The sequence below is a fragment of the Kitasatospora sp. NPDC001547 genome (assembly GCF_042894165.1).
In the GTDB taxonomy this organism is placed as follows: Bacteria; Actinomycetota; Actinomycetes; order Streptomycetales; family Streptomycetaceae; genus Kitasatospora.
The window spans coordinates 26,210-139,457 of record NZ_JBIAVL010000013.1; the positions used below are offsets into that span (position 1 = coordinate 26,210).

At 74.3% G+C, this 113,248-nt stretch carries 97 protein-coding genes; 57 read left to right on the forward strand and 40 right to left on the reverse strand.

The window, feature by feature from the left end:
• On the forward strand, positions 1-560 hold a 560-nt coding region (locus tag ACFY0X_RS23200; RefSeq protein ID WP_387757117.1), incomplete at its 5' end, for a sensor histidine kinase.
• A 113-nt stretch (positions 561-673) separates the two neighbouring features.
• Here ACFY0X_RS23200 and ACFY0X_RS23205 read toward each other — a convergent pair.
• Positions 674-1,342 carry a response regulator gene (locus ACFY0X_RS23205; RefSeq protein ID WP_387757119.1) on the reverse strand — a complete coding sequence of 223 codons (669 nt, stop codon included), beginning with the start codon at positions 1,340-1,342 and terminating at the stop codon, positions 674-676.
• A 153-nt stretch (positions 1,343-1,495) separates the two neighbouring features.
• Between ACFY0X_RS23205 and ACFY0X_RS23210 the strand changes: the two genes are divergently transcribed.
• The 3 genes from ACFY0X_RS23210 (at position 1,496) to ACFY0X_RS23220 (ending at position 3,730) form a co-directional block, all read left to right on the forward strand.
• Positions 1,496-1,942 carry a MarR family winged helix-turn-helix transcriptional regulator gene (locus tag ACFY0X_RS23210; RefSeq protein ID WP_387757450.1) on the forward strand — a complete coding sequence of 149 codons (447 nt, stop codon included), beginning with the start codon at positions 1,496-1,498 and terminating at the stop codon, positions 1,940-1,942.
• Positions 1,942-3,390 (forward strand): MFS transporter, encoded by a 1,449-nt coding sequence (locus ACFY0X_RS23215; RefSeq protein ID WP_387757121.1) that lies wholly within the window; start codon positions 1,942-1,944, stop codon positions 3,388-3,390. Before ACFY0X_RS23210 ends, ACFY0X_RS23215 begins: the two co-directional genes overlap by 1 nt.
• A 91-nt stretch (positions 3,391-3,481) precedes the next feature.
• Positions 3,482-3,730 carry a DUF5959 family protein gene (locus ACFY0X_RS23220; RefSeq protein ID WP_387757123.1) on the forward strand — a complete coding sequence of 83 codons (249 nt, stop codon included), beginning with the start codon at positions 3,482-3,484 and terminating at the stop codon, positions 3,728-3,730.
• A 183-nt stretch (positions 3,731-3,913) separates the two neighbouring features.
• On the opposite strand, the gene ACFY0X_RS23225 is transcribed toward ACFY0X_RS23220, so the two are convergent.
• Positions 3,914-4,912, reverse strand: coding sequence for a ScbA/BarX family gamma-butyrolactone biosynthesis protein (locus ACFY0X_RS23225; protein WP_387757125.1), 999 nt, complete (start codon positions 4,910-4,912; stop codon positions 3,914-3,916).
• A gap of 453 nt (positions 4,913-5,365) precedes the next feature.
• On the opposite strand from ACFY0X_RS23225, the gene ACFY0X_RS23230 reads away from it, so the two are divergent.
• Entirely contained in the window at positions 5,366-6,202 is an 837-nt protein-coding gene (locus tag ACFY0X_RS23230; RefSeq protein WP_387757127.1) for a ScbR family autoregulator-binding transcription factor, read from the forward strand.
• A 65-nt stretch (positions 6,203-6,267) separates the two neighbouring features.
• Here the strand turns inward: ACFY0X_RS23230 and ACFY0X_RS23235 are convergent, their stop codons facing one another.
• The gene (locus ACFY0X_RS23235; RefSeq protein WP_387757129.1) at positions 6,268-6,756 is read right to left on the reverse strand and encodes an SgcJ/EcaC family oxidoreductase; all 489 of its coding nucleotides are present in this window, start codon (positions 6,754-6,756) and stop codon (positions 6,268-6,270) included.
• Positions 6,757-6,781: 25 nt separating this feature from the next.
• Positions 6,782-7,501 carry a TioE family transcriptional regulator gene (locus ACFY0X_RS23240; protein WP_387757131.1) on the reverse strand — a complete coding sequence of 240 codons (720 nt, stop codon included), beginning with the start codon at positions 7,499-7,501 and terminating at the stop codon, positions 6,782-6,784.
• A 136-nt stretch (positions 7,502-7,637) separates the two neighbouring features.
• Between ACFY0X_RS23240 and ACFY0X_RS23245 the strand changes: the two genes are divergently transcribed.
• The 9 genes from ACFY0X_RS23245 to ACFY0X_RS23285 all read left to right on the forward strand — a co-directional run bounded on the left by ACFY0X_RS23245 (position 7,638) and on the right by ACFY0X_RS23285 (position 24,556).
• Complete coding sequence (locus ACFY0X_RS23245) at positions 7,638-8,792, forward strand: erythromycin esterase family protein (RefSeq protein ID WP_387757133.1); 1,155 nt, start codon at positions 7,638-7,640, stop codon at positions 8,790-8,792.
• Positions 8,793-8,972: 180 nt separating this feature from the next.
• A complete protein-coding gene (locus tag ACFY0X_RS23250; protein ID WP_387757135.1) occupies positions 8,973-10,103 on the forward strand; it encodes a PP2C family protein-serine/threonine phosphatase in 1,131 nt (376 codons plus the stop codon).
• 473 nt (positions 10,104-10,576) lie between these two features.
• Positions 10,577-11,908, forward strand: coding sequence for an MFS transporter (locus ACFY0X_RS23255; RefSeq protein ID WP_387757137.1), 1,332 nt, complete (start codon positions 10,577-10,579; stop codon positions 11,906-11,908).
• Between the two features lie 92 nt (positions 11,909-12,000).
• Positions 12,001-13,287: a non-ribosomal peptide synthetase gene (locus ACFY0X_RS23260; RefSeq protein WP_387757139.1), complete on the forward strand. Its 1,287-nt coding sequence runs from the start codon at positions 12,001-12,003 to the stop codon at positions 13,285-13,287.
• Positions 13,288-13,616: 329 nt separating this feature from the next.
• On the forward strand, positions 13,617-16,721 hold the full coding sequence (locus ACFY0X_RS23265) for an amino acid adenylation domain-containing protein (RefSeq protein ID WP_387757141.1): 3,105 nt from the start codon (positions 13,617-13,619) through the stop codon (positions 16,719-16,721).
• The gene (locus ACFY0X_RS23270) at positions 16,718-17,893 is read left to right on the forward strand and encodes an acyl-CoA dehydrogenase family protein (RefSeq protein ID WP_387757142.1); all 1,176 of its coding nucleotides are present in this window, start codon (positions 16,718-16,720) and stop codon (positions 17,891-17,893) included. Before ACFY0X_RS23265 ends, ACFY0X_RS23270 begins: the two co-directional genes overlap by 4 nt.
• A 27-nt stretch (positions 17,894-17,920) precedes the next feature.
• Positions 17,921-19,726, forward strand: a complete 1,806-nt coding sequence (locus ACFY0X_RS23275) for an AMP-binding protein (protein WP_387757144.1) — start codon at positions 17,921-17,923, stop codon at positions 19,724-19,726.
• 67 nt (positions 19,727-19,793) lie between these two features.
• Positions 19,794-21,668 carry a non-ribosomal peptide synthetase gene (locus ACFY0X_RS23280; RefSeq protein WP_387757146.1) on the forward strand — a complete coding sequence of 625 codons (1,875 nt, stop codon included), beginning with the start codon at positions 19,794-19,796 and terminating at the stop codon, positions 21,666-21,668.
• A complete protein-coding gene (locus ACFY0X_RS23285) occupies positions 21,665-24,556 on the forward strand; it encodes a condensation domain-containing protein (RefSeq protein WP_387757148.1) in 2,892 nt (963 codons plus the stop codon). The genes ACFY0X_RS23280 and ACFY0X_RS23285 overlap by 4 nt, the downstream gene beginning before the upstream one ends.
• Positions 24,557-24,604: 48 nt before the next feature.
• Here ACFY0X_RS23285 and ACFY0X_RS23290 read toward each other — a convergent pair whose 3' ends face one another.
• The 4 genes from ACFY0X_RS23290 to ACFY0X_RS23305 form a co-directional block, all read right to left on the reverse strand.
• Entirely contained in the window at positions 24,605-25,081 is a 477-nt protein-coding gene (locus ACFY0X_RS23290) for a hypothetical protein (RefSeq protein ID WP_387757150.1), read from the reverse strand.
• Between the two features lie 123 nt (positions 25,082-25,204).
• Positions 25,205-26,572, reverse strand: a complete 1,368-nt coding sequence (locus ACFY0X_RS23295) for a VWA-like domain-containing protein (RefSeq protein WP_387757151.1) — start codon at positions 26,570-26,572, stop codon at positions 25,205-25,207.
• Positions 26,569-27,852: an AAA family ATPase gene (locus tag ACFY0X_RS23300; protein ID WP_387757153.1), complete on the reverse strand. Its 1,284-nt coding sequence runs from the start codon at positions 27,850-27,852 to the stop codon at positions 26,569-26,571. The genes ACFY0X_RS23295 and ACFY0X_RS23300 overlap by 4 nt, the downstream gene beginning before the upstream one ends.
• A gap of 62 nt (positions 27,853-27,914) precedes the next feature.
• Positions 27,915-29,294, reverse strand: coding sequence for a hypothetical protein (locus ACFY0X_RS23305; RefSeq protein ID WP_387757155.1), 1,380 nt, complete (start codon positions 29,292-29,294; stop codon positions 27,915-27,917).
• A gap of 383 nt (positions 29,295-29,677) precedes the next feature.
• Between ACFY0X_RS23305 and ACFY0X_RS23310 the strand changes: the two genes are divergently transcribed.
• A complete protein-coding gene (locus ACFY0X_RS23310; RefSeq protein ID WP_387757157.1) occupies positions 29,678-30,349 on the forward strand; it encodes a polysaccharide deacetylase family protein in 672 nt (223 codons plus the stop codon).
• A 43-nt stretch (positions 30,350-30,392) separates the two neighbouring features.
• Here the strand turns inward: ACFY0X_RS23310 and ACFY0X_RS23315 are convergent, their stop codons facing one another.
• Positions 30,393-30,860, reverse strand: coding sequence for a DUF1772 domain-containing protein (locus ACFY0X_RS23315; RefSeq protein WP_387757158.1), 468 nt, complete (start codon positions 30,858-30,860; stop codon positions 30,393-30,395).
• Positions 30,861-31,149: 289 nt separating this feature from the next.
• Between ACFY0X_RS23315 and ACFY0X_RS23320 the strand changes: the two genes are divergently transcribed.
• Together ACFY0X_RS23320 and ACFY0X_RS23325 are read left to right on the forward strand one after the other, a co-directional pair.
• Positions 31,150-31,728, forward strand: coding sequence for a TetR/AcrR family transcriptional regulator (locus tag ACFY0X_RS23320; protein ID WP_387757160.1), 579 nt, complete (start codon positions 31,150-31,152; stop codon positions 31,726-31,728).
• 76 nt (positions 31,729-31,804) lie between these two features.
• Positions 31,805-32,962, forward strand: a complete 1,158-nt coding sequence (locus ACFY0X_RS23325; protein WP_387757165.1) for a GDSL-type esterase/lipase family protein — start codon at positions 31,805-31,807, stop codon at positions 32,960-32,962.
• Positions 32,963-33,108: 146 nt separating this feature from the next.
• Here the strand turns inward: ACFY0X_RS23325 and tpx are convergent, their stop codons facing one another.
• The 5 genes from tpx to ACFY0X_RS23350 all read right to left on the reverse strand — a co-directional run bounded on the left by tpx (position 33,109) and on the right by ACFY0X_RS23350 (position 36,998).
• Positions 33,109-33,609, reverse strand: coding sequence for a thiol peroxidase (tpx, locus tag ACFY0X_RS23330; RefSeq protein ID WP_387757167.1), 501 nt, complete (start codon positions 33,607-33,609; stop codon positions 33,109-33,111).
• A 192-nt stretch (positions 33,610-33,801) separates the two neighbouring features.
• Positions 33,802-34,080, reverse strand: coding sequence for an alpha/beta fold hydrolase (locus ACFY0X_RS23335; protein ID WP_387757169.1), 279 nt, complete (start codon positions 34,078-34,080; stop codon positions 33,802-33,804).
• A 200-nt stretch (positions 34,081-34,280) separates the two neighbouring features.
• On the reverse strand, positions 34,281-34,901 hold the full coding sequence (locus ACFY0X_RS23340; protein WP_387757171.1) for a hypothetical protein: 621 nt from the start codon (positions 34,899-34,901) through the stop codon (positions 34,281-34,283).
• Positions 34,902-34,923: 22 nt separating this feature from the next.
• On the reverse strand, positions 34,924-35,541 hold the full coding sequence (locus ACFY0X_RS23345; RefSeq protein WP_387757173.1) for an NPCBM/NEW2 domain-containing protein: 618 nt from the start codon (positions 35,539-35,541) through the stop codon (positions 34,924-34,926).
• Positions 35,542-35,897: 356 nt separating this feature from the next.
• Positions 35,898-36,998, reverse strand: a complete 1,101-nt coding sequence (locus ACFY0X_RS23350) for a S8/S53 family peptidase (RefSeq protein WP_387757175.1) — start codon at positions 36,996-36,998, stop codon at positions 35,898-35,900.
• 121 nt (positions 36,999-37,119) lie between these two features.
• On the opposite strand from ACFY0X_RS23350, the gene ACFY0X_RS23355 reads away from it, so the two are divergent.
• Both ACFY0X_RS23355 and ACFY0X_RS23360 read left to right on the forward strand, forming a co-directional pair.
• Entirely contained in the window at positions 37,120-38,103 is a 984-nt protein-coding gene (locus ACFY0X_RS23355; protein WP_387757177.1) for a hypothetical protein, read from the forward strand.
• 871 nt (positions 38,104-38,974) lie between these two features.
• Positions 38,975-39,190, forward strand: a complete 216-nt coding sequence (locus tag ACFY0X_RS23360) for a hypothetical protein (protein ID WP_387757179.1) — start codon at positions 38,975-38,977, stop codon at positions 39,188-39,190.
• Between the two features lie 14 nt (positions 39,191-39,204).
• On the opposite strand, the gene ACFY0X_RS23365 is transcribed toward ACFY0X_RS23360, so the two are convergent.
• Positions 39,205-39,837 (reverse strand): GNAT family N-acetyltransferase, encoded by a 633-nt coding sequence (locus ACFY0X_RS23365; RefSeq protein ID WP_387757181.1) that lies wholly within the window; start codon positions 39,835-39,837, stop codon positions 39,205-39,207.
• A gap of 94 nt (positions 39,838-39,931) precedes the next feature.
• The gene (locus ACFY0X_RS23370; protein WP_387757183.1) at positions 39,932-40,870 is read right to left on the reverse strand and encodes an oxidoreductase; all 939 of its coding nucleotides are present in this window, start codon (positions 40,868-40,870) and stop codon (positions 39,932-39,934) included.
• Between the two features lie 82 nt (positions 40,871-40,952).
• Here ACFY0X_RS23370 and ACFY0X_RS23375 point away from each other — a divergent pair, with 82 nt between their 5' ends.
• From ACFY0X_RS23375 to ACFY0X_RS23395, 5 genes are all read left to right on the forward strand, one after another.
• Positions 40,953-41,609: a TetR family transcriptional regulator gene (locus ACFY0X_RS23375; protein ID WP_387757185.1), complete on the forward strand. Its 657-nt coding sequence runs from the start codon at positions 40,953-40,955 to the stop codon at positions 41,607-41,609.
• A gap of 118 nt (positions 41,610-41,727) precedes the next feature.
• The gene (locus ACFY0X_RS23380) at positions 41,728-42,330 is read left to right on the forward strand and encodes a hypothetical protein (RefSeq protein WP_387757457.1); all 603 of its coding nucleotides are present in this window, start codon (positions 41,728-41,730) and stop codon (positions 42,328-42,330) included.
• Positions 42,331-42,851: 521 nt separating this feature from the next.
• Complete coding sequence (locus tag ACFY0X_RS23385; RefSeq protein ID WP_387757187.1) at positions 42,852-43,256, forward strand: hypothetical protein; 405 nt, start codon at positions 42,852-42,854, stop codon at positions 43,254-43,256.
• A 372-nt stretch (positions 43,257-43,628) separates the two neighbouring features.
• Positions 43,629-43,925: an ArsR/SmtB family transcription factor gene (locus ACFY0X_RS23390; protein WP_387757188.1), complete on the forward strand. Its 297-nt coding sequence runs from the start codon at positions 43,629-43,631 to the stop codon at positions 43,923-43,925.
• Positions 43,922-44,308 carry a VOC family protein gene (locus ACFY0X_RS23395; RefSeq protein WP_387757189.1) on the forward strand — a complete coding sequence of 129 codons (387 nt, stop codon included), beginning with the start codon at positions 43,922-43,924 and terminating at the stop codon, positions 44,306-44,308. Before ACFY0X_RS23390 ends, ACFY0X_RS23395 begins: the two co-directional genes overlap by 4 nt.
• Positions 44,309-44,397: 89 nt before the next feature.
• Here ACFY0X_RS23395 and ACFY0X_RS23400 read toward each other — a convergent pair whose 3' ends face one another.
• Both ACFY0X_RS23400 and ACFY0X_RS23405 read right to left on the reverse strand, forming a co-directional pair.
• Complete coding sequence (locus ACFY0X_RS23400) at positions 44,398-45,456, reverse strand: HEAT repeat domain-containing protein (RefSeq protein WP_387757191.1); 1,059 nt, start codon at positions 45,454-45,456, stop codon at positions 44,398-44,400.
• A complete protein-coding gene (locus ACFY0X_RS23405; protein WP_387757193.1) occupies positions 45,435-46,211 on the reverse strand; it encodes a phosphotransferase in 777 nt (258 codons plus the stop codon). Before ACFY0X_RS23405 ends, ACFY0X_RS23400 begins: the two co-directional genes overlap by 22 nt.
• Before the next feature lie 160 nt (positions 46,212-46,371).
• Between ACFY0X_RS23405 and ACFY0X_RS23410 the strand changes: the two genes are divergently transcribed.
• Positions 46,372-46,743, forward strand: a complete 372-nt coding sequence (locus ACFY0X_RS23410) for a hypothetical protein (RefSeq protein ID WP_387757195.1) — start codon at positions 46,372-46,374, stop codon at positions 46,741-46,743.
• Positions 46,744-46,952: 209 nt separating this feature from the next.
• On the opposite strand, the gene ACFY0X_RS23415 is transcribed toward ACFY0X_RS23410, so the two are convergent.
• Positions 46,953-47,558, reverse strand: a complete 606-nt coding sequence (locus tag ACFY0X_RS23415) for a TetR/AcrR family transcriptional regulator (protein ID WP_387757196.1) — start codon at positions 47,556-47,558, stop codon at positions 46,953-46,955.
• A 230-nt stretch (positions 47,559-47,788) separates the two neighbouring features.
• Between ACFY0X_RS23415 and ACFY0X_RS23420 the strand changes: the two genes are divergently transcribed.
• Entirely contained in the window at positions 47,789-49,060 is a 1,272-nt protein-coding gene (locus tag ACFY0X_RS23420) for an FAD-dependent oxidoreductase (RefSeq protein WP_387757198.1), read from the forward strand.
• Between the two features lie 57 nt (positions 49,061-49,117).
• Here the strand turns inward: ACFY0X_RS23420 and ACFY0X_RS23425 are convergent, their stop codons facing one another.
• Positions 49,118-49,894 (reverse strand): MerR family transcriptional regulator, encoded by a 777-nt coding sequence (locus ACFY0X_RS23425; protein WP_387757200.1) that lies wholly within the window; start codon positions 49,892-49,894, stop codon positions 49,118-49,120.
• A gap of 96 nt (positions 49,895-49,990) precedes the next feature.
• On the opposite strand from ACFY0X_RS23425, the gene ACFY0X_RS23430 reads away from it, so the two are divergent.
• The 3 genes from ACFY0X_RS23430 to ACFY0X_RS23440 all read left to right on the forward strand — a co-directional run bounded on the left by ACFY0X_RS23430 (position 49,991) and on the right by ACFY0X_RS23440 (position 52,746).
• On the forward strand, positions 49,991-51,082 hold the full coding sequence (locus ACFY0X_RS23430; RefSeq protein ID WP_387757201.1) for a serine hydrolase domain-containing protein: 1,092 nt from the start codon (positions 49,991-49,993) through the stop codon (positions 51,080-51,082).
• A gap of 111 nt (positions 51,083-51,193) precedes the next feature.
• Positions 51,194-52,195: a helix-turn-helix domain-containing protein gene (locus ACFY0X_RS23435; RefSeq protein ID WP_387757202.1), complete on the forward strand. Its 1,002-nt coding sequence runs from the start codon at positions 51,194-51,196 to the stop codon at positions 52,193-52,195.
• 275 nt (positions 52,196-52,470) lie between these two features.
• Positions 52,471-52,746 (forward strand): hypothetical protein, encoded by a 276-nt coding sequence (locus ACFY0X_RS23440; protein ID WP_387757204.1) that lies wholly within the window; start codon positions 52,471-52,473, stop codon positions 52,744-52,746.
• Positions 52,747-53,083: 337 nt separating this feature from the next.
• Here the strand turns inward: ACFY0X_RS23440 and ACFY0X_RS23445 are convergent, their stop codons facing one another.
• The 4 genes from ACFY0X_RS23445 to ACFY0X_RS23460 all read right to left on the reverse strand — a co-directional run bounded on the left by ACFY0X_RS23445 (position 53,084) and on the right by ACFY0X_RS23460 (position 56,447).
• Positions 53,084-54,367 (reverse strand): MFS transporter, encoded by a 1,284-nt coding sequence (locus tag ACFY0X_RS23445; protein WP_387757205.1) that lies wholly within the window; start codon positions 54,365-54,367, stop codon positions 53,084-53,086.
• Positions 54,364-54,879 carry a hypothetical protein gene (locus ACFY0X_RS23450; protein ID WP_387757207.1) on the reverse strand — a complete coding sequence of 172 codons (516 nt, stop codon included), beginning with the start codon at positions 54,877-54,879 and terminating at the stop codon, positions 54,364-54,366. Before ACFY0X_RS23450 ends, ACFY0X_RS23445 begins: the two co-directional genes overlap by 4 nt.
• Entirely contained in the window at positions 54,876-56,171 is a 1,296-nt protein-coding gene (locus ACFY0X_RS23455) for a hypothetical protein (RefSeq protein WP_387757208.1), read from the reverse strand. The genes ACFY0X_RS23450 and ACFY0X_RS23455 overlap by 4 nt, the downstream gene beginning before the upstream one ends.
• Positions 56,172-56,300: 129 nt before the next feature.
• Positions 56,301-56,447 (reverse strand): hypothetical protein, encoded by a 147-nt coding sequence (locus ACFY0X_RS23460; RefSeq protein ID WP_387757210.1) that lies wholly within the window; start codon positions 56,445-56,447, stop codon positions 56,301-56,303.
• A 322-nt stretch (positions 56,448-56,769) separates the two neighbouring features.
• Here ACFY0X_RS23460 and ACFY0X_RS23465 point away from each other — a divergent pair, with 322 nt between their 5' ends.
• Positions 56,770-57,237, forward strand: a complete 468-nt coding sequence (locus tag ACFY0X_RS23465; RefSeq protein WP_387757212.1) for a hypothetical protein — start codon at positions 56,770-56,772, stop codon at positions 57,235-57,237.
• Positions 57,238-57,251: 14 nt separating this feature from the next.
• Here ACFY0X_RS23465 and ACFY0X_RS23470 read toward each other — a convergent pair whose 3' ends face one another.
• A complete protein-coding gene (locus tag ACFY0X_RS23470; protein ID WP_387757213.1) occupies positions 57,252-58,385 on the reverse strand; it encodes an alkene reductase in 1,134 nt (377 codons plus the stop codon).
• 159 nt (positions 58,386-58,544) lie between these two features.
• Here ACFY0X_RS23470 and ACFY0X_RS23475 point away from each other — a divergent pair, with 159 nt between their 5' ends.
• Entirely contained in the window at positions 58,545-61,853 is a 3,309-nt protein-coding gene (locus tag ACFY0X_RS23475) for a BTAD domain-containing putative transcriptional regulator (protein ID WP_387757214.1), read from the forward strand.
• A gap of 274 nt (positions 61,854-62,127) precedes the next feature.
• Entirely contained in the window at positions 62,128-64,188 is a 2,061-nt protein-coding gene (locus ACFY0X_RS23480; protein WP_387757216.1) for a phosphocholine-specific phospholipase C, read from the forward strand.
• A gap of 74 nt (positions 64,189-64,262) precedes the next feature.
• Here ACFY0X_RS23480 and ACFY0X_RS23485 read toward each other — a convergent pair whose 3' ends face one another.
• On the reverse strand, positions 64,263-65,594 hold the full coding sequence (locus ACFY0X_RS23485; protein WP_387757218.1) for a cryptochrome/photolyase family protein: 1,332 nt from the start codon (positions 65,592-65,594) through the stop codon (positions 64,263-64,265).
• Between the two features lie 245 nt (positions 65,595-65,839).
• Here ACFY0X_RS23485 and ACFY0X_RS23490 point away from each other — a divergent pair, with 245 nt between their 5' ends.
• Complete coding sequence (locus ACFY0X_RS23490) at positions 65,840-66,823, forward strand: aldo/keto reductase (RefSeq protein WP_387757219.1); 984 nt, start codon at positions 65,840-65,842, stop codon at positions 66,821-66,823.
• 40 nt (positions 66,824-66,863) lie between these two features.
• On the opposite strand, the gene ACFY0X_RS23495 is transcribed toward ACFY0X_RS23490, so the two are convergent.
• The 3 genes from ACFY0X_RS23495 to ACFY0X_RS23505 all read right to left on the reverse strand — a co-directional run bounded on the left by ACFY0X_RS23495 (position 66,864) and on the right by ACFY0X_RS23505 (position 68,191).
• Positions 66,864-67,160 (reverse strand): hypothetical protein, encoded by a 297-nt coding sequence (locus ACFY0X_RS23495; RefSeq protein WP_387757221.1) that lies wholly within the window; start codon positions 67,158-67,160, stop codon positions 66,864-66,866.
• A 144-nt stretch (positions 67,161-67,304) separates the two neighbouring features.
• A complete protein-coding gene (locus ACFY0X_RS23500; protein ID WP_387757223.1) occupies positions 67,305-67,706 on the reverse strand; it encodes an SsgA family sporulation/cell division regulator in 402 nt (133 codons plus the stop codon).
• 239 nt (positions 67,707-67,945) lie between these two features.
• Positions 67,946-68,191 carry a hypothetical protein gene (locus ACFY0X_RS23505; RefSeq protein ID WP_387757225.1) on the reverse strand — a complete coding sequence of 82 codons (246 nt, stop codon included), beginning with the start codon at positions 68,189-68,191 and terminating at the stop codon, positions 67,946-67,948.
• Between the two features lie 451 nt (positions 68,192-68,642).
• On the opposite strand from ACFY0X_RS23505, the gene ACFY0X_RS23510 reads away from it, so the two are divergent.
• The gene (locus ACFY0X_RS23510; RefSeq protein WP_387757226.1) at positions 68,643-69,116 is read left to right on the forward strand and encodes an NUDIX hydrolase; all 474 of its coding nucleotides are present in this window, start codon (positions 68,643-68,645) and stop codon (positions 69,114-69,116) included.
• A 122-nt stretch (positions 69,117-69,238) separates the two neighbouring features.
• Here ACFY0X_RS23510 and ACFY0X_RS23515 read toward each other — a convergent pair whose 3' ends face one another.
• The gene (locus tag ACFY0X_RS23515) at positions 69,239-70,231 is read right to left on the reverse strand and encodes an Lrp/AsnC family transcriptional regulator (protein ID WP_387757228.1); all 993 of its coding nucleotides are present in this window, start codon (positions 70,229-70,231) and stop codon (positions 69,239-69,241) included.
• 207 nt (positions 70,232-70,438) lie between these two features.
• Between ACFY0X_RS23515 and ACFY0X_RS23520 the strand changes: the two genes are divergently transcribed.
• Positions 70,439-72,076, forward strand: coding sequence for an MFS transporter (locus ACFY0X_RS23520; RefSeq protein ID WP_387757451.1), 1,638 nt, complete (start codon positions 70,439-70,441; stop codon positions 72,074-72,076).
• A gap of 81 nt (positions 72,077-72,157) precedes the next feature.
• On the opposite strand, the gene ACFY0X_RS23525 is transcribed toward ACFY0X_RS23520, so the two are convergent.
• The 5 genes from ACFY0X_RS23525 to ACFY0X_RS23545 all read right to left on the reverse strand — a co-directional run bounded on the left by ACFY0X_RS23525 (position 72,158) and on the right by ACFY0X_RS23545 (position 77,440).
• A complete protein-coding gene (locus tag ACFY0X_RS23525; RefSeq protein WP_387757230.1) occupies positions 72,158-72,661 on the reverse strand; it encodes a GNAT family N-acetyltransferase in 504 nt (167 codons plus the stop codon).
• Positions 72,655-73,140 carry a rhodanese-like domain-containing protein gene (locus ACFY0X_RS23530; protein WP_387757232.1) on the reverse strand — a complete coding sequence of 162 codons (486 nt, stop codon included), beginning with the start codon at positions 73,138-73,140 and terminating at the stop codon, positions 72,655-72,657. Before ACFY0X_RS23530 ends, ACFY0X_RS23525 begins: the two co-directional genes overlap by 7 nt.
• A gap of 158 nt (positions 73,141-73,298) precedes the next feature.
• On the reverse strand, positions 73,299-73,739 hold the full coding sequence (locus tag ACFY0X_RS23535) for a VOC family protein (RefSeq protein ID WP_387757234.1): 441 nt from the start codon (positions 73,737-73,739) through the stop codon (positions 73,299-73,301).
• 521 nt (positions 73,740-74,260) lie between these two features.
• Positions 74,261-75,127, reverse strand: coding sequence for an LURP-one-related/scramblase family protein (locus ACFY0X_RS23540; RefSeq protein ID WP_387757453.1), 867 nt, complete (start codon positions 75,125-75,127; stop codon positions 74,261-74,263).
• A 228-nt stretch (positions 75,128-75,355) separates the two neighbouring features.
• Entirely contained in the window at positions 75,356-77,440 is a 2,085-nt protein-coding gene (locus ACFY0X_RS23545) for a carbohydrate binding domain-containing protein (protein WP_387757236.1), read from the reverse strand.
• A 359-nt stretch (positions 77,441-77,799) separates the two neighbouring features.
• On the opposite strand from ACFY0X_RS23545, the gene ACFY0X_RS23550 reads away from it, so the two are divergent.
• Positions 77,800-78,825 (forward strand): LacI family DNA-binding transcriptional regulator, encoded by a 1,026-nt coding sequence (locus ACFY0X_RS23550; protein WP_387757238.1) that lies wholly within the window; start codon positions 77,800-77,802, stop codon positions 78,823-78,825.
• Positions 78,826-78,863: 38 nt separating this feature from the next.
• Here the strand turns inward: ACFY0X_RS23550 and ACFY0X_RS23555 are convergent, their stop codons facing one another.
• On the reverse strand, positions 78,864-79,493 hold the full coding sequence (locus tag ACFY0X_RS23555) for a DUF3459 domain-containing protein (protein ID WP_387757239.1): 630 nt from the start codon (positions 79,491-79,493) through the stop codon (positions 78,864-78,866).
• Here ACFY0X_RS23555 and ACFY0X_RS23560 point away from each other — a divergent pair.
• The 18 genes from ACFY0X_RS23560 (at position 79,396) to ACFY0X_RS23645 (ending at position 100,886) form a co-directional block, all read left to right on the forward strand.
• Positions 79,396-80,619 carry a sedoheptulose 7-phosphate cyclase gene (locus ACFY0X_RS23560; protein ID WP_387757241.1) on the forward strand — a complete coding sequence of 408 codons (1,224 nt, stop codon included), beginning with the start codon at positions 79,396-79,398 and terminating at the stop codon, positions 80,617-80,619. The two genes, ACFY0X_RS23555 and ACFY0X_RS23560, sit on opposite strands and share 98 nt — an antisense overlap.
• A 49-nt stretch (positions 80,620-80,668) precedes the next feature.
• On the forward strand, positions 80,669-81,076 hold the full coding sequence (locus ACFY0X_RS23565) for a cupin domain-containing protein (protein ID WP_387757243.1): 408 nt from the start codon (positions 80,669-80,671) through the stop codon (positions 81,074-81,076).
• Positions 81,073-82,374, forward strand: a complete 1,302-nt coding sequence (locus ACFY0X_RS23570) for an aspartate aminotransferase family protein (RefSeq protein WP_387757244.1) — start codon at positions 81,073-81,075, stop codon at positions 82,372-82,374. The genes ACFY0X_RS23565 and ACFY0X_RS23570 overlap by 4 nt, the downstream gene beginning before the upstream one ends.
• Entirely contained in the window at positions 82,371-83,387 is a 1,017-nt protein-coding gene (locus ACFY0X_RS23575; RefSeq protein ID WP_387757246.1) for an ATP-binding cassette domain-containing protein, read from the forward strand. The genes ACFY0X_RS23570 and ACFY0X_RS23575 overlap by 4 nt, the downstream gene beginning before the upstream one ends.
• Entirely contained in the window at positions 83,384-84,199 is an 816-nt protein-coding gene (locus ACFY0X_RS23580; protein WP_387757248.1) for an ABC transporter permease, read from the forward strand. Before ACFY0X_RS23575 ends, ACFY0X_RS23580 begins: the two co-directional genes overlap by 4 nt.
• Positions 84,196-85,002, forward strand: a complete 807-nt coding sequence (locus ACFY0X_RS23585; RefSeq protein WP_387757250.1) for an ABC transporter permease — start codon at positions 84,196-84,198, stop codon at positions 85,000-85,002. The genes ACFY0X_RS23580 and ACFY0X_RS23585 overlap by 4 nt, the downstream gene beginning before the upstream one ends.
• Positions 85,003-85,004: 2 nt before the next feature.
• Positions 85,005-86,471, forward strand: a complete 1,467-nt coding sequence (locus ACFY0X_RS23590) for a hypothetical protein (RefSeq protein ID WP_387757251.1) — start codon at positions 85,005-85,007, stop codon at positions 86,469-86,471.
• A gap of 5 nt (positions 86,472-86,476) precedes the next feature.
• Positions 86,477-88,585, forward strand: a complete 2,109-nt coding sequence (locus ACFY0X_RS23595) for a glycosyltransferase (protein WP_387757252.1) — start codon at positions 86,477-86,479, stop codon at positions 88,583-88,585.
• Positions 88,578-89,699 carry a sugar phosphate nucleotidyltransferase gene (locus ACFY0X_RS23600; RefSeq protein WP_387757254.1) on the forward strand — a complete coding sequence of 374 codons (1,122 nt, stop codon included), beginning with the start codon at positions 88,578-88,580 and terminating at the stop codon, positions 89,697-89,699. Before ACFY0X_RS23595 ends, ACFY0X_RS23600 begins: the two co-directional genes overlap by 8 nt.
• Positions 89,692-90,720: an ROK family protein gene (locus tag ACFY0X_RS23605; RefSeq protein ID WP_387757255.1), complete on the forward strand. Its 1,029-nt coding sequence runs from the start codon at positions 89,692-89,694 to the stop codon at positions 90,718-90,720. The genes ACFY0X_RS23600 and ACFY0X_RS23605 overlap by 8 nt, the downstream gene beginning before the upstream one ends.
• The gene (locus tag ACFY0X_RS23610; protein WP_387757257.1) at positions 90,717-91,604 is read left to right on the forward strand and encodes an SDR family oxidoreductase; all 888 of its coding nucleotides are present in this window, start codon (positions 90,717-90,719) and stop codon (positions 91,602-91,604) included. Before ACFY0X_RS23605 ends, ACFY0X_RS23610 begins: the two co-directional genes overlap by 4 nt.
• A complete protein-coding gene (locus tag ACFY0X_RS23615; RefSeq protein ID WP_387757258.1) occupies positions 91,601-92,143 on the forward strand; it encodes an NUDIX domain-containing protein in 543 nt (180 codons plus the stop codon). Before ACFY0X_RS23610 ends, ACFY0X_RS23615 begins: the two co-directional genes overlap by 4 nt.
• 25 nt (positions 92,144-92,168) lie before the next feature.
• On the forward strand, positions 92,169-94,328 hold the full coding sequence (locus tag ACFY0X_RS23620; protein WP_387757259.1) for a glycogen/starch synthase: 2,160 nt from the start codon (positions 92,169-92,171) through the stop codon (positions 94,326-94,328).
• Positions 94,329-94,331: 3 nt separating this feature from the next.
• A complete protein-coding gene (locus ACFY0X_RS23625) occupies positions 94,332-95,189 on the forward strand; it encodes an HAD family hydrolase (RefSeq protein ID WP_387757260.1) in 858 nt (285 codons plus the stop codon).
• Between the two features lie 63 nt (positions 95,190-95,252).
• Entirely contained in the window at positions 95,253-97,385 is a 2,133-nt protein-coding gene (gene malQ / locus ACFY0X_RS23630; RefSeq protein WP_387757261.1) for a 4-alpha-glucanotransferase, read from the forward strand.
• Positions 97,386-97,531: 146 nt separating this feature from the next.
• Entirely contained in the window at positions 97,532-98,458 is a 927-nt protein-coding gene (locus tag ACFY0X_RS23635) for an adenosine kinase (RefSeq protein WP_387757262.1), read from the forward strand.
• Complete coding sequence (locus ACFY0X_RS23640; protein WP_387757264.1) at positions 98,455-99,948, forward strand: GMC family oxidoreductase; 1,494 nt, start codon at positions 98,455-98,457, stop codon at positions 99,946-99,948. Before ACFY0X_RS23635 ends, ACFY0X_RS23640 begins: the two co-directional genes overlap by 4 nt.
• Positions 99,945-100,886 carry an aldo/keto reductase family oxidoreductase gene (locus tag ACFY0X_RS23645; RefSeq protein WP_387757266.1) on the forward strand — a complete coding sequence of 314 codons (942 nt, stop codon included), beginning with the start codon at positions 99,945-99,947 and terminating at the stop codon, positions 100,884-100,886. The genes ACFY0X_RS23640 and ACFY0X_RS23645 overlap by 4 nt, the downstream gene beginning before the upstream one ends.
• 171 nt (positions 100,887-101,057) lie before the next feature.
• Here the strand turns inward: ACFY0X_RS23645 and ACFY0X_RS23650 are convergent, their stop codons facing one another.
• The 3 genes from ACFY0X_RS23650 to ACFY0X_RS23660 all read right to left on the reverse strand — a co-directional run bounded on the left by ACFY0X_RS23650 (position 101,058) and on the right by ACFY0X_RS23660 (position 104,315).
• Positions 101,058-102,473 (reverse strand): MFS transporter, encoded by a 1,416-nt coding sequence (locus tag ACFY0X_RS23650; RefSeq protein ID WP_387757455.1) that lies wholly within the window; start codon positions 102,471-102,473, stop codon positions 101,058-101,060.
• Positions 102,474-102,699: 226 nt separating this feature from the next.
• Entirely contained in the window at positions 102,700-103,548 is an 849-nt protein-coding gene (locus tag ACFY0X_RS23655; protein WP_387757268.1) for a hypothetical protein, read from the reverse strand.
• 134 nt (positions 103,549-103,682) lie between these two features.
• Positions 103,683-104,315, reverse strand: coding sequence for an HAD-IIIA family hydrolase (locus tag ACFY0X_RS23660; RefSeq protein ID WP_387757269.1), 633 nt, complete (start codon positions 104,313-104,315; stop codon positions 103,683-103,685).
• A 311-nt stretch (positions 104,316-104,626) separates the two neighbouring features.
• Here ACFY0X_RS23660 and ACFY0X_RS23665 point away from each other — a divergent pair, with 311 nt between their 5' ends.
• A complete protein-coding gene (locus tag ACFY0X_RS23665) occupies positions 104,627-109,180 on the forward strand; it encodes an HAD-IC family P-type ATPase (protein WP_387757270.1) in 4,554 nt (1,517 codons plus the stop codon).
• Between the two features lie 88 nt (positions 109,181-109,268).
• Positions 109,269-110,480: a GNAT family N-acetyltransferase gene (locus ACFY0X_RS23670; RefSeq protein ID WP_387757272.1), complete on the forward strand. Its 1,212-nt coding sequence runs from the start codon at positions 109,269-109,271 to the stop codon at positions 110,478-110,480.
• A gap of 291 nt (positions 110,481-110,771) precedes the next feature.
• Here the strand turns inward: ACFY0X_RS23670 and ACFY0X_RS23675 are convergent, their stop codons facing one another.
• Positions 110,772-112,148: a hydrolytic protein gene (locus ACFY0X_RS23675; RefSeq protein WP_387757274.1), complete on the reverse strand. Its 1,377-nt coding sequence runs from the start codon at positions 112,146-112,148 to the stop codon at positions 110,772-110,774.
• 217 nt (positions 112,149-112,365) lie between these two features.
• Here ACFY0X_RS23675 and ACFY0X_RS23680 point away from each other — a divergent pair, with 217 nt between their 5' ends.
• Positions 112,366-113,103: a LuxR C-terminal-related transcriptional regulator gene (locus ACFY0X_RS23680; RefSeq protein WP_387757276.1), complete on the forward strand. Its 738-nt coding sequence runs from the start codon at positions 112,366-112,368 to the stop codon at positions 113,101-113,103.
• The last annotated feature ends 145 nt before the right edge of the window (positions 113,104-113,248 follow it).

The window sequence follows — 113,248 nt, forward strand, 5'->3', positions numbered from 1 at the left end:
GGGCGGTCCGCCTCCCCGCGGCGGGGGGCGCGGCCCGCCCGAACCGACCGGCCCGCCCGGGCGGGCCGGTCGGTTCGGGCGGGCCGGACCTCGGGCGGCTGCGCACCCTGGTCGACCGGGCCCGCGGGCAGACCGACGACACCATCACCGGTCTGCGCCGGCTGACCCGGGGCATCCACCCGGTGGCGCTGGACGGCGGGTTGGCCGAGGCGCTGCCGGGGCTGAGCGTCACGTCACCGGTGCCGGTGGACGTCCGGCTGGACCTGCGGGAGCGTCCGGAGGAGGTGATCGAGCGGGCCGTCTACTTCTGTGTGGCCGAGCTGCTGACCAATGTGGCCAAGCACAGCGGCGCGCGGTCGGTGGAGCTGAGCGTGAGCGCGGCCGACGGGAGGGTCCGGCTGACCGTGCGAGACGACGGGCGCGGCGGCGCCGTGATCGGCGCGGGCACCGGGCTGTCCGGCCTCGCCGAGCGGCTCGCGGCGGTGGACGGGACGCTACGGGTGGACAGCCCGCCCGGCGGGCCGACGGTGATCAGTGCCGAGCTGCCCGGGCGGCTCTGACGGGAGGTCACGACCGGGGCGCCACGGGCCGCCCGCCGCAGGATTCGGGCGGCGCAGGAGCTGCGGTCCCACGAGGTGTCGGCTCAGGAGCTGCGGCCCCAGGAGGTGTCGTCTCAGGAGGTGCCGCTCTCCGCGAGGTAGGCGAGCACCGCCTTGACCCGGCGGTTGTCGGCGTCCGTCGCGGGCAGGTCGAACTTGCCGAACACGGCGGCCACGTGCTTCTCCACCGCCCGCTCCGAGACCACCAGCCGGGCGGCGATCGAGCGGTTGGAGTGCCCCTGCGCCATCAGCTCCAGCACCTCCCGCTCGCGCGGGGTGAGTGCGTCCACCCGGCTGCGCCGCCCGCCGTGCATCAGGCCGTTGACGATCTCCGGATCCAGGGCCGTACCGCCCGCGGCGACCCGGTGCAGGGCGTCCACGAACTCGGAGGTACGGGCCACCCGTTCCTTGAGCAGGTAGCCGATGCCGGCGGCGCCGTCGGCCAGCAGCCGGGCCGCCCAGGCCGTCTCGACGTGCTGGGAGAAGACCAGGATGCCGACCTCGGGCCGGGCGGCCCGGATCTCCACCGCCGCCCGGATGCCCTCGTCGGTGTGGGTGGGCGGCATCCGGATGTCCACCACGGCCACGTCGGGCCGGTGTTCGGCGACGGCGGCGATCAGCTCGGGCGCCGTCCCGGCGGTGGCGACCACCGCGCAACCACGGGCGGTGAGGAGCTCGACCATGCCGTCCCGGAGGATCACCGAGTCCTCGGCGAGGACGACGCGAAGCTGCTTGTCGATCATGCCGTCATTATCCGGGCCCGATCCGCCGCCACGGAAAGTCTTCAGTCCAGACTGGACAGTTCAGACTGAAGAAATTACCGTGAGGTCGTGACCGAGAAGCCAACCGCCCGTGCCGCCGCCGCGGCCCGTACAGCCCCGGCCGAGTCCGAAGCCGTGGCGCTCGTAGCGCCCGTGGCGCCCGACACTGCGGCGCCGGCCGCCCGGGAGCTGCGCGCCGTCTTCAGCCGGCTGCGCCGCACCCTTCGGGAGGCGAGCGGCACCAGCGACCTGACCCCGTCCCAGACCGCCGTGCTCAGTCGGCTGATCAGCGACGGCCCGGCGTCCGCCAGCGCGCTGGCCGCCGCCGAACGGGTCCGCCCGCAGTCGATGGCCGCCACCCTCGCCGCGCTGGAACAGCACGGGCTGGTCGGCCGCCGTCCCGACCCCGCGGACGGCCGCCGACAGGTGGTCAGCCTCACCGAGGCCGGCCTGGCCCACGTCGCGGACGACCGCCAGGCCCGCCAGGAGTGGCTCACCCGGGCCATGGCGGAGCACTACACCGAGGCCGAGCGCGCCACCGTGCTGGAGGCGTTGGCCCTGATCGACCGGCTGAACCGGTGATGAGCGGCCCGGTCGGCCGGACGGCCCGCCTCGCGGCGCGCCGTCGGCAGCCCGCTCCGGGCAGCGGGTTCAACCGTCGGCTGATCGCACCGATGGTGCTCGGCTCGGTGCTCAACCCGATCAACTCGTCGATGATCGCGGTGGCCCTGGTGCCGGTGGGCGCCGCCTTCGGCGCGCCGCCCGCCGAGACCGCCTGGCTGGTGACCGCGCTCTACCTGGCCACCGCCGTCGGCCAGCCCGTGATCGGGCGGCTGGTGGACACCCACGGCCCGCGCCGGCTCTACCTCGCCGGGACGGCCCTGGTCGGCCTCGCCGGACTGCTCGGCGCGCTCGCCCCCTCGCTCGGGCTGCTGATCGCCGCCCGGGTACTGCTCGGGCTGGGCACCTCCGCGGCCTACCCGGCCGCGATGCACCTCACCCGCAGCGAGGCGGAGCGGACCGGAGAGTCCAGCCCCACCGGGGTGCTGACGGTGCTGGCGGTCGCCAACCAGACCGTCGCCGTGGTCGGCCCCACCCTCGGCGGTCTGCTGATCGGCGCGGGCGGCTGGCGGACGGTCTTCGCCGTCAACGTCCCGCTGTCACTGGCCTGCCTGGCGCTCGGCGCGGCCCGGCTGCCCGCCGCCGAGCGCCGCCCCGACCGCAGCGACGGCCCTGACCGCCCCGGTCGCACCGAGCGCACCGAGCGTCTCGACCACGCCGGGATCGCGCTGTTCACGGTCCTCCTGCTCGCCCTCATGCTGTTCCTGATGAAGCCGGACCCGGCGCGCTGGTACCTGCCGGTGCTCGCCGTCCTGGCGGCCGTCGGCTTCGCCGTCCGGGAGCGGCGGGCCCGTACCCCCTTCATCGACCTGCGATCGCTCGCCGGCAACCGCCCGCTGATCGCCACCTACCTGCGCCAGGTCCTCGGTTACACCGGCGTCTACGCCTTCCTCTACGGCTACACCCAGTGGCTGGAGGAGGGGCGCGGCCTGTCCGCCGCCACCGCCGGGCTGGTGCTGCTGCCGCTCTCGCTGACCGCGCTCACGGTCGCCGCAACCACCGGCCGCCGCCCGGCCGTGCGCGGCAAGCTGCTGGTCGGCTCCGCCTGCCAGATCGCGGCCTGCGCCGTCCTGCTGCTGGTCCACGCGAGCAGCCCGGGCACCCTGCTGATCGGCGTCGGCGTGCTGGCGGGCATCTCACAGGGGCTGATCGGCCTCGGCACCCAGACCGCCCTCTACCACCAGGCGGACCCGACCACCATCGCCTCGGCAGCCGGGCTGCTACGCACCTTCATGTACCTCGGCGCCATGGCGGCCTCAGCCGCGAACGCCGCCTTCTTCCCGCACGGCGCCACCACCGGCGGCCTGCACCACCTCGCCCTGTTCATGCTCGGCAGCGCGGCCCTGCTCCTCCTCCTCACCCTGCCCGACCGCTCGCTCAGCCGACCGGAAGGGCCTGAGGGAACCTGACAGGGTGACGTCGGGCCACCTGGTCGTGCCTGGAGATCTGGTTCAGCCCCATGAGCCCTGAAGGCGGGGGCGGGCGAGCAAGAGGTGCACGGTGGAACCGATCAGCCTCGTGGACGACGACCACAGCCCCGAGATCAGGATCCAGCCGTACAACGAGGAGCACAGGACGGTCGCTGTCCGCGTGGAGGACCTGGGCGGTTCGTGCGTCTCCGTGTTCATCCCGGTGTGCCTCGAAGAGGGCTGGATCGACGAACAGCGGAGGCTGCCTGGGCAGGTACGGCAGGAGTGGCCGAGCGAGGTCCTCGAATCCTCATGGGACGTCCATGAGTGGCGGCGCTGAGCTTCCGCCGGCCGGCGCCGGCTGCAGGAGCGGCACGAGGAGACGACCTCGCGGGTGGTGCGGGCTCCGGTACAGAGACCTCTTCGCCGAAGGCTCGGTGCCCGCCCGGGACGGGGACGGCCCGCCGGGCCGGGGAGGGCGGGCGGGCCGTTCGGGGTGTGGCGCGGGGCGTCCGGTCAGTGGTCAGTGGTGGTCCGGGTGGCCGGTGAGCACGGTGGTGAAGACCGGTTCGCCGTGCTGGTGGCCGGTCACGGTGGTGGTGAGGGCGTGCGGGTCCTGGCCGGGGGTGTGCCGGGCGGTGATGGTGGTGGGTGTGTCGTGCTCGGCGTACCGGTGGAAGGTGGTGGCCGCGGCGGTCGGGGTGACGGTGACCGGGCTGCTCAGCGCGTTGGCCGCCTGGCGGGCCGCTTCCATCAGCACCATGCCGGGGATGTGGTCGTTGGCGTGGTCGAAGAGGATCGGGTGCCGGAAGTCGGGCGTGAGGTGCCAGCTGCCGGCGGTTCCCGCCGGGGTCAGCACGACGTCGCAAGGGCGGAGCCGGCCGACCCGGGCCGGCGGGAGCGGCTCGGCGGGCACGACCGGCGCCGAGGGGAGTTCGGCGTCGTGGCGTCCCCGGCGCAGCCGCTGGTAGGTGGGGTCCGGGACGGTGGTGAAGCGGGCGTATCCGGTGGCGGCGGGCTGCGAACCCCGTCGGACCACGGTGTCCAGGGTGAAGTCGACGGTGGTGCCGGAGCGGCGGGGCTGGGCGGCTATCCGGACCTCCAGGGTGAGGTCGGTCGGCGCCGCACCGATCACCAGCAAGCCGGGCCGGGTGGTGTAGTCGAGGTTCCACATCATGAACTTGTGGTCGAGCGGTACGCCGAACCGGGTGTGGGCGAGGTAGAGCCCGGCTTGACGGATCGTTTCAGCAGCTTGGAGCGGGTCGTGGTGGGTGCCGTCCGGGGTGCTGAAGAAGGTGTGCGCCCGCGGCCACTGCGCGGTGACGGCGAAGGCGGTGTCGGTCAACCGTTCGCTGCCGGTGAGGAAGACCTCGGCATGGCAGGCCCGGTGGACGTACTCCTTGGCGACGGTGCTGGTCAGACGAGGCGCCGGGACCGCTGCCGCGGCGGGGCCGGGGATCGTCCCGGAGTCCGTGCCGGTGACGAGGGTGGAGGCGGGCGTGCGGGAGGCAAGCAGAGTCATAGGGAGCGCTCCGAAGGGCCGTGACGGGCGGGATGGGCTGCTCAGGGCTCGTAAGATACGTACCTGCCGGTTTGGTTTTCAAGGAGCCAGAGCAAACGTTCGTCGGCGGCCGAGCGTGGTCGGGCGGGCACGGTGGGTGGTTGTTGATCGCTGGTGGAGGTTGACTCCTTCGGGAGGGCCTCGTTGACCTGCGGGAATGTCGACGGCAGTGATTGACAGGTTCATTATCTCCGAATGGCCGTTCGTTGTCCTTCCGGCTGGAAGTGGGAGGCGGTGCTCCGGCTGCGGGGCCCGGCGGTGGAATCTCCGGCGGGCCGGATGCGGTCCGCGCGGTTTCGGCCCGCTCGAGGACGGCCCTATAGGGCCTCGGGCTCGGGGGTCGCTCTGATGACGGCGGGTAAGATACAGGGTGTTTGGTTTTGTTTGCCGAGCGTTTCGGGTGGGGTGGTTGCGGTGGTGCGACAGGAACGGGCGGTCCGGACGCGTCGGCTGATCCTGGAGGCGGCGGCGTCGGTCTTCGACGAGTACGGGTACGTGGGGGCGACGATCGGTGAGGTGGTGGCCCGCGCCGGGGTGACCCGTGGCGCGGTGTACTTCCACTTCGCCTCCAAGCGGGAGCTCGCCCAGGGGGTCGTCGAGGAGCAGTTCGGTCGGGACGAGATCCCCGAACGGCACTGCAAGCTCCAGGAGTTCGTGGACCTCGGGATGGTGGTCGCCCACCTCATGCCGCACGACCGGGTGTTGAGCGCGGGGGCGCGGCTCTCCCTCGGTCAGGACGTGTTCGGCGACTTCAGCGGTGGCGCGGCGCCGGGCTGGATCCAGCGGGCCGAGAGCGTGCTGGAGACGGCCGGCCGGCGCGGCGAACTGCTGCCCCAGGTGGTGCCCGCCGAGACGGCGTGGCTGGTGACCGGGGCGTGGACGGGGGTGCAGATCCAGTCCCAGAAGATGTCCGGCCGGACGGACCTGGAGCGCCGGGTCGCCGCGCTGTACCAGCACGTGATGCCCAGTATCGCGGTGCCCGGGGTGCTGGCCACGCTCGACCTGGCGGTGGACCGGGGCGCCCGGGTGGCCGCGGAGCTGGCGGCGGCCCGGGTCGCCCAAGCGGCGGCGGAGGTGGCGGCGGTGGCGGAGGCCGGCGCGGACGGGGCGGTCGGGGAGGCCCGGGAGTCCGGGGAGGTGAGCGGGCCGGCCCGGCCTGGGCCCGGAGTGGTCCGGGTCGGCCGGGCGCCCCGCTCACCAGGGGGGATCGCTTCCCGAAAGAAGCAAACAGAACGTTCGGTTTTGTACTGACAAACCGCCTGTCCTGTTTCGGGCTCGGCGGCGGCTCAGGGCCGACCAGGTCCGTTGCGGCGAGCCTAGTCGGCGAGCACGCCGGTGTTCTGGCACGCGTGCAGCAGCCACCGTCCGTCGTCCTGCTTGGTCATGACGTACAGCGGGGCACCCTCCGAGCCGCCCTCACCGTCGCTCCCCGCCGAACGGTAGACCTGGCGGACCTTGACGGCGGCCACGTCGGGGCGGAGGAACTGGATGTGCACCGGCTCGTAGGTGACCTCGCCGTCCCAGGTCGCGGCGGGCAGGACGGCGCGGGTGAACTCGGCGATCGCATCCAGGCCGAGGAGGACCTTGCCGTGCGCGGTGGTCCAGATCGCCTCGGGGTGGAAGAGGGCGAGGAACGCGTCCGGATCCTTGGCGCGCTGGGCGCGCTCGACGGCGGCCACCACCCGCTCGATGGCAGAGGTGTCCGAGACGGCCGAGGGGGCCGAGATGACGGAAGTGTCCGAGGTGTCCGTGGGCTCGGTGCGGGCGGAGTGGCTGGTTGCGGCTTCGGTGTTCATGTGGATCATCCTGGAACCTCAAGTGGACATGAGGTCAAGCCCGTCGGGCTGATTCGGGGTGCAGCCTCAGGTAGTCGTCCAGGCGGGCCGAGGCGGTGAGCATCGCCAGGCCCCGGGCGGTGAGGCGCTGCTGCCAGCCGTCCAGGGCGGCGGCCAGCTCGCCGGTGCCGCCCGCCGTGCGGATCTGCCGCAGCACGGTGGCGATGTGCTCCAGCCGGTAGCCGCCCCGGCGGAGCAGGTGGGCGAGTTCGGCGTCGCGGACGTCCGCCGGAAGGTAGCGGCGGTGGCCGGTGGCGCGCTCCCGGCCGGGGACGAGGATGCCGGCGGCCTCCCAGGCCCGCAGGGTCGCGGGGGTGACGCCGAGCCGGTGTGCGACCTCGCCGACGGAGCGGGGGCCGGGCAGTGCGGGGAGGCCGGTGCGGGGCGCGGCGCCGTCGGTCAGGTGGCCGACGGCCGCGCGGACGGCGGTGAGGGTCTCCCGGTCGCGCAGCAACTGGGCGTGGCCCCGGTCGAGTTCGGTGAGGGCGTCGCCGAGCCGGTCGGCGTGCACGGCGGTCATGACCGCGCCGGCGGTGGCGTGCCCGTACGCCGGAACGAGGGCGAGGTGGGCGCGCAGGGCGGCCGCGTGCTGCTCGGTGTAGATCCGGTACCCGGTGGGCGTGCGTTCGGCGGGCGGGAGGAAGCCGTCGCGTTCGTAGTTGCGGATCGCCTGGGTCGAGATGCCGTGCTCGCGCGCGAGGTCGGCGGGGCGCATGGTCGTCTCCCGTTCCGGGCCGGGTGGGCGTTCGGGGCCGGCCGGTCGTTCAGGCCCGTTTGAGGCTTTGAACTGCGGCTGAGCGGTTGTGGAGGAAAAAGTCTCAACCGTCCTTTCAAGGATACGCTTGAGGTTCATGAACCAGGACATGCATGACTTCGTCACCCCGGCGTGCGAGCTGCTGGGCCTCGGCGAGCCGACGCACCAGGAACCGGCGTTCGGGCGGATCCGCAACGAGCTGTTCGCCCGGCTGGCCGACCGGGGCTTCCGGTCGATCGCACTGGAGACCGACCGGGTGGCCGCGTTCGCCGTGGACGCCTACGTCCGGGAGGGTGTCGGCACCCTCGGCTCGGCCATGGGGGAGGGCTTCACCCACGGCTTCGGGGAACTCGAACCCAACCGCCGACTCGTCGCCTGGATGCGGGAGTTCAACGAGGAGCGGCCGCCCGGCGAGCGGCTGGCCTTCCACGGCTTCGACATCCCGACCGAGAACACCAGCACCCCCAGCCCGCGCCGCTACCTGGAACACGCCCGCGACTACCTGGGGCTCGACCTCGACGTCGCCGGTGTGGCGGGCGAGGACGAGCGCTGGAGCCGCACGGAGGCGGTGACGGATCCGGCCGGCTCCCCGGGCGACTCCGCCGACGCGGCGCGCCTGCGCTGCCTCGCCGACGACCTCCTGCTCCAACTCCACATGCGGGCACCGGAACTGATCGCCGCCACCTCGTCCGCCGAGTGGTTCGCGGCCCGTGCCCGGCTGGCCGCCGGGATCGGCCTGCTGCGCTACCACGCGCAGGCGGCGGTCCGGGGCCGAACCCAGAGCGCCCGGCTCAGCGCCCTGCTCGGCGTGCGGGACGCGCTGATGGCGCGGAACCTCCTCGACATCCGCGGGATCGAAGCCCGGCGCGGACCGACCCTGGTCTTCACCCACAACCGGCACCTGCAACGGAACCCCAGCGCCTGGGCGATGGGCGAGCTGGACTGCCGCTGGACGGGCGCGGGCCACATCCTGGGCACGCTGCTGGGCGAGCGGTACGCCTTCGTCGCCGGGAGTCTGGGGCGCAGCGAGGCGCTCGGACTGGCCGAACCGGCGCCCGGGACGTACGAGGCCCACCTGCAGGGAAGCGGCGCGGCCTGGGAGCTGACGGGCTCCGCGCTGCCGGGCGACGCCCGGACCCGGACCGACACCGTCCCTCGGCAGGGCTACTTCCCGCTCGACCGGGAGGTGCTGGACGGCGCGGCCGCGCTGCTGCACATCGCCGACGGCGCGGCGGTGCCGGCCGGGGCCTGAGCGGGCGCCGGCTCCGGGTAGGCCTGCCGCAGGTGGGCCACCAGGGCGGCCGCACGGCAGCTCGCGAGCCGTAGGCCGTGGGCCGTGGCCCGGGCGGCCGTCATGCGGGGGCCGGGAGCCCGTGACTACGATCGGAGGAAGCCCTTCCGGATGGTCGTGAGACGGAAGCCAGGTCGCCGAATGGCCCCGAGGTCCGTGCAGTGGCCGCCGTACGTGCGGGTCGCGCCGTGGTTGCTGACCGTCGGCGGGCTGGTGTGGAACGCGCTGGATCCGACCGACTACTGGGGCGATCCGATGCTGGCGGCCGCCGTCGTGCTGGCGGGGGCGCTGCTGACGCTGCGGGACACCATCGCGGTCGGAGTGGCCAATGTGCTCGGCATCGTGGTGCTGTCCACCCAGGACGCGTCGATCGGGACCGGCGCCGGCTATCTGGAACTGGGCAACACGGTGTTCGCCGCACTGCTCGGGATCGGGGTGAACCGGGTGGTGGCCCGCCACGGGCGGCGGCTGGCGCGGGTGCGGTCGGTGGCCGAGGCGGCGCAGCGGGCGGTGCTCCCGGAGCCGCCCCCACGGGTCGGGCGGCTGTCGGTCGCGGCCTGCTACCGGGCCGCCCAGGACGAGGCGCTGATCGGCGGCGACGCGTACGCGCTGCAGGTCACCCCGTACGGCGTGCGCGGGCTGATCGCCGACGTGCGGGGCAAGGGGCTGCACGCGGTGGGGGCGGTCTCGGTGCTGCTGGGCGCCTTCCGGGAGGACTCCCACCGGCTGCCGGACCTCGCCGCGCTCGCGGACGCGCTGGAGGACTCGCTGCTGCGGGAGAGCGAGCGGATGAGCGAGGAACTGCGGCTGGAGGGGTTCATCACCGCGCTGCTGGTGGAGTTCCCGCCGGGGGAGGAGAGCGTGCGCACGCTCGATTGCGGGCACCCCGGCCCGTACCTGCTGGGTCCGTATCCGGGGGACGGGGCCGCACCCGGGGTGCGCCGGCTGGACGCGGCGGACCCGGGGCTGCCGCTGGGGATGGGCGGACTGGGCGTGGCGCGTCCGGCGCCGGAGTGCCGGCCGTTCCCGGCCGGGTGCACGCTGCTGCTGGTGACGGACGGGGTCACCGAGGCCCGGGACGCGGCGGGGGAGTTCTACGACCCGGTGCTGGGCCTGGCCCCGCTGGGGCCGTTCGCCGGGCCGGGGGAGGTGCTGGACGCGCTGGTGGCGGACGTCGAGCGGTGGACCGGCGGACCCCGGGACGACGACATGGCGGTGCTGGCGATCACCCGCCGGGCGTCGGCGGGGGCGGAGGCGGAGGCGGACGGCTGAACGGTCCCGGTCCCGGTCCACTCCCCACGGCCCCACGGCTCGGCTCACGGTGCACGGGGCGGCGGACCGCGCCGGTCCGTGAGCGGCCGGGTGCGCCCCGGGGCAGCCGGTATCGGCCTGGTGATCCCCTTCTACGGCTCGCTTGGGTCACGCCGATATCACGATGAGGTGACAGCTGCTCTCTACTCCATGGGATCCGGCCAAGTTGAGTCTCTCCGTCCGGTGGCTGGAAAGGCGGTGTCCGGATAGCGGACAGGGAAATGGACCGGCAGGTCCGAAGGTGGCCGGGGCGTCCGTCGGGCCGTGCCGCCTTGGCCGACGGGCGTTGCGGACGGTGCGGTCGCGTCCCGGGTGGTCGTAAGGAGCGTGCAAAGGTCGACGGGGGGAGTGGCGGGATTCGGCCGACCTGCGGTCCGTCCGGAAACGAACCCGGTGCTTGCCCCGTGTCGAATGGGTGACCGAGAGTCGCACCGATGAACGAGAAGCCCAGCTCCCACCAGGCCCGTCTGCTCGGCCACCGCGACTTCCGGCTCCTGCTGACCGGAGCAGCGGCGGCCCAGACGGGCAGTCAGGTCACCCTGGTCGCCCTCCCCCTGGTCGCGGTGATGGTGCTCGACGCCACGCCGTTCGAGGTCGGACTGCTGACCGCCGCCGAGACCGCCGCCTTCCTGCTCGTCGGCCTGCCGGCGGGCGCCTGGCTGGACCGGATGCGCAAGCTGCCGGTGCTGATCCGGGCCGACGTGGTGCGCTGCCTGGCCGTGGGGTCGATCCCGCCGGCCGCGGCCTTCGGGGTGCTGACCATGCCGCAGCTCTACCTGGTGGGGCTGGTCACCGGGGTGGCGACGGTGTTCTTCGACGTCGCCCACCAGTCCTTCCTGCCCGCCGTCCTGCCGCGCGAGCAACTGGTCGGCGGCAACGGGGCACTGGAGACGGTCCGCTCCTCGGCGCAGATCGCCGGGCCGGGCCTCGGCGGCGGGCTGGTCCAGCTGCTCGGGGCGCCGCTCGCCATCGTGGCCGACGCCTGCGGCTACCTCGCCTCCGCGCTGCTGCTCGCCCGGATCAAGGTCGACGAGCCGCGGCCGGAGCCCGAGCCGGGGCGCTCGCTGCGCTCCGAGGTCGGGGAGGGCGTGCGGTTCGTGCTCGGCCACCCGCTGCTGCGGGCGATCGCCACCGCCACCGCCACGTCCAACCTGTTCTCCGCGGTGCTGACCGCCGTCCAGACGGTGTTCTGGGTACGGGTGCTCGACCTGTCGCCGGGCGCCATCGGCGTGCTGCTGTCGGTCTCCGCCATCGGCGGTCTGGCCGGCGCTCTGTGCGCCGGGCAGCTCGCCCGGTGGGTCGGGCAGGCCCGGCTGATCTGGCTGTCCACGCTGGTGACGGCGCCGTTCGCGCTGCTGTGGCCGCTGTCCGGCGGCGGCGCGGGCGTGGTGCTGTTCGGCCTGGCCTCCGGGGTGGTGCTGTTCGGTGCGGTGGCCTACAACGTCGCCCAGGTGAGCTTCCGGCAGAGCGTCTGCCCGCCGGAGCTGCTCGGCCGGATGAACGCCACCATGCGCTTCCTGGTGTGGGGCACCCTGCCGATCGGCGCCCTGATCGGCGGCGTGGTCGCCGACGGGGCCGGGCCGCGCACCGCGCTCTGGCTCTGCGCGGTCGGCTTCCTGCTGGTGCCGTTGCCGCTGCTGCTCTCGCCGCTGCGGCGGATGCGCGAGCTGCCGGGCGCCGACCGTACGGCCGGGCAGGGCGCGGGGCCGGCCACGGACGCGGACGCCGCCGAGGAGGCGGGCGCCGTGAGCCCCAGCACGCCCTGAACCGACCCCTCGACCGACCGTTGAAACCCCCGAACCGATCCTCCCGACCGATCCCCGACCCGAGCCGCGACCGGAAACCGGAGCCCGTTCCCGTGCACGCCAGCATCACCGCCGCCTACCTCGCCCGGTACCGCACCGCCGCCGCCGAATCCCCGGTGGAGCTGCTCCCGCTGACCGGCGCCCAGCGCCGGTTCCTGATCACCCGCCGGATCGCGCCGCAGAGCCGCACCGACGTCGTCCCGCTGTTCTTCGCCTACCCGCGCGGCACCCTCGACCTGGACCGGCTGGCCCGCGCCGCCGCCGCGGTGGCCGCCCACCACCCGGCGCTCTGCGGCGGGTTCGCGACCGTGCGCGGCACACCCGTGCTGCGCACCGGCGGCCCCTCCGCCGAGGCCGCCCGGATCGCCGTCGCCCCCGGCGGCACCGCCCGCGCGGCACTGCGCGCGGCCCTGCTGGACTGGCCCGCCGACGGACCCGCGCTGCGCCTGCTGGTGGCCGCCGACCCGGGCGGGGACGAGGAACTGCTCGCCCTCGCGCTGGACCACGCCGCCTGCGACGAGCAGTCGCTCGGCGTCCTCGCCGCCGAACTCGGCGCGGCGTACGAGCAGGACGAGCCGCCCGCGGACGGGCCCTCGCCCCAGGCGCTGGCCGACTACCGGCAGGCCGTCGAGCTCCAGCTCGCCGCCGAGGACGCCGCCGGCGGCCCCGCCGCCCAGGCCCACTGGGGCCGGCGGCTGGGCGCCCTGACCGGGGCGGGCGGCGGCACGGCCACCTCCACCGGCATGCTCTCCGAGCGGCTGCCCGCCGCCGAGGGCGCCGCCCGCGGCGCCGTCTTCCCGGCGCTGCTGGACGCGGTCGGCTCGGCCCTGCACCGGCTGCACCGGACGGACGACCCGCTCGCGCTCGGCTACCCGTGGGGCGGCCGGCCGGCGGGTGCGCCCGCCGCGCTCGGCTGCTTCCTCAACACCCTGGTGCATCCCACGACTTCGGGTCCGGCCACGGACCTGGACGCCCTCGCGGACGCCTGGTGGGACGACCTGGACCAGGCCGGCACCCCCTTCGACGAGGTGGTCCGCGCCGCCCGCACCGCCGGGGCCCCGTGGTCGGGCGCCCTGGACGCCCTGCTCACCCTGGAGGACCTGCACCGCCGTCCACCGCTGGTGCTCGGCGGCACCCCCGGCCGGGAGACCCACCTGGAGGGACGCCCGCTCGCCGCGCCGCTGGCCGTCTCCGCCTCGCACGGCGACGACCTGCTGGTCCGGCTGGCCTGGGACCGCGACCGCTTCCCGGAGGCCGACGCCCACGCGGCCTTCGAGGAACTGCTCGCCGGGCTGCGGCACCACCTGCACACCCGGCCGGTCCCGGCGCCGGGGGCCTGAGCGCGCCCGCCCGGACGCACCCCGCCACCCGGCCGCGCCCGCCCGGACGCACCCCGCCACCAGGGCCCCGTCCACCCCGTACGCCCGCGCCCGCACGTCCGCGTCCGACCCCGCGGGCCCCGAACTCCCCTGCCCAACCGCGGATCCAGCACGACGGATCCGCCCGCCCGTCCGCGTGCGTCCGACACGCCCCGGACGGGACCGCCGGGCCTCCGGCCGCTCCTCACCCCGGCGCGGCCCGGCCCGGTCCACCGGTCGGTGCGGAAAGACCCCACGCCCGCATCCGGCCACCGCAGTGCCGACAAGCCCACCACACAAGGGAATCGACGATGTTCGCACTCTCTCCCTCGCAGGAGATCGTCTGGCTGCACGAGCAGATGCTGCCGGGTAGCCGCGCCTACAACTTCACCGCAGTCCTCGACCTGTGGGGCACCCTCGACCGGGACGCGCTGCACGCCGGCCTGGCCGCCGTGCTGGCCCACCACCCCGGCCTGCGGCTGGAGTTGGTACCCAGCGCGGAGGGACTGCCCGGCCAGCGGGTCGCCGAGGGCTGCGAACCGGAGCTGCGCCACAGCGACTTCACCGCCGAGCAGGACCCGGAGGCCACCTTCCGCCGGCTGCTCGCCGCCGAGGCCGAGGAACCGCTGGACACCGGCCGGGCGCCGGTGCTGCGCTGGCACCTGGTCCGGCTCGGCGAGGACCACCACCGGCTGATCCACGTCGAGCACCACCTCGTCCACGACGGCCACTCCTTCGCGATCCTGCTGCGCGACCTGTTCACCGTCTACCGCGCCACCGTCCTCGGCGAGCCGTACCAGCTGCCCGCCGCGCCCTCGTACGAGGAGCACGCCCGCACCGCCGCCGGCCTCCCGCGGGACCGCGCACTCGACTTCTGGACCAGGGAACTGGCCGACGCGCCGCGCGAGGTCACCCTGCCCGGGCTGGCCCGGCCGGGCGTCGAACGGCGCCACCGCGGCGGCCAGCTGCGCCAGTCGATCGGCGCCGACCTGGCCGAGCGGCTGCGCGAGCGCAGCAAGGCCGACGGCCACACCCCGTTCAGCACCCTGCTCGCCCTGCTCGCCGAACTGCTGCGCCGGCACAGCGGCCACCGCGAGATGGTGATCGGCACCGCCGTCGGCAACCGCCCGGAGGGCTTCGAGGGCACCGTCGGCATGTTCGTCAACACCGTCCCGCTGCGCCTGCGGCTCGACCCGGCGGCGTCCGGCACCGAGGCCGTGGACGAGGTCACCGACGTCCTGCTGCGCGCGCTGCCGCACCAGGACCTGCCGGTCCAGGAACTGACCCGCCGGCTCGGACTGCACACCTCCGGCGCCGACAACCCGCTGTTCAACGTGATGTTCAGCGCGCACGACGCGGCGCTGCCCGACGTCCAGGCGCCCGGGCTGGAGGTCTCGCTGTACGAGGGCTTCAACACCGGCACCACCCGCTTCGACCTCGACCTGGTGCTGCTGCCCGACGACCGCCGGGTGGTCGGCGAGAAGCACGGCGCCGCCGGGATGACCCTGGTCTGGGACTACGACGCCGACCTGTTCCGCGAGTCCGAGGCGGTGCTGCTGTCCGAGCGGCTGCTGGAGCTGCTGCGCTGCTACCTGGACCGCCCGCAGGCGGGGATCGCCGAGCTGGCCCCCGTGCCCGAGGCCGCCCCGGCCACCCCGGTGACCCCGGCCGCCCCGGCCGCGCTCGACCCGGCCGCCGCCCACGACCCGACCTCGATGGCCCTGCTGGCCGGCACCGAGCGGATCAGCTACGGCGAACTCGACCGCCGGGTCACCGAGCTGGTCGAGCGGCTGCGCGCCGCCGGGGTCGCCCCCGGCCAGCCGGTGGCCACCGTGCTGCCGCGCGGCGCGGACAGCGTGGTCGCCCTGCTCGCCTGCCTGCGGTACGGCGCCGTGTACGCGCCGCTGTCCACCGAGGACCCGGCCGCCCGGCTCGGGCTGCTGCTGGAGCGGCTGAGCCCGGCGCTCGTGCTGGCCACCCGGCAGAGCGCGCTGGCGCTGCCCGCCGAGGGCGTCACCCCGGCGCTGCTGGACGGCCCCGCCTTCCCGAAGGCCGAGCCCGCCGCCGTGCTGGACGGCGCCGCCTACGTGATCCACACCTCCGGCTCCACCGGCGTGCCCAAGCCCGTCCTGGTCGGCCGCGAGGCCCTCGCCGGGTACGTCGCCGCGATCGTCGACCGCTACCGGCTCACCTCCGCCGACCGGGTGCTGCTGTTCGCCCGACCGTCCTTCGACGTGGCCCTGGAGGAGGTGCTGCCCGCCCTCGCGGCCGGCGCGGCCCTCGTCGTGCCGCAGCGCGAGGTGCCCACCGGGCCCGAGCTGGTGGCCGTGCTCGCCGCCCGCGGCGTCACCGTCGCCAACCTGCCGACCAGCTACCTGCTCGCCGTCCGCGAGGACCTGCGCGAGGCGCTGGGCGACGGCCGCTGGGCGCCCCGGCTGCTGGTGCTCGGCGGCGAGCGGCTGCCCGCCCGGGCCCTGGCCGGCCTGACCGAGGCCACCACCGTGCTGAACGCCTACGGCGTCACCGAGGCCACCGTCACGTCCACCGTGTACGAGGTCACCGCCGCCGACGTCGCCGAGGACGGCGAGATCCCGCTCGGCGCCGAACTCGACGGCGTGCGGATCCACGTCCTGGACGACACCCTGCGCCCGCTCGCCCCCGGCTGCGTCGGCGAGCTCGCCGTCGGCGGCGAGCTGTTGGCCGAGGGCTACCTGGGGCTGCCGGAGCCGACCGCGGCCCGCTTCACGACCGTCCCCGCACTCGGCGGCGCCCGCGTCTACCGCACCGGCGACCGCGGCTACCGGGACCTGGACGGGCGGCTGCGCTTCCTCGGCCGCGCCGACAACCAGGTCAAGCTGCGCGGCCACCGGATCGAGCTGGAGGAGATCGAGGCCGCCGCCTCCGCCGAACTCGGCGGCCGTTCCTGCGCGGTGCTGCTGCACACCGACCCGCAGTCCGGCCCCCGGCTGATCGGCTTCCTGGAGGGCACCGAACGCCCCGACCAGCCAGCCCTGCACGAGGCGCTCGGCCGCCGGCTGCCCGGCGGACTCGTCCCGGCGAGCTGGACGGCCGTCGCCGCGATGCCGACCCTGCCCGGCGGCAAGCCCGACCGCGCCGCCCTCGCCCGACTGGCCGCCGAGGCCGCGGACGCCCCCGAGGCCGAGGAGAGCGCGCCGAGCGAGTTCACCGACCCCGGCCAGCGGCTGATCGCCGCCGCCTGGCGCGAGGTGCTCGGCCACGACCGCTTCTCCGCGGACTCGCACTTCTTCGAGGTCGGCGGCCACTCCCTGCTCGCCGCGCAGCTCGCCGCCTACCTGGAGCCCCACCTCGGCAGCCGCCCGCCGCTGCGCACCCTGTTCCGCCACGCCGTACTGGCCGACCAGGCCAAGGCCCTCACCGCCGGAGCCTCCAAGTGACCGCCCCCTCCGCCGTCCTGGAGGACGGCCACCGCGAACTCGTCGAGGCCTTCGAGTCCTTCGTGCGCCGCGAACTCGTCCCGCTGGCAGCCGAGTTGCCCGAGACCGCCGACCAGGTCCCGACCGACCTGCGGGCCTACGTCCGCAAGCGCTCGGCCGCCCTCGGCTTCTACGCGGGCGACTACCCCGAGGAACTCGGCGGCGCCGACATGCCGTTCACCGCCGTCGTCCTGCTGCACCACGCCGCCGGGCGCAGCGGCTGCGTGCTCGCCCCGTACGCGCTGGCCGGCTCCGACGGGCCGAGCCCGCTGCTGCGGCACGGCACCCCCGAGCAGGTCGAACGCCACCTCGTCCCGCTGGTGCGCGGCGAGCAGACCCGCTGCCTCGCCCTCACCGAGCCGCACGCCGGCTCCGACGCGTTCCGCCTCACCACCACCGCCGTGCGCAGCGGCGACGGCTGGGTGCTGAACGGCCGCAAGACCTTCGTCAGCAACGCCGAGCACGCCGGGATCGCCCTGGTCGTCACCGCGACCGACCTCGGCGACGGGGCCGGCCCCACGGCCGGTGCCACCGCCTTCGTACTGCCGATGGACCAGCCCGGCCTGCGGATCGGCCAGCGCTACGAGGGCATGTCCGGCGAGCCGCTGTTCGAACTGCTGCTGGACGGGGTCACCGTCGGCCCGGAGGCCGTGATCGGCGGCGAGGAGGGCGTCGGCGCGGCCACCGCCCTCGCCATCGACAGCCTCTCGCGCGGCCGCCTGGTGGTCGCCGCGATGTGCAACGGCATCGCCGAGCACGCGCTGCGGATCGGCGTCGAGTACGCCAAGGACCGGCGCGCCTTCGGCCGGGTGATCGGCGACTACCAGCACGTCCAGGAGCACCTGGTCGCCACCCGGGCCGAGGTCGAGGCCTCCAAGCTGCTCACCCTCGCCTGCGCCCGGCTGGTCGACGAGGGCACCGAGTCGCCCGAGAACGCGGCGCTCGCCAAGCTCACCGCCTCCGAGACCGCCGTGCGCGCGGTGGACCGCTCGCTCCAGGTGCACGGGGCCACCGGCTGGGTGCGCGGGCACCCGCTGGAGTTCCTGTACCGCTACGTCCGGATGACCACGATCATCGAGGGGACCTCCGAGGTCCAGAAGGTGATCATCGCCCGTTCCATGGGCCTGAACTGACGGTACGTCACCTTCCTGGAGATGATGATGGAACACCTTGACACGAAGTCCCCGAGCATCGGCTACGGCCGTCCGCACCAGGACGGCGCGGTGCTCGACCTGTTCACCGGCTGGGTGCACCGCACCCCCGACGCGCCCGCCCTGATCGACGGCGAGCACGTCTACAGCTACGCCGAACTCGACCGCCTCGCCGACACCGTGGCCGAATCCCTGCGCGGCAGGGTCGGCCCGGGCGACCTGCTCGGCGTCTGCCTCGACCACTCGGTCTCGCTGGTCGCCGTCACCCTGGCCGCCGCCAAGCTCGGCGCCGTCCACCTGCCGCTCGGCCCGCGCCCCGGCGAGCACCGGCTGCGCGCCGTCGCCGAGCAGCTGCGCCCGGTCTGCCTGGTCGGCGAGCCGGCCCTGCTGCCGCCCGGCGGCGAGCGGCTGGCGCTGGACCTGCCCGCCGCCGGCGTGGTCGCCGCCCTGACCCCCGGCGAGCAGGTGAGCGTCCCGGCCGGCACCCACTACGCGGTGCTCACCTCCGGCTCCACCGGAACCCCGAAGGCCGTCGCCGTCACCGAGCCCGCACTCGGCGCGCTGCTGCAGTGGTACCGCGGGCTGACCGGCCTCGGGCCCGGCGAGCGGCACAGCCTGCTGATCGGCGTCTCCTTCGACCCGCACCTGCAGGAGCTGTGGGCAGGCCTCACCTCCGGCGCGGCCCTGGTCGTGGCCCCCGAGGCGGTCCGCTGGGACACCGGCGCGCTCACCGACTGGTGGCGCGAGGCCGGCATCACCGTGTCCATCCTGCCCACCCCGCTGGCCGAGCCCGTCCTCGGCCGGCCCTGGCCCGGCGGACTGCCGCTGCGCCACCTGGTGGTCGGCGGCGACCGGCTGCGCCGCGCCCCCGGGCCCGACGTCACCGCGACCGTCCACAACGCCTACGGCCCCGCCGAGGCCACCGTCACCACCACCACGCACGCCATGGCCCCCGGCGCCGACCACGGCACCGGCGCCCCACCGATCGGCCTGCCGATCGACGGCGCGGTCGTCCTGGTCACCGACGAGGACGGCCGCCCGGTGCCGCGCGGCACGGCCGGCGAGCTGCGGATCGGCGGCCGCGGCCTGGCCGCCGGGTACCTCGACGCCGAGCTGACCGCCCGCCGCTTCGTCGACGCGCCCGCCGGCGTGGTCGGCACCGACCGGGTCTACCGCACCGGCGACCGGGTGGTCATGCGGCCCGACGGCGTGCTGGAGTTCCACGGCCGCCTGGACGACCAGGTCAAGGTCAGCGGCGTGCGGATCGAACCCGCCGAGGTCGAGGCCGCCTTCGAACGCGACCCGCGGGTGCACCGGGCGGTGGTCGCCGCCGAGCAGGCGCCGACCGGCGGCGCCCGGCTGCTCGCCTTCGTCCACGCCGAGGACGGCGCCGACCCCGCGGCGCTGCTCGACAGCGTCCGACCCTGGCTGCCCGAGCAGGCCGTGCCCTCCGCCGTCCGGCTGGTGGAGCGCTTCCCGCTGGACGCCAACGGCAAGGTGGACCGCCGTGCCCTGCTGGCCGAGGCGTCGGCGGCGGCGCCGGCCGAGGCGGCCCTCGACGACGAGGGCGCAACCCCGGTCGAGCGCACCGTGCTGAAGCTCTGCCGCGAGCTGATCGGCCGCGCCGACCTCGGGCCGGAGGACAACTTCCTGGCCGCGGGCGGCAACTCGCTCGCCGCGGCAAGACTGCTGGAGGCCCTGGAGAACGAGTACGGCGTACGGCTGCGCGCCCCCCTGGTGCTGCGCCAGCCCGACCTGCGGGCCGTCGCCCGGCTGGTCGAGGAGCGGGCGGCGGCGCCGGCCGCGACCGCCTGACCCCGCCCGAACCTCCTCAGCAGGGGCGCCCCGGCCCATCGGGCCGGGGCGCCCGGAAGGGAACCACATGACCGCCACCGCGACCCCGCCCACCGGGCAGACGCCTCCCGCGCCGCCCGCCGACGACCGGACCGCCGAAGCCCTGCCCGCCGAAGCCCTGCCCGTCGAGGCCGTGCCCGGCGAGGCGCTGCCGGCCCTGATCGCCCGGCAGGCCGAGCGCCGGCCCGACGCGCTCGCCGTGACCGACGGCTCCACCGTCCTGACCTACCGCGAACTCGTCGACGCCGCAGGCCGGTTGGCCGCGGTTCTGGCCGCCCGGGGGATCGGCCCCGGCAGTGCCGTCGCCCTGCTGTGCGCCCGCTCCACCCGGCTCGTCGTCGCCCAGCTCGCCGCCTGGCGGGCCGGCGCCCTGGTCGTCCCCATCGACCCGGCCTACCCGCGCCCGCGGATCGCCGAGATGACCGCCGACGCGGACGTCCGGCTCGTCCTCGGCGACAAGGGACTGCTCGCCGAGGCGGGGCTCCCCGAGGAGCGCACCCTCGTGCTGACCGAGCGCGGCACCGAGGCCGCCGACGGCACGGTGCCCGACGCCGCCGAGCCGGCCGCGCCCGCCCTGCTCTACTACACCTCCGGCTCGACCGGCCGCCCCAAGGGCGTCCTCGTCCCGCACGCCGCCGTCACCGACCTGGTCACCACCGAGGGGGCGTTCGTCCTCGGCCCGCGCGACCGGGTGCTCTTCCACTCCACCGTCTCCTTCGACGCCGCCACCTTCGAGCTGTGGGCCCCGCTCGCCCGCGGCGCCGCCGTGGCCGTCTCCCCGAGCGAACGGCCCACCGCCGAGGACCTGGTCCGCGACGTCGAGCGCTTCGGCGTCACCACCCTCTTCCTCACCACCGCGCTCTTCCACCACCTGGCCGCCCGCCGCTCCCGGGTCTTCGGCGTGCTGCGCACCCTGGCCGTCGGCGGCGAGGCGATCTCCGCCGAACACGCGGGCGCCGTGCTGCGGGCCTTCCCCTGGCTCGAACTGTTCAACGTGTACGGGCCGACCGAGGCCACCACCTTCACCACCCTGCACCGGGTCACCCCGGCCGACTGCGCGGGCTCCGTCCCGATCGGCCGGGCCTTCGGCGGTGCCCGCGCGTACGTCCTGGACGAGCGGCTCGCGCCGGTGGCGCCCGGCGCCGTCGGCGAACTGTGGATCGCCGGCGACCGGTTGGCCCTCGGCTACCTCGACCGGCCGGAGCTGACCGCCGAGCGCTTCCGCGAACTGCCGGGCATCGGCCGCGCCTACCGCAGCGGCGACCGGGTCCGCCAACGGCCGGACGGCGCCCTGGAGTACCACGGGCGCACCGACGACCAGGTCAAGGTCCGCGGCTTCCGGATCGAACCCGGCGAGGTCGAGCACGCGCTGCTCCAGCTGCCCGAGGTCGCCGAGGCGGCGGTCGTGGTCCGCCGGGCCGGGCAGGACGACGCCGCGCTCACCGCCTGCGTGGTGCTCGCCGAGGGCTGCCGCCCGACCGTCGAGACGCTGCGCGCCCGGCTGGCCGAGCAACTGCCCGCCCACCTGGTGCCCACCGCCTGGACCGTCCTCGCCGCGCTGCCGCTGACCGGCAGCGGAAAGGTGGACCGGCGGGCCCTGGCCGCCGACGAGCCGGCCGGGGCGCAGACGTCCGCCGGCGCCGAGCTCGGCCCGATCCAGCAGGTCGTCGCCGAGGCGTGGAGCCGGGCACTGGAACGCCCGATCACCGACCCGGCCGCCGACTTCCTCGCCGAGGGCGGGCACTCGCTGCTCGCCATGTGGGTGGTGGACGACCTGCGCGAGGACCTCGGGGTCGAGCTGTCGCTCGCCGACTTCCTCGACCACCCGACCGTCGCCGCCCAGGCCGAGCTGCTGGAACGCGCCCTACTGGCCGCCGACGACACCCCCGGAGCCGACCGATGAGCACCGTCGACCAGAGCGACCTGCTGCGGCGCGCCCGCAGCCGCCGCGCCGCCGCCCCGCCCGCCCGGTCCGTCGCGCCGGCCCAGTCCGCCCAGTCCGTCGCGGACGGTGGCCAGGACCCGCTGTCGCACGGTGACCAGGCGCCGCTGTCGCACGCCCAGCAGCGGATGTGGCTGATGGACCACCTCGGCCAGGGCGGCGCCCTCTACAACGTGCCGGTCGCCACCCGGCTGCGCGGCCCGCTCGACCGCGCCGCCCTCGCCACCGCGATCACCGGCCTGACCGAGCGGCACGCCGTCCTGCGCACCCGCTACCCGCGCCGCGGCGACCAGCCGTACCAGCAGATCGACCCGGTCACCCCGGTGCCGCTGCCGGTACTGGACGCCACCGGCCCGGAGCAGCTCGCCGCCGAGGCCGCCCGCCCGTTCGAGCTCGCCACCGGCCCGGTGCTGCGCTCCGTGCTGCTGCGGCACGGGCCCGAGGACCACACGCTTCTGCTGACGATCCATCACATCGCTGTGGACGGCGGCGCGTTGCGGTTCCTCGCGTCCGACCTCGCCGAGCTGTACCGCGCCGCGCGCGACGGCGTGCCGGACCGGCTGCCGTCGCCGGCCCCCTCGTACGCCGACTACGCCCGCCAGGAGCGCGCCCGGGACGCCGAACTGACGGCCGCCGCCGACACCCTGGCGGCCCGGCTGTCCGGAGCCCGACCGCTGCCGCTGCTGCGGCCCGTCCCGCCCGGCGCCCGTGAGCGCCGCGCCGCGCTGCACACCGCCCCGCTGGAGCCGGCGGTCGTGGAAGGGCTGCGCGGCCTCGGCGCGCGGCACGGCGCCACGCTGTTCACCGTCGTGCTGGCCGCCGCGTTCGCCGCGCTGCACCTCGCCTCCGGGCAGGACGACGTCGTCCTCGGCTGCGCCAGCGGCCACCGGGGGCGGCCCGAGTTCCGCCGGACCGTCGGCCTCGCGGTCAACACCCTTGCCGTACGGGCGAATCCGTCCGGTGACGTGACGTTCGTGGAACTGCTCGGTCTGGTCCGGACCGCCCTGCTCGACGCGCAGCAGCACCACGAGGTGCCGTTCGACCTGGTGGTCGAGCGGCTCGGCACGGCCGCACGCGGCGCCGACGGCACTCCGCTGCTCTCGGTCAGCTGCGACCTGCTCCAGGTCGTCGACCCGCTGGTACTGCCGGGCCTCGACACCGAGAACGTGGACATCGACCTGGGGCTCGCCAAGTTCGGCCTCACCCTGCTGCTGGAGGACGGCCCGCGGCCGCGCTGCCTGCTGCAGCACGACCGGGACGTGCTGGACCAGGGCACCGCCGCCCGGCTGCTGGACGCCTTCGCCGCGCTGCTCATCGCCGTGGCCGCGGACCCGGAACAGCGGCTGTCCGAACTGCCCGGCGAGCGGCTGGCGCCCGCCGAACACCCGGTGGTGGCGGCCCTGTCGGCGCACCCGTCGGTGGTCGAGGCGGCCGTGGTCGAGAACCCCGACGGCCCGCCGCTCGCCTACGCGGTGGTGCGCGGGCCGGTCGCCCCGAGCGGCACCGACCTGCGGGCCGCCCTGCGCGGGCGCCTCCCGGCCGCCGAACTGCCGCTCGCGGTCACCCTGGTGGACCGGCTGCCGCGCCACCCCGACGGCACCCCCGACCGCAACCGGCTGCCCGGGGCGGAGCGGCTGCCCGGCACGGGCCCGCTTCCCGGCACGGGCCCGCTGTCCGGCGGCGCCCCGGCGACGGAGGGCCCGCTGGCCGTCGTGCGGCAGGCGTTCGGCGAACTGCTCGGCGCGACCCCGCCCGCGGACGGCGACTTCTTCGCCCTCGGCGGCCACTCGCTGGTCGCCGTCCAGCTCGCCGAACGCCTGCGCACCAGCACCGGGTTGCCGCTCACCGGCCTCGACATCCTGGAGCAGCGCACCCCGCGCGCCCTCGCCGCCCTGCTCGCCACCCGCGGGGACGAGCGCCGCGCCGCCCTCGCCCAGGCCGGCGCCCGCCCGCGGCCCGCCGGCGCCCGCGTGGGAACCGTGCTGCTCACCGGCGCCACCGGCGGCGTCGGCGCGGCGGTGCTCCAGGAGCTGATGGCCCAGGGCCGGCCGGTCCGGGTGCTGGTGCGGCCTGAGTCCGCGCACCTGCCCGCGCTGAACGGCGCCGAGGTGGCGGCGGGCGACCTCGGCGACCTCGACAGCCTGCGCCGGGCCGTCGAGGGCGTCGACGCGGTGATCCACTCCGCCTGCACCTTCACCGACCACGCCACCGACCTCGCCGCGATGCGCGCGCTGGTCGACGGCTGGCGGGGCGGCCCGTTCGTCTTCGTCAGCAGCATCGACGCGTACGGCCGCCCGGCGGGCACCGAGGTCCCCGAGGGCGGCCCCGGCGGCGGGTCCGTCACCCCGTACGGGCAGGCCAAGCTGGACTGCGAGCGGATCCTCTTCGAGGCCGCCGCCACCGGTCGCGGCCCGGCCACCGCCGTACGCGCCCCGATCGTCTGGGGCCCGCACCACCGCCTGCGCGACCAGCTCCGCTGGGGTTCCACCAGCGCCCTGTACCAGGCCGCCCTGGCCGGTCGGCCGATCGGCCTGCCGGAGCCGGAGCAGTGGTACGGCGCCTCCTGGGTGCACGCCGCCGCGCTGGCCCGCGCCCTCACCGCCTGCCTCACCCCCGACCACCCCGCCGCCGGCCGGGTCGTCAACGCGGTGAGCGGACACGTCTCCTGGGCCGACTTCACCGCGGAACTGGTCCGCCTGCTCGGCTCCGAGAGCCCGGTCGGACCTGCCGCCGACGCCGACGAGGAGCTCCGCCGCCCCTGGCACTACCGGGCGGACACCCTGGCCGGCCCGCTCACCCCGGAACCGGGGGAGGACTGGCGCAGCGTCCTGGCGGCCATGGTCCGCTGACCCGGGCCGCGGGCGGAGGAGTCCGGCAGCCGGACTCCTCCGCCCGCGCTACCGGAACCGCCGCAGCCGCGAGGCCGCGATGTTGCGGACGCGCCGGGTGCGGCCGCTCGCGGCGAGGAGGCTCAGGACCTGCCGGGCCGCCGACTCCTCGGCGAGGCGGGCCTGGAGCCGGTTGCCCGCCGTGAGCAACCGCTCCTCCGCCCACGGTTCGTCCAGCACGATCGCCCGCAGGAGAGCCCAGTCGCGCAGGCAGCGGACGGCGAAGGGGTCGCTCGCCGTGGCACCCGCCATCTCCCGGTGCCAGGCCGGGAAGCCCGGCCCGGTCAGCAGCTCCGCCGCCCGCCGGTCCAGGTACTCGCAGACCGCGCAGCTCGCCATCGAGGTCTCGGGGTCGGTCAGCACCCGGGCCGCGAGGCCCGCCGCGTCCTCGGGCGCGACCTCCGCGAAGGCCCGCCGGTACCGCGCGAACCGCACGTGCTCGTCCGGCTCGAAGCCTTCCGCGCCGACCGCTCCCGTCCTGATCACCGCGGTCTCCCCTTCCGTCCTGCCCTGGCCCGGCGATCCGTGGCCGCCGGGTGCCCGATCCTCGCACGCCCGCCGCCGGGAGCCGCTCCTCCCGCGGAGGCGCCTGCCCCTCGAGCCGGGTGCTCAGCCGATGGTCACCACCCGGGCCCACTGCGGTGGGGCGTCCGGCTCGTACCCCTCCTCGTCCTCCCCCTCCTCCCGGGCCTGCGCGTCCTCGCGGTACCGGCTCGGCCTCGGGAAGAGGCCGACCACCGTGCGGCAGGGCGGGGCGGCGGCGGGCCACGGGGTCTGGCCGTCGGTCAGGACCACCACCACATCCGGGCTGGGGTGCCCGCGCAGCGCGGTGCGGAAGCCGGTGCGCAGGTCGGTGCCGCCGCCGCCGATCAGCGGGATGCTCGCGGCCCGGCAGAGCCGGTGGACGGTCTCGGCGGCCGCGTCGCAGGGAACGACGGTGACCTGGTCGCGGCGGCCGCCGACGGCCCGGCCGATCGCCGCGACCTCCAGCAGCGCGCTGCCCAGTTCCTCGTCCGAGACCGAGCCGGAGGTGTCGATGACCACGGAGACCCGCGGCGGGCGGCGCCGCAGGCTCGGCAGCAGCACCCCCGGCACCCCGGCCGAGCGTCGGGCGGGGCGGCCGTAGCTGTAGTCCTCGCCCGCGCCGGGGCCCGAGACCGCCGAGCGCACCGCCGCGCCCAGCAGCTGCCGCCACGGCTGCGGCGGGTGGAACGCCTCCTCGGCCCAGCGCTCCCAGCCCGCCGGTGCGCAGCCCGGGCGGCCCCGGATGCCCTCGGCCACCCGGAACCGGACGGCGTCGCGCTCCTGGTCGTTGAGCCCGTGGGCGCCGTCGGGGCCGAGCTCCCACGGGCGGTCCAGGCCGTCGGCGCCGCTGCCGCACTCCAGCCAGGCCGCCTCCAGGCTGCGCGGGTGGAAGCGGTACCGGCGCAGGTACTCCTCCATGAGCAGCCCGTCCGGCAGCTTCAGCATCCCCGGCCGGACGGCGCCGGGCGGGCGGACCAGCCCGTCCCCGTACACGTCGTCGTTGATCTCGCAGTCGGCGGCGATGTTCATCCGCAGCCGGTCGGCCGAACCCCGCAGGTCGAGCTCCCGGGCGAGCCGGTCGCCGCGGCCGTGGTGGTCGCGCAGCAGGTGCGAGACCTCGTGCACCCAGACGCCGGCCAGCTGGTCCACCGGGGTGCGGGCGACGAAGGCCGGTGAGACGTAGCAGCGCCAGTACCGGTCCACGGCCATGGTCGGCACCTGCCGGGACTCCACCGGGTTCAGCGCGAACAGCGCGGTCGCCAGGTAGGGGCGGACCCGGGCGGCGTGCAGACGGGCGGCGTACAGCTTCTCGACGTCCAGCGGCGCGGGGGCGCCGGCGCGGGGGCGTGCCGTGGTGCCCGCTTTGTCGCGCGCCGTCCTGCTCGTGCCCGTCACGTCGCCCGTCGCGGTGCCCGTCACGTCGCCCGTCGCGTCGCCCGCCGTGCCGCTCATCGCGGCACCGCCCGCGGCTTCGGGGCGCCGACGAGGTCGGCCCGGCGCGAGACGGCCAGCGCCGGGGCGAGCCGTTCGATCGCCGCGGGCACGTCCCAGTCCTCCCGGCGCAGTGAGGCCAGCGTGGTGGCCGGGACGACCAGCAGGTCCGGCGCGCCGGTCTCCAGCGCCCGGGCCAGCAGTGCCCAGGCTGCGTCCCAGCGCGCCCGCTCCGGTCGGTTGCGGACCGCCGCGACCACCCCGTCCAGGACGGCCTGGCGCAGGTCCCCGCGTTCGGGCAGCACCGCGCCGTCCGGGTCGGCGAGCAGGGCCTCCGGGTCCGGCAGGTCCATCCGGTCCGTGTGCGCCATCAGCTCCAGCCCCGGCCCGTCGCCGACGGTGCCGCGCACCAGCAGCGACAGCACCTCCCGGGAGGAGCCGGCCGCGGTCGCGAAGGCGACCAGCCGCAGCGTCATGTCCCAGCTGCGCGGCGACGGCCAGGCGCCGCCGCGCCGGGCGTCGGTGGTGGGCAGCCGGTGCACCAGATCGGGGCGGGCGGCCAGCAGCCCGCACACCGCGCGCCGGGCCAGTGCGACGGCGGCCGGCAGTGCCTGGGGGTCGAGCCTGGGCAGGGTGGCCACCGGCCAGACGCCGCCGAGGCCGCGCACCACCACCTCGTGGTCATGCGTCCACTGGAGGTGGACGAAGCGGTTGGCCAGCGGCGGGCTCAGCTCCCAGCCGTCGGCCGCCGATGAACGCGGGTTCGCGGCGGCCACGATCCGTACGCCGGGCGGCAGTCGGAGCGTTCCGATGCGCCGCTCCAGGACCAGCCGGAGCAGCGCGGCCTGGACGGCGGGCGGCGCGGTGGACAGCTCGTCCAGGAACAGCAGGCCGCGCCCGGCCCGCACCAGGCGCACCGCCCAGTCCGGCGGGGCCATCGGGACGCCCTGCCGCGCCGGATCGTCGCCGACGATGGGCAGACCGGAGAAGTCGGACGGCTCGTGGACGCTGGCGATCACCGTGGTCAGCGGCAGGTCCAGGGCTTCGGCGAGCTGGTTGAGGGCGGCGGTCTTGCCGATGCCGGGCTCGCCCCAGAGCAGGACGGGCAGGTCGGCGGCGACGGCCAGGGTGAGCGCCTCCAGCTGGGTGTCGGCGCGAGGTTCGGTGGTGGTGTCGGCCAGCAGGTCGAGCAGCTGCCGGGCGACGTCCAGGCGGGCTGCGTCGAGGCGGGCTGCGTCGAGGCGGGCGATGCCGTGGTCGGCGATGTCGAGGCGGTCAGTTTCGGGCGTGCGAACGGGCATGGGTGAGCACCTCCTGGTGCGAATGGCTTCAGTGAAGGACGAAGGGGGGCGGAGCGCCGCGGTCAGCCGTGGGAGGCGAGGCGCGGTCGGGCCCGGAACGACGGGTGGCGCGGGCGCGGACGGAAGGCGGCGTCGGCCGGGCGCGAGCTGGAGCGCACGGTCGGCAAGGGGTAGTTGACGAGCTCGGGCCCGGTCAGGCCCGCGCGGTAGAGGCCGTAGGCGATCCGCCGTTCGGCCGCCGCCGCCAGCTCGTCCCGCAGCGGTCCCTCGCGCAGCACCGCCTCCGGGCCGAGCAGGGCCTCGACCACGGCCAGTGCCCCGGCGGTGTCGCCGTGGTCCAACCGCTCGCGCACCCCGGCCAGTTGGTTCGGGCTCCGGTGGGCCCGGTCGATCGCCCGCAGGCAGGGCAGCGGCGTACCGGACAGGGCGGCCAGCAGTTCCTCGCGGCGCAGCTCGGCCGGGTCGTGGTCGAGCGGGGCGAGTACCCCGTCGACCAGCCCGATCCGGTGCCGCGCCCCTCGGCAGTCCACCGTCCGCTCGGCCGGACGCGCGTCACCGGTCCACGCGGACCGGTCGGGGCCGTGGCCGGGCGCCAACGCGGCGGCCACCAGCGGATGCAGCCGGTCGGCCTCGACCGCACCGCCGCGGAGCAGGTCGACGTCGGGTGGCACCCAGGTCGCGGCGTCGGGCAGCAGCGGCAGCCCCGAGGTGCCCCCGGAGGCCTCGGCCGTCGTCCCGTCCGGCCCGAGCAGCAGCCGCCGACGACGCCCGAGCCGCACCACGACGGGCCCGGCGGGTAGCCCGTCGGCGCGCCGCAGCAACTCGGCCTCGGCGGCCCAGCGGTCGACCGCGCAGCGCAGCGTGGGATCGCCAAGCACCGCGCTGGGCGAGCCCGTTGGGGGAGTGCCCGCGCCGGCCCGGACGGCCAGCTCCGTGCTGCGCCCGGCGTCCCAGAGGTGCCGGTGCAGGTCGAAGCGGAACCGCCGGCTGGGGCGCGGATGCGGGTGCGGCGAGCGGCCGTCGCCTTCCGAGCCGTCCCAGAGCGCCAGGCCGACCCGCTGCCCGTACTCCGCCCAGGCGGGCGGGGTGCGGACCACCAGGACGACCGGCGGCGCACCCGGGTAGCGGGCCAGCGGCACGGTGAGGCCGGGCCGCAGCAGTCCGTCGGGGGCGGACCTGGGAAGGTGCCAGCGCAGCAACTCCGGTGCGAGGCAGCGGAGATCGGCCCGGACCAGGTCGGCGAGCTCCCGGCCGTGGACGCGGGCGACGTCCCGCAGGCGGAAGTCGACCTCGACGTTGGCGGCGGCGCAGGCCCCGGCCCAGTCGCCGGTCAGCCGGCGGGCGGTGGCGGTTTCGATCATGGAGGGCGGCACGGCGTACTCGCGTACGCGCCGCCAGAAGGAGAGTCGGGAGTCGTTCCCGTGCGCGGGGTGAGTGGGCATCAGCACTCACTCTTCGCGGACGGGACCCCCATTCTGTGATCAGCGTGAGTGGTCATCGCCGGGAGCATAACGCCCCGCGCCGTCGCCCGCCACACCGTTCCGGCTGCTCGGCCGGGCGCCCAGGGAAATACGGGGAGCGGGGGCGCGGGCCGCGCTTCCGCGCCCGCTCGCCGCCACCGGACTTCGCCGACCACGCCCGCGGCGGGCCGGGTCGAACGATCCTCTCCCGGGCCCCGCCCCCGGCACCCGGTGCCCGACTGGCCGGTTCCGTTCGCTCGCGACCGACGGCGGGTCGCGGTGGACGGGCCGTCGGGAGCAGACTGGCCGGTGCACGGGAGTTCCGACCGCAGGGGGCAGGCATGTCCGTACGACCCGTCAGGCGCATGGCAGTTGGCAGGCTCCGGACCGCGATCGGCGCACTCGTCGTCGCCCTGGCCGCGGGCGCGGCGGTCGCCCTCCCGGCGGCCGAGGCGGAGGCGGCCGGCGCCAGGGGCGGCAACGTGGTCTACCTGACCTTCGACGACGGCCCCAGCCCCGCCCACACGCCCAAGGCCCTGGCGGCGCTCGCCCGGTACGGGGTGCGGGCGACCTTCTTCGAGATCGGGCAGAACGTCGCCGCCCACCCCTGGCTGACCGCGCAGGTCGCCAAGCAGGGCCACAGCGTGCAGAACCACTCCTGGTCCCACCCGGACCTGCGCAAGCTCTCCGCCTCCGCGCTCAACGCGCAGGTGGCCGACACCGACAGGGCCATCCGCGCCCAGACCGGCCGTACCCCGACCTGCCTGCGCCCGCCGTACGGCGCGGTCAACAGCACGGTGCGCTCGAAGGCCGCGGCGCTCGGCAAGCAGGTCGTGCTCTGGTCGGTGGACCCGGCGGACTGGTCCCGACCCGGCACCGCCGCGATCCGGTCTCGGGTGCTCGACAAGGTCCGCCCCGGCTCGGTGATCCTGCTGCACGACGGGGGCGGCGACCGCAGCCAGACGGTGGCGGCCCTGCCGGCGATCATCTCCACGCTCAAGGCGCGCGGGTACGGCTTCGCCACCCTCTGCGGCTGAGCCCGGTCGCCTTCGCTCCGCTGACCGGGCCGAACCGGCCCGGTCAGCTGCGCCCGTTGAGGACGAGCGCCCAGGCGAGGCACGCCAGGGCGCCCGTCGACAGCAGGGCGCGCAGCACGTTGAAGCGCACCCAGCGCGCCTCGAACCGGGCGCGCACCGCGGCCGGGTCGGCGATCCGCCGGGCCTCACCGGCGGCTTCGAGCTCGTCGTTCAGCGGGATGTTGACCGCGCGGGTGACGCCGATCACCGCGACGTACAGCACCAGCGCGGCGATGGTCGCGGGCAGGACGTCATGCCCGTCGGAGGGCAGGTGCAGGGCGACCGCGGCCGCGGTGGCGAGCAGGGCGCCGACGAAACCGAGGGCGAACCAGCCGTTCAGGATCGCCACGTTGACGCGCTGCATGACCTCGACGAAGGTCCGGTCCTCGACCCGCGCGAGCGCCGGCATGACCGAGCACGAGTAGCCGTAGAACAGTCCCGCGGTCAGTCCGCAGGTGACCGTGGCCGCCACCAGGACGAGTGTGCGCGCCGTTTCCATCGTGAGCCCCCCTGGCTTCTCGCTGCCGGTACCCCCGTACGGCGCTGCGCCGCGTCCCGGTCCGTACCCCGTGGGCCGATCATCCGGTATTCGGGGCGCACGAGGCCACCCCGATTCGCTCAGGATGGCCTTGGGTCACGGAACGTGGTCCCTGCGGGAAGCGGCCACCCGGGAGGCGTGGGCTGTTCGCCATTTGCCTAATCCATATAGGAAATCCCATACTGGCCGTAGACAGCCGACGCGACCGTACGGGAGAACGCACATGGCAAGGGCAGGGCTGACCGTCGAACGCCTGGTCGTCGCGGGTGCCGAACTCGCCGACGAGGTCGGCTTCGACCAGGTGACCGTCGCCGCGCTCGCCCGCCGCTTCGGCGTGCAGACGGCGAGCCTCTACTCCCACCTCAAGGGCTCCCAGGACCTCAGGACCCGGATCGCCCTCCACGCCCTGGAAGAACTCGCCGACCTCGTCGCCGACGCCCTCGCCGGCCGGGCGGGCCGCGACGCGCTCGCCGCCTTCGCGGACGCCTACCGCGACTACGCCGCCCGCCACCCCGGCCGCTACGACGCCACCCGCCTGCGCCTGGACGCCGAGACGGCCGCCGCCAGCGCGGGTGTCCGGCACGCCCAAATGACCAGGGCGATCCTGCGCGGCTACGACCTGACCGAACCCGAACAGACCCACGCGGTGCGCCTGCTCGGCAGCGTCTTCCACGGCTACATCAGCCTGGAGGCGGCCGGCGGCTTCAGCCACACCGCCGTGGACCCGCGGCAGTCATGGGACTGGATCATCGACTCCCTCGACGCCCTGCTGCGCGCGGGCGGAGCCCGTACGGCCGGGTGACCGGCCCCCGCGCGCCCTGTATGACTCGACCATTTCGTACGACGACCCATGTCGTACGACGACCCGAAGAAGCATCATGACGACGATCACCACCCCCGTCACCGAGGACCTCCTCCACGGCCACCTCGACGTCGAGCACACCCGCCGCGGCCTGCTGCCGCACCGCCTGCCCGCCGGCGCCCGCCGACGGATCCCGGACGAGCAGCTCGCGATGGCCGAGTCCCAGCCCTCCGGCGTCCGGCTGGCCTTCCGCACCCGCGCCACCACCGTCACGCTGCACGCCGTCCCCACCAAGCGCGCCTACCCGGGCGTCCCGAACGTCCCGGACGGCGTCTACGACCTCCTGGTGGACGGCCGCCTCACCGCGCAGAGCGGCGTTCCCGGCGGCAACCTGCGCACCGTCGACCTCGCCACCGGACGCGTCGAACTGACCGAAGGGCCGCCCGGCAGCGCCCGGTTCACCGGACTGCCGGAGCGGGACAAGACCGTCGAGATCTGGCTCCCGCACACCGAGACCACCGAACTGATCGCCCTCGACACCGACGCCCCGATCGAGCCGCTCCCGGCCGGCACCCGCAAGCGCTGGCTGCACCACGGCAGTTCGATCAGCCACGGCTCCAACGCCGCCCACCCCACCGGCACCTGGCCGGCCCTGGCGGCCAACGCGGCGGGCCTGGACCTCACCAACCTCGGCTTCGGCGGCGGCGCCCTGCTCGACCCCTTCACCGCGCGCACCATCCGCGACACCCCCGCGGACCTGATCAGCCTCAAGCTCGGCATCAACGTGGTGAACAGCGACCTGATGCGGCTGCGCGCCTTCACCCCGGCCGTCCACGGCTTCCTGGACACCGTCCGGGACGGCCACCCGACCACGCCGCTGCTGGTCGTCTCCCCGCTGCTGTGCCCGCTGCACGAAACGGTGCCGGGCCCGCTCGCCCCCGACTTCAGCACCGGCACCCTGCGCTTCCGCGCCACCGGTGACCCGGCCGAGGTCGCCGCCGGACGGCTCACCCTCACCGTCATCCGCGCCGAACTCGCGCGCATCGTCGCCGACCGCCGGGCGGACGGCGACGAGCACCTGCACCACCTGGACGGCCTGGCCCTCTACGGCGAGTCCGACCACGACGCCCACCCGCTCCCCGACGGCCTCCACCCCTCCCCGGAAGCCCACCGGCTCATCGCGGAGCGCTTCACCGGACTCGCCCTCGGCCCCGGTGGCGCGCTGGCCCCGTGAGCCGGGGCGGGAGTGCCGGCACGATGGGGGCGGGTGCCGGTGGGTGGGGTCCCCGGGGGCCGGGATGGGGAACGGCCCGCCCCCTCTTGTCGCCTTGTCGCCTTTTGTCAGGTGGGCGGGGAGTGGGGGCGGGCCGCAGAAGGCGGTCAGTTGAGGACGGCGAGCGCGGCCTCGTAGTCGGGCTCGTCGGCGATCTCCGCGACGAGCTCGGTGTGCAGGACGGTGTCGTTCTCGTCCAGGACGACGACCGCGCGGGCGGTGAGTCCGGCCAGCGGGCCGTCGGCGATCGCCACGCCGTAGACGTCGTGGAAGTCCCGGCCGCGCAGGGTGGAGAGGGTCTTGACGTTCTCCAGGCCCTCGGAGCCGCAGAACCGGGCCTGGGCGAACGGCAGGTCGGCCGACACGCACAGCACGACGGTGTTGTCCAGCGAGCCGGCCTTGGCGTTGAACGTGCGCACCGAGGTCGCGCAGGTCGGGGTGTCGATGCTCGGGAAGATGTTCAGGACCTTGCGTCGGCCCGCGAAGTCGTTCAGCGACACGTCCGCGAGCCCCTCGCCGACGAGCGTGAACGCCGGCGCCTGGGTCCCGGCGGCGGGCAGTGCGCCACCGATCTGAACCGGGTTCCCCTTCAGCGTGACCTGAGCCATGAAAAGCCTCCTACCAGCGGTGTGTACGAGATGCAACGCCGCTGATCCTACTGCCCGCCGCGTCCCCCGCGTGGGGGAACCGGCGACCGGCCCCCGACCAGGGACGGGCGGCCGGCGCTCGCGTTGCCGGGTCCTGGATCCCGGCGGGGCCGGTGGTGCGGTCGCGGTGGTCGTCGGGAACGGCTGCCCGTCTCAGCGGGGGGCCGGTCCGGTGTGTGTCAGGGCTTCCGCGATGATCTCCGCGATGCGCCGTGGTTCCTCGTTGGGGAGGAAGAAGCTGGTGCCGGGGATCGTGACGAGGGTCGCCCGTGGACAGGCGTTCAGGGTGCGCCGCTCGTCGGGGGTGAGGTCTCCGTCGCCCTTCTCGGCGTGCACGATCCAGACCGGCACGCCGGCCGCGCACAGGCGTTCGGCCGGTTGCTCGTGTGTCTCCAGGTGGTCGAGGTAGCCGCGGAGGATCCGGCGCGCCACGCGCGGGTCGTTGTTCCGCAGGTCGGCGAGGATCTCGCCCGGAAGACCGCCGTCTGGCCTGGGTGCTGCAGGCCAAGGGCTCGACGACCGCCCACCGGGAGGACGCCGAACCGCATCAGCCTCCCCATGGGGGCCGGGGCCGGGGCCGGGTCCTTGGCCGGGGCCCGGCCGCCTGCCGAGGGGTACGGCCCTTCGGCCCGTCATCTGCCGCCGTACTGGTTGGGATTTCGCTCCACCGTGCGCGAAGCATCGCCCAACGTGGCTCGTGGATCGTCGCTGCAGTAATTCAGGAGAGTGGGGGTGTGATGGAGAGCGGGATAGCCGTCCTGTGCCTTCGATCCCAGGTACGCGTGAAGCTTTTCATCCAAAGCGGCTTCGACGGTCGCGTTGAGGTCCGAGCACTTGCTCTCGTCCGTGAGTGGCGTGGTGTCCACGGTGCGCGGCGAGGCAGGTGCGGCAGTCCCGCCGGTGTGTCCGAGGACTTCCTCCACCGCCGGTCCGAGCCCGGTCTCCGGATTGCTTCGACAGAAGTCTCCCAAGTGGTATGCGAGAGTGAACGACTCGTCGTCGTACTGCATGACGAATACCTCTTGAGCGATCTGGCTCGTTGTGTTGTACCAAGCACAGGACTCGCTGACTGAGAGCCTTTCGTCCTGAATACTGGTACTGCCGCTCGTCGTCGGCGGACCCGGTGGTGCCGACAGGTCGGCGGAATATGGTTTAGCGGTCGGTCCGCTCCATGCGCCCAGCACGAGGCTGGAGAGAGCCAGCCCTGTTCCGATCATCTTGTTCATGCTTGTCCCGCCCGGGGTGATTTCCATGTGACTGACCAGAGGCTGGAGGTCATGTTTCCAGCCTGGCGTCGCCCCACGCGCCGTAGCAGTAAGTGGGAGTATCCGCCGTCGCGGTGTATGTGACTGCGATCTTCAGGCGCAGGGCGTCACTGACACCGAGATTCAGATCCTGGGACTGCCCGAGACGGAGAACCGCTCGGGCGGCTGACCTGCCGTCGACAAGGACCTCGAACGTCAGGACCGCATCAGTGGGAGAGTCGTCGCGAACGCCGATCGTGGCGTGGAAGGTCTGCCATGAGCGTTCGAGGTTGTACTCGGCCTCGTTGGTCGGAATGGAGCTGCGATCTGTGCGGAGCGAGACGCTGCGTGCATAGTTCCTGCCGTTCACGGCGACCGGACCGGTTTCGACTCCGTAGGAGGTGGACAGCGGCTCGGCCTCGCTCAGGTACTGCGCGCCGGTTGTCGGAGCGGAGGGCGAACCCGACCCTGGACCCGACGCGGTCGAGGTGACGGCTGCACTGGACGGAACCGTCGTCACCGTGGCCGTCTGGGTCGCCGTTGCCGCAGCCGTCGACGTGTGGCCGCCGGACGACGATCCGCCGGCACCACACGCGGTCGTGGCGAGGGCGACCATACCGGCTGTAAGGGCGGCTGCGGCGGTACGCACCGGTGGACTCCACCGTGCCGACGGTCTTCTCGGCCCTCCGGCCAACTGCGTCCGCTTCTGGGAACTCGACAGTTCCGCACCCGCGCCGACTCCCGAAGACCAGTGATGGGAAGCACCCGCCATCAGGCGCTGACCGCTGTGGCGCTCAGAAGAATGGGAATGTGCCAAGGTTCCTCCAGCTGTTAAGGCGTCACGCCTTCGAGGAGGGAAAGCAGCAGAGCCACCCGGCCTCGTGTGCCGCGCCAGCACAGCTTTTTCAGCATCGTGGAGTCACGGTGCCACCGCAACTTCGGCTCGTGTCGGCGACGAGTCACAGCCGCCCTGTCCGCCCTGAACCAGGACCTGCTGCGCTTCACTCATGGGAGATACGCCCCCGAGACGACCGCGGCGGCGAACGAGGTTCCCCAGAGTTGCGCCCCCGCGCCCGTCAGGCCGGTCAAGGAGTTCAGGTCACCGAGACTGTCGGTAGTGCTTCCGCCGTACGCCCATTCAGTGATCGCCTGCTCGGGCGGCGTGGAGTTGTACCTGGCCGGCCGGCCCTGCTCATCCTTTGCGAGAACGACAACGGCCTCACTCACACGCGCCGGATATCCGCTGGCCTTTCCCCTTGTATTGCCTGCGGCGGCGACCAAAACCGGGACCGGGCTGACGCCATTGGCGTGACAGGCGAGCAGGGTGAAGTCGATGGTCCGGCCCAACGCGGTCTCGGAGGAACCGAAGACCGGGGTGGTCAAGCTCGCGTTGACGAGGTCGTACTCGCCGCAGAACAGGGTGTACATCAGGGCGGCCAGTACCTCGTACGACTTGGCTTCGGCCCGATGGTCCAGCACCCGGACGGGGTTGATCACCGCGTTGCCCCGAATGGTCTCGATGATCTTCGCCACGGCGGTTCCGTGTCCATGTGGATCATCTGCTGCCACGAGCTGCGGTCCGTGCACGTCGCAGTCGAGGAAGTCGAGCATCGTTCCGCCCACCCCCCGGATGCCTGTGTCGAGCACTGCGACCGTGCGCCCTGCGGCCTTTCGGTGGTCGGCGATGGTCGGTGCGCTCTCCCTGAGGGCGAGCAGCTTCGCCGGATCGAAGGGGTCCGGGATGCCGCCCCCGCCGTGGGCGGCCCGGAACTGGAAACCGGGTTCCCACAGCAGTGGCAAACCGGTCTCGGCAGGGTACGGGGGCATGGGATAGCGCCACCAAGGCGAGATCATCATTTCGGCCTGCAGTCGAGCGGTGGCCTGGACGCCGACACCGGACCGGTGTCGGGCGACGGCGATCGCGGGACTGTGCGAATCGTTGAAACGTTGGGCGGTCCGCTCGGAGATCCGGCTGAGGTCGACGAGGCGAGGATGACTGACCTCGAATCGCCGCGGCGTCTCCAGTTCGTGCCAGAACTCAAGAAGGGCCTCGACCGCCCAACGCGGGCCGGCGACCGTCGAATAGTCCGCGGTGTCCTCCCACATGTCGCCCGCCCTTCTCCTCGTCCGAATCCTAGATCCGACGGATATGCCGCGCATTCCTGGCAGAGGGGTGGCTTGGGCAGGCCGCCGCGCGTGCCTGTCAGGAGGGCCACACACTTGGACCATGACGCCCATCAGTCCGGCTTACGAACCGGGGCAGTATCCGGTCACTGACACGGAACTGGTCATGTGGACGGTGGTCAGGTCGGATGAAGGAGAGATCCTCCGCATCAAAGGGCCTTGCCCGAGCTGCGGTCATGACACCGCACAGCAGGTCGAGGGTCGTGCACTGGACCGCCTGGCCGTGGCCGCCGGAGGATCGGCACCCCCACCGCCGCCGGCCGCGCGCATGACCAGGATCTGCGAATGCGCCTGCAGCGAGCCGCACCCGGACGGATCGACACCGCCCCAGAACATGCGCACATGCGGTCGCTGGTGGCTCGTCAGCATCATGCTCGACAGGAGTGTTCCCGGGCAGCAGGAAGTGGTCGCCGCCCTCGATGACTCGTTGCTCACGGCAGCCCGCGCGGCAAAGGAGATGGCGGCCACCGAGGAGAAGCGGCTACGCACGTCGGCGGAGAAGTGGATCGCCGGCATCACCGCGCTGATCGGGCTCTTCAGCCTCTCCGGCGTTGTGGTCGGCAAGGACTCCTTCACCGGTCTGCCCGATGAACCCCGCGCTCTGGCCGGCTTTGCCGCGGCCGCCGCCATCGGCTGCGCGGTCGTGGCCGTCATGAAGTCCTATCGGGCCGCCTACGGGTGGCCCATCGATGTCGACATCAGCAATGACGAACTGCTGAAGAAGTGGTTCGACAACCGGCGGGACTACATCTCAACGGCTGTGAACGATCTCAAGACCGGCGTAAGGCTCTCGCTGATCTCCCTCGGTTCCCTGGCCCTGGCTGCCGGATTCATCTGGTTCTGGCCGCGGGACTCTCCGACCGGGCCCCTTGTCCAGGTAGTGCGTACGGACGACGCCCGAATCTGCGGGACGCTCCTGAACACCACGGTCGACGGCGAGTTGCGGATCCGACGGGCGAGCGGAGCGGTCGAGACGGCGCACGCTACCGGCGTCAGATCGATCAAGGTGGTGCCTGCCTGCGCATGATCCCCATGGGAACGCCCGGTATGTCTCGGCGACCTGTGCCCACGGCCGGATCCGGACGGTGGCGGAGATCGCCCGCCACCGTCCGACACGGCTGGATCCGTCCGTTCGCCATGGAATGGTGGAACCCGTCCGCCAATTCCCTGGACGGAACCGAGAGGGCGGCCAGGCCCAGTTCGTGGAGCACCCGGTGGGCAGGGCGCCGTCCGGCGACCCGATCGGGAGCGCCGTGCGGCACGCGCTGGAGAACCTTCACCGGCGGCTCACCGTCGACGAACTGGCCGGCGTCACGCACCTGTCGGTCCGTCAGTTCGAGCGCTCGTTCGCCGACTCGACCGGCCTGCCGCCGGCACGCTGGATCACGATCCAGCGGATCCGGGCCGGCGCCGCTGCTGGAATCCGCGGACCACCCGGTCGAGACGGTGGCCGACCGGGTGGTCCTGACCTTCGCGGCCTTTCGCCACCACTTCCGGAAGGCGATGGGCGTCAGCCCCTTGACCTACCGCCGGCAGTTCCGGCCCTGACCGCCGCCCGGTGCCGGCGACCCCGCGACGTCTGCGATCTCCTCGGCGCCGGGTACGGCGGCTTCGTGAGCAGGTCGGATGAGGCCGTTGTCCCTGGCGTAGAACGCGGCCTGGGTGCGGTCGCGCAGGCCCAGCCTGCTCAGCACGCGGGATATGTGGTCTTGACGGCCCCTCGCCGAGGTAGCGGCGGGAGGCTGTCTCCTTGTTCGTGGCACCCGCCGCGATGACGCGCGGGACGTCCGTCTCGCGGCGGGTGAGGCAGCTCGGGGGCCGGGAGCCCGGCGGCCAGGTTGGCGATCACCGTCTGGTCGAACTGGGCCACTCCCGCGTGGGCGAGTCGTACGGCCCGCGTGCCCCTGCACCGGTACGTCCACGTCCCCGGCGGTACTCACACCGATGGGTCGGCGAGGATCGACAAGGAGGACCAGCCGATGCTGCCGTCGTTCGTCGAGGCGTTCGACGAGCTGGAGGCGTGGGCGCGGCCGACCACCCGCTCACGGCGCCGCCTCGGCAGCCGACGGCCCGGCCCCTTCCGTCCCCGCGGCGGGGACGGGCCGTCACCGTGACCGGAACACGCCGACTATGCCTGGGGGGTGGCCGGGGCGGGGGTGAGGTGCCAGGTGGTCTCGTAGTGGGCCAGGCGTCCGTCGTCGGCGATCTGGCGCATTCCGCAGGCGGTCATGACGCGCCGGGAGGCGGTGTTGTGCAGGTCGGTGTCGCCGCGGACGCGGCGGGCGCCGGTGTTCCGGGCGTGGGTGAGCAGGGCGTGCAGGGTCTCGCGGGCGTAGCCGTGGCCGCGGGCGGCGGGGACGAGGCCGTAGCCGACGGTGACGGTGCCCTCGTCGTCGGCGGGGCCGTGGAAGCCGGCGCCGCCGATGGCGAGTCCGTCGTCGCGGCGGCGGATCTCGTAGGCGCCGTACGGGCCCTGGCCGCCGTCCTGCGCGGACACCTCGAGGAAGCGGCGGGCGCCGGCGATGTCCGCGGGCGTCGGGTAGCCCTGCGCCCACGGCCCGTCCGGGCCCGAACCGTCCGGGACTGAACCGTCCGGGCCCGGGTCGTCCGGGGCGGCGGTCATGATGCGTCGGGCCAGGGCCGTGGTGAGCGGGTGCAGGACCAGCCGTGCCGTCACGATCGTGTCCGGGGCGGTCGGTGCGTGGGTACCGGTGTCGTCGTCCATGCCGGTGTCGTAGCAGAGCGTCCCGTCGCCGCGCACCCGGATTTCCCGCCGGCCCCGGGCCACCCGGCTCCGTCTGCGGGCGGTGGTGCTGATGCCGCCTCACTGCCCCGCGCCGGGGGAGGGGCGGTGGTCAGGTGCGCGTCGCGTCCGGGATGGTGAAGGTCGTTCCGGTCAGTTCCTGGGACACCTCCCACAGCCGCCGTCCGATCTCCTCGTCCTGTGCGTGCCGGGCCGGGGAGGTGCGTGCCGGTGCGCCGCGCAGTTCGCCGGGGCCGCTGGGTCCGTACAGCTCCCCGCCCCGGACCTCGGGTGCGGTCGCCGCGTGCAGTTGTGCCAGCGCTCCGCGTGCGGGTGGCTGGGCGAGAGGGCGCAGCAGGTGTCCGAACAGCAGCCGTACGGGGCCGACGGCGCCGGTGTGCGGCAGCCGGGTGGCGGCGTAGCCGGGGTGGGCGAGCACGCTGCGTACGGGGCTGTGGGCGGCGTGGAGGCGGCGGTGCAGTTCGAGGGCGAAGACGGCGTTGGCCAGTTTGGACTGGTTGTAGTGGCCCATCGGGGAGTAGGCGCGTTCGCCGGTGAGGTCGTCGAAGTCGAGCCGGGCGCGGCGGTGGTTGGCGGAGGTGACGGTGACGACGCGGGGGTCGCGGCCACGGGCGAGGAGGTCGAGGAGGTGGGCGGTGAGGGCGAAGTGGCCGAGGTGGTTGACGGCGAACTGCAGTTCGTGGCCGTGCGGGGTGAGGGTGCGCGGGGGCGCCATGACGCCGGCGTTGTTGATCAGGACGTCGGGGGCGGGGCCGTCCTGGCACAGGCCGGTGGCGAAGGCGTGTACGGAGTCCGGGTCGCCGAGGTCGAGGGGGCGCACGGTCAGCCGGGCAGCGGGGTGGGTGGTGGTCAGGAGGTCCGCGGCTCGGCGGCCCTTGGCCTCGTCGCGTACGGCGAGGACGACGTGGGCGCCACGGCGGGCGAGGGTGTCGGTGGTGGCCAGGCCGAGGCCGCTGCTGGCGCCGGTGACGACGAACGCCCGTCCGCGGAGGTCCGGGGCAGGGTCGGAGGTCCGGTTGCTTGGGGTCATACGGCTCACCGTGCCTTGCATGTCACCAAGTGTCAAGACTGACGTTTGATGTCGTGGATGGCGTGGGGGCTAGGATGGGACGGTGACCTCCCGACCCGCGACCACGCTGGCCCAGCGCAAGCGCCAGCTGGTGGCCGACGAACTGACCCAGGCGGCCCTGGACCTGCTGGCGGACGGCGGGTTCGACGCCGTGACGGTCGACGAGATCGCCACCGCCGCGGGTGTGTCCAAGCGGACGTTCTTCCGCTACTTTGCGTCCAAGGAGGACGTGGTCGTCCAGTTCCTGGCCGCGCTCGGCGCCGCCATGCGCGAGGAACTCGCCCGCCGTCCGGCCGACGAGGCGCCCTCGGTGGCGCTGCGGCACGCGGTGTGGCGCTGCGTGGAGGACTGCGCCGGCCACGAGGAGCGCGCCCGCAAGGTCGTGCGGCTGATCCTCTCCACTCCCGCCCTGCTCGCCCGCTTCCTTGAGCGCCAGGCGCAGTGGCGCGACGAGCTCGCCGCGGAACTCGCCACGCGCCTGGGTCTGGACGCCGGGCGCGAGCTGTACCCGCGCCTGGCCGCGGACATGGCGCTGGCGGCCTTCCACACGGTGCTGCAGCGGTGGAGTGCCGCCGGGGCCGATGGCACGGACGGCGGTGCGGGCGGTGGTGCGGTGGACGTCGCCGTGCTGACCCGGGACTGCTTCGCCGTCATCGCCCCGGCCCTGGACGCCGTCGTGCGCGTCCCCGTCGCGAGCTGACCTGGCCTGGCTTGGGCCGGCCCGCGCACGCGCGTCGGCGAAGGAGGCGGCGGCAGGCCGCGGTAGGCCGCGGTAGGCGCCCGGCCGCGCGCTCCCGTACGGGTCGTACAGTGGCCGCGTGTCGGCGCACCAGTGGTTCGTGAGTGACGATCCGGAGACCGAGTCCGAACTGGACGAGGCCGAACGGGCCTTCGTGACGGTGCTGCGCGGGCGCGCCCGGGGGTGGCGGGTGGCGCCGGCCGTGAGCTGGGTGGGGCGGCCCGAGGACGACTCCTCGCTGGTGGCGTGCGCGGGGGTCGGGGACGGGGAGCTCGGGTGGCCGCTGCGCGTGGGTGTGCACCTGAGCGGCTCCACGGTGCGCGGGGACCGGCTCGCCCACCAGAACTTCTACTGGCCCGTGCAGCCGCCGAGCGCCCTGGCGCTGGACGCCGGCGGCGCCCCCGAGGTGCTGGCGGCGCTGGCGGCCGACTGGTTCGAGCGCGTCCTGCGGATGCCCGTGGTGCGCCACGAGTGGTGGCACGAGGGCCGGTGCTACGCGTACCGGTGCCTGTTCGTCGGTGACGGCGACGGCTGGTGCGACGGGTACCGCGAAGCGCTCGCCCCGCCGGGGTGGCGCCGGCGCCTGCGGGACGCAGGCACGCGGGACGCGGGGCCCGGCATCCGCTCGGCGGCCCTCGGGCGACCCGACCGCGTCGTCACTCTGCGCGCCGCGCCGCACTGACGCCCCGCGCCCAGGGGTCGGCCGTGACCCGGCAGGAGCGGCAGCGGTGCGCGCAGCCGACGACGGTGACGTGATCGTGCCGACCGTTGTCGTGGCAGGCCAGTCACACCCCCACCCCGATCCCGAGTGGGTGCGTGGACAGCTCTCCCCTCCCGTGTGAGCAGGATCCGTGCCTGCCCGGAGAAGCGGGGGTGGAGGCGGGGTCGACGGCGGCGGCCGTGCCTCGAACCAGCCCGCCGTTCGCCAGGAGGAGGAGAACGGCGACGGCAGGACGGACCGGACCGGGGCGGCCTGCCGACTGGTCCGGGTCGCCGGGGAGTTCGCACCGATGCCGGTGCTGCATTGCCGAGGCGCAGCAGGTCGAGGCGACGCAGTCGGCACGTCGCCTACCGCTGCCCACCGCCGCCCACCGCCCCCTCGCTGGTCACCTTCGACCGGAGGAGGGCGGCGCCGGTGCCGGCGGCCCTGGCTGGGGGCAGCCCGCGGCTTCGCCGTCCGACCCCGGCGACTACAGTGCCTTCATGCCTGAGAGACCGACCGACGTCTGGCGTGCGCACGTTGCCGAAGAAGCCGCAGCGGTGGCGGCGGGAACGCTCGACCCGGAGTCCGCGTACAGTGCCGCACTCTTCCCCGCGAGCCTCCTGAGCGTCACCGACGACGCCCTCGCCGCCTTCGAGGCGGACGTGGCCGCGCTGGGCGGCAGCCCGGCCGACGACGACGTCCTCGGCGTCGTCGAGCGCGTCGTGCTGGAGCTCAACCGCGTCCATGAGGCCCACGACGAGGCCGCCTACGAAACCGAAGAGCGGGAACTGCTCTGCGCCTACATCGACGACTCCCTCCTCGCCGCCGGCGTCGACGTCGCGGCGCTCACCGAGCGGCAGGGCCTCGGCCGCCACGAGATCACCGACCGCTGGCGAGAATGGTGATCGGGATGCGGCGGCTTGGGGCGGCCGGCCGATAGCACCTCGAAAGCGGGGCCGATCCGAGGTCAAGAGCGTGCCCCCGCTGCCGGGTGCGGCTGTGCGGAGGCGGAGGCGGGGTCGGACACGGCGTAGGCGGCCGGCGGGAACGCTCGCGTGGACACTGGACCGCGCTCCGGCCGGGGCGGTGGAGGTGCTCGTGCGGCCGGCGGAGGCCAGTGCCCGTAGCGCCGGGCGGGAACATCCGCCGCCGTTGGCTCCGGGCGGCGGATCCGACAGCAGGATGGTCGGCTGATGTGGAGCAGCCCCTCGGGGCGGCGTGCGACCGCCTTCCGCCCCCGTTTGATAGGCAAGTCTCGACTTGCCTATGGTGGAGTGGTGACCGACGATGGAGTCTGGAAGGCGCTGGCGGACCCCACCCGCCGCCTGATCCTCGACGAGCTGGCCCAGCGTGGCGGCCAGTCGCTGTTCGAGATCTGTGTGCGGCTGACCACCCGGCACGCGCTGGGCCTGTCGCGGCAGGCCGTCAGCCAGCACCTGGCGGTGCTGGAGGCGGCCGGCCTGGTACGGGTGCGCCGCGAGGGCCGCTACAAGTTCCACGACCTGAACAACGAACCGCTTGAGCGCATCGCGACCCGCTGGCTCAGGCCCGAACCACCCAAGGACTCCCCGTGAGGATCAACCTGGCCAGTGTCTTCGTCGACGACCAGGACAAGGCCCTGCGCTTCTACACCGACGTGCTGGGATTCGTGAAGAAGACCGAGGTCCCGCTCGGCGGGCACAGCTGGCTCACCGTCGTCTCACCCGAACAGCCCGACGGCACCGAACTGGTCCTGGAGCCCGACCAGCACCCCGCCGCCAAGGCCTATGTCGCCGCCCTCGCCGCCGACGGCATCCCCGCCACCTCCTTCGCCGTGGACGACGTGCACGGCGAGTACGAGCGCCTGCGCGCCCTGGGCGTGCGCTTCACCCAGGAGCCCCTCGCCCTCGGGCCGGTCACCACCGCGGTCCTGGACGACACCTGCGGCAACCTCATCCAGATCGCCCAGTACCACTGACGCCCGTGGCCCTGTGGCCCTGTGGCCCCGTGGTGCCGCGGCCCGCGCCGTGCCGGCCCCGTGTCGTGACGGGCGCCGTGCCGGGGGTGTCAGAGTGCGGCGGCGGGGCGGGCCAGGTCGGCCGCCACGAGGCCGGCCGCCCGTGCGGGGTCGCCATCGGCGCGGGTGAGCAGGGCGGCCGCCTCATAGCGGGCGTCGGGGGCCTGTCGGCTGGTCACCGTCATCTCCAGCTCGTGCACCGATGCGTAGCGCGGTGAGCTGAGCGCCGCGTCGATGTCCGGGTGCAGGCGTTCCAGTTCCAGGACGATCTTCCAGGCGTCGTCCTGGATGCGGGCCCGCCGTGCCGGGTCGCAGGCCGCCAGGGCCCGGTCGGTCTCGGCCGGGTCGAGTTGGCAGGCCGCCAGGGCCGGCAGGAGTTCGGGGACACCCAGGATCGCCGCCGCGTCCAGGGTCAGGTTGTGGGACCAGCTGTCGGTGCCCAGCAGGTGCGCGATCAGCGGCACGGCTCGGGGGTCGTGCCGTCTGGCCAGGCCGCGTGCGCCTTCCTCACGGACCTCGCCGTACTCGTCGGTGGTGCACCTCCACAGCGCGTCCCGGATGGCGGTGGTGTCCTGGTCCAGTTGGGATCCCAGCGTGAAGGCCGCCCAGTTGCGGACGTCGGGGTCCCGGTCGCGGGTGAGGCGGATCAGTGCCCGGACATCGGGCCCGTCGGGCAGTGAGCTGTGGACGGAGGCGAACTGCGAGGCGACGTGGCACCGCAGGTCGGCCTCCTCGTGGCGGGAGAGGTCGACGAGTACGGTGACGGCGCGCGCATCGTGCGTGCGGCCCAGGGCGCAGACCAGGGAAGACAACACGAGGGGCGCCGTCTCGGCTTCGGCGAGTGCCAGCAGGGCGGTCGCCGCCCCGGCGCGCAGGCGCTCGTGCTCGTCGGCCGCGGTTCCCAGCAGGTCGCAGCCCACCATCCGTTCCAGGGCGTCGGGTGATTGCAGCAGCCGCGTCCCGGCCTGCCACGCGACCTGCCCGCCGTCCCCCTCGACCGCCTGCCGGGCCAGCGTCCAGTAGGCGTGCCAGTCGTCGTCGGCCTGCGAGGCCTGCGCCACTCGCGCCGCGGCCGTCACCCGCTCCGTCAGTCCCACCGCGTCGTCCATGGTCGCATCCTGCCCGAACAGCCCGGCGCGGGGCATCCGATTTCCACGCCGGACCCGCACGTAGCCCCGACGCACCCAGGAGGCGGCCCGCAGTCGGACCCGAGGCTCGAACGCTCAGCGTGTAGGCCGGCATGATGCCGCGAGGCGCGCCCGACGGCGACGGGGTGCTGACCCAAGCCCGGGCGGGTCAGGCGTAGCGGTCGAAGAGGGCCTGCAGGCAGTCCTCGAGGCGTTGGGTCAGTACGGGGGGGTGTCAGGTCGGTGCGGCCGAGTTCGCGCCAGGGTGCGGCGACTTTCTCGGCGTCGGGGGCGAAGGCGAGGGTGTCCAGGAGTCGCCAGTACAGGTGGTCGCGGCCCTCGGAGAGGGTGCGGCCGCCGGCGGCGGTGTAGCGGTCGGTGAAAGCGTGGCCGGCCTGGGGGCCGTGGAGTAGGGCGACGGTGGTGGCGTACTGGGCGACGTCGAGGTCGGCCGGGCCCCAGGAGGTTTCCACCCAGTCGACCACGCCGGTGAGGGTGATGCCGGTGCCGGTGAACAGGACGTTGCCGGGGTGGAAGTCCCGGGGTACGGCGACGCGTTCGGGGGCTGTCCACGCCTGCCAGGTGCGCGGCCGGTGGCTGTCGTCGACGTGCAGGGCGTGCACGGCGGGCAGTTGTGCGGCGAGCAGGTCGGCACGGGCGGCGGTGTCGTCGTCCTGGTCCGGGCGCACGCTGCCGGGCAGGTGGTGGGTCATCAGCAGCGACGGGTGCTCGCACACCGACCCTTGGGCATCCACGGCGACGAGTCGGTTGATGAGGCTTTCTGGGTCTGGCCAGTGTTGCTCCGGCTCCTCAGTTCTTCGACCTGTGAACGGTCTGGGGAGTGGGGTGCGCGGGGTGGGCCTTTTCTGCGGATCGCATCGGCGAGACCATGGCTTGATGGAGATGAAAGAGCCGCTGGAGGCTGCTTGGGACTTCGAGCTGGCCTGTTCGACAGGGATCGACAAGGCCTGTGGTCGCGGTGAGCACGTGGGCTTGGTCGCTCTGGTCTCGGCGGCTCGGGGTGGTGGGCTCACGCGCTTCTATCCGTTCACCAGCATGGGCCGACTTTGCTTCAGCACGGGGCCGCGGTGGTGGATGGGGGACGGGGAGCCGGTGCCGGCGTTCGTGACGGTGGACCCGGCGGGCGGCTATGTCGTCTGGCGCGGAAGTCCCTATGTCCATCCGGCCGAGGAGGTGCTGGAGACTCATGCGGCCGTCGAAGCCGTCGCTGAGCTCGAACGCCTGCTGGGACCGCAGGACTTCACCTGACGACGGCTGCAGCGTCGAGAGGGGAGCCCGCGCGCTGCGGGCTCCCCTCTCGAAGGCTGACGGGTCAGACCCGGCGGAGTGGGACGACGTCGCCGGTCGGCTGCGGGATGGTCGGACGGGCCGGCTTCTGGGGTGGCCGGCAGAGCGACGATGGTGAGCAGGCCGTCGAGGAGCAGCCGCTGGCACCGTGATGCGGCATCCGGTCGTGGTCATCCTTCCTGGCCGGGGCGGTCTTCCTGTCGCGCCAGGGGGGTGGTGGCCCAGCCGTGTTCCAGCAGGGCGAACAGGTCGCGCATGGCCTGGGCCGGGTCGTCGCTCGTGCGGGCGATGCCGGGGGCTTCCAGGGTGAAGCGTGCCAGACCGGTGATGGCGGGGGCATCCGGGGCGAGTCCGGTGGCCTCGGCGAGGGCGGCTGCCAGTGTCCTCTCGTGGCGCGACCACATGCGCCGGGCGTAGTCCCGCAGGGCGGGCGTGGATTCGATGAGGACGAAAGTGGGGTCGTCGGTGCGCACCCTGGTGCGGTTGTGCACCATGTGGTCGCGCAGGGCGTGGAGCACGGTCTGTCCGGGGGCCCGGTCGTGAACGGCGGCGACCAGGGCGCTCTCGATGTCCGCGTCCAGATCGAAGACGAGGGCTTCCTTGCTGGGGAAGTGCTTGAAGAGGGTGCTCAGTGAGACGTCGGCCGCCTCCGCCACCTCGCGCACGCCGACGTTGTCGAAACCGCGCTCGGTGAACAACCGCACTGCGGCGTCCGTCAGAGCCTGCCTGGTCTGAGCCTTCTTGCGCTCGCGGCGTCCTGTTGTCGTCCCGGCCATGCCCCCACCCTACCCGCCTGAGCACACCCGATCACAAAGAGGATCGGATAGAAAGTCGGAGCAGTTGTACTTTTGTATCTGCTGTGCTTCTGTGGTCGGGTACGCCTGACCGGCACCACAGCTGCCAGAACCAGTCGGAGTCCGCGCACCGGACCGGTCTGCCGCGTCCGGAAGGGCGTCACCACGAGACGCCGGCCCCCTCCTCAACCATTCGACGGAGCGTGACCCCTATGTCCACGACATCCACCACCTCTCGCATAGCGATCAGCGGCGCCGGCCTGGGCGGCCTCGTCTGCGCGCGCGTGCTGCAGCAGCACGGCGTGCCGGTCACGGTCTTCGAGCGTGAGAGCGACCCCCGCTCCCGCTCGCAGGGTGGCACCCTCGACATCCATGAAGACACCGGCCAGGTCGCCCTACGAGCAGCCGGGCTGTTCGACCGGTTCCTCGCCCTGTCCCGGCCCGAAAGCCAGGAGTGGCGCCTGTACGACCGCCACGCGACCCTGATCCGCCACGACCAGGCCGGCGAGGACGATCTGAGCAGGCCCGAGATCGACCGCGGCCGGCTGCGCTCCCTCCTGCTGGACTCCCTCATCCCCGGCACGGTCCGCTGGGACCATCCCGTAAGGGCCGTCACCCCGCTACCCGACGGCACCGTACGCCTGCACCACCGCAGCCCCACCGCCGAGGGCTTCGACGACTTCGACGACTTCGACCTGGTCATCGGCGCCGACGGTGCCTGGTCCCGGGTACGCCCCGCGCTCTCCGGCGCCCAGCCCTCCTACGCGGGCGTCACGATGGTGGAAACCCACTTCAACGACGTCGACCACCGCCACCCCCGCATCGCCGGCCTGGTCGGCCGCGGCACCATGGCGGCCAAGGCGGGCCGCCGAAGCCTGGTGCTGCAACGCAACAGCGACGGGCACGTCCGCGCCTACATCACCTTCCGCGGCCCCCAGGACTGGCACGCCGGCCTCGACCTCGCCGACACCGAAGCCGTACGCGCCCGACTCCTCGCCCAGTACCAGGGCTGGCACGAGAGCCTGCTGGACATCCTGCGCGACAACGAGGGCGGGTTCACCGACCGCCCCATGTTCGTCCTTCCCGTTCCCCACTCCTGGCAGCGCGTCCCCGGCATCACCCTGCTCGGCGACGCCGCCCATCTGATGCCGCCCGCCGGCGTCGGAGCCAACCTCGCCCTGCTCGACGGCGCCGAACTCGCCCAGGCCGTCATCGGCCACCCCACCATCGACCAGGCCCTCGACGCCTACGAAAGCACCATGCTGCCCCGCGCCATCGACAACGCGAAGACCGCCCAGCAGATGCTCACCACCCTCCTGCCCGACACCGACACCGACGACGCGGCCTTCCCCGACACCCTCTGGCCGGCCGACACCCTCCCCGACCCGCACCCCGCGCACCCGAGCGGCCAGGAGCGGGACGGCACGGGGCGTCAGCCACGAGGCGGCCCCCACGCCGATTCGAGGCGCCGGCACGCTCGTTGAGCAGCTCGTCTCCTACCGCACCTGGTGCGAACCGGCGATCAAGTGCGCAGCAGTCCGTCACTGACGCGGGATATCAATGCCCGCCGCACGCAGGTGGCCCTCGACCAGCCCGTTCAGCCGGGCGATGGACGGTGCCTCGTCCTCCCGGTGGTGGTTGACCACGCCGTACCGGGAGTCCGCGTCGGGCCCGTGCGGTCGCTTGGCCGGCAGCGTCAGCAGCGCGCGGACGCCCAGCAGGTTGGCGGCCACCGCTGAGGCCAGCTCCTCGATCCGCGGGTCGTCGGGATCCCAGGACCTCGCCTCCCAGCCGCGCTTGGTCAACTCGACGAACTCGGGGTCGTCGAGCCGGTGTTCGAGGTTGGCCAGGAAGACCTCGAAGACCTCGGGAGTCAGCGCCCGCGACAGCACCAGGGCCTCCCGCTGGGTGGTGACGTAGTCGGGGCTGAAGTCGAGCTCGGCGAGTCGCTCCAGGACCGCGCAGGCCCGGTCGGGCAGCAGGGCGCGGTCACCGTGGGCGAGCCGGTGCAGGGTGTCGCGGCGGGCGGTCAGCTCCTCGATCTGTTCGGTGAGCCGGCGGCGGACGTCGTCCAGGGCGGTGGCGAACCGCTCGGGCTCGGCGTCGAGCAGCTCGCCGATCTCGGCCAGCGGCACGCCCGCCCCGGCCAGGGCCCGGACCTGGACAAGGCGCAGCAGGTCGGCCGAACCGTAGCGCCGGTAGCCGGAATGGTCCCGTTCCGGTTCGGCGACCAGACCGAGCCGGTGGTAGTGCCGCACCGTCTTGACGGTGATGCCGACGAAAGCCGCCGCCTGACCGATCGTGAGCCCGTCTGCCATGGGGCGAGCCTAGCGCTCATCTGTCGCCTTGACCTTGACCTTGGGTCAGGGTGCACGCTCAACTCACACCCGCCGACGCGAGATGAGGAATCACCCATGAGTGAGCAGAACACCGCCGCGCAGGACCGCCCCGAGCTGCGGAAGGCCATGCAGGAGATCGTCGACGCCGGTTTCTCCGGCGTGCAGCTGCGCGTCAACGACGAACTCGGCGAGTGGGTCGGCAGCGCCGGGGTGAGCGAGCTGGGCCGGACCGCGAAGCCGCCGACCGACGGGCACTTCCGGATCGGCAGCGCCACCAAGACCTTCGTCGCGACCGTCGTCCTGCAGCTGGTGGCCGAGGGCCGGCTCGGTCTCGAGGACCTGGTGGCCGACCACTTGCCCGAGTTCCGGCTCGACCGGCGGATCACGGTACGGATGCTCCTGCAGCACACCAGCGGGCTGTTCAACTTCACCGGCGAGTTCTCCGAGGACGGGTCGGTCGAACCCGGTGTGGTCGCCGGATGGGGCAAGGAGTGGGTGGACCTGCAGCACGCGACCTACCGGCCGGAGGAGCTGGTGCGGGGGGCGTTGGAGAAGCCGGCGCGGTTCGAGCCGGGGACGGCCTGGAGCTACTCCAACACCAACTACGTCCTGGCCAGGCTGCTGATCGAGCAGGTCACCGGCCGCTCGCTGCCCGAGGAGACGCACCGGCTGATCCTGGGCCCGCTCGGGCTGACGGGCACCCTACTGCCGGAGACCCGGGAGGACATCCCCGAGCCGCACGCCCACGGTTACTTCGGCTACGACGACGCCGGACAGTGGAAGGTGGTCGACACCACCCGCTTCAACCCCTCCTGGGTATCCGCCGCCGGCGACATGATCTCGACCAGCCGGGACCTCCACACGTTCTTCTCCGCGCTGAACAGCGGCAAGCTCATCCCGGCCGGGCTTCTGGCCGAGATGCGCGTCGCGGACCCCACGATGGGTTACGGCCTGGGGGTGTTCGTGGAGGAGCTGGACGGCGGCGGCACCGTCCTCCACCACAACGGAGGGTTCTGGGGCTGGGGCGCACTGATGTACAGCACGCCCGACGGCACCAGGACCCTGACCGGCTCGCTGACCTCCGGGGACGTCGAAACGGACCTGCCCACCATGGCCGGGACGTTCGAGAAGGTGAAGCGGACACTGGTCAAGGCGGTGTTCGCCTAGCCAGTACTCCAGGACGTACCCGCGGCACATGTGACCGAAGTGCTGCTCGACGGTATGTACCTGTCCATGCCACGTTCGAAGCCGCAGGGGGAACGGGCTACGGAGGCTGGGATGCTGGTGACGGAGTTCAGCACGGAGGTCGTGGCGGCGCCGGAGCGGTTCGCGCTCTGGGAGGCCACGACAGCGCGGTCGCACATGTCCAACAGGCTGCGCAGCGACCACCAGGACGACTTCCGTGCCAGGATGCGCGCCGTGGACCTGGGTGAGCTGCAGGTGTCCGCGCTGGTGTTCCCGCACCTGGAGATAGCTCGGACGGCGAAGCTGATCCGGCAGTCCGATCCGGAGGTCTACCTGCTCAACTACTTCCTCCATGCGGAGGGGGCGCTCTCCGAGGCCGGGGGCGACGCGGCGATTCGGCCCGGTGACCTCATGGTGATGGACAGCAGTCGTCCCTACAGCGGTGTTGTCCGCACCGTGCCGGGCGACTGGTCGCACCTGACGGTGCAGTTCCCCCGCAGGTTGCTGCCCCTGCCGGAGAAGACGGTGCGGAGCCTGCTCTCGGTCCCGATCAGCGGGCACCGCGGCATGGGCGGGGTGTTCAGCCGCTGGCTGACGGACATCAACGCCCGCGCGGGCGAATTCGCCCCGGCCGACCTCCCCACCCTGGCCTCGGTCACCCTGGACCTCCTGGCGTCCGTCCTCGCCGGCTGCCTGGAAGCTGACGAGGCGCTGAGCCCCGAGGCCCGCCGGAGCGCCCTGCGGGCCCGGATCAACGCGTTCGTCGAGCAGCACCTCTCCGATCCGGCCCTGACCCCCCGGGCGATCGCGGACGCTCACCACATCTCCTTGCGCCATCTCCAGCAGTTGCTCGCCGAGGACGACACGCCACCGGCGGCCTGGATACGCCACCGCCGCCTGGAACGCTGCCGCCTCGACCTCGCCAACCCCCGCCTGAAGGCCCGCCCCATCCAGGCCATCGCCGAACGGTGGGGCTTCACCAACCCGACGCACTTCAGCCGCCTGTTCCGGGCCACCTACGGGATACCGCCGCGGGACTACCGGAACCTGCCGCCCAAGGCGTGCGCGAATCGGCAATGGCCCTGCGCGGAATGACATGGCCTGGTGCCATCGCCCTCGACATCCTGAATGCGGAACACCGGAACAGCCCTCAGCCACGACGGCCTCGCGCAAGCGGCCAGGCCGTCGGCGCGGGACACCGAACGCGTCTGCCGCCCAGCAGCAACGGGCCGAGGGACCGAACGGATCCCGCTCGCTCGGACAAGGCTTCCCGGACGCCGAGCGCGTCCACCCGGGCGCTGCGGATCATCCCTGGCCGGACAGCGGTCGGGGAGACCACCGACATCGACCATTCCGCACGGAGGAGAAGAATGCGTACTCGACTCGCTCTCACCGGAGCCACCGTCGCCGCCGCACTGCTCATCGGCGGCACCGCCGCCACCGCCGCGCAAGCGGTCCCCGCGTCTGCCCGGACCAGCACGGCGTCGCCGGTCGTGGCGGGGACCCTCTCGTACATCGACGCCGGTACCTACAGGACCAAGTCGGCGTGCGAGGCGGACGGGCGTGCCTCCGTCTACTCCGACTGGTACTGCAAGCCGAGCACCACCACCACCAACTGGCACCTCATGGTGAACCCGAACTCGTAGGCGCCGGCGGCCCGGGCGTCCGGCCGGGGCCGGCAGTCCGGCCCCGGCCACCCGGCCACCCGTCCGGCCTTCCGGACATCGCCGTTGCCGCTGGAACCGGTGCGGTCGGCGCCCGGACGATCCTCTCCGGGCGCCGACCGCGTCCACCCGGGCGCTGCGCTGTCACCGTGAACGGAACCGGTGAGGTGCCCCGGCGGGGCCGGACCTCGCCACAGCAGGGCCGGTGTCGAAGACGTGCTGCTGGTCGACTCCGGGACGGGCCCGCGGACCGCCGCCGCCCGGTGCCGCGGTCCGTCGAGGGGGCGGACCGCGGCACCGCCGCCGTTTCACCGCCGTTTCAGCGCCGCTCTCCGGCGGGCACGGGACGGGCGGCGCGCACCGCCGGGAGCGCGACGAGCAGCGCCACCAGGGCGCAGCCGAAGGCCAGCGTTTCGTAGCCGCCGGCAGCCACCACCGGGCCGGAGAGCAGACCGCCGGTGCAGCCCGCGACCGACAGTCCGACATCGGCCAGGCCCTGGGTCGCGGCGCCCCGGGAGGGCGGCGCGGCGGCGGTGACCACGGCCGTGCCGCCGACCAGGCCCAGGTTCCAGCCCACGCCGGCCAGCAGCAGGGCCGCAGCCAGGACCGGCACCGAGTCCGCCGGCGCCAGGCCGGCCAGCAGGGCGGCCGCGCCGAGCGTGACGCCGGAGGCGGCGGCCACCGGGAGCGCTCCCCAGCGGTCGACGAGCAGGCCGCTGAGCGGGGAGGGCAGGAACATCGCGCCGATGTGCAGCGAGACGACCAGGCCGATCACACCGGTGCCGTGGCCGTTGGCGGCCAGGTGGACCGGGACCATGGTCATCAGGGCGACCTTCGGCAGCTGGGCCAGCACCATGATCCACAGGCCGGTGGCCACGCCGGGGACCCGCGAGCGGTCCGACGGCTTCGCCGCTTCGGCCGCTTCGGCGGGTTCCGCCGGCGCCGGTGGGGGCGTCGCGGCCCGGGCCGACCGCAGCGGATCGGGCCGCAGCAGCGCCCCGATCACGACGGCCGCCACCGCGTACCCGACGGCGGCCAGCAGGAACGGCGCGGCCGTCCGGGGCACGCCCCAGTCCTCGGCCGGCCCGCCGACGAGCGCCACCAGGTTGGGCCCGGCCACGGCGCCGAACGTCGAGGCGAGCAGCACCCGGCTGACGGCCCGGCCGCGCCGCTCCGGGGCGGCCAGATCGGCGCCCGCGTACCGGGCGAGCAGGTTGGTGGCGGTGCCGGCGCCGTAGACCAGCAGCGCGGGCAGCAGCAGCGCGACCTGGTCGGTGACCACCGCGATCACCACGCCCACGCTGCCCAGGGCGCCGACCGCGTACCCGAGGCCGAGCCCCGGGCGGCGTCCCCAGGCCTGGCAGAGCCGGCCGATGCCCAGGGCGCCGAGCATCGACCCGCCGGTGAACAGGGCGGTGGGCAGGCCGGCCAGTCCGGTCGAGCCGAGCATCTCCTCGGCGATCAGCGCCCCCACCACGACGCCCGCGGTCAGCCCGACGCCGCTGACCAGCTGGGAGACGACCAGAACGGCCAGCACCCGGCGCTGCGCCGGGTGTTCGGGCGGATGCCGGGCCTCCTCGGCGACCTGCGGGGAGACCGTCACGCCGCCACCGTCGGGCTCAGTGCCGAGATCTCCTCCAGCGACATCCCCAGCTCCTCGTGGAGGTAGCGGACGATGGTCCAGTGCGCCAGCGCACCCTCGTCGAAGGGCCCGAACTCCTGGCAGTAGAGCGGGATCCAGCGCAGCGCCTGCTCGGCGGCGGCCTCCCGGCCGGGCTCCTCCTGGTACGCCTCGTACGGGATGCCCCGGTGGTGGACGAAGTAGCGGCCCGGCAGGCGTTCCTCGCACAGGGCCCGGTACTCGCGGGTCTGCAGGATGAGGTAGTGCCAGATCTCGTCGATGTCCTGCTCGACCGGCAGGAAGAGGCCGGCGAGCTCCTCGCGGTGGCGGGAGACCAGGTAGAGGTAGCGCAGGCACTCGGTGACCTGCCGTTCGGCGTCGGCGGGTGCGGCGCCGGTGCGCGCGACGGTGTACGCCACCACCTCGGCGTGCAGGTCCTCGCCGAGCAGGGCGGCGAGCTCGTCGGCGGTGACGCGGGGTCGGTCGGCGGTCATCGGGCGTCTCCGTGGCTGTTCCCGGTGGCCGGGGCGGTGGCCGGGGCGGTGGTCGGCGTGGCGGCGAGCCAGGCGTACTTGCCCGAGGCGCCGATCGACAGGTGCTCGTGGTGCTCGACCCGGCACGGCCGTCCGATCAGCCGGCCGGCCTCGCGGGCCGTCGCGTCCGCCTCGGCGGCCGTCAACGGGGCGCCGTCGAAGGTGGTGCAGCGCAACACGGCCTCGTCCCCGGGGCCCGTGACGTCCAGCCGGTGGAGGAAGGTCCGGGGCGTGACCGCGCCGACCACCTCGTCGAGGTCCCCCTGGGCGACCGGGCCGTCGGGGGTGTCGAGCAGTTCCTTCTCCCGGCCGCAGAACCGGGCGATGCGGCCGGGGTCCGCGCTGCCGTCCAGCGTGCGGACGCAGTCCCCGGAGCGGTAGCGGACCAGCGGCATCCAGGGGTTCCGCACGCTGGTGACGATCAGGGTGTGGATCCCGCTCCCCGGGGCGACGGGCAGGAGCTCGACGCTCATCCCGTCGAGGTATGGCCGGTACCGGCCGCTGCGGTCGCTGTAGTAGAGGTAGCCGAGTTCGGTGCTGCCGAACAGGTCGACGATCGGGCAGTCGAAGTGCTCGCGCAGGTACCGGGCGACGTTCACGGGGGTGTACTCGTAGGCGTGCACGATGCCGGCCGGCTGCGGGAAGTCCGCCCACAGGCCCCAGGCCCTGGCCTTGCGCACCAGGTGCGCGAGGTGGGAGGAGGAGCAGTCGAGGTGGTACCGGCCGCGCGGGTGGGCCCGGGCGGCCTCCCGGATCTCCGCGAGCATGCGCTCGACGTCGGCCCGTTGCCAGTGGTCGGGGTCGAGGCGGAGGTTGAGGTAGCAGGTGCGTTCGTCCAACCACCGTTCCGCCAGGGCCGGTCGGGAGTCCGGCTCGCCGCCCCGCTTGCGGGCGTTGACCCGTGCCACGTGCTCGGTGGCCAGGACGGTGGTCAGCGAGACCCGCTTGCAGCCCTCGGCCCACGTGTCGGCGATGTCGGGGTGCTCGCTCCACAGCCGGTAGTAGGACTTCAGCAGGAAGTACGGTGGCCGGATGAGCTGCATGCGGGCGTGGTTGGTGCCCGTGGACAGCACGAACTCGGCCTCGCCCGACGCGAGGGCCTCGGCGAGGCCGGGCGTCATCCAGTTGTCCGGAAAGCCGCGGGCGATCTCGGACTTCTCCAGCACGGGGAAGTGTCCCCGCTCGATCGAGGCGCGGTAGAGGGGGATGTCCTTGATCCGGTCGACCACGTCGGCGGTCGGCTGGCCGTTCATGTCACCTCCGGTCGGTGGGGTCACCTGGGCTCGTGGGCCCGGGGCCGCTCCGACCCGGGGCCCGGGGGCCCGGGCCGGCCGAAGCGGCCGGCCCGGACCCTGTCGGCACTGCCGGTGCGTCGGGCTGGGTCAGGAGATACAGCCGGACTTCGCCACGCTGATGCATCCGGACTTGGCGACGCTGATGCAGCCGTCCTTGGCGCCGCCGGCCGAGTTGACGGCGACCCAGCGCTTCCACTTGTCGTCCTGGGTCATCCGCTTGATGAGCTGCTCCATCGGACCTCCTCGGGTGTGCCGGTCATCCGACGGCGCGGGTCGGCGCCGCCACGGCGACAGTAAAGTGATGGTCAAGAAAGTGTCAATGACGGGTCATCAGTCTCGGCCACGAGCGATCTGACGCGAAGTCAGTTTTGGCCGAACGTCGCCGACCGAGGAGGTGCCCCGTGGCCACCGCTGAGACTCCCTTCTGCCCCGCCCGGCGGGCCGAGCGCAGCTGCCACCACCGACTGGCTGACGCTCGTACAATCGCGCGGAGGGCGAAGCGCCAGGCCGAGGTCCCGGTACCGGGCGTGAGGGAGGGGTCGGGATGTTCGGCAGGATGTTCGGCAGGGCGTTCGGCAGGCTGTTCGGTTCGGGTGAGAAGCCCGAGGATCTGGTGGCACGGCTCAGGCCCGACCTGAGTCGGGAGTCGCTCGGCGTCGGGCCCGACTTCCCGGGCGTCGCCCCGAACCCGCTCCTGAGCGGTGACGCACGGAAGCGCAATGCGGAACTGCGTACGGGGGAGCTCGCGCTCGGCGTTCTCGTCGACTGGCGGGAGGTCGGCAGCGACGGCAGTCCACGCGTGGTGCTGATGTTCGACGTGGAGACCGCCGACGGCATCTCGTTCCGCGGCATCGCGGACGAAGACCTCACGATCACCGAGCTCACCCGACTCGCCCCAGGACAGACGTTGCCCGTGCGCTACCGGCCGGCCGTCATGGACCACTACGTCGCCCTTGCCCGGGACGCGGACCCCGCCCACGTGCGGCGGCTCTCCGAGGAGATCGCGAGCCGCCGGCGGACCTGACAGACCTGACACTGTCAGTCGAGGGTGGGGTAGTCGGTGTAGCCGGTCTCGCCGCCGACGTACATCAGGTGGGCGTCGCGGATGGGGTTGAGGGGTGCGCCGGTGCGCAGGCGGGTGACCAGGTCGGGGTTGGCCAGGAAGGAGCGGCCGAGGGAGATCAGGTCGGCGCCGGCGGCCAGCAGGTGTTCGGCGGCGGCGCGGCCGCCGTCGGCGGGCAGGGGGCCGGGCCAGGGCAGCGCCGGGTTCGCGATCAGCGTGCCGGACCAGGCCTGGCGCAGGGTGCGGAAGAGGGGCTGGTCGGGGTCGGCGAAGACGACGTGGAGGTAGGCCGGGCGCAGGCCGTCGAGTTCGCGCAGGAGCGCGGGGTAGACCTCGTCGACGTCGTCCTCCGTCATGGCGTTGGCGGTGACGCCGGGGGCGATGCGGATCCCGACGCGTTCGGCGCCGATGGCCTCGGCGACCGCTCGGACCACCTCGACGGTCAGGCGGATGCGGTTGGCGACCGACCCGCCGTAGCCGTCGGTGCGGTGGTTGGTGTGGCGGGAGAGGAACTGGTGGAGCAGGTACCCGTTCGCGGCGTGGACCTCGACCCCGGCGAAGCCCGCGTCCACCGCCCGGCGCGCGGCGGCGGCGAAGTCGGCCACGGTGGCGTGGATCTCCTGCTCGGTCATCTCGCGCGGCACGACGTTCTCGCGGTGCCCGGACGGGGTGACGATGGTGCCGGGCAGCGGTACCGGCGACGGGGCGAGCGGGTGGTGCCCACTGGTCTCGGGGTGCCCGACCCGGCCGCCGTGCTGCAGTTGGAGGAACATCTGCCCGCCCGCGGCCCGGACGGCGTCGGTGACGCGGCGCCACCCGGCCACGTGCGACTCGTCGTGGATCGCCGGTATGTCGGGGTAGGTGGCGCCGACCGCGTTCGGCGTCGTGGCCTCCGCGATGATCAGTCCGGCCGAGGCGCGCTGGGCGTAGTAGGTGGCCATGATCGGTTCCGGTACGCCGGTGGCGCTCGCGCGGTTGCGCGTCATCGGGGCCATCACCAGGCGGTTGGCGAGCCGCAGGGCGCCGAGGCGGGCGGGCTGGAACAGCGGGGACTCCGGGCCGGCGGTCTCGGTGTCCGTGCCCGCCGGAACCAGGGTGTTCGTGCTCATGGTGGTGCTCCATCGTCTTCCGTGGTGGTGCCGGCCGGTTCCTCCGGCCCGCTGAGATGACCTTCCCGCAGCCCGCTTCGGCTCTGCTGATGCTCCGCTGACGGTCCGGCAGCAGCCCGGGCCGACCAGCTGATGATCATCCTGTGTAGGCTGTGCCCCATGAGGTTCGGGGTGCTCGGCCCGCTGGAGGTGTGGGGCGACGACGACGCGCCCGTGCGGGTGCCCGAGACCAAGGTGCGGGCCCTGCTGGCCGATCTGCTGGTGCACGAGGGCCGACCGGTGTCACCCGACCGCCTCGTCGACGACATCTGGGGGGACGGTGCGCCCGCCAACCCCGCCAACGCGCTCCAGGCCAAGGTCTCCCAGCTGCGCCGGGCGATCGGCCGGGACCGGGTGACCCACCACCCCGCCGGGTACCGGCTCCGACTCGACGACCACGCCGCCCAGGTCGACGCGGCCCGCTTCCGGGAACTGGCCGTACGGGCCCGGAGCGAGACCGACGCGCGCGCCCGGGCCGCCGCGCTCGCCCAGGCGCTCGACCTGTGGCGTGGACGCCCGTACGCCGACTTCGCCGACGAGGAGTTCGTCCGCCCGGCCGCCCAGCGCCTGGCCGAGGAACGGCTCGCGGTCGTCGAGGAACTGGCGGAGGCCCGCCTCGAGTTCGGCGATCCGCTGCTGCTCGGCGAGGTGGCCGAGCTGGTGGACCGCCATCCCCTGCGCGAGCGGCTGCGCGCCGTGCAGATGCGGGCCCTGTACCGCGCCGGTCGGCAGGGCGAGGCGGTCGCCGCGTACGGCGGACTGCGGGCGCTGCTGGTCGACGAGCTGGGCCTGGACCCGAGCCCCGAACTGACGGCCCTGCACGAGGCGATCCTGCGGCAGGACACAGCCCTGCTGCCCGCCGCCGTGCCGGAAAACCGGCCGGCTCCGGCCCGCTCGCCCGTCGGTCCGCCGGCCGCGGTGGCCGTCGGTGACCGGTCCGCCGACGGGTTCCCCCGCCCGGACCTGCCGGCCCCGCGCACCACGCTCGTGGGACGCGGCGCGGCGCTGGACGACCTCGCCCGTCTGGTCCGCGCCGAGCGCCTGGTCACGCTGACCGGCCCCGGGGGAGTGGGCAAGACCCGGCTCGCGCTGGCCCTCGCGCACCGCCTCGCGGACGGCTCCGAGGGCGGCGCGCCGGACGGGGTGCGGCTCGTCGAGCTCGCGGCCCTGCCCGCCGACGCCGCCGACCTCGCCCAGGCGGTGGCCGCCGCGTTCGGCATCCGCCAGACCGTCGGGCCGGCCGTGCCCCCGGCCGCCCCCTTCCCCGCGCTGGCCGCCGCCCTGCGCGAACGGCGGGCCCTGCTCGTCCTCGACAACTGCGAGCACGTGATCGAGCCGGCCGCCGACCTCGTCGCGGCCCTGCTGGACACCGTGCCGGAGCTGCGCGTCCTGGCCACCAGTCGGGAGTCGCTGCGGCTGCCCGGGGAGGCGGTGTTCCCCGTCGCCCCGCTCGACCCGGTCGCCGCGGCGCGGCTGTTCGCCGAACGGGCCGCCGCGGCCGCGCCCGGGTTCGCCCTTCCGGCCGCGGCGGCCGGGGACGTCGGGGAGGCCGGGGCGGACGACGGGACGCGGGCCGCCGTCGCGGAGATCTGCCGGCGCCTGGACGGCATCCCGCTCGCCCTGGAGCTCGCGGCCACCCGGGTGCGGGTGATGGGCGTGCGGGAACTGGCGGCCCGCCTCGGCGACCGGTTCCGGGTGCTCGGCTCCGGGCAGCGCGGCCTCCCGGCCCGGCAGCAGACCCTGCGCGCGGTGATCGACTGGAGCTGGGACCTGCTCACCCCGCCCGAGCAGGCCGTCCTGCGGCGGCTGGCAGTCCCCGTCGGCGGCTGCCCGCTGCCGGCGGCCGAGGCGGTGTGCGGGGGAGACGGCATCCCCGGCGACGAGGTCCTCGACCTGGTCGGCCGCCTGGTCGACCGCTCGCTTGTCGAGGCCGCGCACACCGGGGACGGCCCGCGCTACCACCTGCTCGAATCCGTCGCCGCCTACGCCCGCGACCGGCTCCACGAGGCGGGGGAGGCCGCGGCCACCGCGGCCCGCCACGCCGGGTACTTCCGCGAGCTGGCCGAACGGGCCGAAGCCCGGCTGCGCGGGCCGGACCAACGGCACCTACTCGCCCTCCTGGACGCCGAGTCCGCCAACCTCCGCGCCGCGCTCGACCACCTCCTGCGCACCGGCGACCAGGACGGCGCGGCCCGTACGGCCGCCGCGCTGTGCCCCTGGTGGCTGCTGCGCGGGCGCCTCCACGAGGCCAGGCGCGCCCTGGCCGCCGTACTGGAGGCCATCGGCCGCGCTCCGGCCGACACAGCCGGCCCGGCATCCGGATCCGCCGCCGTCGCGGCCTCGACGGCCGCCGAACTCCACCTCCTGCACGGCGCGTTCGCCATGCTCACCGGCCACCGGCCGCCCGAGCGGGACTGCCCCGAGGCGGACATCGCCGACCCCGTCCGGCGCGGTCGGGCGCTGTGGCTGTTCGCCTACGGCCTCCACCACGCGGGCGACCCGGCCGCGGCGCACGCCGTCGGCACCCGGGCCCTGGACCACTGCGCCGCCGCGGGCGACCGTTGGGGCACCGCCGCGGCGCACGCCCTGCTGGCCCGGACCGCACTGGCCGCCGGCGATCTGGCGGGGGCCCGCCGCGACGGCCGCACCGCCGCCGCGGAGTTCCACGAACTCGGCGACGGGTGGGGCGAGTTGCAGACCGTGCCGACCCTCGCCGCGCTCGCCGAGATCGAGGGTGACTACGCCGACGCCGAGTCCCGCCACAGCGTCGGGCTGCGCCTCGCCGAGCAACTCGGCCTGGCCGTGGAGGCCTCCGCCTGCCTCGCGGGCCTGGGTCGCCTCGCGCTCCTCACCGGCGACTGGGAGCGGGCCCGGCTGCTCCACGAGCGGGCCCGCCGCGCGGCCGCCGAGCAGGGCCACCTCTTCGGCGAGGTCTTCGCCGTGATGGGCCTCGCCCTCGGGGCGCGTCGGGCCGGTGACCTCGACGCCGCGGAACGCCACCTCCGGGCGATGCGCGACGACTACCCGTCGTCGACCGCGGGAAAGCACCTGGTCGAGGTGGAACTCGGCTTCGTCGCCGAACTGCGCGGCCTGCCCGCGCAGGCCGCCGCCCATCAGGCCCGCGGCCTGGCCCACGCCCGGGAACTGGCCGAGCCGCGCGCCCTCGCCCTCTCGCTGGAGGGCGCCGCCGGCGCGGCCGCGGCCACCGGCGAAACCTCGGGGCTCACCCGTGCCGCGCTGCTCCTCGGGGCCGCCGACGCCGCCCGCCGGGGCGCCGGTGCCCCGCTCCCGCCCGGCGAGCGCGCGGACGTGGAGCGGGTCGCCTCCGTGGTCCGCGCGGCCCTCGGCGCGGACGGTTTCGCCGCCGCCTTCGAGCAGGGCGCGTCCCTCCCGCTCCCGGCCGCCGTCCGCGCGGCGACCGGTTCCTGACCCGGGGAAGGTTGCGGGGCCGCACGCCGGCGGGTGTCCGGGCGGATCGGTCGGGTCCATCGAACCGGGCCGGTCGGGCGCGCCGCTCCGGTCCGACGGTCGGGACCATCAGGCCGGCCGGGACGGTCGACGGCCGGATCCTGTACGGACAACTCGAGGCGTTCGTCTGCCGTACGGCGGGCAGTCATGAATGGTCCGCCGGGCGGTACCCCGCACGCGCTGTCCTAGGGGACGCCGTCCTCCACCTTCCTGACATGCAGAGGTCAAACCACCCATGGTCGAGCTGAACCGCCGCCGCTTCCTCCAACTCGCGGGCGCTACCGCCGCGTTCTCGTCGCTGTCGCAGAGCATCGCCCGAGCCGCGTCGATCGCCCCGGCGGGGACCACCGGCACCATCCAGGACGTCGACCACATCGTCGTGCTGATGCAGGAGAACCGCTCCTTCGACCACTACTTCGGCTCGCTGAAGGGCGTCCGCGGCTTCGGCGACCCCCGCCCGGTGACCCTGCCGAGCGGCAAGTCGGTGTGGCACCAGACGGACGCCCTGAAGCGGGAGGTCCTGCCGTTCCGGCCGCAGGTCAGCGACCTCGGGATGCAGTTCGTCCAGGACCTCAACCACGACTGGGTCGGCGGCCACAAGGCCTTCGACAACGGCCGGTACGACCAGTGGGTGCCCGCCAAGACGGCCACCACGATGGCCTACCTGACCCGCGACGACATCCCGTTCCACTACGCGCTCGCCGACGCGTTCACCATCTGCGACGCCTACCACTGCTCGTTCATCGGCTCCACCGACCCCAACCGCTACTACATGTGGACGGGCTGCACCGGCAACGGCGTCAGCGGCAACGGCCCGGTCCTCGGCAACCAGGAGGCCGGCTACAACTGGACCACCTACCCCGAGCGGCTGGAGAAGGCCGGGATCTCCTGGAAGATCTACCAGGACGTCGGCGACGGACTGGACGCGGCCGGCTCCTGGGGCTGGATCGGCGACGCGTACCGCGGGAACTACGGCGACAACTCGCTGCTCTACTTCGACAACTACCGCAACGCCAGGCCGGGCGACCCGCTGTACGACAAGGCCCGCACCGGCACCAACGCCAAGGCGGGCGACGGCCTCTTCGACCACCTGCGGCGCGACGTACAGGCCGGCACCCTCCCGCAGATCTCCTGGATCGCCGCACCCGAGGCCTTCACCGAGCACCCCAACTGGCCCGCCAACTACGGCGCCTGGTACGTCGCCCAGGTGCTGGACGCGCTGACCTCCAACCCCGCCGTGTGGGCCAGGACGGCGCTGTTCATCACCTACGACGAGAACGACGGCTTCTTCGACCACGTCGTGCCGCCGTTCCCGCCCTCCTCCGCCTCCCAGGGCCTGTCCACCGTGGCGACCACCGCCGACTACCACCCCGGCACCATCGGGTACTCGGCCGGGCCGTACGGGCTCGGCCAGCGGGTGCCGATGCTGGTCGTCTCGCCCTGGAGCACCGGCGGCTACAGCTGTTCGGAGACCTTCGACCACACCTCGATCATCCGCTTCATGGAGCGCCGCTTCGGGGTCCAGGAGCCCAACATCTCGCCCTGGCGGCGCGCGATCTGCGGCGACCTCACCTCCGCCTTCGACTTCACCGCCTCGAACGCGGCGCCGCCTGCGCTGCCCTCCACCGCCGGCTACCTCCCGCCCGACCGCAACCGGCACCCCGACTACGTGCCCACCCCGCCGGCCACCGGCACCATGCCGAAGCAGGAGGCGGGCGCCAGGCCCACCCGCCCGCTGGCGTACGCGCCGTCCGTGGACGGTGCGGCCGACACCGCCACCGGCAAGTACCGCCTCACCTTCGGCTCGGGCGCGGCGGCGGGCGCCCAGTTCCTGGTGACCTCGGCCAACCGCACCGACGGCCCGTGGACGTACACCACCGAGGCGGGCAGGACGATCGCGGACGCCTGGAACACCACGTACTCCAAGGGCGTCACCGACCTGACCGTGTTCGGCCCCAACGGCTTCCTGCGCCGCTTCCGCAACCCCGGCAAGACCGCGGGGCCCGAGGTCACCGCGCGCCACAACGCGGCCACCGGCAACCTCGACCTCACCCTCACCAACGCGGGCGCCGCGGACGCCGTGCTGACCCTCACCAACGCCTACGGCGGCACCCCGAAGACCGTCACCGTCCGCCGCGGCGCGACCGTCAACTGGACCGTCGACCTGAGCGGCTGCCGCAACTGGTACGACGTGACCGTCACCGCGGGCACGAGCACCGACTTCGTGCGCCGCCTGGCCGGCCACGTCGAGACCGGCGCCCCCGGCCTCTCCGACCCGGGCATCGTCACCTACTGACGGCGCCCCTCACGCCGCCGGGCTCCCGGGAGCCGCGGGGCCAGATCCGTTCCAGGCCCCGCGGCCCCGGTCTCTCAGTCCAGGCCGCGGGCCCGGCGGAAGCGGGAGCCGAGGGCGTCCGGGGCGACGAGCGGGGCCGGGTAGTCGGGCGCGAGGGACCACGGGCGGTGCACGGCACGCCCGGGCAGGTGGGCCAGTTCGGGCACCCAGCGGCGCACGTACGCGCCGTCCGGGTCGTACCGTTCGGCCTGGCGCAGCGGGTTGAGCACCCGGTTGGGGCGGGTGTCGGTGCCGGTGCCGGCGACCCACTGCCAGTTGAGCTGGTTGTCGGCCACGTCCCCGTCGACCAGCAGTGACAGGAAGTGGGCGGCGCCGATCCGCCAGTCCAGGTACAGGCCCTTCGCGAGGAAGCCCGCGGTCAGCAGGCGGGCCCGGTTGTGCATCCAGCCCTCCTCGGCGAGTTGGCGCATCCCGGCGTCGACGATCGGGTAGCCGGTGCGGCCCCGCCGCCAGGCCTCGGCCTCGCGCTCGTCCCGGTGCCAGTGGTCGTCCCGGGGCCGGTAGTCGCGGTGCGCGGCGTCCGGGCGGGCGGCGAGGACCTGGTGGTGGAAGTCGCGCCAGGCGAGCTGCCGGACGAAGGCCCGCGCCCCCTCGCCGTCGTGCCGCAGGGCGCGTTCGACGAGTTCGGTGGGGGACAGGCAGCCGAAGTGCAGGTACGGGGAGAGCCGGGAGGTGGCGTCGGCGGCGAGGTCGTCGTGCACCTCCGCGTACGGGCCGGCGTCCCACTGCCGCCACCGCCGGCGCGCCGCGGTCTCGCCGCCGGGCGGCAGCGCGGGTGACAGCGCGGGCGAGAGCGCCCCGGTGGGCGGCAGGCCCTCGCTGCCGATGCCGCTGGGGCTGTCGATCTTCCGGGGCGGGCCCAGCACCGTACGGCGCGGCGTCTGCTGCCAGACGCGGTGGTACGGGGTGAAGACCGCGTAGTGGTCCCGGCCGGCCGGGGTGATCCGGCCCGCGGGGACCACCGTCAGCGAGGCGTCGTGGACGTGCAGGCGGTCGCCGAACAGCTGGCGCAGCCGCTCCTCGCGCCGCTGCGCGAAGGCGCTGACGCCCGCGGCGACGTGCACGGTGGCGGCGCCGGCCTCGGCGGCCACCCGGGCCGTCTGCTCGGCGGGTTCGCCGCGGCGCACGACCAGCCGGGAGCCGGTCCGGCGCAGCGAGGCGTCCAGGTCGGCGAGGCAGTCGGCGAGGAAGGCCTGCCGGTTGGGCGCGGCGAACCCGGCGCGTTCGACGGCCGGGTCCAGGACGAACAGGGGGACGACCTGGTCGGCCGCGGAGCGGGCGGCGTGCAGCACGGGGTTGTCGTGCAGCCGCAGGTCCTGGGTGAACAGGGCGATCGATACGGTCACGGGTGGGGCCTCGCAGGGGGTGCCGTCGGGGTCCGGGCAGTCCTTCCCGGGTGGGGACGGAGCCGCCCGCGACCCTTTCCGGGCGTTCGGACCCGACCCTTCCCGGGTGTTCGGAGCCGCCCGCGACCCGGATCGGACCGGCGGCCGGGACCGAAGGTACCGCGCGGGCCCCGGTCGACGGGCCCATGACCCGGCGTCGGACGGGGCGTGCCGCCCGCAGGACCGCCGCGTGAGAGGCTCACCCCATGGAACAGCGCGTACTCGGCCGTACCGGCCGCCCCGTCTCGATCGTCGGACTCGGCACCTGGCAGCTCGGCGCGGACTGGGGTGACGTCCGGGAGGAGGACGCCCTGGCCGTGCTGGAGGCCTCGGTGGAGGCCGGCGTCACCCTCTTCGACACCGCCGACGTCTACGGCGACGGCCGCAGCGAGCGGCTGATCGGCCGCTTCCTGAAGGACCGCCCGGACGCGGAGGTGTTCGTCGCCACCAAGTTCGGCCGCCGGGCCGAGCAGCGGCCCGAGCACTACGGCCTCGCCAACTTCCGTGCCTGGGCCGACCGTTCACGGGACAACCTGGGGGTCGAGCGGCTCGACCTGGTGCAGCTGCACTGCCCGCCGACGCCCGTCTACTCCTCGGACGAGGTGTTCGACGCCCTGGACACCCTGGCGGAGGAGGGCCGGATCGCCGCTTACGGGGTGAGCGTGGAGACCTGCGACGAGGCGCTGACCGCGATCGCCCGCCCGAACGTCGCGAGCGTGCAGATCATCCTGAACGCGTTCCGGCTCAAGCCGTTGGAGCGGGTGCTGCCCGCCGCGGAGGCGGCCGGGGTGGGCATCCTCGCCCGGGTGCCGCTGGCCTCGGGGCTCCTGTCGGGCCGGTACGACGAGCGCACCGTCTTCGCGCCGGACGACCACCGTACGTACAACCGCCACGGCGAGTCCTTCGACCAGGGGGAGACGTTCTCCGGGGTGGACTTCGCGACGGGCGTCGAGGCGGCGGTGGAGTTCGCCGCGCTCGCGCCCGAGGGCGCGAGCGCGGCGCAGACGGCGCTGCGGTGGGTGACCCAGCAGCCGGGGGTGACGACGGTGATCCCCGGCGCCCGCAACGTGGCGCAGGCCCGGGCCAACGCGGCCGCCGCCGACCTGGCGCCGCTGCCGCCGGCCACCCTGGACGCCGTGCGGGAGCTGTACGACCGGCGGATCCGGCCGCAGGTGCACGCCCGCTGGTGACGGCCGGCGCCCGGGTCCGGTCGGGGACCGGGCGGGATGCTCACGACGGCCGTCGGAGCGGGGCCGCGCGGTGGGCCCGCCGGTGCGACGGCCGGTCGGCGGGCCGGCGCTGGGCGGGCTTGCGCTCGTCGTGGCGCGGGGCGTTCCCGTCGGGGGTGCGCCAGGAGTCGGTGCGCGCCGCGTGGGCGCCCCTGGTCTGCCTCGCCGCCCGACGGTTCAGATGGTGGTTGCCCCAGGCGAAAGCGCCGGTCAGCAGTACGGCGATGGCCAGGGCGGGCACGGCGACGGCGAACAGGGAAGGGCCGTCGGCCGAGGCCGGAAACGGTGGCGCGTTCATGGTCTTCTCCTCTTGTCGCGGCTCCTCGCGGTGTTCCGGCGGCGGTCCCGGCCCCGCGGGGAGGGAGTACCGGGCCGGGGCCGCCGCATGTCGCCCGCCTACCCCGCCCGCCGGGGGACATGCTCCCGGCCGCGCGGCGGCGGGTCAGGGGAGCAGCCGGGCGAGGGCGGCGTCGACGTCCAGGTGCTCGGTCTCGGTGCCGACCGGTACCAGCCGGAAGGAGTCGAGGAGGAACGCCGTCACAACGGCCGCGGGGATGCTGATGACGGCCCGTGCGGCGGGGGAGCGCAGGGTGATCAGCACGCGGTCCTCCGGCCCGGGCGCGACGGTGACGTCCCCGCAGCCGACCGGGCCGTGCCGGCCCTGGTCGAGCAGGTCGCGCGCGAAGGTCCACTGCGCCCGGTCGTCGTCGCCGAGCGGCGGGAAGGCCAGGCACACCGCGTACGGCGAGGCGGTGTCGTAGCGCAGCGCCGCCTCGACGGCCACGTCGGGGAACGGGCCTTCGGGCAGGGTGACGGCGGTGGACCAGGAGGTGGCGACGGCCATGCGGCGAACTCCCATTCTGGCGGTGGCGCCGCTGTGTGGCAGCGGCCCCGGAGGCCGGTGACGACAGCGCTCGGTTACCCGCCCGGCCGGGGTGCATTCCCGGCGCGGGCGCGAAATCGGGCCGCGTCGCCGTGTCCGGCCCGGCCGGGACGCCGGAGCCCCGCCCCGGCTGTCGTCGCCGGGACGGGGCCTGGCCTTCGGGCGTCAGCGGGTGACCGCGGGAGCCGTGGGAAGCCGGCTCACGGTGCCACGGTGTCCGCCGCGGGCGGCTCGGGCTCCTCGTCGTCCTCCGCCTTCCTCCGCACGTCGGCCGGGGTGGGCGCGGTGATGGAGCGCTCCTCCGCGGACCGCTCCCGGGCTCCGGTCCGGCCCTCCGCCTTCGCCCGGACGTCGGCCGGGGTCGGGGCCGTGATCGAGCGTTCCTCGGCGGACCGTTCCTGCGCCGGTTCGTCCGGCTGCGTTCCGTGGTCGTCGGGTGTGGTCATGGGCTCGTTCCCCTTTCCGGGTCCTGGACTGCGGCGGACGGGACACCGTGCGGTTGCCCCGGATGCCCGGTCGTGAACCGGGCGGACGAGGCCGATCGGCGCGGCGCCCGCCCCGGCGACCGGCCGTCGACGGCCTCTCGACCGTAACCCCGGGCCGCAGACCGCGCCGCCGGACGCCGCCCTCCGGCCGCCCCCTCCTGGGCCCCGCCCGGTGCGGTGGCGCGCGCGCTCCGGCGCCCACCAGAACGCCGGCACGCCCGCGCCGGTGCCCGGCACCCGCGGAGCGGCCGACAGCGGCCGGGCGCCCACGAGCGTGACCGGGAAGCCCGGCGGGGAGGTGCCGGCGGCGGGCAGGACGGCGGCACGGGTGGCGGAGTTCCGCAGGCGACCGGACGGCCAACCCGTGCTCGGGCCTCGGAGGTTGGGAGAGGGTCCGTCGGGAGGTGCGGGGATGAGTTTCCGGTTGGCGGCGTATGCCGTGTGCATCGAGGACGGGCGGGTGCTGATCGCTCGCCACGTGTCGCCCGGGGGCGAATCCACCTGGACTCTTCCGGGCGGCAGGGTCGAGCACGGAGAGGATCCGTTCGACGCCGTGATCCGGGAGGTGGCCGAGGAGACGGGCTGCGACGCGGTGGTCGAACGTCTGCTGGGCGTGGATTCCAGGGTGATCCCGGCGGCCGAACGTGCCGTCCCCGGCGGACCCGACCACCAGAACGTCGGCATCTTCTACCAGGTCCGGATCGTCGGCGGCCGGCTCCGGCCCGAGCCGAACGGCGAGATCGCCGAGTCGCTCTGGACGCCGATCCCCGATGTCGCCGTTCGGCGCCGGTCATCGCTGGTCGACATCGGCCTCGGCCTGGCGCAGACGCTTCCGGCCACCGGCCACGTCGCTCCTGTCCCCGTCGGCGGCCTGGTCCGGCACTGAGGCCACCACCGACCTGCCCCGGCCCGGCTGTCCGTGCCGGGGCACGGTGTTCCGGTCAGGCACCCCCGGCAACCGGCGACGCCGCGCCGCAGCTCCGGCGGCGACAGGTCGGTGCGCTCGCGTCATCCCGCCGTGGGGTGGACCAGCCGTCCGTGGTGGATGAGGGAGACGGACTGCTTGAGGCGGCGCGCGCGGACGCTGATCTCGTAGCCCCTGATGCCGTCGACGCCGGCCAGGCGGCCGCTGAGGTAGCGGTAGAAGGCGGGGGTGTCCTCGCAGATCACGACGGCCATGAGGTTGTGCCGGCCGCTGGTGGCCGACACGAAGGCGCATTCGTCGTGCCGGGCGAGTTCCTCGCCGATCCGGTGGAGTGCGGGCAGGTCGACCTGGAGCCAGAGGATGGCGTTGAGTTCGTAGCCGAGGCGTTCGGGCAGGATGTCGATGCCGTAGGTGAGGGAGCCGGTGGCTTCCAGGGCCTCCAGCCGGCGGGCGACGCGGGCCGCGGACCAGCCGGTGGCCTGCGCCAGGTGGGTGTGGGAGGCGCGGCCGTCCTCCGCCAGGGCGTCGAAGAGGGGGCGGTCCTCGTCGGTCGGGGCGAGCGGCGGCCCTGCGGGTGCGGGGCGCTGTGCCGCCAGCTGTCGTGCCTGCTCGTCGGTGAGGGACTGTCGGCCGCCGGCCCAGCCGACCGTTCCCGGGGGGCGGAAGGGGTGGATGAGGAGGTCCAGGCTCATGTCGAGGATCGAGGCGGCTTTCGGGAGTTGCCGCAGCAGGACGTCGTCGCGTCCGGTGCCGGCGGCCGAGCGGATGGTGCAGATGATCTCCGACCCGCCGGAGGCGATGCTGGCGTAGCCGACCTCGGGCCTGCGGGCGAGCGATTCGGCGACGGGCCCGGCGGCGTCCGGGCGGCACCGCAGGCGGGCGATCCAGTCCGCCCGCCCGTGGGCGGTCGGGTTGCTCAGCCCGACGACGCGCATGACCCCGGCGCGGCGCAGCGCGTTGTAGCGGCGGGCCACGGTCTGCTCGGACACCCCGATGATCTCGCCGAGGCGGCGGAAGGAGGTACGCGGGGCGCAGTAGAGCCCGTGGATGATTTTGCGGTCGAGGTCGTCGTGCACGGAGGAATGGTCACACATCGGCGGGGCGCCGTGGAGGTTTCCACACACCTGCCGAGATCGCTTGCGGGTTTCTCGACCGCCTGGGTGAGGCTGGTCCGCGCCCACACAGCAGCCGGTGCCCGAGCGGCATCCCGCAGTCGAAGGAACCACTCCGTGAACTCCGCAACGGTGCAGCGCCCAGGAGCCGGACGAGGCGTCACGCTCGTCATGGCCTGCCTGGGCGTCTTCGTCGCCTACCTTCCCGTGACCACCGTGTCGGTGAGCCTGCCGGCGATCCAACGGGCGACGGGCGCCTCGACCTCCCAACTGTCCTGGGTCTCGGACGCGTTCGTGCTGCCGATGGCCGCGCTGATCCTCACCACCGGGGTGTGGGGCGACGTCCACGGCCGCAAGCGGGTGTTCCAGGCGGGCATGGTGTGCTGCGCCCTGGGCGCGGCCGTCTCGCTGGCGTCGGACTCGGTGCAGGTGCTGTGGGTGGGCCAGGCGGCCTCCGGTCTGGGGGCGGCGGCACTGCTGCCCACCACGCTGGCCCTGATCAGCCACGCGGTCCCCGACCACCGGGAGCGGGGCAGGTTCATCGGCCTGTGGGCGATGTCCATGCTGGCCTCGCTGGCCGTGGGGCCGCTGATCGCCGGATCGCTGCTGGAGCACGTCGGGGTGCGCTGGATCTTCCTCCTGCCCGTCCCGGTGTCCCTGGTCGTGCTGGTCGTCGCGGCCTTCCTGCTGCCCGACTCGAGGGCGCCGCACGGCCGTCGGCTCGACTGGCCCGGGCAGATCAGCGCGGCCGTGGCGGTCACCGCGGTCGTCTACGGCGTGATCGAGGGCGGCGCCGACGGCTTCGGTACGCCCCACGTGGTGGCGGCGCTGGCGCTCGGCGCCGTGGGCGCGGTCGCGTTCGTCGTCGTGGAGCGGCGCAGCGGCAGCCCGATGCTCGACCTGGCCCTGTTCCGCAGCCCCGCCTTCGCCGCCACCTCCCTGGTCGCCATGATCAGCTTCCTGGGGCTGATCGGCTTCTTCTTCGTCCTGAGCCTGTACTTCGGCCTGGTGCAGCACCTGACCACGCTGGAGGCCGGACTGCGGCTGGTCCTGGTGTCCGGGACGTCCCTGGTCGTCGGGGTCCCGGTCGGACGGCTGATGCACCGGGTCTCCGCCCGGGTCATGATCACCACCGGCCTGGTGGTGATGGCGGGGTCGCTGCTGTCGCTGACCGGCGTCGACGCCGGCACGTCCTACGGGTCGATCGCCTGGCGCCTGGTCCTGCTCGGCCTGGGCGTGGGCGCCGTTCTCACCCCGATGACGGCCTCCGCCGTCTCCTCCGTACCGCACCACCTGGCCGGCATGGCCGCCGCGGGGAACAACGCCTTCCGCCAGGTCGGCGGCGCCCTGGGCCCCGCCGTGCTCGGCGCCCTGCTGACCACCCGCGCCCTCGACGCCCTGCCCGGCCGCCTCGCCGACGCCGCGGTGCCGACGGAGGCGGGCGGCCGCGTCCTGGCCGTCGCCCGGGACCAGGGGCTCGGCGCGGTGGCCGGGCTCGACCTGGGGGCCGCGACCGAACCGGCGCTCACCGCGCTGGGCGGGTCCTTCCTGGACGGGCTGCGGCTCTGCCTGGTCGTGTCGGCCTCGCTGGCCCTGCTGGCCGCGCTGGTCTGCGCCGTCCTGCTGCGCCCGGCCGCGGCGGGCGGGCGGTCCTCTGCCGGAGCCGGGCTTCCGCCTGCCGGGGTCCCTTCCGCCGGCGGGCTCCCTTCCGCCGCCGGTGACCCGGCCCCGGTGCCGCGGACCGCCGCTGCTCCCGCCCACGCCTCCATCGGCGGCACGCCCGTTCCAGGGGCGCGGCGCACACCGTGACACCGGGCACGCCCGGGGAGACCGGGAGGGGGCGTGCCCGGGGTGGTGCGGGGCGGTCGGCTTCCCGTGCGCCACCGCGGTTCACGCGGGCCCGGGGAGTCCATCGGCTCCCGGGCTGGTGGGGAGCGAGAACCTGACCTTGGGCCGGCCCCGGGCCCCGGCGCGGTGGTAGAAGCGGATGGCGTCGGTGTTCCAGTCGGGCGTCTGCCACTGGACCTCCGTCGCGCCGCTGGCCGCCGCCGCTTCCCGCACGGCGTCGAGCAGGGCGCGCCCCCAACCCTCTCCTCGGAGCGCCTCGGTGATGAACAGACAGTCCAGGTGGACGTAGTCGGTCGCCTGCCAGGTGGAGAACTCCTGGGAGTAGGTCGCGTAGCCGGTCAGCTCACCCCCGTGGTCGACGACGAGGCACCATGCTCTCGGACGCGCCGAGAACAACACGCTCTCCAGACGGGTGGCGAGGTCGGCGGCCACGGGTTCGGCGCGCTCGAAGGCGGCGTGGAGGGCGCACAGGCGGGCTATCGCCGGTAGGTCGGCCGGGGTGGCCGGGCGGATCGCGCCGCCCGGCCGCGCCGTGTCGCTCAGCACGCGCAGGAGATGCCCGACCGCGGGGCGGTCAGGTCGTCGACGGGGCGCTGCTCGGTGCCGGCGGCCGAGTCGTAGGCGAAGCCCTCGCGTACCCAGTACTCGAAGCCGCCGAGCATTTCCTTGACCTGGTAGCCGAGGCGGGCGAAGGCCAGCGCCGCACGGGTCGCTCCGTTGCAGCCGGGGCCCCAGCAGTAGGTGACGACGGTCCGGGTCGGGTCGATCAGCCGCGGTGCGAGGTCGGCGATCTGCGCGGTGGGGATGTGGAGGGCTCCGGGGATGTGGCCCTGGTCCCAGGCGACGTCGCTGCGGGTGTCGACCACCACGATGCCGGGGGCACCGGACGCCAGGTCGGCGTGGACGTCGGAGACGTCCGCTTCGAAGGCGAGACGGGCGGCGAAGTGGGCGGCGGCCTCGGCCGGGGTGGCGGCGGGCACGCTCCGGACGGCGCCGGCGGTCTCGGCGGAAGCGGTGGCGGGCATGGGGTACCTCGCGTTCTTGCTGGTGGGGATGGGGCCGGTGCGCCGCTCCGGGTCCTCCCGGTCGGCGACGGCTCCATCCTCCGGTGCCGCAGGCCCATCCCACGAGTGGCGTGAATGCCATTGGTCGCCAAGATTCCGCCAAGGGGGGTCGAGGCGTTTCAGCGCAGTTGCTCGGCCAGTCCGACGATGATCCCCGCCGGGCCGCGGAGGTAGCAGAGCAGGTAGCTGTCCTCGAACCGGGCGATCCCGCCGAGGAGTTCGGCGCCGTGGGGGCGCAGGCGGGCGACGGTGTCCTCGATGTCGTCGACGGCGAACATGACGCGGTGGGTGCCCAGGACGTTGTGCGGCCGGTCACGCGGCCCGGCGTCGATGAGTGCGGGGCTGAGGTACCTCGCCAGCTCCAGCCGGCTGTGACCGTCCGGGGTCCGGAGCATCGCGATGTCGCAGCGGACGCCGTCGAGCCCGGTGCACCGGTCGGCGAAGGGGCCCTCGACCTGTGCCCTGCCCTCCGGCTCCAGGCCGAGTTCCTCGAAGAACGCCACGGCGGCGTCCAGGTCCTCGACCACGATGCCGACGTTGTCCATCCGCTGAATCGCCATGACGATTCCTCCGCTTCTCCTCGCGCGGCCGGTGGTGGCCGCTGACGTCCCCGGGACGGAGCCGGCGACGCGTTCTCGACATCCACGGTCCGCCGGGACCCGGCGAACCCCCGGCTCTTCCATGCTCGCCCGACGGTGCGCCGCGCGCGGGACCGGTCCGGGCGCGCGGGCCAGGACGGGGAGGGGGACGGGCGGACGGCAGCGCGGCGGGACGGTGGGAGAGGCGGTTGCGCCAGGTGCGGGAGGAGTCGAGGGGGCCGATCGGCTGAGCCGGAACGCGGGAGCGGGCGAGCGGCGGTGTCCGTGGCCTCCCGCGACCGCGGTCCGGGCGGTCCGGGGCGGCCCGGGCGGTCCGGGGCGGTCAGGGCGTCGGGGGAGCGGGGGAGTGGGAAGCCGGCCGGGTCGACTTCCCACTCCTCGGCGCCGAGAGCAGCCGGGGCCGCTCCTGCCGCGGTGCGCCGAGCACCCCCGGAAGCCGCTCAGCGAGCGGCACCTGCCGCTGGGCGGCGTACGGCCGGTGCTCAGCCGAAGCCGCGGGCGTCCTGCTTCAGCGCGGTGTCCACGGTGAGCGCGGTCGCCACGACGAGGCTGATCAGCGGGTCGGGGAGCGGGCGGTGGATCTGCAGCACGTAGTTGTCGGCCGTGGTGAACATCGTCTTCGCCAGGCCTTCCCAGGTCTTGGTGATCCGGGCGACCTCGGTGTCCGTCGCGTCGACGATGGAGAAGTTCCAGGCCCGCCAGTTCTCGGCCTTGATGGCGCCGATCTTCTGGCCGCCGACCTCCAGCGCGAAATTGATCTTGCCGATGGCGTTCTGCTGGATGATCTGGCCGACCTCCTGGCCGTCCGGACGCTGCACGATCACCCGCGACTTGATGAGCTTCGCCGGGCGGGTCAGCAGCAGCACCGGAGTGCCGTGGGCGTCACGGATCTCCAGCTTGTGGGTCAGGTACTGGTCGATGGAGAAGAGCAGGCGCACCAGCTTGCGCAGACCGCTCTGGCCGACCTGGACCACCGAGCCCAGCGTGGCGCCCTGCTGGTCGAAGACCGCGTACTCGTTGGTCAGCTCGATCAGCTTGGCCTTCTGGTTCACCACCAGAACGGGCTCGGAGAAGAGGGTGCCGCCGCCACCGAAGACGGGCCCGACGCCCGCCTGGTGCTGTACCTGGCGCTGCACCTTGGCGGCGCCGCCGGCCGGAGCGGCCGGCTGCCCGGGGAAACCGGGGGTGTTCGTGTTCTGGGACATGGCGGGCAGGCTAGGCCCAACCCTCCGCGGGGAGCCAGATCGTTTTCCACCGCCCCCGGGTCCGCCCGGGGCTTCGCGTCGCGAATTCGGCCTGCGGGCGGGGGCGTTGCGACCGGCAGCCGCTTCTCCTCGCGTCGAACGGATGTGGCCGAAGTCACATCGACGCGTCCTGTGCCGGTCCCGCCGGTGCCGACAGCAGGCCCGGATCAGCCGCTACCCGCAACGAGGCCAACGCCCGAGAGCCGACGGCTCGTCACGGCGAGCACGGTTGCAGTACCAGTGGCCGGCGGGCAACGGCGGCTCCCCGGAGCCGCGCCGGACGGGGGAACCGGGCCGGCCCTGCGACGAGGGCGGGCCCGGTCCTCGTGGCGATCAGTTCCGCCAGGAGTCCGTCAGGCCGACCCTGCCGTCGGCGGGGACGGTGGCGGTGCGGTTGGCGCCGGACTCCCAGGTGACGTTGCCGGCGGCGTCCTTGCGGACGTACTTGTACTCGAAGGAGGTGCCGGCGGGCAGGTCCAGGTCGAGCTTCCAGACCGGGTAGGCGGCGGGGTCCAGCTTGGCGCCGGCCGCCGGGGCCCAGCCGCCGAGGACGGGGAGGCTCCCGACGACGTAGACGTTCTGGCCGGGCACGGTGGTGGCGTTCACGGTGAACGAGGCGCCGGTGGCGGCCTGCTGTCCGCCGCAGGGATCGCCGGGCGCGGTGACGCCGGCCCTGACGGTGGTGCTGCCGGTGCCGAGCGTGTAGTCGGCGCCGTTGTTGTTGTCCCAGGTCCCGGAGCCGTTGTTGAAGGCGGCCGTGAGGGTGGTGGCGGATCCGAGGGCGATCGTCTTCCTCACCCAGCCGGTGCAGGCGGCGTCCATGGCGACGCCGGGCGAGGTCGTCCAGCTGCCGTTGCCGGGGCGGTAGTGGAGGTCGTAGGCGGTCCAGTTCTTGTCGGTGCTGTAGTAGACCGTGGCGGTGTTCCCGCCGGGCGTCGGGGTGACGCCCGCACCGACGTGGAGGGCGACGGCGTCGTTGGGGCCGACGGTCGCGGTGAACCTGCCGCCGGCGTCGACGGCGTAGGTGGTGCCGGTGCAGCCGGCGGTCGCGGTCGGGTCTCCGTGCTCCACGTCGCAGTAGGTGCCGGGCGGCAGCGAGGTCTGGAACGTCCGGGTGATCGGTCCGCCGCCCCGGTTGAGGGCGACGTAGGCCTTGTCCCCGCGCCCGAAGCCGATGGCGTTGCCGCCGTCGTCCCACCAGTCGGTGACCGGGGTGTCCCCGGCGGCGTTGCGGAAAGCGACCATGTTCGCGATCTGGGGCCAGGCGTGCTGGCATTTCCAGCCGTCGCGGTAGCACGAGTCGACGGTCCCGCCGTCGGGGGCGCCGGCATCCCGGTCGGAGAACTCGTAGCCGGAGTGCACGGACGGGGTGCCGTAGGGGTGGGCCAGCATGAAGACCTGGGCGAGGGTGTAGGCGGCCCCGTCCTTGTAGTTGAGGCCGGAGCCGTTGCGTTCGGTGTCGTGGTTGGTGACCATCACGCCGGCCTTCGCGGAGGGCATGTAGCCCCAGGCCTCGCCGAAGTTCTTCAGGTAGGAGAGCTTGTCGGTGGTGAAGATCCGCTTCAGGTCGGTGGTGTAGCGGAACTCCTGCACGTCGCCGGTTGCGAGGTACTCGGTGGGGGAGACGGCCTCGTTGGCGCCGTGGACGGCCTCCTGTACCCAGTAGACGTTCGGCTTGGTGAGTTTGGCGCGGATGGCCGAGAGGTCGGTGGCCGCGATGTGCTTGACGGCGTCCATGCGGAAGCCGTCGGCGCCCAGCGAGATCAGGTCGTTCAGGTAGCCGGCGATCCGGCCGCGGACGTAGTCGCTGCCGGTGTTCAGGTCCGCCAGGGAGGGGTTGCCGGTGTCCCCGAGCTCGCACTCCTGGATGTTGTAACGGTCGGCGTAGTTGCTGCCGATCGGGCGGCGGCAGCCGTGGAAGTCCTGGTCCTGGTAGAGGCCGGGGTAGTTGTACTTGGTGTACTGGGTGTCTCCGGTGCCGGTGCCGGAACCCGAGGTCATGTGGTTGACGACCGTGTCGACGATGACGCCGACGCCCGCGGAGTGACAGGTGTCCACCATCTGCCGGAAGGCCGTGCGGTCGCCGAGGGGCCCGGCGATCCGGTAGCTCACCGGCTGGTAGGCGGCCCACCAGGCGCCGCCCCGGATCCGCTCCTGCGGCGGCGACACCTGGACGAAGCCGTAGCCCTTGGGGCCGAGCGTGCGGCTGCACTCCCGGGCGATCGAGTCGAAGTTCCATTCGAACAGGACGGCGGTGACCTTCTTGCCGTTCGAGCCCGTCGGCACGGCGGACGCCGACTGGGCGGGAGTCGCGAGGGTGGTGGCCAGACCCAGGGTCAGGCCGAGCCCTGTCAGTGCCGCGACCGCGCGGCGCTGCGTCCGCCGCCTCGTGGCGGCGGCCAACCGGACCGTACTCATGCGCTCTCCTTCGGGTGGGGGGCGGCTCCCGACGTGGGGTGCGCGGGAACCGGAAGGGGGCCGGGCGGGCATCCGGGATCGACCGGATGAAACACGACTGAAAGATTTCTGAAACCTTTCAGCCGGGTGGCAACCCTAGGTGGGTGGGCAGCGGCCGTCAATGCCGCAGGATCGATCAACTCATGGCGTTTCGAAGGAAATTGGGCCGTGTGCCGCCGTCTCGGCCGGGCGCGGCGCGGAACGGACCGGGGCCGGCGGCCCAACCGGTGGCGGATCGGCGGCCCGGACCGGGGGAGGTGGGGATCGATGCGTCACGGCATGGTGGGCAGCCCGACGGAGGTGCCCTACTCTCGGTAGCCATGACCACGGCGCGACTTTCGGACATCGCGGCGCAGGCGGGGGTGAGCGAGGCCACCGTCTCCCGCGTGCTCAACGGGAAGGCGAACGTTTCCGCCGCCACCCGGCAGACCGTGCTGGCGGCGCTCGACGTGCTCGGTTACGAGCGGCCGGCCCGTCTGCGTCGGCGCAGCGCCGGGCTGATCGGTCTGATCACGCCGGAACTGAGCAACCCGATCTTCCCCGCGCTGGCCCAGGTGATCGAGCAGGTGCTCGGCCGGCACGGCTTCACGCCGGTGCTGTGCACCCAGACGCCGGGCGGGTCCACCGAGGACGAACTCGTCGACATGCTGGTCGGCCGGGGCGTGGCGGGCATCGTCTTCGTCTCCGGGCTGCACGCCGACACCACCGCCGACCACGACCGCTACAACCGGCTCCGCCGCCGTCAGGTGCCGTTCGTCCTCGTCAACGGTCACAGCGACCGCGTCGAGGCCTCCTGCATCTCCCTCGACGACCGCGCGGCCATGCGCATGGCCGTCCGGCACCTGGCCGACCTGGGCCACCGGAGGATCGGACTCGCCATCGGGCAGAAGCGTTTCGTCCCCGCCGTCCGCAAGATCGAGGGCTTCGTCACCGCCGTCCACGACATCGTCGGCATGATGAGGGAGGAGGCGGCCCACCTCGTCCACCAGACCCTGTTCAGCGTGGAGGGGGGACATGCCGCCGCGGGCGTGCTCCTCGGCAGGGGCTGCACCGCGATCGCCTGCGGCAGCGACATGATGGCGCTCGGTGCCATTCGCGCAGTGCGGCAACGGGGCCTGTCGGTTCCGCGGGACGTGTCGGTGGTCGGCTTCGACGACTCGCCGCTGATCGCCTTCACCGAGCCGCCGCTGACCACGATCCGCCAGCCGGTCGAGGCGATGGCGACCGCGGCCGCCGATGCCCTCCTCGAGGAGATCAGGGGCAATCCGGCCCCACCGGGGGAGTTCGTGTTCCAGCCGGAGCTGGTGATGCGCGGCTCCACCGCGACCTTCCGCGGTCCGTCCTGACCTCTGCCGGAGCCTCCCGACACGACCCCCGGCGTGCGTCAGCCGGTCTGCCACCAGCAGGTGCTGTCGGCCGGGAGCAGGACGTCGCCGGCCTCCCCGACCGTCGGCGGTTCGGCGGAGGAGAGCAGCAGGGGGCCGAGCCCGTCACCGGCGACGCGCGCCGGCCCTCCGGTGGTGTTGACGGTGCAGACCAGCGCGACCCCCTCCCGCTCGCGGCGGAAGGCGAGGACCCCGGGAGCCGGGTCCAGCCATTGGAGCGAACGCCCCGCGCCCAGGGCCGGATGGGGCCGCCGCACGTGCAGCGCACGGCGGTACAGCTCCAGGACGGACCGCGGATCGCCACGGACGCGTACGGCCGACCGGTCCCGTGGGGCACGCGCTCGACGCGACCTCACAGGACGCTCGTGCGCGGTGACCCCGATGCTTCCATTCGACTCCGAGTGCTGCAAGAGCTTGCTGAAAGTTTCTGAATGCCCTTGCCGCGCGGGCCGATCGGCTGTTTGACTCTCGATCAGTTGCACGCAGTCGACAGTCGGTCCGCTGGATGGTCCGGCAGATCCGGGGAGTGTTGTGGCGAAGCAGGCGGCAATGGCCGGGCCCGGCGTGGAGAGCGACGACGGGGGTTTTCGACTCCTGTCACCGGAAGGGACGTCGTACCGCGTCGACATCACCGACGGAGTGCTCGCGTCGGCCAACCCGCTACTGGCGGAGTACTGCGAGGGGCGCCGGGTGGTCGCCTTCCTCGGCCCCACCGTCGACCGGCTCTACGGCCGGCAGGTGCGCCGCTACCTGGCGGCCCGCCTCGTGCCGGGCACCTGGAGCGTGGTGACGATCGGCGGCGGTGAGGCGCAGAAGACCATGGAGTCGGTCGAGAGGATCTGTGCCGAGGCCAAGGCCGCGGGGCTGGACCGGCGAGGCGTGATGATCGCCGTCGGAGGCGGCGTCACCTGCGACACGGTGGGCTTCGCGGCGGCCGTCTACTGCCGGGGCGTGCGCTACATCAAGGTCAACACCACCCTGGTGGGCCAGGTGGACGTCGGCGTCGGCGTCAAGACCGGGGTCAACGCCCTCGGTACCAAGAACATGCTGGGGGCGTACCATCCGGCGCACGCGTCGATCAACGATCCGGCGTTCCTGCGGACGCTGCCGGAGCGTCAGATCCGCTGCGGCATGGGGGAGATCGCCAAGATGGCGATCATCAGGGACGCCCGGCTGTTCCGCGCGCTGGAGGAGTTCCCCGAGGTCTTCAGGCAGCCCTGCCCGGCGCCCGCCCGGCCGACCGCCCGCGCCGGCGGGTGGAGCGTCGAGGACCACGTGCTGCGCACGTCCATGGCGCTGATGCTGGAGGAGCTGTGCCCGAACCTTCGGGAGCACGACCTGGCACGGCTCGTCGACTTCGGGCACACCTTCGGGCCGCTGATCGAGACGGCCAGTGACTACCGGATCGCCCACGGCGAGTCGGTGGCCATCGACATGGCGCTCTCCGCCGAACTCGCCCGGGTGCTCGGCCTGATCACCGCCGAGGACTGCGAGCGCGTCGTCCGGCTGATCTCCGCCCTCGGCCTCCCCGTCCACGATCCGCGGACCTGCACGCCCGAACTGATGGAACGGGCCCTGCGGGCGTCCTGGGAGCGCCGCGGGCGCCGGCTGCACCTCGTGGTGCCCGACGGGATCGGCTCGGCCGTCTTCGTCGACGACCTGGAGGACGTCCCGGCCGCCGCACTGGAGGAGGCCCTGGACGCCCTGGCCGTCCGACCGACAGCGCTGCCCGGCCCGTTCGCCGCCGCCCGTTGAGGGCGGCCGCAGGAGTCCGCACCCGCCCCAGCCGACAGGAGCCCCCGACATGAGTACCGCCGAACCGCCACCGGCCCGCGCCGTGTCCCGCAGCAGGGTGTCCAACCTGCACGACGGACTCCTGCGCGGGGTGTCCGCCGACCACGGCGGAACCGGCACGATCCTCGCCCACCGGGCCTACCGGCGCGAGGGTGCCCCGGCTCCCGTCGCGTTCATCGATCTGGTGGTGCTGCCCCCGGACACCTCCATCGGCCGGCACCGGCACGCCGACGACGAGGAGACGTACGTGATCCTGGACGGCCGGGGCCTGATGACGCTGGACGGTGAGGAGTTCGAGGTCCGGGCGGGGGACGTCATCCCCAACCGCGCGTACGGCGAGCACGGCCTCGCCAACGTCTCCGAGGGGGACCTCCGGTTGCTGGTCTTCGAGATCGGTCCGCTGGGCGGCGCGGAGTGACCGGCCTCCGCCAGCTCGAACTGCTGGCCCGCGAGGCCGCCCACCTCTCGCCGGGTGCCTCGGAGGAGTCCGCGGCCGGCCGCCGGGTCTTCGTGGAGGGCAGCGGTGCCGTCCTCACCGACCTGGACGGCAACCAGTACATCGACCTCGCCGCCGGGACCCTCACCCAGTCACTGGGCCACTGCCACCCCGAGGTGGTCGCCGCGCTCACCGAGCAGGCCGGCCGGCTGTGGAACGTCCACGACGCCGCCACCGCGGGCCGGGCCGACCTGTGCGAGCTGCTCGCCCGCCTGCTGCCCGAACGACTCGACACCTACGGCTTCTTCTCCACCGGCGCCGAGGTCGTCGAAGCGGCCCTGCGCGCCGTCCAGGCCGTCGCCGAGCCCGGCCGCAACCGGATCGGCGCGCTGCGCCACGGCTTCCACGGCAAGACCCAGGGCGCCCGGATGCTGGTGCACTGGGACATCGGCAACCAGGCCCACGCGGGCAACAGCATCCTCGGCTACTCGCCCTACTGCTACCGCTGCCCGCTCGAACTGGAGTACCCGTCCTGCGACGTGCGCTGCGCCTCACTGGTGCGGCGGCACATCACCGAGAAGGCCAACGTGGCCGCGCTGGTCTTCGAGCCGGTGCTCGGCGCGGCCGGTGTCATCGTGCCGCCTCCCGGCTACTGGGACCGGATCGCCGACAGCGCCCGGCAGAACGGAGTGCTGCTGGTCGCCGACGAGGTGCTCACCGGCGGCGGACGCACCGGGAACTTCCTGGCCAGCACCGGCTTCGGCATCGAACCGGACCTGGTGGCCCTCTCCAAGGGCATGGCCTCGGGCTTCCCCTTCGCCGTGCTGGCCGGCCGCCAGGAGGTGCTGCGCCACCCGAGCGCGGCCAGGGCCGGCTCCACCGCGTCCACGTACGCGAACAACCCGCTGGGCATCGCGGCGGCGAAGGCCACCCTCCAGGTCGTGGCGCGCGACACCCTGGTCGAGCAGGTCCGCGCGCTCGGCGAGCTGCTCGACGACCGGCTCGCCGAGTTGAAGTCCCGCTTCGAGGTCCTCGGCGACGTCCGCGGCCTGGGACTCCTGCACGGGCTGGAGTTCGTCCGCAGCAGGGAGAGCAGGGAGCCCGCCCCCGAGACCGCCCGCGCCGTCTACCTGGCAGCCCTGGACCTCGGACTGCGCACCTCGCTCGGCGGCCACGTCATCCGGCTGGCGCCGCCGTTCACCATCGACCGGGCCCTCCTGGAAGAGGGCGTCACCCTCCTCGGGCGGGCCCTGGAGCAGGTCACGGAGGCCGGCCGGTGATCATCGCGGAGAACCTGGTCAAGGAGTTCAAGGTCTACGAGCGCAGACCCGGCCTGCTGGGCAGCCTCGGCACGCTGTTCAGCCGGAAGCACCACCTCGTGCGCGCCGTCTCGGGGGTCTCCTTCAGGATCCCGCCCGGTGCCAGGGCCGCCTACATCGGTGCCAACGGCGCGGGCAAGTCCACCACCGTCAAGATGCTGACCGGCGTCATGACCCCGACCTCCGGCCGTTGTCTGGTGGCCGGGCTGGAACCGTACCGGGAGCGCCGGCGCAACGCCGCCAACATCGGTGTCGTGTTCGGCCAGCGCAGCCAGCTCTGGTGGGACCTGCCGGTGGCCGACTCCTTCCGGATCCTGCGCCGCATCCACGAGGTCCCCGACCCGGTCTACCGGCGCAACATGGCCCTCTACCGCGAACTGCTCGACCTCGACTCCCTCGGCACCACCCCGGTGCGCCAGCTGAGCCTCGGGCAGCGGATGCGCGCGGAAGTGGCCGCGAGCCTGCTGCACGACCCCGCGGTGGTCTTCCTGGACGAGCCGACGGTCGGTCTCGACCTGGTGCTGAAGGAGGCCGTCCGTGAACTGGTCAACCGCGTCAACGTGGAACTCGGCACGACCGTCATGCTCACCAGCCACGACATCGGCGACATCACGTCGATCTGCGACCAGGTCCTGGTGGTCAACCGGGGCGAGGTGGTGCACCAGGGCACCGTCCACGAACTGCTGCGGGCCACCGACACCCGGGCGGTCGTCTTCGAGCACCAGGGTTGGCCGGCCCCGGCCCAGGCGATCGCCCTGATCGAGGACCGGCTGCCCGGTGCGACCGCGCGACAGGTCGAGGACGGACGGATCAGGGTGGAGTACCCGGCCCGGCGGTCCTCCGCCCGGGAGGTGATGGCCTTCCTCCTGGAGCACTTCGACCTGACCGACTGCGTCGCCCCGGAGCCGGACCTCGAAACGGTGCTCCGACGGATCTACACCGGCCGGCCCGAGCCCGTGGAGGTGGCACCGTGACGGGCGTCGGCGCGCTGCGCCGCTACACCCCGTTCGCCTCCGCGAGCCTCCAGGGCCTCCTGCGGTACCGCTCCACCTTCCTCGTCAACGCCGTCACCGCGACCGCCGCCGTCGGCCTCCAGGTCTTCCTCTGGCGCGCGGTCTACGCCGGTCGGAGCGGCGCGCCGCCCGGCGGGTACCACCTGTCCGAGCTGACCACGTACGTGCTGCTGGCGCAGATGCTGGCACTGCTCCAGGCCAGCCGGGTGGACGAGGAGGTGGCCGGGGAGGTCCAGCGCGGGGACATCGCGGTCTCGCTGCTGCGCCCGGTCAACCACCCGCTGGCCCGGTTCGCGGCGGGCCTGCCGGTCTCGCTGGCCAACGCCGGCGCGGTCGCCCTCCCGGTGGTGCTCCTGTACGCGCTGCTGCTCCCGCTGTCCGCGCCGACCTGGGCGGGCGTGGTGCTGTTCGCGCTGTCCACCGGGCTCTCGGTGGTGATCGGGTTCGGCGTGAACCTGCTGGTCGGCCTGGCCGGATTCGTCACGACCAACATCTGGGGCGTGCGGATCGTCAAGGACAGCGTGGTCGCGTTCTTCGCCGGCCAGGTCGTGCCGCTCGCCCTGATGCCGGGGCCGCTGGCGGCCGTCGCGCGGGTGCTGCCGTTCCAGGGACTGGTCGACGGCCCGCTGCGGCTGCTGCTCGGCCACTACCGGGGGCCCGCCGAAGCCGCCGGGATCCTGGCGCTCCAGGCCGGCTGGGCCGCGGTGCTGGTCGCTCTGGCCGCCCTCGCCTGGCGAGGTGCCGTCCGCCGGGTGGAGGTGCTGGGCGGATGAGCCCCGCCGCGACCGCAGCCCGCTACGCCCGGCTGACCTGGCACCTGAGCGCGGTCAGCCTGCACCGGCTGACCGAGTACCGGATGGACTTCGTCCTCGGCGCGGGCGGCCTGCTGCTGCGCGTGGGCGGTCAGCTCGCCGTGGTCGGGATGGTGTTCCGGCAGGTCCCGGAGATCGCCGGGTGGAACTTCCACCAGGTGCTGTTCCTGCTGGGCTTCTCGTTGCTGCCGCGAGGCCTCGACCGGCTGTTCACCGACCAGTTGTGGATACTGGCCCGGCGGCTGGTGCAGTCCGGCGAGTTCCACCGCTACCTGATCCGACCGGTCCACCCGCTGTTCGCGCTGCTGTCCGAGCGCTTCCTGTACCCGGACGGCTTCGGTGAACTGGTCACCGGTGCGGCCGTCACCTGGTACGCCGCCGATCAGCTCGACCTCGGGGCGGACGCCGGCCGACTGCTGCTGGTCCCGCTGCTGGTGCTGTGCGGCGCGCTGATCCTCGCCTCGATCAAGACCGCGTTCGCCGCCCTGTCCTTCTGGACCACCAACAGCTTCCCGGCCCTGTACGCGGCCAACCAACTGGGCGACTACTCCGGTTACCCCCTCGACCTGTACCACCCGTCCCTGCGGTGGCTGCTCACCTGGCTGCTGCCCTACGCCTTCACCGCCTACGCCCCCGCGTCCTTCCTGCTCTTCGGCCGGACGGACCTGCTGCTCTGGCTTCCGGTGGTGACCGCCGCCCTGGTGGCACTCGCCCTGCTGGTGTGGCACCGGGGCGTCGACCGCTACGAGATGACCGGGAGCTGAACATGGACACCCTGCTGCTCGGCGGCATTCCGCGGGCCACGGTCGAACTCCTGCGTCGAGCCCCCTGGATCGACGAGGCCGGCCGCCGTGCCGAACAGTTCGAACTCGTCGACCAGGCCACGCTGGAGACCGTCCGCCTGCTGATCGTCGCCCCCGCCGGCGAGCGTTCCGGCCGCTGGTTCGTCCCCGTCATGGACGACGACCCGGGCCGCGCCGCCGACCGCACCACCGAGTACGACCGGCTGATCGTCCGGGCCCTACGGGAGGGACTGCGCCTGCCCACCCTCCGGGGCAACCTGATCGAGTTCCGCGGCGACCCCGGCGAGTTCCGCGGGCGACTGCCGTTCGACCCCGGCTGGTCCTCCAACGCCCTCTCCCTGCTCGACCTCGACGGGACGGCGCACGCCCACAAGACGTACCGGAGGGTCGGAGTCGGGACCCGCGAGCCCGAACTGCTGCGGCTGATGGCGGCCGGCGGCCGGACGCAGCAGCCGGCCGGCGACTACGCCTACGTCGAGGCCGCCACCGGCCGGCGGGAGCCGCTCGGCGTGCTCTACCGCTACGCCGACGGGGAGGGGCTGAACGTCCCGCTGAGCGCCGGCATCCGGGCCATGTGGCCACTGCTGCACGCCGGGGCCGACCCGGAGGCCGCCGTCACCGAATCCCTGCGGACGCTGGCCGCGCCGCTGCGCGAGGCAGGCCGGTTCCTGGCGGAGTTCCACCGCGAGCTGGCCGAACGGCTCGGCCCGCACCCGGAGTTCCCCGGGGGCGCGTTCCTGGCCGAGACCGCCGGACGGGCGGACGTGCTGCGCCCGCTGATCCTCGACGACGACCGTTTCCCCGAGGGCGTCCGGCAGGCCGCCGTCGCCGGCCTCGACCGCGAGCTGGCCCGGGTCGCCGCCCTGCCCGCGCAGCCCTGGCCGGCCGGCCCGTGCCACGGGGACCTGCACCTGTCCCATCTGCTGCGCCGAGAACTCCCGGACCACAGCTGGGAGTTGTGCGTCATCGACCTCTCCACGCCGCACGTCGACCCGGCCGACCCGGGCACCGCGCAGTCGCCGTGGCAGGACCTGGCCGCCCTGCGACGCGGCCTGGAGATCTTCACCGCCGACGAACTCGCCGACCACGCGGCCCGCGCGCTCGACAGGGACGCCGAGGACGTCTGCCGCACGGCGCTGCTGCTCGCCACCGGCGCGGAACCCGACACCCCCGGCTGGACGCCGGGCCGCGTCGCCGAGCTGACCCGGCTGGGGACGGCGGCCAGGCTGTGGGCGGAGCGGACCGGCGACCTGCTGGTCAGCGGCGGCCGACCGCCGGCCGGGCACCCCGCCTGGCGGCTGCTGAGACTGCGCCGGCTGCTCCACGAACTCGACCACGCGTACGCCCACGACCGCGCCTACCACGCGGCGATCAACCTTCGGCACGCCGTGGAGGCCGCGGGCCTGCCGGCCGCCGGGGCGGAGGACTGACACCCGTGCACATCATCGAGACCTACTTCGAGTGCGGCGGTTTCGACCACCGCCTCATCCAGGGCGGCACCTCCGTCTACCTCTGGAACCTCTCCAAGGCCCTGGCCGGCCAGGGCCACCGCGTCTCCATCGTCACCCCGGCCCACGGCCGACTGGACGACCTGCGCCGCTTCCACGACCTGGAGACGCTCGACTACCGGGACGACTACGAGCTGCCGGTCGTCCTCGACCCGCAGACCTGGGGCGAGCGCTTCCCGGCCGAGGTGCGGATCCCGCTGACCACCACCGCGCACCTGCTGCGCCTGGACGGCGTGGACCTCTACTTCCTCTCCAACCAGCTGCTCGACGAGCTGCCCGACCGGTTCTACCCGCCCTACCAGACCAAGGGGAAGGACCTGGTCTTCTTCAAACCGCTGGCCTACCAGGTGGACGCGATCCGCTTCGTCCGTGAGCGGTTCGCCGGGGAGAAGGCCGTCCTGCACGCCCACGAGCCGTACTACCACTACCTGATGCCCGCCGCGTTCCGCCACGACCCGGGCAAACTCGTCGTCGCAACCGTGCAGAGCAACATGCCCATCACCAAGAAGGTCTACCGACCGAAGGTGGAACGGCTGCTCGCCTTCCTCGGGGCCGGGACCGAGCTGCCCCCGGAGGACGCCGACCCGCCGCTCGCCGAGCACGACGCCGTCATGAGCGGCTACCAGCAACTGACCCACCTGCACTACGAGTACGGCCCCGGGCACGTCCGGGTGTACGACCTGGTGGCCGACCACGCCGACCTGGTCGACTTCCTCTCGCCCGGTCACCTGGAGTTCTACACCGGCTTCGCCGACACGCCCTTCGAGCAGGTCTTCACCAGGCTGCCGGTCCACGAGACGGTCCGCCGCAACGCCCACAAGAGCTTCGTCGGCGGCTGCGCCGTCGGCGACGCCTGGACCACCGGTGAACCGCCCGCCGCCGACCGGGCGAGGGTGCTGGGCGGGCTCGGCCTCGACCCCGAACTGCCGACCTTCTTCCACAACGCGCGCTACGCGGTGAACCACAAGGGGCAGGTGGAGCTGTTCCGGGCCGTCGACCGGGTGCTGGACGAGGGCCTGGCCGCCAACTTCGTGCTGCGCTGCATCAGCGACTCCGGGATCGACGACCCGTACGTCCACGACGTGGTCCGCCGGCACGAGGGCCGCGTCCACCTGGAGTGGCAGCGGGTCGACGAACGCCGGATCGTCGAGTACGCGGCGTCCTCGGACTTCTGCCTCTTCCCGTCCAAGTTCGAGATGGACACCTTCCTGATCGCCCAGGGCGAGGCGATGGCCGCGGGCGCGGTGCCGATCGCCACCGCCCAGCGGGGCACGGCGCACTTCGGGCACGTCGCCGACCCGTCGGCGGGACCCGACGCCGAACGGGCCACCGGCTTCGCCGTCAACCGCTCGTTCGCGGAGGACGACCCGCTGCTCGCCGACGCCCTCGCCCGGTGCATCTACCGAGCCGCCGCGCTGCTGCGCGAACAGCCCGACGAGTACCGCCGACTGCGCGCCAACGCGATCGCCAACGCCCGCCAGTTCACCTGGCAGCGCGCCGCGGAACTCCACGTGGCGGCCTTCACCCCGCTGTGGGAGGGCCGCCGACCCGAACCGGACGTGGAACTGGCGCTCCGGCACGGCTGGTTCGACCTGCTGCCGGACGAGGCCTACGAACAGCACCGCGCCGCGGTGGCGGAAGCCGCCGCCCGGCTGGGGGACGCCGAGGCCCACCGGCGCTGCCGGGAACCCGACCCGGCGACCGACCGCGCGCTGTTCGAAACCGCCTGGGCCCGCGCCGACTTCACCCGCTGCGAGCGGACCGCCGACAGCGACCCGGAACTGCGGGCCAGGCTGGACGGCCGCTGCACCGTCGAGGACGGAAGGATCGTCTACCGGCTGCCGCACGCCGAGCGGGTCGAGCTGGTGTGGCTCGCACCGGCCGAACCGGGCCGTCGCCGCCAGGTCACCGTACGGCGGCTCGACCGCCGCGGAAGCGAGTTCACCGGCCCCCTGCCCCCCGTCGGCGAGGAGCTCCACCTGCTGCTCACCCTCACGACCGGTCGCGCGACCTGGGACGTGGTGCGTCATGGCTGACCCGGTGCGCGCCGTCCTGCTGGCAGGCGGCGAGGGCCGCCGGATGGGCAGGCTCGGGCAGGGCAGGCTCAAGCCGCTGGTGCCCTTCGGCGGTGCCTGCCGGCTGATCGACTTCTCGCTCGCCAACGCCGCCGCCTCCGGACTCGGCGAGGTGCTCCTGCTCTCCCAGTACGAGGAGAAGCAGCTGATGGACGACCTGTACCGGACGTGGTGGCGCCCCGGCTTCCGGGTCCACTTCGGCCCCTACGACGAGGTGTACCGCGAGGGCGGCGCGGGTGAGCCCGTCCGGCCCGCCGGCCCGCCGGAGCGGGGCACCGCGGACGCCCTGATCCGCAAGGCCCGCTACGTCTTCCGCCCCGGGACCTCCGAGGTGCTCGTCCTGCACGCGGACCACGTCTACCGCTTCGACTACCGCCCGCTGATCGCTCGGCACCGCCGCTCCGGCGCCGCCCTGACCATGGCCTACCAGCGGATCGAACGCCGCTTCGTGCACCTGTTCGGCATGGTCGAGTTCGACGCGACCGGGCAGCTGACGGCGTTCGTCGAGAAACCCGCCGAGCCGACCGGCGACCTGGTCTTCGCCGCCTTCTGCGTCTTCGACGCGGCCGTGCTCCACCGCTACCTGGAACAGCTGGACGGCACCGGCTGGCAGCACGACATCAGCCGGGACGTCATCCCCGCCATGCTGGCCGGCGGCGAGCGCATCCTCGGGTACGAGGTCCCCGGCCACTGGGAGGACATCGGCACGCCCGACCGCTACCACCTCGCCCACCTGGCCATGGTGGGGAGGAACCCGGCGCTGACCCTCGACCGGCTGCCGCACACCGTCCGACCGGCCACGGCGCGCAGGCTGGTCGCGGACGCGCCCGGCATCGAACGCAGCGTGGTGCCCGCGGACCTGGTCAACCACGGCCGGATCGAGCGGAGCGTCGCCTTCCCGGGTGTCCGGATCGGCGCCGGCGCGGTGGTGCGCCGCAGCGTCCTGCTGCCCGGGGCGAGCGTCGACGCCGGGGCCGAGATCGACTCGGCGATCGTCCTGGAGGACGGCGTCGTGCAACGACTGGACCACGCCCGAGGAGGGGCCAGTGTCCGAAGAGGAGGGGCGAGTGTCTGAATCCGCCTTCACCGTCGCCGACCTCGGCGGCACCACCCTGCGGATAGCCCGCTACGGCACGGACACGGATGCCGTCACCGACGTCCTCCGCACCCCGACCGAGGGCATCGACCGGCATCCCGGCGCGCCGGTGCCCGAACTCCAGGCCCGGGTCGTCGAGCAGCTGACGGAGCTGGCCGGCCGGGCGGTGGAGCGTCACCGCAGCAGCGCCCTGGCGCTGGCCTTCGCGGGCCCGGTCACGGCCGACGGCCGGGTGACGGCCGCACCCACCGTCTGGGGCGGCCGCGGCGAACCGCTGCCGCTGCGCCTGCTGCTGGAGGAGCGGCTCGGCCTGCCGGTGGTCGTGGTCAACGACCTGACGGCCGCGGTCTGGCGGTACGTCGCCACCGAGGGCGAGCAGCCGTTCTGCCTCATCACGGTGAGCTCCGGGATCGGCGGCAAGGTCTACCGGGCCGGGGAGGTGCTGCTCGACGCCGAGGGCCACGGCGGCGAATTCGGCCACTGGACCTGCGACCCCGCGCCGCAGGCACCGCGCTGCGACTGCGGTGGACGCGGCCACCTCGGCGCCATCGCCTCGGGCCGCGGCATGCAGAGTGCCGCACGCCGTGCGGCCCTTGCCGACCCGGACGGCTACGCCCGTTCCCGGCTCGCCCAGGGTGCTCCCGATCCCTCGCGGCTCGACAACCGAACCCTGGTCGCCGCGATCCGCGCCGGCGACGAGTTCGCGACGGCGGTGCTGCGCGGCGGCCTCGCCCATCTGGCCTCCGCGATCACCTCGCTGTTCACCTCGATCGGCGTGCGCCGGTACGTCCTGGTGGGCGGCTTCGCACTGGCCGTCGGCGCCCGGTACGCCGAACTGCTCACCGAGGAGCTGCAACGGCTGGGCTGCTTCGGCCTGAGCGCCGAGCAGATCGGCACGATGGTCGCCCTCGGCGAGCCGGACGACGACCACGGGCTGATCGGGGCCGGCCGGCTGCTCGTCGCCCGCAGGACGGTCCGACAGGCGGTGACCGTCCGGTGACCCGCACCCTGATCGTCGGCAGCGGGTTCGTCGGACGGGCCGTCGCGGCCCGGCTGGCCGCCACGGGCGACGACCCCGTGCTCGCCTCCCGCCACCGGCCGACCGCCCCACCGGTGCCCTGGACCGCACTGGACGCGGCGGACCCGGAGTCCTGCGCCCGGGCCGTCGACCGGGTCCGCCCGGACCGCCTGGTGCTGGTGCACGGCCCCTCCGACGTCACCTGGTGCGAGGCCAACCCCGGGCGCGCCGTGGAACTGCACACGGCTGCCGCCGCCAACCTCGCGGCCGCCGCGCCGCACTGCCGGACGGTGCTGATCTCCACCGACAACGTCTTCGACGGCAGCACGCCCGCCAACGACGAGAACACGCCCACCGCCCCCGCCAACGCCTACGGCCGGGCCAAGGCGGAGGCGGAGCGGATCATCGGCCGGCTCCCCGACGCCACCGTGCTGAGGGTGAGCCTGATCTACGGCTGGGAGCCGACCGGCACGGAGAAGTGGCTCAACTTCTTCTCCGCCTGCGTCCACGGCCTGCGCCGGGGCGAGCCGGTCGAAGCCCCGGACGACCAGTGGACGACACCCGTCCTGGTCGAGGACGTCGCCGCCGTGACCGCCGCGGTGCTGACCGGCGGGGCGCCCCGGCTGCTGCACCTGGGAGGCCCGGAACGGACCTCGCGGGCGGCCTGGGCGGAGGTCGTCGCCGACGGGCTCGGCGTGCCGCGCTCGCTGGTGCGCCGGGTTCCGAAGGCCGCCGGCCGGTACGCCAGCCGCCCCGCCAACACCTGCCTGACCAGCGACCGGCTGGACGGCTTCCTCGCCCGGCACGGACTGCGGGTGCGCGGAGTCACCGAGGGCGTCCGCGCACTGTTGGAGGCCGCCCCGTGATCCGCACCCTCCGGTCCCGCGAGGTCTACCGCAACCCGTGGATGACGGTCCGCGAGGACGACATCGAGCGGGCCGACGGCAGCACCGGGCTGTACGGGGTGGTCGACAAGGCCGACTACGCGCTGGTGATCCCCCGCCAGGACGGCCGGGTCCATCTCGTCGAGCAGTACCGCTACCCGGCCGGCGGCCGGTACTGGGAGTTCCCCCAGGGCTCCTGGCCCGCGGGGCACCACGGCGAGGACCCGGTCGGGCTCGCCCGCGCCGAACTCCGCGAGGAGACCGGTCTGCGGGCCGGTCCGATGACGTACCTGGGCCGGCTGCACGTGGCGTACGGCTACTCCAGCCAGGGCTGCCACGTCTTCCTGGCGGAGCAGCTGGAGCCGGGGGAGCCGGAGCGGGAGGTCTCCGAGGCCGACATGGTCCAGCGCTGGGCCGACCCGGACGAATGGCGCGGCCTCGTCCGGGCCGGACGGATCACCGACGCCGCCACCCTGGCCGCCCACGCCCTGCTCACGCTGCACGCCTCCGGCGCGGTCTGAGAACGACGACAGAGAGGACCCGACGGTGCACATCGTCAAATTCGCCTTCGAGAGCGTGGGCTTCGACGTCCGACTCATGCGCGGCGGCCTCGCCTCGCTGGTGTGGAACCTCGCCCGCGAGTTCGCCGACCAGGGGCACCGGGTCTCGGTGATCACGCCGGCGCACGGCTGCCTCGACCACCTGCGGGCGCACTACGAGCTGACGGAACTGGAGTACGCCGACCGTCACACCGTGCCGCTCGTCCTGGACCGCGACGTGTGGGCCGGGCACCCCGCGGAGCTCGAACTGCCGCTCACCACCCGCGCCCACCTGCTCCGGTACGAGGGCGTCGACATCTACTTCCTGTCCGACGAGTACCTCGACCTGCTCCCCGAACGCATCTACCCCGCCCGCGTGAGCGAGGGCCGGGACCTGGCCTTCTTCAAGCCACTGGTGTTCCAGGTCTCCGGCCTGCGGTTCCTGCGCACCGGCCTCGACCTGGGCGCGGAACCCGCGGTGGTGCAGGCCTACGAGCCGTACTACCACTACCTGCTGCCGCCGGTGCTGCGCGAGGACCCGCGCTTCCTGGTGGTCAGCACGCTGGCCAGCAACATGCCGATCAACCAGCAGGTCCACCGCCCCCAGCTGGAGAGACTGCTGGAGCTGTTCGGGACGGACGTCGACCTGGACGCGCTCGCCGACCCGCCCGCCCGCGGTGCGCTGGCCGCAGCCATGGCCGCCGCCCTGCCGAGCACGCACCTGGCCGACCGCCCGGCGGCGGACGGCATCGGGTACTTCGCCCTGATCGCGGCCACCTGCGACCTGTTGGACTTCCTCACGCCCGGCCAGCTCGACTTCTACTCCGCCTTCCGGGACACGCCCTTCGAGCGCGCCTTCCAGGACCTGACCGTCGCGCGGATCGTCCGGCGGTCGGCGGCCCGGCAGTTCGTGGGCGGCTGCGCGGTCCCCGACGGCTGGCTGGCCCGTGACCCGGCCGGGGTCGACCGGGCGGACGTGCTCACTGCCCTGGGCCTGGACCCGGCGAAGCCGACCTTCTACCACGTGGCGCGCTTCTCCGTGCACCACAAGGGCCAGACCGAGCTGTTCCGCGCGATCGACGCCGTCCTCGCCGACGACCCGGACGTCAACTTCGTCGTGCGCTGCGCCGTCGCGGCCGGCGGGGACGGCGTGGTCAGCGCGGTCGGCGACCCGTACTTCCAGGAGGTCGCCGACCGCCACGCCGGGCGGGTCCGGCTGGAATGGGCGATGGTCGGCGAGGACGTGCTCTACCGGGAGGCGGTGGCGGCGGACTTCTGCCTCTTCCCGTCCAAGTTCGAACTGGACTCCTTCCTCATCGCCCAGGGCCAGCTGATGGCCTGCGGCGCGGTGCCGGTCGGCACCGCGCAGGAGGTCACCACCCACTACCGCCACCAGCTGCCGCGCGAACACCCGGACGCCACCGGCTTCGCCGTCCCGCGCTCGTTCACCGAGGACGACCCGCTGCTCGCCGGCGCCCTGGCGGAGCGCATCAGGCAGGCCGCCCGGATCCACCGCGAGGACCCGGCCGAGTACGCCCGGCTGTCGGACAACTCCAGGGCGCTCGCCCGCCGTTTCACCTGGCGCAAGGCCGCCACCACGCGGCTGGCGACGTTCGCCGCGGCCGCCGCGGGTGTCCTTCCGGGACTGACGCCCGAGCGGGCCGCCGGATACGGCTGGTTCGAGGAGCTGGCCGACACCGACTGGGTGACCCACCGACGTGAGATAGCCGAGGCCGCGCTGGCCCGCGGTGATCTGGCGGCCTACCGCAGGTGCGTGCCGTCGGTGGACCGGGACGGGCTGAGGCGGCTGTTCGGTGCCGCGTACGCCAGGGCCGACTTCACGCGCTGCGCGGAGCTCGCCGACCTCCTCGACGACCCGGACCTGACCGCCGTGCTGGACGGGCGCTGCCTGGTCGAGCCGACCGACGCGGGCCCGCGGATCGAGTACCGGCTGCCGCACGCCGACAGCGTGCTGCTCGTCCTGCCCTCCGGCGAGCACCGGCTGACCGGGGCCGACGGGACCTTCGCGACCGTCCTGGCGCAGGACGTGCCGGGGCCGCTGGTCTTCCTGCTGCGGCTGCGGGACGGCCGCTGCGCCTGGGACGAGGTACCGGCCGGCGCCCGCCGACCGGTCACGCCCGTCGGTGCCGGCCTGGAAAGGGACTGACCGATGACCGCGCCCACCCGGGACCGCCCGCCCCGCTTCGCCGTCGTGGCCACCGACCTGGACGGCACGCTCCTGCGGCGTGACCTCACCGTCTCCGCCCGCACCCGGGCCGCGCTCGCGCGGGTCGAAGCGGCCGGTGCCCGCCACCTGGTGGTGACCGGCCGGGCGGCCGCCGGCTGCCGCACCCTGCTGGGACGACTCGACTACCGGGGCCTGGCGGTGTGCGGTCAGGGCGCCCAGCTCTACGACGTCGGCGCCGACCGGCTGCTGTCCTCGGCGGCCCTGCACGGTCCCACCGTCCGGGCACTGGTCGGTCGGATCGCCGAGCAGGCCGGGCCCTTGAAGCTCGCCGTGGTGACCGCCGGCCTGGCCGGCGAATTCATCGTCACGCCCGGCTTCGAGGGGCGGGTACGGCACGGCTGGCGGCTCGCCGAACGCCCGTCCGACCTCTGGGAGCAGCCGGTGGACAAGGTGCTGATCCGCCACGAGGAGCTGGGTGACGACGAACTCGCCGCCCTCGCCCACCGGGTCTGCACGCAGGAGGTCACCGTCACCCACTCCGGCGAAGGTCTGGTGGAGCTGCTCCCGGCCGGGATCAGCAAGGCGAGCGGACTGGCCGCCGCGGCCGCCCTGCTCGGCTTCGAGGCCGCCGACACCATCGCGTTCGGGGACATGCCGAACGACATCCCGATGCTCGAATGGGCCGGTCACGGCGTCGCCATGGGCAACGGCCACGCCGAACTGCGCCGGCGTGCGGACGAGACGGCCCCCGGCCATGAGGAGGACGGCGTCGCGGTGGTGCTCGAACGCCTCTTCCCGCCCGCCGTTCCACGGCCCGCCGCCGCGCGGCTCCGCTCCTGACGGCCCGCCGCCGCGCGAGCCGTCCACGACCCGTCCACCGCCGACCGACCGGAGGTCCCACCGATGCCGTCCGACCGTCACCTGGCCGAACTGGCCGAACTGCACCGCGTCGCCACCCACTGGACCACCGACCTGGGCCGGCGGATCGAGACCCCGCCCGAGACGCTGCGCGCCGTGCTCGCCGCCCTGGGCGTCGACGCCGCGTCCGACGGCGCGGTGCGGGCGGCGCTGGCCGAGCGCCGGCACGCCCTGGCCGAGCGTCTGCTGCCCCCCAGCGTGGTGGTCCGCTCCGGCCGGCCGCGCACCGACCTGCGGGTGGCACCCGGCGTCGAACTCCGCGTGGAGACCGAGGACGGCGCGGTCCGCCCGGTTCGCGGCCCGGGGAAGGAGCTGGCCGGACTCCCGGTCGGGCGGCACGTCCTGCACGCCGAGCGGGCCGGCCGCAGCGAGGCCGTTCCGCTGCTGGTCGCACCCACCCGGCTGGCGGGCCCCTCCAGGCGGGGCTGGGGATTCCTGGTCCAGCTGTACTCGGTGCTCTCCGGACGCTCGTGGGGCATGGGCGACCTGGGCGACCTGGCCGAGCTGGGCCGTTGGGCCGGCGGTCTCGGGGCCGACTTCATCCAGCTCAACCCGCTGCACGCGTACGTGCCCGGGCCGCTGCCCGACCCGTCGCCGTACCGGCCCAGCAGCCGGCGCTACCCGGACCCGACGAACCTGCGGGTCGAGGCGTTGCCCGAGTTCGCGGCCCTGTCACCGGTCGGCCGGGCCGTGGTCGCCGAGCTGAGCGCGCGCGCCGACGACCTCCGCGAGCGGGTGCTCGCCGGTGGGCTGATCGACCGGGTCGCGGTCCGCGACCTCAAGCTCCGGGCCCTGGAGCTCCTGCACCGGGTCCCGCTCGACCCCGTCCGGCAGGCGGCCTACCGGAAGTACGCCGAGGCCGAGGGGCGCGGGCTGACCGACTTCGCGACCTGGTGCGCCCTCGCCGAGGTGCACGGAACCCGGTGGCGCTCCTGGCCCGTGGGGCTGCGCGATCCCGACGGCCCCGGAATCGCCGCGGCCCGTCGGGAACTGGCCGACCGCGTCGAGTTCCACCGCAGGGTCGCCTGGCTGGTCGACGAACAGCTCGGAGAGGCGCAGCGGGCGGCCACCGGGGCCGGCATGGCCGTCGGGCTGATGCACGACCTGGCGGTCGGCGTCGATCCCGAGGGCGCGGACGCCTGGAGCCTCCAGCACTACCTCGCCGAGGGGATGACGGTGGGCTGCCCGGCCGACCACTTCAACCCGCACGGACAGGACTGGGGGCTGCCGCCCTGGCGGCCCGACACGCTGGCCGAGGCCGGCTACGCGCCGTTCGCCGAGGTGCTGCGGGGGACGCTGCGGCGGTCGGGCGCGCTGCGGCTGGACCACATCATGGGCCTCTTCCGGCTCTGGTGGGTGCCCGCCGGGGCCCCTGCCTCGCAGGGCGCCTACGTCCGGTACGACCACGAGGCGATGCTCGGGGTGCTCGCGCTGGAGGCGCACCGGGCCGGCAGCATGGTGATCGGAGAGGACCTGGGCACGGTCGAGCAGGGTGTCCGGGAGGAGCTGGCCGACCGGGGGATCCTCGGGACCTCGGTGCTCCGCTTCGAGTACCTCGGCGGATCGGAACAGCGCTCGGGGCCGCTGCCGCCCGAGGGGTGGCGCAGTGACTGCCTCGCCACCCTGACCACGCACGACCTGCCCAGCACCGCCGCCTGGCTCGACGGCGAGCACGTGGAGCTGCACGAGAAGCTCGGCCTGCTCGCCGAACCGGTGGAGCGGGTCGCGGCCGCCGCGGAGGCCGAACGGGACGGCTGGCTGGGGGAGTTGGAGCGGGTCGGCGCCCTCGGGCCGCGAACCGGGGGCGTGCCGGGCCGGGAGGCGCTCGGTCTGCACCGGTTCCTGGCGCTCACCCCGGCGAAGCTGCTCGGCGTCTGGCTGCCCGACACCGTCGGGGACCGCCGTCCGCAGAACCTGCCCGGCACGGTCGACGAGTACCCCAACTGGCGGCTGCCGATCGCCGATCCGCAGGGCCGCCCGCTGACCCTGGAGGAGCTGGCCGCGCGGCCGGGCCCCCGGGCCGTCGCCGAGCTCTACCGGGACCTGCCCGACCGGTTGGCCGCCGACGCGGTACCGCGGGAAGGCGGCGTGCCGCAGGCTTCTGCAAAAGATTTCTGAAAGGTTCAGCAACGTCTTGCCGTGGCGTGCCGCGCCTGATTGACTCCCTCCTCAGCACCGCCAGTTGACGACGGGTCAGCCGCGTGGGCCGAGCCGAGCGGGGCCCGGTCACCGCCGTCGGGGGCCCGGGCCCGAGAGGAACACCGATGAACACTGAGACAGACGTCCTCGTCCTGGGAGGCGCCGGCGTCGACACGATCGTGTACGTGCCCGAGCTTCCGCTGCCCTTCGCCGACAGCTACATGGTGCCGAGGGTGGAGATGCGGGCGGGCCAGACCGGCGACTTCGTCGCGCTCGGGCTGAGCGCGCTGGGCCTGCGCGTCCACCACCTGGACATGATCGGGGCCGACCACCCCGGCGACCTGGTCCGGGCGCTGCACCGCGACCGGGGCGTCCCCCTGACCGAGGTCCCGCTGCCCGGCGGCACCAAGCGCGCCGTCAACCTGGTCGGCCCCGACGGGCGACGCCTGTCGCTCTACGACGACACCCGCTCGGACGAGGCGGACCGGCTGCCCGAGGAGACCGTCCGGGCACTGGCCTCGGTGAGCCGTCACGCCCACGTGTCGATCACCTACCCCTGCGCGTTCGCGCTGCCGCAGCTCCGTGAGGCCGGCGTGACCGTCTCCACCGACCTGCACAACTGGGACGGCGCCAACGCCTACCACGAGCCGTTCGCGTACGGGGCCGACATCGTCTTCCTCTCCACCACCGCCCTCGCCGACCCGGAGCGGACCATGCGGCGGATCGTCGAACGGGGCCGCGCCCGGGTGGTCGTCGCCACGGCCGGCGCCGAAGGCGCGTACCTGCTGTCCGACGGGGAGATCACCCACGTCCCCGTCGTCCCGCCGCCCGCCCCGGTGGTCGACTCCAACGGCGCCGGCGACGCCTTCGCGTCGGGCTTCCTGTTCGGCTGGCTGGCCGGCGAACCGGTCGCCCGGTGCGCCCGTTACGGCGCGGTCGCCGGGGCGTTCGCGTGCACCGTGCCGGCGACCGGCACCGACTCCATCGGCCGGGAGGAACTCCTCGCCCGCGTCGCCGAACCGGACGCGCCGGCGGCGGGAGGAGGCGCGTGACGGGCCGGTCGGCGGGCTACGACGTGCTCGTCCTCGGCGGCGGTGTGGCCGGCTGTGTGCTGGCGGCCCGGTTGAGCGAGGACCCGGACCGCACCGTGTGCGTGGTGGAGGCCGGACCGGACTTCGGCCGCGAGCGGTCGGGGTGGCCGAAGGGGGTGCTGAACGCCCGCGCGCTGCCGCGCGAGGAGGTGTGGGAGCGCCACGCGCCGGCCCACCGCATCCGTGCCCGCCTGCTCGGCGGCTCGTCGTGCATCAACGGCTGCTGGAACACCTGGGGGTCCGAGGCCGACCACGCGGAGTGGGCCCGGCTCGGAGGCCCGCGCTGGACGGCTCCGGCGATGGAGCCGTACCGTCTCGCGGCGGTGGAACGGATGGGCCTGCGCCGCGCACCGGAGCACGAGTTCTCGTGGTGGAGCCGGTCCGCCCTCGCGGCCGCCGCCGAGATCGGCTTCCGGGAGGTGGACATGGGCACCCCCGGCGGGCCCGGCTACGGCACCCCGTTGCTCAACGCCTTCGACGGCGTCCGCCACAACGCGGCCTTCGCCTATCTGGAAGCCGCGCGCTCCCGACCCAACCTCACCGTCCTCGCGGACGCCGCAGTGGACCGGCTGGACGTGCGCGACGGACGCGTCCGGGGGGTGTCGATCGAGGTGGACGGTCGGCGCGAGACGCTGCACGCCGACGGCTACCTGCTGGCCTGCGGCAGCTTCGGCTCGCCCGCCGTGCTGATGCGCAGCGGAATCGGCCCCGCGGCCCACCTCCGGGAAGTCGGCGTCCGCCCCGAGGTCGACCTGCCCGGCGTCGGGTCGAACCTCGTCGACCAGCCCGGCGTGTTCGTGCCGCTGGCCCCCACGGACGAGCTGAACGCGGCGCTCGCCGAGAAGGAGGCCACCGGTGACCTGTACGTCAGCAGGATGCTGGTCAGAGCGGCCAGCGGACTCTGCCCGGAGGGGTCCTGGGACCTCCACCTCCTGCCCGTGGCCGGGCCACCGCTGTTCGGCGGACTCCCGCGGGGCCAGTACGAGGCGGGCATCTCCGCCTTCGTGATGAAGCCGGCCTCCCGGGGCACCGTACGGCTGGTCTCCGCCGACCACACGGCGGCGCCGGAGATCGACCCGGGCTTCCTCTCCGACGAGGGCGGCCGCGACCTCGCCGTCCTCCGCTCGGGCCTGGAGCTCGTCGAACGGATGGCCGCGACGGCGGCGCTGGCGCGGCTCGCCGGTCCCGCCCGGGGCCCCCGGGCCCGTGACCTGTCCGATCGGGAGCTCCGCGCCCGCCTCGGCACCTACTGGCATCCCGTGGGGACCTGCGCCATGGGCGCCCCCGACGACCCCCGCGCGGTGGTCGACGGCGAGGGCCGGGTCCGGGGCGTGTCGAACCTGCGGGTCGTCGACGCCTCCATCCTGCCGACCGTTCCGGCGGCCAACACCCAACTGCCGGTGCTCGCCGCCGCGGAGATGCTGGCGGACCTCGTCCGGGAGGCGGCATGACGGGCCCGGCCGCCGGCACCGGCCGGGCACTGTACGGGTGCATGGGACTGGGCGGCAGCTGGGACGACAGCGCGTACACCGCGGCGGACGTCGGCCACGCCGAGGCCGCGGTGGGAGCCGCGCTGGACGCCGGGATCACCGCGTTCGACCACGCCGACATCTACCGGCGCGGCAAGTCCGAAGCGGTCTTCGGCGAGCTGCTGTCCGCGTCGCCCGGACTGCGGGCGCGCATCATCCTGCAGAGCAAGTGCGGCATCCGGCTCCCCGACGGGGAGCGGCCCGGGCTGTACGACCTCCGGGGGCCGACCATCGTACGGCGGGTGGAGGAGAGCCTCGCCCGGCTGCGCACCGACACGCTCGACGTGCTGCTGCTCCACCGGCCCGATCCGCTGGCCCGTCCCGAGGAGATCGCCGGGGCCCTCGGCTCCCTGCACCGGCAGGGTCTGGTGCGGCGCTTCGGCGTGTCGAACATGAGCGCCGCGCAGATCGCCCGGCTCCGGGAGCAGCTCGACGTCCCCCTGGTCGTCAACCAGTTGGAGATGAGCCTGGGCCACCGTGCCTGGGTCGAGGACGGCGTCCTGGTCAACACCGCGGCCTCCGCCGGGAACGGCTTCCCGCACGGAACGGTCGAGTACTGCGCCGCCAACGGGATCGGCCTCCAGGCCTGGGGTGCCCTGGCCCGGGGCCGCTTCACCGGCGGCAGCCCGACGCCGACCGGCGATCTCGTCCGTGCCCTCGCCGAGAGCAAGGGCACCACGCCGGAGACGATCGTCCTCTGGTGGCTCCAGCGCCACCCGGCCGGCATCGCACCGGTCATCGGGACCACCCGGCCCGCCCGCATCGCGGCCTGCCGTGACGCCGTACTGCGCGAACCCGGGCTCACCCACGAGGAGTGGTACGAACTGTGGATCAGCGCCCGCGGCGCCCCGCTGCCCTGATCCCGCACCGACGGCCCGGCCCGCCGCCCCACCGGCGGGCCGGGGCTCGACCGTCCCGTCCAGCGCCCCGCTGCCGCAGCGGAGCGGAGCGGAGCGGGGCGGAGCGGGGCGGAGGGGGAGGGGGTCAGCCAGGCGTCGGGTCGGACCTGCCCGGGAACCGCTCGGACCTCCTCACTGCCGGGCGTCGTCGCGGACGGCGCTGAGCGGGGTGGCGAGGGATTCCAGGCTGCGGCGTTCGGCCTTGACGCCGATGGCGGCTTCGACGAGGCCAGCGGCCGTCATCAGTGCGGCGCCGATGCAGAAGGCGAGGGTGGTGTCGGCGGCCTTGCCGCTGCTGACCAGGCCGTTGAAGAGCAGTGGGCCGCTGATCCCGCCGACGGCGGTGCCGACCGCGTAGAAGAAGGCGATGCACAGGGCGCGGGTCTCCAGCGGGAAGATCTCGCTAACGGTCAGGTACGCCGCGCTCGCGCCGGCCGAGGCGAGGAACAGCACGATCGTCCAGCAGGCGGTCATGGTGTCGGCGGAGAGCGAGCCCCGCTGGAAGAGGTAGGCGGTGCCGAACAGCAGCACGCCGGAGCCGATGTAACTTCCGGCGATCATCGGTTTGCGGCCGACGCTGTCGAAGAAGTGGCCGAGGAGGAGGGGGCCGAGGAAGTTGCCGACGGCGATCACGGCGAAGTAGTAGCCGGTGTCGCCCTCGGGGACGGCGAAGAAGGTGGTGAGGACGGTGGCGTAACCGAAGGTCACCGCGTTGTAGAGGAAGGCCTGGCCGATGAACAGCGCGAGCCCGAGCACGGTGCGCCGGGGGTAGCGGCTGACCACGGTACGGGCGATGGTGAGGAAGCCCAGGGGGGCGCGTTGGCGGATGAGGACGGGTTCCTCGTCGAGGGGCGGCAGCTTCCGGCCGGTCTGCCGTTCCACCGTCCGCTCGGCCTGCGCCACGATCTCCTCGGCCTCCTGGGCCCGCCCGTGGGTGAACAGCCAGCGCGGGCTCTCCGGGACGTGCCGGCGGACCAGCAGGATCACCAGGCCGAGGACGACGCCGATGCCGAAGGCCAGCCGCCAGCCGACGTCGGTGGCGAGGAAGGAGGTGTTCAGCAGGGCGATCGACGCGAAGGCGCCGAGGGCCGCGCCGATCCAGAAGCTGCCGTTGATGATCAGGTCGATCCGGCCGCGCACCCGGGCGGGGATCAGTTCGTCGATGGCGGAGTTGATCGCCGCGTACTCGCCTCCGATGCCGAACCCGGTGAGGAAGCGGCAGAGGAAGAAGAACCAGGCGGTCCAGGAGAACGCGGTGACGGCGGTGGCGGCGAGGTAGACGGCCAGGGTGAGCATGAAGAGCTTCTTGCGTCCCAGCCGGTCGGTCAGCCGCCCGAAGAAGAGGGCACCGGCGCAGGCGCCCGCCACGTAGAGCGCGGCGGCCACGGTGGTGACCTCGGCGGTGCTGATGGCGATGCCGCTGCCCTGCTGGGCCAGCCGGCCGGCCATGTTGCCGACGATCGTCACTTCCAGGCCGTCGAGGATCCACACCGTGCCCAGGCCGATGACGATCCGCCAGTGCCAGTGCGACCAGGGCAGCCGGTCCAGCCGGGCGGGGACGTCGGTGGCGACGACTCCCGGCTCGACCTCCCCCGGCTCGCCTTCCCGTGCGGACCGTAGCGTCTTCGTCTTCGCCGGATCGACCACGGCGGACTCCTTCCCCCTCGGGGCTCGTTGACGGACCGCGTCTGCCCGTTTCCGCGCGGGTCACGCCGGGGCAGCGGCCGGGCCCGGTGGCCGCCGGTTCCCGGCCGCTGCCCGAGGAGGCCGGCGGTCAGGTCCGCGGCGGGCGGTCGCCCTCGGCGTCCTCGTCGCCGGCGGCACCCTCGACGGACTCCGGTGCCTCGATGCCCGGTTCCTCGTCGGGCCGTCGGTACGGGCCCGCCCCGGTGGACCCGGGTTCGGCTCCGCCGTCGGAGCGGATCCGTACGGCCTCCTCCTCGGCCGACAGGCCCGCGGTGTCGCCGGGTGCGTCGGCCCGCAGATCGCTGTGCGGGTCGGGCGGGTCGAGGCGTCCGGCGGCCTGTTCGGGCTCGCCGGCCACGGCCGTCCGTTCGTCGGTCTCGGGTTCCTCCTGGGCGAGCCGGGCGTCGAGCGACTCGCCCTCGGCCTGCTCGGCCCCGGTGGTGCCGAAGGACTCGGCGGCCACCGGCGCGTCACCGGGGACGGGTTGGACCTGCGGGTCCTGCGACCACGTCCGGGCGGGGGAGCCGTCCTGGAGGTCGGGGATGCCCTCGTCCTCCGGTTCGGCGCCGGGGTCGTGCCGGCCCCGCTCGGGCTCCTCCGGCTCCTCCAGCGGTTCCACCGCTTCCCCGGACTCCGGGGCTCCGGCGGCCGCGGTGCTCTGGGCGGGTCCGTCCGGGGGCTCCGCGGTGCCCGTGGGGGAGCGCCGCGGGCCGCCGTACTCCTCGTCGGGCTGGACGCCGGGTACCGGGCCTTCGGCGATCTCCGGCTGCTGCACGTCACTCCCCGCGACGTTGGGCGTCCCGCCCTTGCCGATCGGCGACGGCCGGCGCCCCGGGCCCTCGGTCCTCTCCTCGTCCCGCTCCGTCCCGGCGGTGTCCGCCGGGCCGATCGCGCCCCCCATGTCGTGCAGTGGTCGTTCGTGCCGTTCGCCGTTCATGCTGTCCTCCGTTCGTGTCCGGGCCGGCGGACCGGGCCCGGTGAGGCGTCTTTCCGCCGTGCGGCCGCTCACACCGGCCGGGCGGCGGCCGGCCCCGTCATCGGCAGCCACGTTCCCGGCCGTCCCGTCGCCGGTCAGCGCCGCAGCAGCAGGGCGGCGGCCTCGGCCGGGTCCTCGGCGGACGGGCAGGCGGTCAGGGTGCAGGGCGGGCACGCCGGATGCGGCGGCCGGCCGGCCTCGCGGACCCGGATCGCGTGCGCGCCGGCGGCCAGCGCGGCGGCGATCACGGAGTCGGCGCAGCCGATCACGGTGACCCGCGCGGGCGGCAGGCCGAGGGCCCGGCAGGCGGCCGTCACGAGGCTGGGGTCGGGCATGCGGCAGGCGCAGCCGTCGTGCGAGCCGTGCGGGCAGACCGCCCACACGTCCACCGGTCCCAGCAGCAGTTCGGCCCGGGCCTGGATGGCGTCGACCTGGCCGCGGCCGAGCATCCCCCGCGCCACGGCCGGCTGGTTGCTCAGCACGCCGAGCGCGAAGCCGGCCGCGCGCAGGGCCGCGAGGGCGGCGCGGATGCCCGCCGTCGGGTGGACCATGGCGGGGTCGCCGTTGCAGGAGACGTCCTGCAGGAGGGTGCCGTCGCGGCCGAACAGCACCGCGCGGCTCCGGTCGGAAGGGCCGGGCGCGGTGGTCAGCCAGGGCCCGGACCGGTCGCAGGGGCCGGATGGCCAGGGCTGCGGAACGGTCGGTACGGGTTCTCCGAGGTACGCCATACCGCTGCGGGTTGCCGTCGGCGGGCAGGCCAAACAGGCCGTGCCGGGGCCGTGCCGGGGTCGGGTCGAGCATGTTCCCGGCACGCCGTTTGACCTCGTGCAGCCGGGCAGACGCCCGGGTAGCAGGGACGGGTCGGCAGTCGGCACGCCGGTCCGTGCCGCCGACGAGACCGATCGGGAACGACCATGAAACCGCCCGCACCCGCGACCCCCGAGACCCCGCCGCCCGCACCCGCGTCGCCCGAGAAAGCGCCCGCGGTACCCGGCGCGGGCCGGGTGCCGGGCGCCTGACCCGCCCCCGGAGCCGAGCGATGGTCCTGCGCTTCGCGACCCGCATGTCGGCGGCCGGCCTCGGACTGGCCCTGGCCGCGCCGGTGGCGGCCGCCCGCGCCGCGCTGCCGACCGCCCGCTCCGCCGTCCGGCTGACGGCGGCGACGGCCGAGGCCGGGGTCCGCACCGGCGCCCGCACCGCGCTCTCCGCGACCGCCACGGCCCGGCGGGTGGTCCGGGTGGCCGAGAACGCCGCCGCGGCGGGCCGGGGCTACTGGCAGGCGGGCAGCCGGATCCAGCTCCCGCTGCGCCCGGCGACGGCCCGGGTGCGGGACGTGGAGGGCGCGGCCCGGCGGGTGGCCCTGGGGCTGGCGAAGCGGCCGGATGTGGTCGCCGCCTACTGGGACGGCGGGCTGGCCCGGCTGGTGGTGCAACTGACCCAGGACGCGGTGGCCGAGCGGGTCGCGGACCGCGCCGGCGAACTCGCCGCCGGCCAGCGCCTGGAACCGGACGGCGACGCGGTGCTGGAGTCCTCGCACCCGGGCCGTGCCGGCAGTGTGCGGGTTCAGGCGATCGCCCTGGGCTGCGACGCGGTGGGCCTGGCGGCGGCGGTCGGCACCCGGGCGGTCCGGCTGCCGGCCGCGCCCCGGCTGGCCATCGCGGCGACCGCCCTGGTCCGCGAGGACCCGCAGGTCCGCGCGCTGGTGCGCCGCCGACTCGGTGAGACCGGCTCGGAGCTGGTGCTGGCGGCGGCCGGCGCGGCCGCGAACGGCGTCGGACGGGCGCCCGCCGCCGTGGCCCTCGACGCGGTGCTGCGGACGGGACGCCTGCTGGAGACGCTCGCCGAGGCCGCCGCCTTCGACACCGCGCACGACACGCTCTGCGCGCCCGGCCGACTGAGCGTGTCGGGACGCCACGCCACCGCCCGACCGGCGCTGCGCCCGCTGCCGAACGAGGAGTACGCGGACAAGGCGGTGGGCGGTACCCTGCTCGGCGCGGCCGGCGCCCTGCTGTTCACCCGCAGCATGGCGGAGGCCGCCGAGGGCCTGGTGGCCGGGAACCCCAAGGCCGCGCGCTACGGCCCGACGGCCTTCACCACCGCGCTGGGCACCGCGCTCGCCCGCGAGGGCGTACTGGTCCGCAACCTCGACCGGCTGAGCCGGCTCGAACTCGTCGACACCGTGGTCCTGCACCCCGACGCGCTGCGCGGCGAGGAGAGGACCGTCCTGGCGGTCGACCCGAACGTGTCCGACTGGGACCACGACCGGCTGTGGCAGGCCGCCACCGCGGCGCTGGACCAGTCGGCCGGAGCCGAAGCTCCACTCGAACTCTCCCCGGTTGCCGACCAGTTGGCGCAGGACGCGGATGCCGGGACCGGCCTGATGGTCGCGGCCGACCAGGGGCGGGCCGTCGGCACCGTCCTGGTCGGCCGGGCGATCGCCCCGCTCGCCGAGGCCGCGCTCGACGCCGCCCGGCGGGCCGGACTGCGCGTCCTGGTGGTCGACGACGGATCGCTCGGCGACTTCGGCTCGCTGGCCGACCAACTGATCCGTCCTGACATGCCGTTGGCCGATACGGTGCGACAACTCCAGCGCGACGGAAGGGTGGTGCTCACCCTTGCCCGTGTCCCCTCCGCCGAGGGAAGGGAGTTGACGGACGGCTCCGGGGAGCTGCTGGCCGGACTGCTGCGCGGCGACCTCGCGGTGGCGGTCGCCGACCAGGGCGGTGCGGTGGTGTGGGGCGCCGACCTCCTGCTGACGGGCGGACTGGAACCGGCCTGGCGGCTGCTGGCCGCGATCCCCGCCGCCCGTACGGTGGCCCGGCACGCCAGGACGCTGGCCGAGGCGGGTGCCGTGCTGTCCGGGCTCCTGGTCGTCACCCGGGGCAGGCGGCCCGGCGGCACCCTCCCGGTCGGCATCCGGCTCTCGCCCGTCAACCTCGCGACCGCGGCCGCCCTCGTCTCGGGCTGGCGGGCGGCCCTGCGGGTCGGCGCCCGCCGGCCGCCGCACCCGCCGCCGCGCGTCCCGTGGCACGCGCTCGCCCCGAAGGCGGCGCTGGCCCGGCTCACCGCCGTCCGGCGCTCGGCGCGCCGCCCGGGCGCCGGACAGGCGTGGTCGGACCTCGCGCGGCGGGCCCGGCGGGCTCCGGTCCTGGCCCCCGTGCGCGAGGCGGCCCGGACGGCCGGCGCGCTGCGCTCCGAACTCGACGACCCGCTGACCCCGGTGCTGCTGGTCGGCGCGGCGGCCTCCGCGCTGCTGGGCTCGCCGGTGGACGCGCTGCTGGTCGTCGGCGCCCTGGCGATGAACGCGCTGATCGGCACCGCCCAGCGGGTGAGGGCCGAACGCGCCCTGGCCGCACTGGAGATGACGCAGCACCGGACGGTCGGCGTGGTCGAGGGGGAGCGGACCCGCACGGTCGGGTCCGAGGACCTGGTGCCCGGCCAGGTGATCGAGCTGAACACCGGGGACGTGGTGCCCGCCGACGCCCGGCTGCTCGACGTCGAGGACCTGGAGGTCGACGAGTCCTCGCTGACCGGCGAGTCCCTGCCCACCGCGAAGCAGTCGGACGCCACCCCCGACGCCGCGGCCGTCGCCGACCGCCGGTGCATGGTCTTCGAGGGCACGACCGTCGTCGCCGGGCACGCCCGGGCCGTGGTCGTCGGCACCGGCGACCACACCGAGGCCGGGCGGGCCGCGCACCTCGCCGCGCGCACCCCGCCCGCCGAGGGCGTCCAGGCCAGGCTGCGCGAACTCACCGGCCGCAGCCTGCCGTTCACCCTGGCCGGCGGGGCCGGGGTGGCCGCGCTGGCCGTCCTGCGCGGGCGCCCGGTGCGCGAGGCCGTCCGCGGCGGACTGGCCGTCGCCGTCGCCGCCGTACCGGAGGGGCTGCCACTGGTGGCCACCGTCGCCCAGCTGTCCGCCGCCCGACGGCTCAGCCGGCAGGGCGTCCTGGTCCGCGCCCCGCGCGCGCTGGAGGCGCTCGGCCGGATGGACACCGTCTGCTTCGACAAGACCGGCACCCTGACGGAGAACCGGCTGCGGGTGGCTCGCGCCGCCACCGCCGACGGGGCGAGGTGGCCGGCCGACGACCCGGCCGCGGTGCCCGTCCTGCGGACCGCGGCCCGCGCCTGTCCGCCCGCCGAGGACGACTCGGCGGTGCACGCCCACTCCACCGACGAGGCGGTCCTCGCCGCCGCCCCCGCCGACCTGCGCTGGACGCCCGGCAAGGTGCTGCCGTTCGAGGCGAGCCGGGGCTACGCCGCCGCGACCGGCACCGAGGAGGACGGCCGCCGGGTGCTGGTGGTGAAGGGCGCGCCGGAGAGCGTCCTGCCGGCCTGCGCCGGGGCGGGCGAGGCGGAGAACGACGTGGTGGCCGCCCTGGCGGCGGACGGGCTGCGGGTGCTCGCCGTCGCCACCCGGCCGCTGACCGGCGCCGAGGACGACGACGAGGCGCTCGACCGTCCGCTCGGCGAGCTGGAGCCGGCCGGCTTCGTCGCCCTCGCCGACACCCCGCGCGCCGGGTCCGCCGCACTCGTCGCGGGCCTGCGCGAGGCCGGGGTGCGGCCGGTCATGCTCACCGGCGACCACCCGGCCACCGCCCGCGCGGTGGCGGTCGCGCTGGGCTGGCCCGAGGACGTCGAACTGGCCACCGGCGACGACCTGGCCGGCCTCGACCGCGGCGGCCGGGCCCGGGCACTGCGCGACTGCGACGTGGTCGCCCGGGTCGCACCGGAGCAGAAGGTGCTGGTCGTCGAGGCGCTGCGGGAGGCGGGACGGGTGGTGGCGATGGTGGGCGACGGGGCCAACGACGCCGCCGCCATCCGCGCCGCCGATGTCGGGGTGGGCATCGCCGCCCGCGGCTCGGCGGCGGCCCGCAACGCCGCCGACCTGGTGATCACCGACGAGGAGCTGACCGTCCTGACCGCCGCCGTCGACGAGGGCCGGGCGCTGTGGCGCAGCGTGGCGGACGCGATCACCATCCTGATCGGCGGCAACGCGGGCGAGATCGGCTTCTCCCTGTTCGGCACCCTGCTCTCGGGCCGCGCACCGATGTCCACCCGGCAGATCCTGCTCGTCAACCTGCTGACCGACATGTTCCCGGCGATGGCCGTGGCCGTCACGCCCCGGGACGAGCCGCCGGCGGAGCCGGGCGGGCCGGGTGCGGGCACCGCGGCGCTGGACGCCCCGCTCGCCCGCCAGATCCGCCACCGCGGCGTGGTGACCGCGCTCGGCGCGACGACCGCCTGGGCCATCGGCACCGCCACCCCGGGCTCGGCGCGGCGCACCAGCACCATGGCGCTGTGCGGTGTGGTCGGCGCCCAGCTGGCCCAGACCCTGACCGGGCGCCGGCGCAGCCCGCTGGTCCTCGCCACCGTCCTGGGCTCCGCCGCCGTCCTCGCGTCCGTCGTGCAGACCCCGGGCCTCAGCCGCTTCTTCGGCTGCACCCCGCTCGGCCCGGTCGCCTGGGCGGGTGTCGCCGCCTCGATCGCCGTGGCCGTGGCGGCCCCGGCGCTGCTGCCGAGGGCCGAGCGCCTGGCGCGGGTGGCCCTCGCGCGGTCCCTGGCCGCCGTCCGAGCGCCGGGGCCGCGGCGGTAATTCGCTTGACCGGCCCGCGCGGCGACGCTGCACTTCGGGGGGCGCCACACGGGGTGGTGGCCGCATCGCGGGGAGGCAGCAGCACCACATGGAGATCCGTTCCACGACCGACCAGGACCTCGGCGCCTTCGTCGACACCTTCCACGCCGCGCTGGGGATCTTCCCGGAGAGCCCGAACGCGGACGGCGGCGGGGTCTGGTGGGCGGCGACCGAGATGGACCGCAACCTGCTGGCCGTGACGGCGGACGGACGGCCCGTCGGCACCGCCGGCGCGTACAGCTTCGAGCTCACCCTGCCCGGGCAGGTCGTCGTCCCGGCCCCCGGGGTGACGGCCGTCGGCGTCCTGCCCACCCACCGCCGCCAGGGCGTGCTCACCGCGATGATGCGGCGCCAGTTCGCTGACCTGCGGGCGCGCGGGGAGTTCCTGGCCGTGCTGCTGGCCTCCGAGGCCGGGATCTACGGCCGGTTCGGCTACGGCCCGGCGACGTACACCCAGCGGCTGACGGTGCAGCGCCACCAGGCCGCCTTCGCCGGGCCCCGGGCGGCCGCCGCACCGGCGGGCGGTTCGGTCGAAGTGCTGCCCCGGGCCGCGTGCGGGGAGGTCCTGGAGCAGGTCTACGACCGCTACCGGCGGGCCCAGCCCGGCGCGCTGTCCCGGCCGCGCCGCTGGTGGGAGCTGGGCGCGGGGCAGGTCCCGGTCGCCTCGACGCCGCGCTACGTCGCCGTCCACCGGGACGCCGACGGCACCCCGGACGGGTACGCGAGCTACTCGAAGGACGGTGACGCCCTGACGGTGGACGAGACCGTCGCCGTCGACGACGCCGCCTACACCGACCTGGCCCGGTTCCTGCTCGGCCACGACCTGGTCGCCCGGGTCGTGTTCCGGCACTGCCCGCCGGACCACCCGCTGCGCTGGCAGTTCGCGGACTTCCGGGCCGGCGAGCCGGGCGGGGAGACCGACTGGCTCTGGGTGCGGCTGCTGGACGTCCCGCGCGCGCTGACCTCGCGCGGCTGGTTCACGGACGGCGAGCTGGTCCTCGACGTCGACGACCCGTTCCTCGGCGAGCGCCAGCGGTACCTGCTGGCCGTCCGCGACGGGAAGGCCGCGTGCGTCCCGACGGACCGGGAACCCGACCTCTCCCTGGACGTGCGGGACCTGGGCTCGGTCTACCTCGGCGGCACCGCCCCGAGCGCGCTCGTCCGGGCCGGGCACATTCGCGCCCACCGCCCGGGCGCGGCCGTCCTCGCCGACGCCCTGTTCCGCGCCGAGCGCGCCCCGCACTGCCTGCACTGGTTCTGATCCGGCGGTCTCCGACCGCGATCACGCCGAACGCCGGCCCCGCCCTTTTCGAGGGCGGGGCCGGCGTTCGGCTTTCCCGGGGCAGCCCGAACCGTCCGCGGGGGCGGACCCGTTGCCCTGGAGGGCCAGGGCGATTGCCCCGGGGGGCAGATCACGGCGTGTCGCGGGCGGGTCGGTTTTGTTCGCACGGGTGCACGATGCAACAGTGTCCGTCGAGTATTGACATGGTCACGAGATGTGAGGGGGCGCGCGGGACGTGGGGGAATTCGGAGACGAACGGGTCGGAAGTGTTCAGTTCGCCCGCCGGATGTCGCTCAGTGTCCCGCTGACGTTGAGGAGTTCGTGGCACGTGGCCGCCTGCTTGCCCGACGCCGGGGTGCCCGGCGCCTCGCACGTCACGTTCGCCGTCACGGTCTGGTCCTCGGGGACCTGGATGGGGGTCACCCAGTGGTAGTCCTGGTTGCGGAAGGTCTCCAGGGCGATCGTGGTGATCGTCTTGTTGCCCGCCGTGATGGTCACCACGCCCTGGTCGCCCTGGAAGTTGGCCACCACGATGTCGGTGATGTCGAGCACCTTTCCGTGCGGCACCGGGTAACTGCCCGTCCCGGCAGCACCGTTCGCGGTCTGCACGTCGATCGTCTCGGAGAACTGCTGCCCCGTCCCCGGCACCGCCGGGCTCGCGCCGGGGCCGCCCTGGCCGCCCGGGCCGGTGGCGGGCTTCCCAGCGCCCGGCTTGGCCTGACCGCCGGGGGTCGCCCCGTTGGCGGGGGCGCCCGGCGCGTCACCGGCCGGAGCGCCCGCGGGCACGGCCGGGGTGGCGCTCTGCTGGGCGACGACGGCCTGTTCGGCGGCCTGCTTGGCGGAGCTGCGCACCGCCGGGCGGACCAGCGCGAACCAGGCCAGCAGCAGCGCGATCAGCGCGGCCAGCAGGGCGAGCAGCCAGGTGGGGAAGATCGGCAGCTGGACGAACTCGCCGTCCAGGACGGGCTTCTGGGGCGCGGGAGCGGCGGCCTCCGGGACGCTGCTCCCGGTCCTGCCGTCCTTGCCGTCCTTGCTCTCCGGCCGCTCCTCCGGGCCCACCGTCACCTCGAACGGCCAGGTCGCCGGCTTGCCGAACCAGATCAGCTTGCGGGTGCGCGCCTGGACCCGCACCTCCCCGGACTCACCGGGCTCCAGGCGCAGCTTCTCCGGCGTGACCGCGAACCGCAGGTCCTCGCCGGCCTGTCCGGGCGTGAAGGCCACCGTGGTGGGGGCGTTGCCCTGGTTGCGCACCGAGGCCCGGTAGCGCCCGCGCAGCCAGCCCCGGCGACGGCGCGGGGCGAGCGCGGCCTGCAACTCGTGGAACGGCGTCACGGTGACCGTGGTCTCCGGCACCCTCACCAGGTCGGGGCGCTCGACCGGCAGCACCCGGACGCCGAGCGGGAACTCGCCGGCCCGGCTGGCGGAGGACCGCGGCGGGGCCAGCCGGACCGTCACCGTCTCGGAGGTCCCGGGGTAGAGCGACACCCGGGCCGGCTCGACCGTCGTCCAGGCGGCGCAGTCGCCGACCACCTCGAACGTGTAGGCCTCAACGATGTCGAGGTCGTTGCGTACCGTCAGAGTCGCGGTGGCCACGCCACCGGGGGCCACCGTCAGTGCTGGCAGGCCGAGTTCGGCGGATGTGGTCATAGCGTGACGGTAGGGCCGTCCGGCGCCGGAGAAGAGGACCGTACGGGCAAGCTGTGGGCACACCCCTTGCCCGTACGGACCGACCGGAGACCCCGCCCGGTGCCGCCCCGGGACCGGCTCAGCCGCGCGTGACCCGCGCCCACCTTCCCCCGGTCGGCCCCGCCACGCGGGCAGCCGGCCGTCACCCTCGCAGGCAAGTGAAGAATGGAGTAGTTCGATGACGTCGACCGATACAACCCGGGAGGAAGCCGTCACCACACGCCGGACCGGGGTCGCGCCACGCTCCGGCACCGCCGCCGCACCCCGCATCCCCGAGCAACTGCGCGGCAGGCCGGCCCAGGTGCGGGTGGCGGTCTTCGCGGAGGACCTCATCCTGCAGACCGGCGTGGTCCAGACGCTGCGCCAGCGGCCCGAGGTGGAGCTGCTGAACGAGAGCGAGGCCGGCCGGGCCGAGGTCTCCCTGCTGGTGGTCGACGCGCTGACCGACACGGTGACCGAGCACCTGCGCCGGCTGCGGCTCGCCACCACGGGCCGGATCGGCCTGGTGGTCGGCCACTTCGAGGCCGGCGGTCTGCAGACCATCGTGGAGTACGGGGTCGCCGCGGTGCTGCGCCGCTCGGAGGCCACCCAGGACCGGCTGGTGCACCTGATCACGGCGCTGGCCAACGGAGAGGGCGTGATGCCCGGGGACCTGTTGGGCGAACTGCTCGACCGGATCGGGATGTTGCAGCGCACCATGCTGGACGGGCGGGGCCTGACCCTCTCGACGTTAACGGCACGGGAGGCGGAGATGCTGAAGCTGGTGGCGGAGGGCTTCGACACCAGCGAGATAGCCGCCAAGACGTCGTATTCCGAGCGCACGGTGAAGAACGTGCTGCACGAGATCATCACCCGCCTCGGCCTGCGCAACCGCGCGCATGCGGTGGGCTACGCGATGCGGCGCGGCCTCATATAGGGGACGGAAAGGAAGCGGGAAGCGGGGGGGGGGCCCCGGGCGGGGGGGGGCCCCCCGGCGGGCCGGGGGCGGGGCCCCCCCCCCCAAGAAAAAAAAAACCCCCCCCCCCCCCCGGGGGGGGGGGGGGGGGGGGGGGCCGCCGCCC

Excerpts from the sequence above, each read along its gene's own strand:
- ACFY0X_RS23205 (WP_387757119.1), bottom strand. The coding sequence starts at position 1,342 with ATGATCGACAAGCAGCTTCGCGTCGTCCTCGCCGAGGACTCGGTGATC.
- ACFY0X_RS23215 (WP_387757121.1), top strand. The coding sequence starts at position 1,942 with ATGAGCGGCCCGGTCGGCCGGACGGCCCGCCTCGCGGCGCGCCGTCGG.
- ACFY0X_RS23225 (WP_387757125.1), bottom strand. The coding sequence starts at position 4,912 with ATGACTCTGCTTGCCTCCCGCACGCCCGCCTCCACCCTCGTCACCGGC.
- ACFY0X_RS23235 (WP_387757129.1), bottom strand. The coding sequence starts at position 6,756 with ATGATCCACATGAACACCGAAGCCGCAACCAGCCACTCCGCCCGCACC.
- ACFY0X_RS23240 (WP_387757131.1), bottom strand. The coding sequence starts at position 7,501 with ATGCGCCCCGCCGACCTCGCGCGCGAGCACGGCATCTCGACCCAGGCG.
- ACFY0X_RS23245 (WP_387757133.1), top strand. The coding sequence starts at position 7,638 with ATGAACCAGGACATGCATGACTTCGTCACCCCGGCGTGCGAGCTGCTG.
- ACFY0X_RS23250 (WP_387757135.1), top strand. The coding sequence starts at position 8,973 with ATGGCCCCGAGGTCCGTGCAGTGGCCGCCGTACGTGCGGGTCGCGCCG.
- ACFY0X_RS23255 (WP_387757137.1), top strand. The coding sequence starts at position 10,577 with ATGAACGAGAAGCCCAGCTCCCACCAGGCCCGTCTGCTCGGCCACCGC.
- ACFY0X_RS23265 (WP_387757141.1), top strand. The coding sequence starts at position 13,617 with ATGTTCGCACTCTCTCCCTCGCAGGAGATCGTCTGGCTGCACGAGCAG.
- ACFY0X_RS23275 (WP_387757144.1), top strand. The coding sequence starts at position 17,921 with ATGGAACACCTTGACACGAAGTCCCCGAGCATCGGCTACGGCCGTCCG.
- ACFY0X_RS23280 (WP_387757146.1), top strand. The coding sequence starts at position 19,794 with ATGACCGCCACCGCGACCCCGCCCACCGGGCAGACGCCTCCCGCGCCG.
- ACFY0X_RS23285 (WP_387757148.1), top strand. The coding sequence starts at position 21,665 with ATGAGCACCGTCGACCAGAGCGACCTGCTGCGGCGCGCCCGCAGCCGC.
- ACFY0X_RS23295 (WP_387757151.1), bottom strand. The coding sequence starts at position 26,572 with ATGAGCGGCACGGCGGGCGACGCGACGGGCGACGTGACGGGCACCGCG.
- ACFY0X_RS23300 (WP_387757153.1), bottom strand. The coding sequence starts at position 27,852 with ATGCCCGTTCGCACGCCCGAAACTGACCGCCTCGACATCGCCGACCAC.
- ACFY0X_RS23305 (WP_387757155.1), bottom strand. The coding sequence starts at position 29,294 with ATGCCCACTCACCCCGCGCACGGGAACGACTCCCGACTCTCCTTCTGG.
- ACFY0X_RS23310 (WP_387757157.1), top strand. The coding sequence starts at position 29,678 with ATGGCAGTTGGCAGGCTCCGGACCGCGATCGGCGCACTCGTCGTCGCC.
- ACFY0X_RS23320 (WP_387757160.1), top strand. The coding sequence starts at position 31,150 with ATGGCAAGGGCAGGGCTGACCGTCGAACGCCTGGTCGTCGCGGGTGCC.
- ACFY0X_RS23325 (WP_387757165.1), top strand. The coding sequence starts at position 31,805 with ATGACGACGATCACCACCCCCGTCACCGAGGACCTCCTCCACGGCCAC.
- tpx (WP_387757167.1), bottom strand. The coding sequence starts at position 33,609 with ATGGCTCAGGTCACGCTGAAGGGGAACCCGGTTCAGATCGGTGGCGCA.
- ACFY0X_RS23340 (WP_387757171.1), bottom strand. The coding sequence starts at position 34,901 with ATGGAAATCACCCCGGGCGGGACAAGCATGAACAAGATGATCGGAACA.
- ACFY0X_RS23350 (WP_387757175.1), bottom strand. The coding sequence starts at position 36,998 with ATGTGGGAGGACACCGCGGACTATTCGACGGTCGCCGGCCCGCGTTGG.
- ACFY0X_RS23355 (WP_387757177.1), top strand. The coding sequence starts at position 37,120 with ATGACGCCCATCAGTCCGGCTTACGAACCGGGGCAGTATCCGGTCACT.
- ACFY0X_RS23370 (WP_387757183.1), bottom strand. The coding sequence starts at position 40,870 with ATGACCCCAAGCAACCGGACCTCCGACCCTGCCCCGGACCTCCGCGGA.
- ACFY0X_RS23385 (WP_387757187.1), top strand. The coding sequence starts at position 42,852 with ATGCCTGAGAGACCGACCGACGTCTGGCGTGCGCACGTTGCCGAAGAA.
- ACFY0X_RS23400 (WP_387757191.1), bottom strand. The coding sequence starts at position 45,456 with ATGGACGACGCGGTGGGACTGACGGAGCGGGTGACGGCCGCGGCGCGA.
- ACFY0X_RS23410 (WP_387757195.1), top strand. The coding sequence starts at position 46,372 with ATGGAGATGAAAGAGCCGCTGGAGGCTGCTTGGGACTTCGAGCTGGCC.
- ACFY0X_RS23415 (WP_387757196.1), bottom strand. The coding sequence starts at position 47,558 with ATGGCCGGGACGACAACAGGACGCCGCGAGCGCAAGAAGGCTCAGACC.
- ACFY0X_RS23420 (WP_387757198.1), top strand. The coding sequence starts at position 47,789 with ATGTCCACGACATCCACCACCTCTCGCATAGCGATCAGCGGCGCCGGC.
- ACFY0X_RS23425 (WP_387757200.1), bottom strand. The coding sequence starts at position 49,894 with ATGGCAGACGGGCTCACGATCGGTCAGGCGGCGGCTTTCGTCGGCATC.
- ACFY0X_RS23430 (WP_387757201.1), top strand. The coding sequence starts at position 49,991 with ATGAGTGAGCAGAACACCGCCGCGCAGGACCGCCCCGAGCTGCGGAAG.
- ACFY0X_RS23435 (WP_387757202.1), top strand. The coding sequence starts at position 51,194 with ATGCTGGTGACGGAGTTCAGCACGGAGGTCGTGGCGGCGCCGGAGCGG.
- ACFY0X_RS23440 (WP_387757204.1), top strand. The coding sequence starts at position 52,471 with ATGCGTACTCGACTCGCTCTCACCGGAGCCACCGTCGCCGCCGCACTG.
- ACFY0X_RS23450 (WP_387757207.1), bottom strand. The coding sequence starts at position 54,879 with ATGACCGCCGACCGACCCCGCGTCACCGCCGACGAGCTCGCCGCCCTG.
- ACFY0X_RS23455 (WP_387757208.1), bottom strand. The coding sequence starts at position 56,171 with ATGAACGGCCAGCCGACCGCCGACGTGGTCGACCGGATCAAGGACATC.
- ACFY0X_RS23460 (WP_387757210.1), bottom strand. The coding sequence starts at position 56,447 with ATGGAGCAGCTCATCAAGCGGATGACCCAGGACGACAAGTGGAAGCGC.
- ACFY0X_RS23465 (WP_387757212.1), top strand. The coding sequence starts at position 56,770 with ATGTTCGGCAGGGCGTTCGGCAGGCTGTTCGGTTCGGGTGAGAAGCCC.
- ACFY0X_RS23470 (WP_387757213.1), bottom strand. The coding sequence starts at position 58,385 with ATGAGCACGAACACCCTGGTTCCGGCGGGCACGGACACCGAGACCGCC.
- ACFY0X_RS23475 (WP_387757214.1), top strand. The coding sequence starts at position 58,545 with ATGAGGTTCGGGGTGCTCGGCCCGCTGGAGGTGTGGGGCGACGACGAC.
- ACFY0X_RS23480 (WP_387757216.1), top strand. The coding sequence starts at position 62,128 with ATGGTCGAGCTGAACCGCCGCCGCTTCCTCCAACTCGCGGGCGCTACC.
- ACFY0X_RS23490 (WP_387757219.1), top strand. The coding sequence starts at position 65,840 with ATGGAACAGCGCGTACTCGGCCGTACCGGCCGCCCCGTCTCGATCGTC.
- ACFY0X_RS23495 (WP_387757221.1), bottom strand. The coding sequence starts at position 67,160 with ATGAACGCGCCACCGTTTCCGGCCTCGGCCGACGGCCCTTCCCTGTTC.
- ACFY0X_RS23500 (WP_387757223.1), bottom strand. The coding sequence starts at position 67,706 with ATGGCCGTCGCCACCTCCTGGTCCACCGCCGTCACCCTGCCCGAAGGC.
- ACFY0X_RS23505 (WP_387757225.1), bottom strand. The coding sequence starts at position 68,191 with ATGACCACACCCGACGACCACGGAACGCAGCCGGACGAACCGGCGCAG.
- ACFY0X_RS23510 (WP_387757226.1), top strand. The coding sequence starts at position 68,643 with ATGAGTTTCCGGTTGGCGGCGTATGCCGTGTGCATCGAGGACGGGCGG.
- ACFY0X_RS23520 (WP_387757451.1), top strand. The coding sequence starts at position 70,439 with ATGGCCTGCCTGGGCGTCTTCGTCGCCTACCTTCCCGTGACCACCGTG.
- ACFY0X_RS23530 (WP_387757232.1), bottom strand. The coding sequence starts at position 73,140 with ATGCCCGCCACCGCTTCCGCCGAGACCGCCGGCGCCGTCCGGAGCGTG.
- ACFY0X_RS23535 (WP_387757234.1), bottom strand. The coding sequence starts at position 73,739 with ATGGCGATTCAGCGGATGGACAACGTCGGCATCGTGGTCGAGGACCTG.
- ACFY0X_RS23545 (WP_387757236.1), bottom strand. The coding sequence starts at position 77,440 with ATGAGTACGGTCCGGTTGGCCGCCGCCACGAGGCGGCGGACGCAGCGC.
- ACFY0X_RS23550 (WP_387757238.1), top strand. The coding sequence starts at position 77,800 with ATGACCACGGCGCGACTTTCGGACATCGCGGCGCAGGCGGGGGTGAGC.
- ACFY0X_RS23555 (WP_387757239.1), bottom strand. The coding sequence starts at position 79,493 with ATGTCGACGCGGTACGACGTCCCTTCCGGTGACAGGAGTCGAAAACCC.
- ACFY0X_RS23565 (WP_387757243.1), top strand. The coding sequence starts at position 80,669 with ATGAGTACCGCCGAACCGCCACCGGCCCGCGCCGTGTCCCGCAGCAGG.
- ACFY0X_RS23585 (WP_387757250.1), top strand. The coding sequence starts at position 84,196 with ATGAGCCCCGCCGCGACCGCAGCCCGCTACGCCCGGCTGACCTGGCAC.
- ACFY0X_RS23590 (WP_387757251.1), top strand. The coding sequence starts at position 85,005 with ATGGACACCCTGCTGCTCGGCGGCATTCCGCGGGCCACGGTCGAACTC.
- ACFY0X_RS23600 (WP_387757254.1), top strand. The coding sequence starts at position 88,578 with ATGGCTGACCCGGTGCGCGCCGTCCTGCTGGCAGGCGGCGAGGGCCGC.
- ACFY0X_RS23625 (WP_387757260.1), top strand. The coding sequence starts at position 94,332 with ATGACCGCGCCCACCCGGGACCGCCCGCCCCGCTTCGCCGTCGTGGCC.
- malQ (WP_387757261.1), top strand. The coding sequence starts at position 95,253 with ATGCCGTCCGACCGTCACCTGGCCGAACTGGCCGAACTGCACCGCGTC.
- ACFY0X_RS23635 (WP_387757262.1), top strand. The coding sequence starts at position 97,532 with ATGAACACTGAGACAGACGTCCTCGTCCTGGGAGGCGCCGGCGTCGAC.
- ACFY0X_RS23645 (WP_387757266.1), top strand. The coding sequence starts at position 99,945 with ATGACGGGCCCGGCCGCCGGCACCGGCCGGGCACTGTACGGGTGCATG.
- ACFY0X_RS23655 (WP_387757268.1), bottom strand. The coding sequence starts at position 103,548 with ATGAACGGCGAACGGCACGAACGACCACTGCACGACATGGGGGGCGCG.
- ACFY0X_RS23660 (WP_387757269.1), bottom strand. The coding sequence starts at position 104,315 with ATGGCGTACCTCGGAGAACCCGTACCGACCGTTCCGCAGCCCTGGCCA.
- ACFY0X_RS23665 (WP_387757270.1), top strand. The coding sequence starts at position 104,627 with ATGGTCCTGCGCTTCGCGACCCGCATGTCGGCGGCCGGCCTCGGACTG.
- ACFY0X_RS23670 (WP_387757272.1), top strand. The coding sequence starts at position 109,269 with ATGGAGATCCGTTCCACGACCGACCAGGACCTCGGCGCCTTCGTCGAC.
- ACFY0X_RS23675 (WP_387757274.1), bottom strand. The coding sequence starts at position 112,148 with ATGACCACATCCGCCGAACTCGGCCTGCCAGCACTGACGGTGGCCCCC.
- ACFY0X_RS23680 (WP_387757276.1), top strand. The coding sequence starts at position 112,366 with ATGACGTCGACCGATACAACCCGGGAGGAAGCCGTCACCACACGCCGG.